The 115343-nt window shown below is 42.2% G+C and carries 104 protein-coding genes, 8 tRNA genes, 1 rRNA gene, 2 pseudogenes and 1 riboswitch (1 of these 116 cut by a window edge); of the genes and pseudogenes, 91 read left to right on the forward strand and 24 right to left on the reverse strand.

The features are described from left to right. The 8 genes from BQ7344_RS12645 to BQ7344_RS12680 form a co-directional block, all read left to right on the forward strand. Nucleotides 1-2752 (forward strand): 23S ribosomal RNA (locus BQ7344_RS12645); it begins 134 nt to the left of the window's first position. An 81-nt stretch (nucleotides 2753-2833) separates the two neighbouring features. Next, a tRNA-Asn gene (locus BQ7344_RS12650) sits at nucleotides 2834-2906 on the forward strand. Between the two features lie 12 nt (nucleotides 2907-2918). Further along, nucleotides 2919-2990: transfer RNA gene (locus BQ7344_RS12655), tRNA-Glu, on the forward strand. A 78-nt stretch (nucleotides 2991-3068) separates the two neighbouring features. Continuing rightward, nucleotides 3069-3141 (forward strand) — tRNA-Thr (locus BQ7344_RS12660). Between the two features lie 4 nt (nucleotides 3142-3145). Beyond that, nucleotides 3146-3219: transfer RNA gene (locus BQ7344_RS12665), tRNA-Ile, on the forward strand. 16 nt (nucleotides 3220-3235) lie between these two features. Further along, nucleotides 3236-3309 (forward strand) — tRNA-Asp (locus tag BQ7344_RS12670). 5 nt (nucleotides 3310-3314) lie between these two features. Further along, a tRNA-Val gene (locus BQ7344_RS12675) sits at nucleotides 3315-3387 on the forward strand. A 17-nt stretch (nucleotides 3388-3404) separates the two neighbouring features. Continuing rightward, nucleotides 3405-3490 (forward strand) — tRNA-Leu (locus BQ7344_RS12680). Nucleotides 3491-3573: 83 nt separating this feature from the next. Here the strand turns inward: BQ7344_RS12680 and BQ7344_RS12685 are convergent. The 3 genes from BQ7344_RS12685 to BQ7344_RS12695 form a co-directional block, all read right to left on the reverse strand. Next, on the reverse strand, nucleotides 3574-4830 hold the full coding sequence (locus BQ7344_RS12685; RefSeq protein WP_072522834.1) for a tyrosine-type recombinase/integrase: 1257 nt from the start codon (nucleotides 4828-4830) through the stop codon (nucleotides 3574-3576). Further along, nucleotides 4823-5656 (reverse strand): rolling circle replication-associated protein, encoded by an 834-nt coding sequence (locus BQ7344_RS12690; RefSeq protein ID WP_200793049.1) that lies wholly within the window; start codon nucleotides 5654-5656, stop codon nucleotides 4823-4825. Before BQ7344_RS12690 ends, BQ7344_RS12685 begins: the two co-directional genes overlap by 8 nt. A 160-nt stretch (nucleotides 5657-5816) precedes the next feature. Beyond that, the gene (locus BQ7344_RS12695) at nucleotides 5817-6137 is read right to left on the reverse strand and encodes a hypothetical protein (protein WP_033143689.1); all 321 of its coding nucleotides are present in this window, start codon (nucleotides 6135-6137) and stop codon (nucleotides 5817-5819) included. A 159-nt stretch (nucleotides 6138-6296) separates the two neighbouring features. Between BQ7344_RS12695 and BQ7344_RS12700 the strand changes: the two genes are divergently transcribed. Next, entirely contained in the window at nucleotides 6297-6713 is a 417-nt protein-coding gene (locus BQ7344_RS12700; RefSeq protein WP_066545110.1) for a helix-turn-helix domain-containing protein, read from the forward strand. Between the two features lie 171 nt (nucleotides 6714-6884). Here BQ7344_RS12700 and BQ7344_RS16575 read toward each other — a convergent pair whose 3' ends face one another. Then, complete coding sequence (locus tag BQ7344_RS16575) at nucleotides 6885-7064, reverse strand: hypothetical protein (RefSeq protein ID WP_235816115.1); 180 nt, start codon at nucleotides 7062-7064, stop codon at nucleotides 6885-6887. A 179-nt stretch (nucleotides 7065-7243) separates the two neighbouring features. On the opposite strand from BQ7344_RS16575, the gene BQ7344_RS12710 reads away from it, so the two are divergent. From BQ7344_RS12710 to dhaS, 5 genes are all read left to right on the forward strand, one after another. After that, complete coding sequence (locus tag BQ7344_RS12710; protein WP_066545111.1) at nucleotides 7244-7459, forward strand: helix-turn-helix domain-containing protein; 216 nt, start codon at nucleotides 7244-7246, stop codon at nucleotides 7457-7459. Nucleotides 7460-7693: 234 nt separating this feature from the next. Then, nucleotides 7694-8188, forward strand: a complete 495-nt coding sequence (gene dfrF / locus BQ7344_RS12715) for a trimethoprim-resistant dihydrofolate reductase DfrF (protein WP_002322211.1) — start codon at nucleotides 7694-7696, stop codon at nucleotides 8186-8188. A 346-nt stretch (nucleotides 8189-8534) separates the two neighbouring features. Next, nucleotides 8535-9806: a 2-hydroxyacyl-CoA dehydratase subunit D gene (locus BQ7344_RS12720; protein WP_072522837.1), complete on the forward strand. Its 1272-nt coding sequence runs from the start codon at nucleotides 8535-8537 to the stop codon at nucleotides 9804-9806. Beyond that, on the forward strand, nucleotides 9799-11448 hold the full coding sequence (locus BQ7344_RS12725; RefSeq protein WP_072522838.1) for an acyl-CoA dehydratase activase: 1650 nt from the start codon (nucleotides 9799-9801) through the stop codon (nucleotides 11446-11448). The genes BQ7344_RS12720 and BQ7344_RS12725 overlap by 8 nt, the downstream gene beginning before the upstream one ends. 57 nt (nucleotides 11449-11505) lie before the next feature. Then, entirely contained in the window at nucleotides 11506-12048 is a 543-nt protein-coding gene (gene dhaS, locus BQ7344_RS12730; protein ID WP_072522839.1) for a dihydroxyacetone kinase transcriptional activator DhaS, read from the forward strand. 128 nt (nucleotides 12049-12176) lie between these two features. Here the strand turns inward: dhaS and BQ7344_RS12735 are convergent, their stop codons facing one another. The 5 genes from BQ7344_RS12735 to BQ7344_RS12755 form a co-directional block, all read right to left on the reverse strand. After that, nucleotides 12177-13190, reverse strand: coding sequence for a hypothetical protein (locus tag BQ7344_RS12735; protein WP_072522840.1), 1014 nt, complete (start codon nucleotides 13188-13190; stop codon nucleotides 12177-12179). 163 nt (nucleotides 13191-13353) lie between these two features. Then, the gene (locus tag BQ7344_RS12740; protein WP_072522841.1) at nucleotides 13354-14217 is read right to left on the reverse strand and encodes a carbohydrate ABC transporter permease; all 864 of its coding nucleotides are present in this window, start codon (nucleotides 14215-14217) and stop codon (nucleotides 13354-13356) included. Nucleotides 14218-14222: 5 nt separating this feature from the next. Next, nucleotides 14223-15137, reverse strand: coding sequence for a carbohydrate ABC transporter permease (locus BQ7344_RS12745; RefSeq protein ID WP_072522842.1), 915 nt, complete (start codon nucleotides 15135-15137; stop codon nucleotides 14223-14225). Nucleotides 15138-15249: 112 nt separating this feature from the next. Further along, nucleotides 15250-16578 (reverse strand): type 2 periplasmic-binding domain-containing protein, encoded by a 1329-nt coding sequence (locus BQ7344_RS12750; RefSeq protein ID WP_015543144.1) that lies wholly within the window; start codon nucleotides 16576-16578, stop codon nucleotides 15250-15252. Nucleotides 16579-16669: 91 nt separating this feature from the next. Further along, nucleotides 16670-17683, reverse strand: a complete 1014-nt coding sequence (locus BQ7344_RS12755; RefSeq protein WP_072523444.1) for a LacI family DNA-binding transcriptional regulator — start codon at nucleotides 17681-17683, stop codon at nucleotides 16670-16672. Between the two features lie 412 nt (nucleotides 17684-18095). Here BQ7344_RS12755 and BQ7344_RS12760 point away from each other — a divergent pair, with 412 nt between their 5' ends. Continuing rightward, nucleotides 18096-20531, forward strand: coding sequence for a glycoside hydrolase family 94 protein (locus BQ7344_RS12760; protein ID WP_072522843.1), 2436 nt, complete (start codon nucleotides 18096-18098; stop codon nucleotides 20529-20531). Here the strand turns inward: BQ7344_RS12760 and mnmA are convergent. Then, the gene (gene mnmA / locus BQ7344_RS12765; RefSeq protein WP_072522844.1) at nucleotides 20528-21649 is read right to left on the reverse strand and encodes a tRNA 2-thiouridine(34) synthase MnmA; all 1122 of its coding nucleotides are present in this window, start codon (nucleotides 21647-21649) and stop codon (nucleotides 20528-20530) included. The genes BQ7344_RS12760 and mnmA overlap by 4 nt on opposite strands. A gap of 241 nt (nucleotides 21650-21890) precedes the next feature. Here mnmA and BQ7344_RS16315 point away from each other — a divergent pair, with 241 nt between their 5' ends. From BQ7344_RS16315 to BQ7344_RS12780, 4 genes are all read left to right on the forward strand, one after another. Continuing rightward, on the forward strand, nucleotides 21891-22043 hold the full coding sequence (locus BQ7344_RS16315) for a hypothetical protein (protein WP_015543148.1): 153 nt from the start codon (nucleotides 21891-21893) through the stop codon (nucleotides 22041-22043). Between the two features lie 220 nt (nucleotides 22044-22263). Then, a complete protein-coding gene (locus BQ7344_RS12770; RefSeq protein ID WP_072522845.1) occupies nucleotides 22264-23172 on the forward strand; it encodes a MetQ/NlpA family ABC transporter substrate-binding protein in 909 nt (302 codons plus the stop codon). Between the two features lie 37 nt (nucleotides 23173-23209). Next, nucleotides 23210-24220, forward strand: a complete 1011-nt coding sequence (locus tag BQ7344_RS12775) for a methionine ABC transporter ATP-binding protein (protein ID WP_072522846.1) — start codon at nucleotides 23210-23212, stop codon at nucleotides 24218-24220. Then, on the forward strand, nucleotides 24210-24872 hold the full coding sequence (locus BQ7344_RS12780; protein ID WP_072522847.1) for a methionine ABC transporter permease: 663 nt from the start codon (nucleotides 24210-24212) through the stop codon (nucleotides 24870-24872). Before BQ7344_RS12775 ends, BQ7344_RS12780 begins: the two co-directional genes overlap by 11 nt. A 502-nt stretch (nucleotides 24873-25374) precedes the next feature. Here the strand turns inward: BQ7344_RS12780 and BQ7344_RS12785 are convergent. Further along, nucleotides 25375-27087, reverse strand: coding sequence for an ABC-ATPase domain-containing protein (locus BQ7344_RS12785; protein WP_072522848.1), 1713 nt, complete (start codon nucleotides 27085-27087; stop codon nucleotides 25375-25377). 323 nt (nucleotides 27088-27410) lie between these two features. Here BQ7344_RS12785 and BQ7344_RS12790 point away from each other — a divergent pair, with 323 nt between their 5' ends. The 4 genes from BQ7344_RS12790 to BQ7344_RS12805 are packed head-to-tail and all read left to right on the forward strand — an operon-like array spanning nucleotide 27411 to nucleotide 32587. Beyond that, nucleotides 27411-28802 (forward strand): aminopeptidase, encoded by a 1392-nt coding sequence (locus BQ7344_RS12790; RefSeq protein ID WP_072522849.1) that lies wholly within the window; start codon nucleotides 27411-27413, stop codon nucleotides 28800-28802. Between the two features lie 25 nt (nucleotides 28803-28827). Further along, nucleotides 28828-29541: an ABC transporter ATP-binding protein gene (locus BQ7344_RS12795; RefSeq protein ID WP_072522850.1), complete on the forward strand. Its 714-nt coding sequence runs from the start codon at nucleotides 28828-28830 to the stop codon at nucleotides 29539-29541. Then, nucleotides 29538-31355 (forward strand): efflux RND transporter periplasmic adaptor subunit, encoded by a 1818-nt coding sequence (locus tag BQ7344_RS12800; protein ID WP_072522851.1) that lies wholly within the window; start codon nucleotides 29538-29540, stop codon nucleotides 31353-31355. The genes BQ7344_RS12795 and BQ7344_RS12800 overlap by 4 nt, the downstream gene beginning before the upstream one ends. Then, nucleotides 31355-32587 (forward strand): ABC transporter permease, encoded by a 1233-nt coding sequence (locus BQ7344_RS12805; protein WP_072522852.1) that lies wholly within the window; start codon nucleotides 31355-31357, stop codon nucleotides 32585-32587. Before BQ7344_RS12800 ends, BQ7344_RS12805 begins: the two co-directional genes overlap by 1 nt. Before the next feature lie 109 nt (nucleotides 32588-32696). On the opposite strand, the gene sdaAA is transcribed toward BQ7344_RS12805, so the two are convergent. Then, complete coding sequence (gene sdaAA, locus BQ7344_RS12810; RefSeq protein WP_015543158.1) at nucleotides 32697-33569, reverse strand: L-serine ammonia-lyase, iron-sulfur-dependent, subunit alpha; 873 nt, start codon at nucleotides 33567-33569, stop codon at nucleotides 32697-32699. A 12-nt stretch (nucleotides 33570-33581) separates the two neighbouring features. Then, nucleotides 33582-34250 carry an L-serine ammonia-lyase, iron-sulfur-dependent subunit beta gene (gene sdaAB / locus BQ7344_RS12815; protein ID WP_072522853.1) on the reverse strand — a complete coding sequence of 223 codons (669 nt, stop codon included), beginning with the start codon at nucleotides 34248-34250 and terminating at the stop codon, nucleotides 33582-33584. A 255-nt stretch (nucleotides 34251-34505) separates the two neighbouring features. Between sdaAB and BQ7344_RS12820 the strand changes: the two genes are divergently transcribed. The 19 genes from BQ7344_RS12820 to BQ7344_RS12905 all read left to right on the forward strand — a co-directional run bounded on the left by BQ7344_RS12820 (nucleotide 34506) and on the right by BQ7344_RS12905 (nucleotide 53394). Continuing rightward, a tRNA-Arg gene (locus tag BQ7344_RS12820) sits at nucleotides 34506-34579 on the forward strand. 778 nt (nucleotides 34580-35357) lie between these two features. Next, nucleotides 35358-35858, forward strand: coding sequence for a nitroreductase family protein (locus BQ7344_RS12825; protein ID WP_072522854.1), 501 nt, complete (start codon nucleotides 35358-35360; stop codon nucleotides 35856-35858). A 34-nt stretch (nucleotides 35859-35892) separates the two neighbouring features. Further along, entirely contained in the window at nucleotides 35893-36414 is a 522-nt protein-coding gene (locus BQ7344_RS12830) for a cysteine hydrolase family protein (RefSeq protein ID WP_072522855.1), read from the forward strand. 352 nt (nucleotides 36415-36766) lie between these two features. Then, a complete protein-coding gene (locus BQ7344_RS12835; protein ID WP_015543161.1) occupies nucleotides 36767-37324 on the forward strand; it encodes an RNA polymerase sigma factor in 558 nt (185 codons plus the stop codon). Next, nucleotides 37321-38505 carry a DUF4179 domain-containing protein gene (locus BQ7344_RS12840; protein ID WP_072522856.1) on the forward strand — a complete coding sequence of 395 codons (1185 nt, stop codon included), beginning with the start codon at nucleotides 37321-37323 and terminating at the stop codon, nucleotides 38503-38505. Before BQ7344_RS12835 ends, BQ7344_RS12840 begins: the two co-directional genes overlap by 4 nt. A 20-nt stretch (nucleotides 38506-38525) precedes the next feature. Continuing rightward, nucleotides 38526-38702, forward strand: a complete 177-nt coding sequence (locus BQ7344_RS16225) for a hypothetical protein (protein WP_154780451.1) — start codon at nucleotides 38526-38528, stop codon at nucleotides 38700-38702. Between the two features lie 24 nt (nucleotides 38703-38726). After that, on the forward strand, nucleotides 38727-39266 hold the full coding sequence (locus BQ7344_RS12845) for a hypothetical protein (protein WP_072522857.1): 540 nt from the start codon (nucleotides 38727-38729) through the stop codon (nucleotides 39264-39266). Nucleotides 39267-39323: 57 nt separating this feature from the next. Next, nucleotides 39324-40283 (forward strand): M28 family metallopeptidase, encoded by a 960-nt coding sequence (locus BQ7344_RS12850; RefSeq protein ID WP_235816116.1) that lies wholly within the window; start codon nucleotides 39324-39326, stop codon nucleotides 40281-40283. Nucleotides 40284-40379: 96 nt separating this feature from the next. Beyond that, on the forward strand, nucleotides 40380-40877 hold the full coding sequence (locus BQ7344_RS12855) for a hypothetical protein (protein WP_072522859.1): 498 nt from the start codon (nucleotides 40380-40382) through the stop codon (nucleotides 40875-40877). A gap of 3 nt (nucleotides 40878-40880) precedes the next feature. Further along, on the forward strand, nucleotides 40881-41570 hold the full coding sequence (locus BQ7344_RS12860; protein WP_235816117.1) for an RNA polymerase sigma factor: 690 nt from the start codon (nucleotides 40881-40883) through the stop codon (nucleotides 41568-41570). Continuing rightward, nucleotides 41567-42736, forward strand: coding sequence for a hypothetical protein (locus BQ7344_RS12865; protein WP_072522860.1), 1170 nt, complete (start codon nucleotides 41567-41569; stop codon nucleotides 42734-42736). Before BQ7344_RS12860 ends, BQ7344_RS12865 begins: the two co-directional genes overlap by 4 nt. A gap of 34 nt (nucleotides 42737-42770) precedes the next feature. Then, nucleotides 42771-45017 carry a DUF2298 domain-containing protein gene (locus tag BQ7344_RS12870; protein WP_072522861.1) on the forward strand — a complete coding sequence of 749 codons (2247 nt, stop codon included), beginning with the start codon at nucleotides 42771-42773 and terminating at the stop codon, nucleotides 45015-45017. Nucleotides 45018-45445: 428 nt separating this feature from the next. Continuing rightward, nucleotides 45446-46393: a helix-turn-helix domain-containing protein gene (locus BQ7344_RS12875; protein ID WP_072522862.1), complete on the forward strand. Its 948-nt coding sequence runs from the start codon at nucleotides 45446-45448 to the stop codon at nucleotides 46391-46393. A 244-nt stretch (nucleotides 46394-46637) separates the two neighbouring features. Further along, complete coding sequence (locus BQ7344_RS12880; RefSeq protein ID WP_159431378.1) at nucleotides 46638-46808, forward strand: DUF6034 family protein; 171 nt, start codon at nucleotides 46638-46640, stop codon at nucleotides 46806-46808. 319 nt (nucleotides 46809-47127) lie between these two features. Then, nucleotides 47128-47508, forward strand: a complete 381-nt coding sequence (locus tag BQ7344_RS12885; RefSeq protein ID WP_235816118.1) for a poly(ADP-ribose) polymerase family protein — start codon at nucleotides 47128-47130, stop codon at nucleotides 47506-47508. Nucleotides 47509-47818: 310 nt separating this feature from the next. Continuing rightward, nucleotides 47819-49153, forward strand: a complete 1335-nt coding sequence (locus BQ7344_RS12890; RefSeq protein ID WP_072522864.1) for an ABC transporter substrate-binding protein — start codon at nucleotides 47819-47821, stop codon at nucleotides 49151-49153. A 121-nt stretch (nucleotides 49154-49274) separates the two neighbouring features. Next, nucleotides 49275-50171, forward strand: a complete 897-nt coding sequence (locus BQ7344_RS12895; RefSeq protein ID WP_072522865.1) for a carbohydrate ABC transporter permease — start codon at nucleotides 49275-49277, stop codon at nucleotides 50169-50171. Between the two features lie 27 nt (nucleotides 50172-50198). Further along, a complete protein-coding gene (locus BQ7344_RS12900) occupies nucleotides 50199-51041 on the forward strand; it encodes a carbohydrate ABC transporter permease (RefSeq protein ID WP_159431379.1) in 843 nt (280 codons plus the stop codon). Nucleotides 51042-51060: 19 nt separating this feature from the next. Next, nucleotides 51061-53394 (forward strand): glycoside hydrolase family 95 protein, encoded by a 2334-nt coding sequence (locus tag BQ7344_RS12905; protein ID WP_072522866.1) that lies wholly within the window; start codon nucleotides 51061-51063, stop codon nucleotides 53392-53394. Between the two features lie 6 nt (nucleotides 53395-53400). On the opposite strand, the gene BQ7344_RS12910 is transcribed toward BQ7344_RS12905, so the two are convergent. Continuing rightward, entirely contained in the window at nucleotides 53401-54405 is a 1005-nt protein-coding gene (locus BQ7344_RS12910; RefSeq protein ID WP_072522867.1) for a LacI family DNA-binding transcriptional regulator, read from the reverse strand. Between the two features lie 453 nt (nucleotides 54406-54858). Between BQ7344_RS12910 and BQ7344_RS12915 the strand changes: the two genes are divergently transcribed. From BQ7344_RS12915 to BQ7344_RS12955, 9 genes and pseudogenes are all read left to right on the forward strand, one after another. Continuing rightward, a complete protein-coding gene (locus BQ7344_RS12915; protein ID WP_072522868.1) occupies nucleotides 54859-55566 on the forward strand; it encodes a FadR/GntR family transcriptional regulator in 708 nt (235 codons plus the stop codon). A gap of 134 nt (nucleotides 55567-55700) precedes the next feature. Then, nucleotides 55701-56831: an Ldh family oxidoreductase gene (locus BQ7344_RS12920; RefSeq protein ID WP_072522869.1), complete on the forward strand. Its 1131-nt coding sequence runs from the start codon at nucleotides 55701-55703 to the stop codon at nucleotides 56829-56831. A gap of 98 nt (nucleotides 56832-56929) precedes the next feature. After that, nucleotides 56930-58105 (forward strand): NAD(P)-dependent malic enzyme, encoded by a 1176-nt coding sequence (locus BQ7344_RS12925; RefSeq protein WP_072522870.1) that lies wholly within the window; start codon nucleotides 56930-56932, stop codon nucleotides 58103-58105. 12 nt (nucleotides 58106-58117) lie between these two features. Next, nucleotides 58118-58216, forward strand: a pseudogene (locus BQ7344_RS16860) (amidase); the annotation flags it as partial. Between the two features lie 260 nt (nucleotides 58217-58476). Beyond that, nucleotides 58477-58734, forward strand: a complete 258-nt coding sequence (locus tag BQ7344_RS16730) for a hypothetical protein (protein ID WP_330392870.1) — start codon at nucleotides 58477-58479, stop codon at nucleotides 58732-58734. A 4-nt stretch (nucleotides 58735-58738) separates the two neighbouring features. Next, entirely contained in the window at nucleotides 58739-59035 is a 297-nt protein-coding gene (locus BQ7344_RS12940) for a DUF4869 domain-containing protein (RefSeq protein ID WP_083585546.1), read from the forward strand. Next, nucleotides 58996-59298, forward strand: coding sequence for a hypothetical protein (locus BQ7344_RS12945; protein WP_072522871.1), 303 nt, complete (start codon nucleotides 58996-58998; stop codon nucleotides 59296-59298). The genes BQ7344_RS12940 and BQ7344_RS12945 overlap by 40 nt, the downstream gene beginning before the upstream one ends. Nucleotides 59299-59845: 547 nt before the next feature. Continuing rightward, entirely contained in the window at nucleotides 59846-60346 is a 501-nt protein-coding gene (locus BQ7344_RS12950; RefSeq protein WP_072522872.1) for a nitroreductase family protein, read from the forward strand. 32 nt (nucleotides 60347-60378) lie between these two features. Beyond that, nucleotides 60379-60939, forward strand: a complete 561-nt coding sequence (locus BQ7344_RS12955) for an NUDIX hydrolase (protein ID WP_072522873.1) — start codon at nucleotides 60379-60381, stop codon at nucleotides 60937-60939. 76 nt (nucleotides 60940-61015) lie between these two features. On the opposite strand, the gene BQ7344_RS12960 is transcribed toward BQ7344_RS12955, so the two are convergent. Beyond that, nucleotides 61016-61660, reverse strand: a complete 645-nt coding sequence (locus BQ7344_RS12960; RefSeq protein WP_235816119.1) for a Crp/Fnr family transcriptional regulator — start codon at nucleotides 61658-61660, stop codon at nucleotides 61016-61018. Nucleotides 61661-61908: 248 nt separating this feature from the next. On the opposite strand from BQ7344_RS12960, the gene BQ7344_RS12965 reads away from it, so the two are divergent. Beyond that, complete coding sequence (locus BQ7344_RS12965; protein ID WP_072522874.1) at nucleotides 61909-63699, forward strand: flavin reductase; 1791 nt, start codon at nucleotides 61909-61911, stop codon at nucleotides 63697-63699. Between the two features lie 2 nt (nucleotides 63700-63701). On the opposite strand, the gene BQ7344_RS12970 is transcribed toward BQ7344_RS12965, so the two are convergent. Beyond that, complete coding sequence (locus tag BQ7344_RS12970) at nucleotides 63702-64070, reverse strand: DUF3783 domain-containing protein (protein WP_072522875.1); 369 nt, start codon at nucleotides 64068-64070, stop codon at nucleotides 63702-63704. A 23-nt stretch (nucleotides 64071-64093) separates the two neighbouring features. Then, nucleotides 64094-64366 carry a hypothetical protein gene (locus BQ7344_RS12975; RefSeq protein WP_072522876.1) on the reverse strand — a complete coding sequence of 91 codons (273 nt, stop codon included), beginning with the start codon at nucleotides 64364-64366 and terminating at the stop codon, nucleotides 64094-64096. A gap of 189 nt (nucleotides 64367-64555) precedes the next feature. Here BQ7344_RS12975 and BQ7344_RS12980 point away from each other — a divergent pair, with 189 nt between their 5' ends. Next, the gene (locus BQ7344_RS12980) at nucleotides 64556-65545 is read left to right on the forward strand and encodes an aldo/keto reductase (RefSeq protein ID WP_072522877.1); all 990 of its coding nucleotides are present in this window, start codon (nucleotides 64556-64558) and stop codon (nucleotides 65543-65545) included. A 206-nt stretch (nucleotides 65546-65751) separates the two neighbouring features. Here the strand turns inward: BQ7344_RS12980 and BQ7344_RS12985 are convergent, their stop codons facing one another. Further along, nucleotides 65752-66939 carry a M20 family metallopeptidase gene (locus BQ7344_RS12985; protein WP_072522878.1) on the reverse strand — a complete coding sequence of 396 codons (1188 nt, stop codon included), beginning with the start codon at nucleotides 66937-66939 and terminating at the stop codon, nucleotides 65752-65754. 397 nt (nucleotides 66940-67336) lie between these two features. On the opposite strand from BQ7344_RS12985, the gene BQ7344_RS12990 reads away from it, so the two are divergent. Both BQ7344_RS12990 and BQ7344_RS12995 read left to right on the forward strand, forming a co-directional pair. Further along, nucleotides 67337-68182, forward strand: a complete 846-nt coding sequence (locus tag BQ7344_RS12990; protein WP_015543191.1) for a hypothetical protein — start codon at nucleotides 67337-67339, stop codon at nucleotides 68180-68182. Nucleotides 68183-68866: 684 nt separating this feature from the next. Then, nucleotides 68867-69370, forward strand: a complete 504-nt coding sequence (locus BQ7344_RS12995) for an NUDIX hydrolase (protein WP_072522879.1) — start codon at nucleotides 68867-68869, stop codon at nucleotides 69368-69370. Between the two features lie 49 nt (nucleotides 69371-69419). Here the strand turns inward: BQ7344_RS12995 and BQ7344_RS13000 are convergent, their stop codons facing one another. Beyond that, entirely contained in the window at nucleotides 69420-70082 is a 663-nt protein-coding gene (locus BQ7344_RS13000; protein WP_072522880.1) for a Crp/Fnr family transcriptional regulator, read from the reverse strand. A gap of 144 nt (nucleotides 70083-70226) precedes the next feature. Here BQ7344_RS13000 and BQ7344_RS13005 point away from each other — a divergent pair, with 144 nt between their 5' ends. From BQ7344_RS13005 to BQ7344_RS16320, 3 genes are all read left to right on the forward strand, one after another. Beyond that, a complete protein-coding gene (locus tag BQ7344_RS13005) occupies nucleotides 70227-70937 on the forward strand; it encodes a 4Fe-4S dicluster domain-containing protein (RefSeq protein ID WP_072522881.1) in 711 nt (236 codons plus the stop codon). Between the two features lie 116 nt (nucleotides 70938-71053). Next, a complete protein-coding gene (locus tag BQ7344_RS13010) occupies nucleotides 71054-71845 on the forward strand; it encodes a ParA family protein (protein ID WP_072522882.1) in 792 nt (263 codons plus the stop codon). Then, nucleotides 71832-72188, forward strand: a complete 357-nt coding sequence (locus BQ7344_RS16320; protein ID WP_072522883.1) for a hypothetical protein — start codon at nucleotides 71832-71834, stop codon at nucleotides 72186-72188. Before BQ7344_RS13010 ends, BQ7344_RS16320 begins: the two co-directional genes overlap by 14 nt. Nucleotides 72189-72357: 169 nt before the next feature. Here BQ7344_RS16320 and BQ7344_RS13020 read toward each other — a convergent pair whose 3' ends face one another. Both BQ7344_RS13020 and BQ7344_RS13030 read right to left on the reverse strand, forming a co-directional pair. Then, entirely contained in the window at nucleotides 72358-72852 is a 495-nt protein-coding gene (locus tag BQ7344_RS13020) for a DUF2798 domain-containing protein (protein ID WP_072522884.1), read from the reverse strand. A gap of 405 nt (nucleotides 72853-73257) precedes the next feature. Next, nucleotides 73258-74730, reverse strand: a complete 1473-nt coding sequence (locus BQ7344_RS13030; RefSeq protein ID WP_072522886.1) for a helix-turn-helix domain-containing protein — start codon at nucleotides 74728-74730, stop codon at nucleotides 73258-73260. A 311-nt stretch (nucleotides 74731-75041) separates the two neighbouring features. Between BQ7344_RS13030 and BQ7344_RS13035 the strand changes: the two genes are divergently transcribed. From BQ7344_RS13035 to BQ7344_RS13060, 6 genes are read left to right on the forward strand one after another with little or no spacing between them, the layout of a single operon-like run. Then, a complete protein-coding gene (locus BQ7344_RS13035) occupies nucleotides 75042-78011 on the forward strand; it encodes an InlB B-repeat-containing protein (protein WP_159431380.1) in 2970 nt (989 codons plus the stop codon). A 15-nt stretch (nucleotides 78012-78026) separates the two neighbouring features. Then, nucleotides 78027-78512, forward strand: a complete 486-nt coding sequence (lepB, locus tag BQ7344_RS13040; protein WP_072522888.1) for a signal peptidase I — start codon at nucleotides 78027-78029, stop codon at nucleotides 78510-78512. Nucleotides 78513-78564: 52 nt separating this feature from the next. After that, the gene (locus tag BQ7344_RS13045) at nucleotides 78565-79023 is read left to right on the forward strand and encodes an NUMOD4 domain-containing protein (protein ID WP_072522889.1); all 459 of its coding nucleotides are present in this window, start codon (nucleotides 78565-78567) and stop codon (nucleotides 79021-79023) included. 29 nt (nucleotides 79024-79052) lie between these two features. Then, nucleotides 79053-80093 carry a DUF7601 domain-containing protein gene (locus BQ7344_RS13050; RefSeq protein WP_072522890.1) on the forward strand — a complete coding sequence of 347 codons (1041 nt, stop codon included), beginning with the start codon at nucleotides 79053-79055 and terminating at the stop codon, nucleotides 80091-80093. Next, nucleotides 80090-80854: a class B sortase gene (gene srtB, locus BQ7344_RS13055; RefSeq protein ID WP_072522891.1), complete on the forward strand. Its 765-nt coding sequence runs from the start codon at nucleotides 80090-80092 to the stop codon at nucleotides 80852-80854. Before BQ7344_RS13050 ends, srtB begins: the two co-directional genes overlap by 4 nt. Then, nucleotides 80851-81588 carry a Spy0128 family protein gene (locus BQ7344_RS13060; protein WP_072522892.1) on the forward strand — a complete coding sequence of 246 codons (738 nt, stop codon included), beginning with the start codon at nucleotides 80851-80853 and terminating at the stop codon, nucleotides 81586-81588. The genes srtB and BQ7344_RS13060 overlap by 4 nt, the downstream gene beginning before the upstream one ends. Nucleotides 81589-81722: 134 nt before the next feature. Here BQ7344_RS13060 and BQ7344_RS13065 read toward each other — a convergent pair whose 3' ends face one another. Further along, complete coding sequence (locus tag BQ7344_RS13065; protein WP_015543219.1) at nucleotides 81723-82001, reverse strand: type II toxin-antitoxin system HicB family antitoxin; 279 nt, start codon at nucleotides 81999-82001, stop codon at nucleotides 81723-81725. A 564-nt stretch (nucleotides 82002-82565) separates the two neighbouring features. On the opposite strand from BQ7344_RS13065, the gene trpE reads away from it, so the two are divergent. From trpE to BQ7344_RS13180, 23 genes are all read left to right on the forward strand, one after another. After that, nucleotides 82566-84050, forward strand: a complete 1485-nt coding sequence (gene trpE / locus BQ7344_RS13075) for an anthranilate synthase component I (RefSeq protein WP_072522893.1) — start codon at nucleotides 82566-82568, stop codon at nucleotides 84048-84050. Next, nucleotides 84047-84634 (forward strand): anthranilate synthase component II, encoded by a 588-nt coding sequence (locus tag BQ7344_RS13080; protein WP_072522894.1) that lies wholly within the window; start codon nucleotides 84047-84049, stop codon nucleotides 84632-84634. The genes trpE and BQ7344_RS13080 overlap by 4 nt, the downstream gene beginning before the upstream one ends. Nucleotides 84635-84687: 53 nt before the next feature. Further along, complete coding sequence (gene trpD, locus BQ7344_RS13085) at nucleotides 84688-85698, forward strand: anthranilate phosphoribosyltransferase (RefSeq protein ID WP_072522895.1); 1011 nt, start codon at nucleotides 84688-84690, stop codon at nucleotides 85696-85698. An 83-nt stretch (nucleotides 85699-85781) separates the two neighbouring features. Then, entirely contained in the window at nucleotides 85782-86618 is an 837-nt protein-coding gene (gene trpC, locus BQ7344_RS13090; RefSeq protein WP_072522896.1) for an indole-3-glycerol phosphate synthase TrpC, read from the forward strand. Between the two features lie 19 nt (nucleotides 86619-86637). Next, the gene (locus BQ7344_RS13095; RefSeq protein WP_072522897.1) at nucleotides 86638-87273 is read left to right on the forward strand and encodes a phosphoribosylanthranilate isomerase; all 636 of its coding nucleotides are present in this window, start codon (nucleotides 86638-86640) and stop codon (nucleotides 87271-87273) included. A 62-nt stretch (nucleotides 87274-87335) separates the two neighbouring features. Then, on the forward strand, nucleotides 87336-88520 hold the full coding sequence (gene trpB, locus BQ7344_RS13100; RefSeq protein ID WP_022387773.1) for a tryptophan synthase subunit beta: 1185 nt from the start codon (nucleotides 87336-87338) through the stop codon (nucleotides 88518-88520). Beyond that, a complete protein-coding gene (gene trpA / locus BQ7344_RS13105; protein WP_072522898.1) occupies nucleotides 88513-89286 on the forward strand; it encodes a tryptophan synthase subunit alpha in 774 nt (257 codons plus the stop codon). The genes trpB and trpA overlap by 8 nt, the downstream gene beginning before the upstream one ends. A 116-nt stretch (nucleotides 89287-89402) precedes the next feature. Then, nucleotides 89403-90227, forward strand: coding sequence for an AraC family transcriptional regulator (locus BQ7344_RS13110; RefSeq protein WP_072522899.1), 825 nt, complete (start codon nucleotides 89403-89405; stop codon nucleotides 90225-90227). A gap of 6 nt (nucleotides 90228-90233) precedes the next feature. Continuing rightward, nucleotides 90234-90410: a hypothetical protein gene (locus BQ7344_RS16230; RefSeq protein ID WP_159431381.1), complete on the forward strand. Its 177-nt coding sequence runs from the start codon at nucleotides 90234-90236 to the stop codon at nucleotides 90408-90410. Next, nucleotides 90407-91024, forward strand: a complete 618-nt coding sequence (locus BQ7344_RS13115; RefSeq protein WP_072522900.1) for a DUF4867 family protein — start codon at nucleotides 90407-90409, stop codon at nucleotides 91022-91024. Before BQ7344_RS16230 ends, BQ7344_RS13115 begins: the two co-directional genes overlap by 4 nt. A 58-nt stretch (nucleotides 91025-91082) precedes the next feature. After that, a complete protein-coding gene (locus BQ7344_RS13120; RefSeq protein ID WP_072522901.1) occupies nucleotides 91083-92564 on the forward strand; it encodes an L-fucose/L-arabinose isomerase family protein in 1482 nt (493 codons plus the stop codon). Between the two features lie 154 nt (nucleotides 92565-92718). Beyond that, nucleotides 92719-94176: a xylulokinase gene (gene xylB, locus BQ7344_RS13125; RefSeq protein WP_015543228.1), complete on the forward strand. Its 1458-nt coding sequence runs from the start codon at nucleotides 92719-92721 to the stop codon at nucleotides 94174-94176. 150 nt (nucleotides 94177-94326) lie between these two features. Beyond that, a riboswitch (ZMP/ZTP riboswitch) is annotated at nucleotides 94327-94409 on the forward strand. Between the two features lie 67 nt (nucleotides 94410-94476). Continuing rightward, a complete protein-coding gene (locus tag BQ7344_RS13130; RefSeq protein ID WP_072522902.1) occupies nucleotides 94477-96162 on the forward strand; it encodes a formate--tetrahydrofolate ligase in 1686 nt (561 codons plus the stop codon). Between the two features lie 410 nt (nucleotides 96163-96572). Further along, nucleotides 96573-98363, forward strand: coding sequence for an aminopeptidase P family protein (locus tag BQ7344_RS13135; RefSeq protein WP_072522903.1), 1791 nt, complete (start codon nucleotides 96573-96575; stop codon nucleotides 98361-98363). Next, nucleotides 98333-98920: a TetR/AcrR family transcriptional regulator C-terminal domain-containing protein gene (locus BQ7344_RS13140; RefSeq protein ID WP_072522904.1), complete on the forward strand. Its 588-nt coding sequence runs from the start codon at nucleotides 98333-98335 to the stop codon at nucleotides 98918-98920. The genes BQ7344_RS13135 and BQ7344_RS13140 overlap by 31 nt, the downstream gene beginning before the upstream one ends. Nucleotides 98921-99177: 257 nt before the next feature. Continuing rightward, nucleotides 99178-100323 (forward strand): lactaldehyde reductase, encoded by a 1146-nt coding sequence (gene fucO, locus BQ7344_RS13145; RefSeq protein WP_072522905.1) that lies wholly within the window; start codon nucleotides 99178-99180, stop codon nucleotides 100321-100323. A 379-nt stretch (nucleotides 100324-100702) separates the two neighbouring features. Then, a complete protein-coding gene (gene cyaB, locus BQ7344_RS13150; RefSeq protein WP_072522906.1) occupies nucleotides 100703-101254 on the forward strand; it encodes a class IV adenylate cyclase in 552 nt (183 codons plus the stop codon). 188 nt (nucleotides 101255-101442) lie between these two features. Next, the gene (locus tag BQ7344_RS13155; protein WP_015543233.1) at nucleotides 101443-101961 is read left to right on the forward strand and encodes an RNA polymerase sigma factor; all 519 of its coding nucleotides are present in this window, start codon (nucleotides 101443-101445) and stop codon (nucleotides 101959-101961) included. Further along, on the forward strand, nucleotides 101961-103430 hold the full coding sequence (locus BQ7344_RS13160) for a DUF4179 domain-containing protein (RefSeq protein WP_072522907.1): 1470 nt from the start codon (nucleotides 101961-101963) through the stop codon (nucleotides 103428-103430). Before BQ7344_RS13155 ends, BQ7344_RS13160 begins: the two co-directional genes overlap by 1 nt. Nucleotides 103431-103560: 130 nt before the next feature. Continuing rightward, a complete protein-coding gene (proC, locus tag BQ7344_RS13165) occupies nucleotides 103561-104355 on the forward strand; it encodes a pyrroline-5-carboxylate reductase (protein WP_072522908.1) in 795 nt (264 codons plus the stop codon). A gap of 250 nt (nucleotides 104356-104605) precedes the next feature. Continuing rightward, nucleotides 104606-105499: a beta propeller repeat protein gene (locus BQ7344_RS13170; protein WP_200793050.1), complete on the forward strand. Its 894-nt coding sequence runs from the start codon at nucleotides 104606-104608 to the stop codon at nucleotides 105497-105499. Between the two features lie 110 nt (nucleotides 105500-105609). Then, nucleotides 105610-105999 (forward strand): BlaI/MecI/CopY family transcriptional regulator, encoded by a 390-nt coding sequence (locus BQ7344_RS13175; RefSeq protein WP_072522909.1) that lies wholly within the window; start codon nucleotides 105610-105612, stop codon nucleotides 105997-105999. A 6-nt stretch (nucleotides 106000-106005) separates the two neighbouring features. Next, nucleotides 106006-107751: a M56 family metallopeptidase gene (locus BQ7344_RS13180; RefSeq protein WP_072522910.1), complete on the forward strand. Its 1746-nt coding sequence runs from the start codon at nucleotides 106006-106008 to the stop codon at nucleotides 107749-107751. 40 nt (nucleotides 107752-107791) lie between these two features. Here BQ7344_RS13180 and BQ7344_RS13185 read toward each other — a convergent pair whose 3' ends face one another. Further along, nucleotides 107792-108664 (reverse strand): LysR family transcriptional regulator, encoded by an 873-nt coding sequence (locus BQ7344_RS13185; protein ID WP_072522911.1) that lies wholly within the window; start codon nucleotides 108662-108664, stop codon nucleotides 107792-107794. A gap of 274 nt (nucleotides 108665-108938) precedes the next feature. Here BQ7344_RS13185 and BQ7344_RS16990 point away from each other — a divergent pair, with 274 nt between their 5' ends. Together BQ7344_RS16990 and BQ7344_RS13195 are read left to right on the forward strand one after the other, a co-directional pair. After that, nucleotides 108939-110546 carry a proline racemase family protein gene (locus BQ7344_RS16990; protein ID WP_072522912.1) on the forward strand — a complete coding sequence of 536 codons (1608 nt, stop codon included), beginning with the start codon at nucleotides 108939-108941 and terminating at the stop codon, nucleotides 110544-110546. A 6-nt stretch (nucleotides 110547-110552) separates the two neighbouring features. After that, a complete protein-coding gene (locus BQ7344_RS13195) occupies nucleotides 110553-111467 on the forward strand; it encodes a glycyl-radical enzyme activating protein (protein WP_072522913.1) in 915 nt (304 codons plus the stop codon). 761 nt (nucleotides 111468-112228) lie between these two features. Here the strand turns inward: BQ7344_RS13195 and BQ7344_RS13200 are convergent. Next, nucleotides 112229-112510, reverse strand: a pseudogene (locus BQ7344_RS13200) (ISNCY family transposase); the annotation flags it as partial. Nucleotides 112511-112696: 186 nt separating this feature from the next. Here BQ7344_RS13200 and BQ7344_RS13205 point away from each other — a divergent pair. Then, a complete protein-coding gene (locus BQ7344_RS13205) occupies nucleotides 112697-114049 on the forward strand; it encodes a glycoside hydrolase family 172 protein (RefSeq protein WP_015540679.1) in 1353 nt (450 codons plus the stop codon). 37 nt (nucleotides 114050-114086) lie between these two features. Further along, nucleotides 114087-115331, forward strand: coding sequence for an ABC transporter substrate-binding protein (locus BQ7344_RS13210; protein WP_072522914.1), 1245 nt, complete (start codon nucleotides 114087-114089; stop codon nucleotides 115329-115331). Nucleotides 115332-115343 lie beyond the last annotated feature (12 nt).

Consider the following 115343-nt stretch of genomic DNA (forward strand, 5'->3'; position numbering starts at 1 on the left):
AGCAAACCTCATGTATCCATACGCCAATCCATAACGTATGGAGGGGAACCCGGGGAACTGAAACATCTAAGTACCCGGAGGAAAAGAAAGAAAACTCGATTCCGTAAGTAGCGGCGAGCGAACGCGGAAGAGCCTAAACCAGGTCGCGTGCGATCTGGGGTTACGGACTGCATTTAAGATTCTGTGATGTTAGTAGAACGGTTTTGGGAAAGCCGGCCAGAGAGGGTGAAAGCCCCGTACACGAAAACAGAGCAGACTGAGCAGGATCCAGAGTACCGCGGGACACGAGAAACCCTGCGGGAAGTAAGGGGGACCACCCCCTAAGGCTAAATACCACTTAGTGACCGATAGCGCATAGTACTGTGAAGGAAAGGTGAAAAGGACCCCGGGAGGGGAGTGAAAGAGAACCTGAAACCCTGTGTCTACAAGCTGTGGGAGTGCTTTATATGCACGACCGCGTACTTTTTGTAGAACGGTCCGGCGAGTTGCGCACACTGGCAAGGTTAAGGACTCAAGGTCCGGAGCCGTAGGGAAACCAAGTCTTAATAGGGCCAGAGTCAGTGTGGGCAGACCCGAAACCGGGTGATCTATCCATGTCCAGGTTGAAGCTGCCGTAAGAGGCAGTGGAGGACCGAACCCACATCCGTTGAAAAGGGTGGGGATGAGGTGTGGATAGGGGAGAAATTCCAATCGAACCCGGAGATAGCTGGTTCTCCTCGAAATAGCTTTAGGGCTAGCCTTGGTAGAGATTTGCGGAGGTAGAGCACTGAATTTCCTAGGGGGCGTCAAAGCCTACCGAAGAATATCAAACTCCGAATGCCGCGTAATTGCTTACCGGGAGTCAGACTGCACGAGATAAGTTGGGCAGTCAAAAGGGAAAGAGCCCAGACCTTCAGTTAAGGTCCCAAAGTGTACGTTAAGTGGAAAAGGATGTGGGATTTCGAAGACAACCAGGATGTTGGCTCAGAAGCAGCCATTCATTCAAAGAGTGCGTAATAGCTCACTGGTCGAGAGGTCCTGCGCCGAAAATGTCCGGGGCTGAAACGTACCACCGAAACTAAGGAATCCGAAAGGATTGGTAGAGGAGCATTGCATGCGGGAAGAAGCAGTACCGTAAGGAGCTGTGGACTGCATGGAAGAGAGAATGCCGGAATGAGTAGCGAGATAGAGGTGAGAATCCTCTAGGCCGAATATCCAAGGTTTCCAGGGTAAAGCTGATCTGCCCTGGGTAAGTCGGGGCCTAAGGTGAGGACGAGAGCCGTAGCCGATGGACAACAGGTGGAGATTCCTGTACTATGATATGACAGAACTGTGGGGACACGTGCAGAGAGCGGAAGCCGGGAATGGGATCCCGGTGCAAGCGAGGTACCAGATGCGTTGGAAAAACCGCGCATCAATGGGAAGACGTGATGCGGAGTGAAATTTAGTAATGAAGTCCGTGAGCTGTGCGTCAAGAAAAGCCGCTATTGTTCATACCATACCCGTACCGTAAACCGACACAGGTGGATGAGGAGAGAATCCTAAGGCCGGCGGAAGAAGCATTGTCAAGGAACTCGGCAAAATGACCCCGTAACTTCGGGAGAAGGGGTGCCTGCGCAAGCAGGCCGCAGAGAATAGGCTCAAGCAACTGTTTAGCAAAAACACAGGTCTATGCGAAACCGTAAGGTGAGGTATATGGGCTGACGCCTGCCCGGTGCTGGAAGGTTAAGAGGAGAGGTTAGCGCAAGCGAAGCTTTGAATTTAAGCCCCAGTAAACGGCGGCCGTAACTATAACGGTCCTAAGGTAGCGAAATTCCTTGTCGGGTAAGTTCCGACCCGCACGAAAGGCGTAATGATTTGAGCGCTGTCTCGACAATGCATCCGGTGAAATTGAAGTACCAGTGAAGATGCTGGTTACCTGCGCCAGGACGGAAAGACCCCATGGAGCTTTACTCCAGTTTGGTACTGGGATCCGGTACTGCATGTACAGGATAGGTGGGAGGCTATGAAATGGTAACGCCAGTTGCCATGGAGCCGCTGTTGGGATACCACCCTTGCAGTATTGGGTTTCTAACCAGCCGCCGTGACCCGGCGGTGGGACAATGCCAGACGGGGAGTTTGACTGGGGCGGTCGCCTCCGAAAGGGTATCGGAGGCGCCCAAAGGTTCCCTCAGGATGGACGGAAACCATCCAAAGAGTGCAAAGGCAGAAGGGAGCTTGACTGCGACACCGACGGGTGGAGCAGGTACGAAAGTAGGGCTTAGTGATCCGGTGGTATTAAGTGGGAATGCCATCGCTCAACGGATAAAAGCTACCCTGGGGATAACAGGCTTATCACTCCCAAGAGTTCACATCGACGGAGTGGTTTGGCACCTCGATGTCGGCTCATCGCATCCTGGGGCTGTAGTAGGTCCCAAGGGTTGGGCTGTTCGCCCATTAAAGCGGTACGCGAGCTGGGTTCAGAACGTCGTGAGACAGTTCGGTCCCTATCCGGCGTGGGCGTAGGATATCTGAGAGGAGCTGTCCTTAGTACGAGAGGACCGGGATGGACGGGCCGCTGGTGCACCGGTTAGACTGCCAAGTCTATAGCCGGGTAGCCAAGCCCGGAAGGGATAAACGCTGAAGGCATCTAAGCGTGAAGCCCCCCTCAAGATGAGATATCCCATCCGAAAGGAGTAAACCCCCTTGAAGACGACGAGGTTGATAGGGCAGGGGTGGAAGTGTGGTAACACATGGAGCTGACTGCTACTAATAGGGTGAGGGCTTGACCAAAGTAAGCATGGTTAAGATAATCGATTGCTTAGTCAACATGTATGTGGTTTTGAAGATACGATATATCTTCTAAGTAATATAATCCTCCTTAGCTCAGTCGGTAGAGCATGCGGCTGTTAACCGCAGTGTCGTTGGTTCGAGTCCAACAGGGGGAGCTTTTTATACCTGGCTCCATGGTCAAGCGGTTAAGACACCGCCCTTTCACGGCGGTAACAGGGGTTCAAATCCCCTTGGAGTCATCAAAAAATAAAAAAATGTGATTTTTGGTATGGCTTGATTACGACATTTGGTGTATAATACATCTAAGTGAGTTATATGCCGATGTGGCTCAATTGGCAGAGCAGCTGATTTGTAATCAGCAGGTTATCGGTTCGAGTCCGATCATCGGCTTTTTGGACCTTTAGCTCAGTTGGTTAGAGCAACCGGCTCATAACCGGTCGGTCCTGGGTTCGAGTCCCCGAAGGTCCATTTTACTTATTTTTTTGGCCCAGTGGCTCAGTTGGTTAGAGCGCCGCCCTGTCACGGCGGAGGTCGTGAGTTCGAGTCTCATCTGGGTCGTTTAAGGGGTCTTAGCTCAGCTGGGAGAGCATCTGCCTTACAAGCAGAGGGTCATAGGTTCGAGCCCTATAGGCCCCATTTTTTCAATTTAATATGCCGCAGTGGCGGAACTGGCAGACGCCCGGGACTTAAAATCCCGTGGGTAGTGATACCCGTACCGGTTCGATTCCGGTCTGCGGCAGTAGGTAAAAGTGAGAGAAACGTTGAATTTACAGCGTTTCTCTTCTTTTTTTGCTTCAAAAAGTTTGAACACCTTTGAACACTTTATGAGGAAATCCCCAGTTTTTGAAAAGCAAAGCGGTCATTCTTCCTCTTGTTGACGTTCCGTAAATAGTGAAGCGTGGTTGCCGTTTCGCTATGCCCCATTAAATAACTCAAGGTTGTGAGATTGTTTCCGTCAAAGGCAGTTGAGGCATTGTAGAAACGGATTTTATGACTGGAATGGTAAGGAACACCAGCTTCTTTGCAATACTTCTTTAAACGGCGGTTGAAGCTGTCTGTTGTCATGATTTCTCCATTGGGTTCAAAGACATACACTCCATGCGGATTTAATTCTCTGGCTTTCTGAAGAATCTTGATTGCTTCATCAGTCAAGAACTGTTTGCGGAAACCATGAGAGGTATTTCCTTTCATCTGGTTGACTACCTTTACTTCTCTTTTGGAAAAGGTTAAATCATCGTTTAGTGTCCGTTCACAGGTAGCCTGTCGGTGCAGATAGACCATTCTGTTTTCATAGTCAATATCTTCCCAGCGGATTGCTTTTGTTTCCCCGATACGGATAAACAGATAAAAGGATAGTTGTATCGCAAGGGAATAAGGCTCTGTGATACAGCTAAGATAATGCAGTAGCTTATGTGTATCGTCACGGGAAAATACGTTGTCACTTTGTACTTCCACAGGCTTGTAGGTGAACTGCTTGAAATTCACATCAGAGACAGGATTGTGGGAGATGATTTCTTCCTCAATGGCATAACTCATGATTCCATTTAAGACAGAACGGGCGTTGCTGATTCTCTTGTGGGTATGCTGACGTTCTTTTGTGGCTTCTCTGAAAAAGCGGATAAGGGTAATCGGTCTGATTTCTCCTATCTTCATTTTGGAAAGAGCCGTGTCTTTGAAAAATCTGTTCCATTCAGAAACATACTCTTGAATCGTCTTTGCCTTTACAGAAGTGTAATCTCTTTTGTATAAGAGCCATTCTGTATATAACTCTTCCAGTGTGATATTCTCACGGTTTTCGATTTTTTGCTTCTCAATATAAAATCTGATGATTTCTTTTTCAAGGTTCTCTTTACTCTTCCGCTTGATCGGACGGCGGTTGTTGGGTTTGGTGTCATCTGGTAAATAGGTACGCCAGCTTTTTTCAGATTCCGAGTAATAAATTTCATATTTGTGATTCTCCAAGATTTTCTTATTTGCCATAATTTCAAAATCTTTGAAGACTTCATCTGGAGTCATATTAGCACAAGCGGCTAATGTGTTCAATAACGTAATATCGGAAGATGTAACAGGGTTATTCATCAGAATCCCCCCTTACACCCATAGTTTCTTTTTTGATTTTGATGTAGGTAACACTGCTGTCCTTTAAATAAGAACCAGTAGCTAAAAAGGATTTTGTATCATATATCTGCCGTGTGTACTCTTTTTGAAAAATGATAGTTTCATTCTGTAATTCGAGAATCATATCATCAGTCAGCATGAGTCTTGTTTCTTTCGGCATTTTCAGGTTTTGTGATTTGAAAAACGCCTTTTTCTTATGCTCCTTTACATCAAGGTCTTTCCCAAAATATTTGCTGAGATAGCGACCACGGTTCTCCTTGCTGTCTACATCAATACAGTTTATCTTAATAAAACCATGCGACCATAAATCTTGTAATTTTTCTTTTGCTATGTATGGAAAATCAAAGAAAATAACATGGTAGTGGATTGCACCACGTTTTTGTTTCTCCCACGTTGCAATATACATTAATAATTGTCTTTTGGTTTGATACAGGTAATAATTTAATCGCTGGATAAAATACTTAAATTCTCGGTTCGTTATGGTAATGTCTTGAATATTATCTCTGAATGTCAGCGTTACAAATTTGGTTCTGTTATTGAAATTACAGTCCACGATACGGGCAATCTCCCAACGTGTCTGTTCATAATGTTTTTGTTTGCGTTTCAGGCTGTCATATTGCTTATGAGCTGACATCTCATCAAAGGTTTTACGTTTGCTTGTTTTCTCTAAATCTGCATTTTCTGTTGAATGACTGAAAATAGGATTCTTATAGATATATACTTCTTTGGTGGTAGGAGTTTCAATGATTTTCGTATTGTATGCAAAACATTCCTTTGCTTTGCTCACGAAATCCACCTCGTATCCTATTTTGTAATGTGTTTCTTCCTGTTTTCGGAAGATGTTGTTTTATATATCAAGTATAGTTAGAAGAAACTCTTCTCTCATGTAGGTCAGCCAGTCAGCACCTATGACGTTGTCCGGCACTGACTGTCTGACGTGAGAATGATTATTTCATTCCAGCTTTTCTGATATTGTCAGCCTCTGCCTTAACAGAAAGGCGTCCATTGTAGAGACTTGCCCATGTATGTAACCCCTCAAATGAGACAGGAACTTGTCCTTTCTGCTCAAGTTCTTCATTGGAGACAAGCTGGGTATTAGCTCTTACGCCGACCTTGACTTTTTCAAACTTTAACTTTGGAAGAAGAACGGTGTAGTAAAATCCTAATTTTTCCTTTGTAGAAAAGTCTACCCATTCAGAAACTTCTACTAACTGAAACTGTTCTTCCAACTTGTTAGGATTTAAAATAAAGTCATTTCCTCGAATCAATATATCACCTCCTTCGGAATATCTGTTTATCAGATATTAAGATATTCATATAATACAACAGAAAAAATATAATGTCAAGAAAAATATCTAAATATCCGATAAAAAGATTGACAGACAAAAAATGTTGAAATATAATGGTGCTTATAAAGGAGGTTCAGTATGAATAAAATAAAAGAACTGCGGAAAGAAAATAATATTACAGTTGCAGAGTTGGCAAAGGAATTAGGGATATCACAAAGTATGCTGACAAATTATGAAAACGGGAATGGAACGCCAAGAGATGAATCCATATGGGAAAAGCTGTCGCAGATATTTGGAGTGAGTAAAAGTCACGTTATGGGATTGACTACAGATATTGAAACGACAAACAAGACAAAGCGGTTGAGAGTGGTCGTGGATATGTCTCAGCCAGTATCCATTCAACCTAAAAGTCAGACAGACCTTGATGTACTGACAAAGCTGGACTTAATAGACAGTGATGATATGGGAGAAGTGCTGAAGTTCTTAGATAAACTTTTAGCCCAAAGCAAATATGAGGGGCGGAGAGAAACACTGATAGAATACGTTGCAGAATAATAAACGTTTCCGAAGCCGTCCACTTGCCCAGCCGACCCGCCGCCCTGTTAGGAACCGTCGCTCTGGGCATCCTGCGGAACGTTAGTTTTTGAAAGAATACGAACAAAAAGGAATATGCATTGCAAGTTTTAAAAGGATAGCAGACAGCACCATGAATGAAGTGTTGTCATGCTATTCTTTTTTGCCATATTCAATCATTACCGTTTTGAAAGGTTCGCTGTGATCCAGTGGAAACCAAGCCGGATAGTAGAGGTTGATTTCAAGGGTGGTGGGTGTTCCATTGATTCGATTATGCTCTGCTTCAATTTCTTGAATGGTATCGTTGATTCCCCAATATTTATAAACAGTCACAGATAATCGGGTATCTCGTGTGTCTTGATTACTAAAGGACATACTGTTAGTGACATGATAATCGGGGAGTCTAATGTAATAATAAATTCCAGCCAGTAAGCAGAGCAATGTAAGTGTTGTTAGTACCTCACTATATAGTGAAAGAATTATTAAATATACTTTGTGTAGGGGTGATATGCATGAATTATGGACATTTGGAATTAAGGATAGAAGAACTGTTGCAAGAAAAAGGTATCAGCAAGAATACCATTTGTAAGGAACTGGATATACCGAGGTCAAATTTTAACAGATATTGCAGAAATGAATTTCAAAGACTGGATGCGAATTTAATCTGTAAATTGTGCCATTATTTTGGCTGTGAAGTCGGAGAAGTGATTATCTATGTAAAAGAATAGTGGAGTGTTGCTGTTAATGGCATGGAGTGAATAAAAGGGTATGCTGAGATATGGAAGTCTCTCATGCCTTTTTTGCTTGTGCATTTTATAAAATAGAATTATACTGTGAGTAGTGGAAACTGGACAAACTAGAATTTGTCGAGCTGGTTAGTTCGAGATAATTTTGAGTTTGTTAAGATGTGGTGCACTTGATGGAATCACAGGTACGACATCATATTATGGAGGATGAAATAGATGATAGGTTTGATTGTTGCGAGGTCAAAGAATAATGTTATAGGCAAGAATGGTAATATACCATGGAAAATAAAGGGAGAACAAAAGCAATTTAGAGAGTTAACAACGGGTAATGTGGTTATTATGGGGCGAAAGTCTTATGAAGAAATCGGTCATCCGTTGCCTAATAGAATGAATATTGTTGTTTCCACCACAACAGAGTATCAAGGAGATAATTTAGTTTCAGTTAAATCATTAGAAGATGCATTATTATTGGCTAAAGGACGAGATGTATACATATCTGGTGGATATGGACTATTTAAGGAAGCTTTGCAAATAGTAGATAAAATGTATATCACAGAAGTAGATTTAAATATTGAAGATGGAGATACATTCTTTCCAGAATTTGATATCAATGATTTTGAAGTTTTGATAGGGGAAACACTTGGTGAGGAAGTGAAATATACGAGAACATTTTATGTAAGGAAAAATGAATTGAGTAGATTTTGGATTTAGGGTGTTTTCATAAATATATTGCTTTTTATGCATATATAAATTGTTGTAAGACAAATTCCAGTTTGAGGGTGGAAATCTTTGAACACTTTTTGAACACCGAGACCGTGATGAAGTCTTCAAAGCCCCTTTCTATCAGTATTTGTGATTATTTGAAACGGTTCGATTCCGGTCTGCGGCACGATTTAAAAGGCTCCAAATTCTCTGTTTCAGAGAGTTTGGAGTTTTTTTTATACAACATTTGCACAAACTATGATAATTTATTGACAATCTCGTGATTTTTATTCTTGTATTATGAGATTGTTTGCTATATACTGTGAAGAAAGACATCGAAAGGTGGTCAGACCAATTGGAAATAATAAAGACATTCGGAAATTATGTAGAAAAATGGTGTGAGAATACACCGGACAGAGCACGCTGGCTCCTCACGAAAGGATGGGAGGCACAGGATATGAAATTTCGTCTGGCTCCTTCGAAAAAAATAAATCCGTCAGATCAGTATCTGGCACGTATGATGATGAATGTGATGCTTCAGCCGTTGAAACATCCGGATCAGTCAGTACTGGTCAGCGTATTTACGCCGTGTGAGCTGATGCAGGAGGCAGGTTTATACCCTTATAATGTAGAGAGTTTTTCCTGCTATCTGACGGCATCAAGCGCAGAGCGTGCATTTCTTCAGAGTGCAGAGGATTCCGGACTTTCTGAAACACTCTGCAGTTACCACAAAACATTTATAGGAGCTGCGGAGAAGGGACTTCTGCCGAAGCCGAAATGTATTGTATATACGAACCTTGCATGTGACGCGAATCTTCTGACTTTCCAGCGTCTGGCGGAGTTTTTTCATGTGCCGGTATTTTCAATTGATGTGCCGTCCGGTCAGACGTCGGAAAATGTTGCCTATGTGGCTGCGCAACTTCGAGCTCTGCGCGGCTTTCTTGAACAGACCACAGGGCATCAGATTGATGAAGACAAGCTTGTACAGAGGGTAAAAAGAGGTTACAAAACACTACAGCAATTTGATGCTTTTCAGAGCGCGCGTGCGGATCGTTTTATTCCGTCGGATCTTGTATCACCATTATATAGTGGAATGACCAATAATATCCTTCTGGGAACAGAAGAGGAAGCGTTATACACCGAGAAGCTTCTTCAGGACGTAAAGAAAGCACCGCCTAAAAAAGGCAAACATATCTATTGGATGCACACGATTCCGTTCTGGTCCGATGCGGTAAAAGATGCACTTCTTTTGAATGATGATGTTCAGATCGTCGGATGCGAGCTCTCACAGGCAACAGATATTTCCAGACATTCAGAAGATCCATATGAAGAAATGGCGATGCGTCTGATTTATCATGCATTGAACGGACCGATTTCACGCAGGATCAATGCCGGTATCCGTCATGCAAAACAGGCTGGCGCCGATGGTGTTGTCTGGTTTAATCACTGGGGCTGTAAGCATACACTTGGTGGCTCTCGAATTGCGAAAAAGCGTTTTGAGGAAGCAGGTCTTCCAACATTGATCCTGGACGGAGACGGATGCGACCGAAGCCATGGTGGGGAAGGTCAGACATCTACCCGTTTAGGTGCTTTTCTGGAAATGTTGGGGGATTTTGCTCATGAATAAAACATATTATGTCTGTAAATATACACCGGTGGAGCTATTGACTGCTTTAGGCGGTAAATGCGAAATATTAAATGAAATGCCGGAAGGTTTTGAGCGCGCAGAGCAGATCACACATCCGAACATCTGCGGATTTGGAAAAGCTGTGCTCGAGGAAGTTCTTGCCGGGAATATAAAAGAACTGGTTCTTGTAAACTGTTGTGACACAATCCGCAGTGTTTATGATATACTGGAAGACAGTGGACAGATGGATTTTCTTTATATGATCGATATGTTACATTGTGACATAGAATGTAGCCGTGAGCGTACGGCAATGCAGTTAAAGGCACTGACATCTGCATATGCTTCCTATAAAGGAACTACTTTTGATAAAGCTGCTTTTCTGAAAGCTTTTCAGCCAAAAGAACGTACGCAGGAACCACATCTGGCGGTGCTTGGAGCACGTATGGGGCAGGAACTGTTTGAGATGACAAGTAATTCCATGCCGCTTCCGGTTGTGAATGAAACTTGTGTTTATAACCGTTCCGTAGGCGAAAATCTTCCGTCGGAAGATATGGATTTTGATGCACTGATGGAATGGTATGCTGGAGAACTGCTTCATCAGATTCCGTGTATGCGTATGATGGATCATGCAGGACGTAAACAGTTATATCAGGATCCTTCACTGAAAGGAATTATTTATCATACTGTAAAATTCTGTGATTTTTACAGCTTTGAGTATGCGGATATCAAAAGTCATACCGATGTGCCGCTTCTCAAGATTGAATCAGACTTTACTTTGCAGAGCAGCGGGCAGCTGAGTACGCGTCTGGAAGCTTTTGCAGAGAGTCTCGGTATTCAGAAGGAAACAAAAAAGGAGAGAACAATGGGCAAAGGATATTATGCTGGAATCGACAGTGGATCCACAAGTACAGATGTGGTAATCTTGAATAAGGACAGAAAAATAATTTCCAGTGTGATCATGCCGACCGGAGCGGGTGCGGCAAATGGCGCTGAAAGAGCCCTGGAGGAAGCTCTTGAACAGGCTGATATTGCAAGAGAAGATCTGGCTGCAGTTGTGACTACCGGTTACGGCAGAACCGCGATTTCAGATGGAGATAAGAGCATTACAGAGATTACCTGCCATGCACGAGGGGCGCATTTCCTCGATCCGAAAGTACGTACAGTCGTTGATATCGGAGGGCAGGACAGCAAGGTTATCCGTCTGAACGAAGATGGCAGTGTAAAGAATTTTGTTATGAATGACAAATGTGCTGCAGGAACCGGACGATTCCTTGAAATGATGGCAAAGACGATGGAAATGTCTCTCGATGAGCTGAGTCAGGTGGGGCTTTCTTATCAGGAGGACATTACAATTTCCAGTATGTGTACAGTATTTGCCGAGTCCGAAGTAGTTTCTTTGATCGCACAGAATAAGCGTACCGATGATATTGTACATGGACTGAACAAAGCTGTCGCTGCAAAGACGGCATCGCTGGTCAAACGTGTAGGCGGTGAAGAGGCTTATATGATGACCGGTGGTGTTGCTCAGAACAAAGGCCTTGTAAAAACTCTTGAAGAGCGTCTTGGAACGAGTATGGTCATCAGCGAGAAATCCCAGCTCTGCGGAGCCTTAGGGGCAGCCTTATTTGCAACTGATATATAAAGATAGTAAAATGGGGAACCGGATATTGACGAACCGATAAAAGGGGAGGAAAGAAAGTTGGCTGATTCCAATATTACAAAAAGTGCACTTGCGTCAGCTCTGAAAGAATTGATGGAAACGACACCTTTTGCAAAGATCACCGTCTCGGATATCTGTGCAAAATGCAATATGAACCGAAAAAGTTTTTATTATCATTTCAGGGACAAATTTGATCTGGTAAACTGGATATTTGATGTAGAATATCTGAATCATGTGCAGATTGGGAAGAATCTGATAGGATGGGACAGTGTGCTTCATCTTTGCAATTATTTTTATGAGAATAAAGATTTTTACAGAAAGGCAATGAAAGTAGAAGACCAGAATTCTTTTATCAATCACTTCCGTGAGTTGGTAAGCCCGTTGATGGCAGAGGATATCAGAGAGATTTTGGGAGAGCAGACAGATGCCGATTTTTATGTAAACTTTTTCTGCGATGCGGTTATCTGTGCATTTGGACGATGGATCTCACAGAAAGAGCCGATTCCACCGCAAAAATTTGTAGAATTACTGAAATCCTGTATTCAGGTTGTGGTGCTCACGCAGGAGCGTATGAACAGTTAAAACTTGAAAATATAATAAAATATAAAGCAAACAGCTTCATAAAACATATCGGAAATTACCGGATGATTTATGGAGCTGTTTCACTGTGCATATATGTGAAAAGATTGCTCTTTATTGGTCAGTGACTTTTATTCACCCATAGAGAATGACTTCTGAAGAATATCACGAAGAGATTCTTTGAAGATGTTATGGGATAAAAGCCTGCCATTATTCCTGGGATTGTAGATCGTACCGTCAGGCTGGAAACCGATTACACTGGACGGCGGAGAGATAATGTTTCCGACAGTTTCTGCATCATACATAAGATCAATCGGAATAGTACAGTATTTCTGTGCAACACGTGTACCGACGGCTGCTTTGTAGACATTTCCACGGGTTTCACTGCTGCATGTCGGATCCGCAATGACTGCGGAAAACGGACAGTGAAGTTCTTCGGCATAGCGGTAGTATGAACCGGAAAGAATTTCGGAACTTTCATCTTCTGTAAACATGCGATATACAGAATAAAGAAGTCTGTGATCGCGGAGTACGAGGCATGCAGCATCCGTATGATCGTCATAATTGACACCGATCAGAAGATGATTGATGTCCTTTGCAGAATCTGCGAAATCTTCTGTGATGCAGTCAGAACCACACAATAGAATGATGGCACAGTCTTCATTCTGGCGGATGAGTGGAAGCAGTCTCTCCGGATCTTTGTTTGTATAAAGGAAATATACGTAGATACCGAGTTCTTTGCCCTGATCGAAAATCGGCTGATAACTTTCTGTAAGATTTTCATGTGCGGAATCAATGTTCAAAAACAGAAGCCACGGAACATTAATATTTTCGGTACGTTTGATCTTACGGACGATATGTGCGCCCATTGTGCAGCCATTATATCCCAGATTCAGACCGAATTCGATCAGTTTGTCTTTATCCATGTGCTTGAGTGCATCTTCAATCAGTGGATAGTACGGGCTGTTTTCGTTGTTTAACATTGTACGTGCCATCTCAAAAAAAGATATCTGGAAACGCCCCTTCGAAAAATGAAGCGCCATATCGACCAGATTTCTGGTACAGCGCTCCGGTGCTTCATCGGCATCCTTTAATGCGGTTTTGACGAATGTTTTTATAATGATTCGAGAAGTTTTTGCTGTCATTTTTGATCCCTTCAATATGCATATATAAAAAAATTACAGACGGCAAAATACATTCACCGTCTGTATTTTATCTACTTTTTATTTAATCACAAAGTGTTTTTGGATGCAATAGACACTATAGAAAACATGTCCAAAAATGAAGGGGTTCTTCTGAAAGGGAAGATCAGCCCTTGACAGCACCTGCAGAAACACCTTCTACGATAAATCGGGAAAGAAGGATATAAACAATGATTACCGGGAAGATCGAAAACGCGATCATCACGTAAACCTGGCCCATATCGAACTTCAGGAAGTCGGCACTACGAAGTTGTGCGATCAGTACCGGAAGTGTTTTCTTCTTGTCAGAATGAAGTACCAGCGCCGGAATAAAGTAGTTGTTCCAGCTCTGAACGAAAGTGAAGATTGCCTGTACGGCGATAGCTGGTTTCATAAGCGGGAAGACGATCGTATTGAAAGTCTTGAACTCGCCGGAACCGTCAATACGGGCGGCCTCCACAAGCTCCAGAGGAAGGTTGCTTTCCATGTACTGTTTCATATAGAAGAAAGTAACCGGAGCGGCGATACTCGGAATGATCAGTGGAATAAAGGAATCATCCAGATGCATTTTGCCGAGTAACTGCAGGAAACCAAGTGCGGTAACCTGAGTCGGGATCATCATGACTGCGAGGATAAAGGTGAACATGAATTTTTTGCCTTTAAAGTCGTATGCGTGAATAGCATATGCAGTCATTGTGGAGAAGTATGTACATAAAACAGCAGAACATGTAGCAATGAAGATACTGTTGAACATACCGTTCCATACAGGAAGGGTTCCTGCGAGAAGATTTTTCCAGTTTGTGATAAGCTGACCTCCCGGGATCGCCGTGAAACCTTTTTTCAGGGCTCCGTTTGATCTTGTTGCATTGATAAACAGTACATAAAACCAGAACAGGCAGAAGAAAGTGAGAATAATCAGTACCACATAAGCAAGGGTACGCTGACCTTTCATGCTCATTCCTTTTTTGGTTTTTTGATTTTTTTCATTCAACTTTCTCACCTCCCGTCAGTTGCTTTGTTGAATCGGAATACGATCATACTGAGTATACCGGTAATAATGAACAGGAATACGGACAATGCACCGCCCATACCATAGTTCTTGCTGAACAGATGCTTGTTCAGGAACATGATCAGTGTCATAGTTGAACGCATCGGATCACCGGTTCCATTTGTCAGGATCTGTGGTACATCGAACATCTGCATACCACCGATCAGAGATGTGATCATAACGTAGATCAGAATCGGACGAAGCAGCGGAAGAGTGATCTTACGGAAAATCTGTGAAGATGTAGCTCCGTCTACTTCGGCAGCTTCATAAAGTGAAGGGTCAATACCCATCATACCGGCCATCAGGAGGATGGTCGTGTTACCAAACCACATCAGGAAGTTCAGAATCGCAACCAGCGTTCTTGCACTCCAGGCGTGGCTGAAGAAAGAATATGCTTCTTTCAGGATGCCTGCATGTACGAGCATGGCATTGATCGGACCGCCATCTGCGAACAATGTGAAGAATAACATTGCAAATGCAGATGCCATGATCAGGTTCGGGAGATAGATCACAGTCTTGAAGAACCGCTGACCTTTCAGCCGGAGACTCGGGTTGGAGAACCATGCACCGAGAAGCAGGGATACGAGGATCTGAGGAACAAATCCCATTATCCACATAATCATTGTGTTTTTTAAATAAATCCAGATCTCTCCACCCTCAAAGAGTTTGACATAATTGGCAAATCCCACAAAGTTCGGTCCAATCTGCGTCAATCCAGATCTGTAATTTTCAAAAAAGCTGTTATAAATTGTACTAATAAGCGGAACGAGCTGGAATATGAGGTATACTACTACAAACGGTATCAGAAAGATATAGCCCCATTTGTTATAGCTGACCGCTTTATGGTTATTATTCTTTGCCATTATCTTCCTCCATAAGTTAAAGTGTGCCTGCCTGAACCTCAGGCAGGCACACTTTTAGATAATCATGTTCTTTTCAGAATGTTCATTTGGAAATGAAGTCAGTCTGTCTGAATTAGTATGAAAGTTCCGGATATTTTTCAACAACTGCTTTGTAGAACAGGTCGAGTGCTTCTTCATAAGTTGCATTGCCTTCGAAGTAGTTCTTCATAGCGTTCTGGAATTCTTCGTTGCAGCCCTGATCATAGATGCTCATATTGCTGAGGTCGATCTTGTCTGCACCTGCACAGAACATAGCCAGTGGGTTCTGTCCGCCGAGAACTGCGTCGCCGTAGCTTTCGTCTGCAGCCATTTCTTCCATAGCCGGTTTGTTGTTTACGAAGTCGTTGTCAGCTGTAACGATTTCTTTCATTACATCAACGTTTGTTGTCATAGTTCTCATGATATCAGCAACGAGTGTCGGGTTGTCTGTACCTGTAGCTGCTGTGATCCATGTTCCGCCCCAGTAGAAGCCCTGCGGTCCTTCTGTTGCAGCCCAGCCGCCGTCTTTACCAACGGAGCCATCCTGATCAGCACTCATAGAGAAGTCGATGAACCATGCCGGTCCGAAATATGAGAATACATTGCTGTCTGTGAAGAAGCCTTTGCTCCAGTCATCGCTCCACAGTTCGTATGTAGCTGTTTCGCCTGCATCAACCATTTCCTTGGACATGTCAACCCAGTTCTTAATATTGTCGTCAACTGTGATCTTTCCATCAACTACCCATGGGCTGGTTACGTTGTTGGAGAATACACGGTAGGAGTCGTTTACAGTAGAGGTCATCTGATAACCTTTTTCTTTCAGTTCTGCGGCAGTTGCTTTGAAGGTATCCCAGTCAGCAACTTTCTTCTGAACCTCTGCCGGATCGTCTGTTCCGAATACTTCTTTGGCGATATCTCTTCTGTAGATCATGGTTCCTGGGCAGCCCTGCCATGAAAGACCTTTCAGGTTTCCGTCGGAATCTGTCATAACGTCTTTAGTGTACTGATACTGATCAGCAATCTCATCATCTGTGATTCCAAGATCTGCTACAGACATTGTGTAATCTGTGTTTACATATTTCAGTGCGTAGTCAGCTTCTACGAGGAAGAGGTCGATCTTGTCGTCAGCAGCTGCATCAGCCTGTTTCAGAAGTGTTTCGTCGAGATTGTTCTGATAAGCGTTGTCATCAGATGGAGTAATGTTCCATACAACATCTACATCACCGATCTTACCATGAGTTCCGTCTACTTCTTCATATCCCGGATAGTGATCGGTCAGACGGGTTTTGAATTCTTCGTTCCAGCAGTAAATGTTTAAAACTTTACCTTCGTCTGAGCCTGCGTCATCAGCCCATACCGGAACTGCTGCCAAACCTGCGAGCATAGCTGCTGTTAATGTGACTGCCATAATCTGTTTTTTCATGTTGTTACCTCCCTGTGATTTAATAATTTGGTTTTTATTTTTTTACATATTAAATTTTCATTATTTAGTTTTTGCAAATATGTTTTGCATTTTATTTTGCCAGATTCCTGACCGAAGCACCGGGGAAAAGCCTTCCGTCAACTGTGAATTTATCGATGATCGTTGCTTTTGGATTTTCGATGAGGCCAATCAGTTTCTTTGCGGCAAGCTGTCCGATCGTTTCTGTGTCCTGGCACAGCGTTGTCAGCCGGGGCTCAAGGATGCGGGCAAAAGTGAGTCCATCATATCCTGCGATGGAAATATCATCTGGTATCCGAAGTCCTCGTTCGTGGATTTCGTTGATACCGCCCAGAGCAGAAAAATCATCCGGATAAAGAATGCAGGTAGGCGGATCTTTCAGATCAAGAAGTTCTGAGGTCGCCATCGCTGCGGCTTCTGCATCGCGATAGGGGATGACCGGCATATATTCATCGGGTACATCGATATGTTTTTTCTGAAGCGTTCTGTAGAAGCTTCCCAGACGACTTCGTGTAACAGAAGAATCTTCTCCGTGAATATAGGCAATTTTTCTGTGCCCCCGTTGCAGAACATAGGTGACAAGATCTTCCATTCCCTGAATGTTGTTGGAAACAACAGCAATTCTTCCATCGAATACATGGTCAATTGTAACCACCGGAATTTCGGATCGCACCAGCTGTTGTACTTCTTCTGTAAAGAAGTCGATGCAGGCAATTACAACTCCGTCGACTCCCCGGTAACGGCAGTGATCATAATAACTGATGTGCTGACCGGAAAGATTTCCGCTGGTAAAGGTGATGTCGTATCCTCTGGATTCAGCCGTGCGCTTGAAACTTTCTAATACATGATTGAAATAATCATGTGTGAGACCACTCATGGCTTCGTCTACGAATAGTACGCCGAGATTGTGGCTTCGCTTGGTTTTCAGCGACCGTGCTGAGGAATTAGGAAGATATCCCATTTCTGATGCAGTATTTAAAATAAGCTGCCGGGTCTCTTCGCTGATATCCGGATAACCATTGAGAGCTTTGCTGACACTTGCAACAGATACGTTGCATTGTTTTGCAATGTCTTTCATGGATACCATATGCATGTCCAGCCTTTTCTGTTTTTTTGTTTCTAAATCGTTTTCGCAAGCTCATCGTACTGTATTTTCGGACAATTTGCAAGGATAAATTGTTATATTTGCATAATTTATCCCTCTTGCACAAAAAATAATTGACGATAATTAACCGATTTCACAAAAAAGGTACTTCGTTTTTACGAAAAATTTCGTAAAAAACTTAACGTTTACGAAAACATGTCTGCACACGATTTTGTAAGCGAAAATGTGGTTGATTTTTTTGAATAAGTGAATTATACTGAGCTTAATCCAATCTAATCATATTATAGTTATAAAATTTCTAAACTTATTCGTTTTTGCAATTCTGTTTTCAGTCTTTAATTCGTGATCGCATCCCCTTTACTTTATTTATATTGTTTTTTGAAGGAGGTTCTTTATGAAATTCGGACATTTTGACGATAAAGCCAAAGAATATGTAATCACTACACCACATACTCCACAGCCATGGATCAATTATCTCGGAAGCAACGATTTCTTTTCACTGATCTCAAACACCTGCGGCGGATATAGTTTCTATAAAGATGCGAAACTTTTACGTATTACGAGATATCGCTACAACAACATTCCGGTAGATTCCAACGGAAAATATTACTATATCAATGATGACGGGGTAATTTGGAATCCGGGCACGATGCCATCCGGTACAGAGACAGATACATATGAATGCCGTCACGGTCTGGGCTACAGCCGTTTCCATTCAACGAAAAATAATCTGGAAGCGGATCTGCTGGCATTTGTACCGGTAGATGCAGCGTGCGAGATCAACTGCCTGACTTTGAAAAACAATTCAGATGTCGAAAAAAACATCTCTTTATTTTCTTATGTAGAATTCTGTCTCTGGAATGCAGTTGATGACTCGACTAACTTCCAGCGAAATTTAAGTATTGGTGAAGTGGAAGTACACGGAAGTACAATTTATCATAAGACCGAATACAGAGAGCGCCGCCGTCATTACAGTTTCTTTACTGTAAATGCACCGGTTCAGAATTTTGATACCAGCAGGGATGAATTCCTTGGATCCGGTAACGGCAACGCATTCCCGGATGCAGTCCGTAAGAAAAAATGCAGCAACTCCATAGCAAGCGGATGGTATCCGATCGCAGCACATCAGATCGATCTGACACTTGCTCCTGGCGAAGAAAAAACATTTGTATTTATGCTGGGGTACTGTGAAAACCCTGCAGACAATAAATGGGAAGCGCCGAACGTCATCCGTAAGGCACCGGCAAAAGCGCTTATTGAAAGATTTGATACAGCAGAAAAAGCAATGGCAGCATTTGCGGAGCTGAAAACATACTGGGAGACACTGCTTGCACGTTTTGAAGTCACAAGTTCGAACGAACACGTTGACCGTATGGCAAATATATGGAACCAGTATCAGTGTATGGTAACATTCAATATGTCAAGATCTGCATCGTATTATGAATCCGGCACTGGACGAGGCATGGGATTCCGTGATTCATGTCAGGATCTTCTCGGATTTGTACATCTGATTCCGGAACGCGCAAGGGAAAGAATTATTGATATTGCATCCACACAGTTCCCGGACGGAAGCGCATATCATCAGTATCAGCCATTGACAAAGCAGGGTAATCTTGATGTCGGAAGCGGATTTAATGATGACCCGCTGTGGCTGATTGCGGCGGTTTCTGCATATCTGAAAGAGACCGGTGATTATGGTATTCTTGATGAGCCGGTACCATTTGACTGTAAAAAAGGTTCTGAAGTACCGCTGTTTGAACATCTGAACAAATCGTTCCATTATACAGCAACACATCTCGGACCGCACAAACTTCCACTGATAGGAAGAGCTGACTGGAATGACTGCCTGAATCTGAACTGTTTCTCCAGTGAACCTGGTGAATCTTTCCAGACGACCGGACCATCTGAAGGACCGGTGGCAGAATCTGTATTTATTGCAGCAATGTTTGTCAAATATGGTAAAGAATTTAAAGAAATCTGTCTGCGTACAGGACATAAAGATCTTGCAAAAGAAGCAGAAAGTGCAGTAGCGGATATGTATCAGGCGGTTCTGGATGCGGGATGGGACGGAGAATGGTTCCTTCGTGCATATGATTCACAGTCTGCAAAAGTCGGATCAAAAGAATGTGAAGAAGGTAAGATTTATATTGAACCACAGGGATTCTGCGTTATGGCTGAAATCGGAAAAGAAGAAGGACTTGCTGAGAAAGCGCTGGATTCCGTACATAAATATCTGGAAACGAAATATGGTATCATGATACTCCAGCCGGCATATACCAGATATCATCTGGAACTTGGTGAAATTTCTTCTTATCCGCCGGGATACAAAGAAAATGCCGGAATCTTCTGCCATAACAATCCGTGGATTTCTATCGCAGAAGCTGTACTCGGAAGAGGAGATCTTGCATTTGATGTTTACCGTAAGATCTGCCCGTCCTATATTGAAGAGATCAGTGATGTACATCGCACAGAACCATATATTTATTCACAGATGATAGCAGGTGCTGACGCAGCAAGATTCGGCGAGGCAAAGAACAGCTGGCTGACCGGAACGGCAGCCTGGACATTTGTTAACCTGTCACAGGCGCTTCTCGGAATCCAGCCGGAATATGATGGTCTTGTAGTGAATCCATGTCTGCCGAAAGCTTTTGGTGATCTGCAGATCAAACGCCGCTACAGAGATGCGGAATATTATATTGATATCCGCAAACCGGACGGTGTGGAAAAAGGTGTTGAATGGATGGAAGTAGACGGCGAAAAAATTGCCGGAAACCAGATTCCTCTGATCCCCGGCAAGAAAGAATACCATGTAACGGTACAGATGGGTTAATTATTTGTTCCCTGTGATGTGGTCATGGTGGAGGCGAGACCTTCCGGAAGGATGGTTCCTCCGCCGAGTACCATATCGTCATCATAAAGGACAGCAGCCTGTCCCGGAGTAACGGCTCTCTGTGGCTCATCGAAGGTGATCTTTATCAGGTCTTCTCCGATCTGCTCCACAGTTGCCGGCTGTTCCGGCTGACGGTAACGCGTTTTGACTTTACATTTGATCGGTGCATCGAGGTGATCCCATGGAATCAGGTTGATGTCGTTGATATAACAATAATTACTCATCAGATCCTGTTTTCCGCCGAGGATAACCTCGTTGGAATCCAGTGATTTGCCACAGACATAGAGAGATTCCGGTGCGGAAATACCGAGACCGCGGCGCTGGCCGATCGTATAATGAATCTGGCCTTTATGTTTACCGAGAACTTTTCCCTCTTTATTTACAAAATCTCCCGGTTCGGATGACTGACCGGTATACTGTTCAATAAATGAAGCATAATCTCCGTCCGGCACGAAGCAGATATCCTGGCTGTCCGGCTTATCAGCATTGATAAAGCCCTGCTCCTGTGCAATGTGGCGGATTTCTTTTTTTGTATAGCCGCCGAGTGGAAACAGAGTATGTGCAAGCTGATCCTGTGTCATGGCATAAAGAACGTAGCTCTGGTCTTTCGTCGGATCGAGTCCCTTTTTCAAAATGAAACGTCCGGTTTCCGGATCCTGCTCTCTGCGGGCATAATGACCGCTTGCGATGTACTCACATCCGAGTTCTCTTGCCTTATCAAGAAGTGCGGAAAATTTCAAAAAACGGTTACAGTCGATACATGGATTTGGTGTGCCTCCGTGAAGGTAGGTGTCTGCGAATTTGTCGATAACACTGTGACGGAATTCATCGTGCATCGGGAAAACGTAGTAGAGCATGCCAAGTCGTGCAGCAACACTTTTTGCATCCTCGGTATCAGACGGTGTGCAGCAGGCACGATGCCCCGGGAAACTGCACTGTGGATTATCATAAAGCTTCAGAGTGGCACCGGCACAGTCATACCCGTTCTGAACCATCAGGTAGGCAGCTACGCTGGAATCAACTCCGCCGCTCATGGCGATCATTGCTTTTTTCTGCATATATTTTCTCCTGTTGTATATATGGTTTATATAGTTAGCTGCAAAATCTGCTTACAGGGGGAAATCCCCAGATAACCAGTATCATGGTATCATCATAGAAAAACAGTGTCAAGCAAGGAAAACAGAGTGTAAATAAAAAAATGAAAAAATATGTTGACAGACAGAAAGAAGAGTAGTATATTAAACCTATCGGAAAGATAGGAAATAAAAACCGAGAGAAAACATTAAGGGAGGAAGAATCATGTTTACAGAGAAATCAGTACAGAGAAATGTCATGTGTATGATGGATAAGGAAATGCGAATGGGTATGTACATGTGCATGTCTATGTCAAACTGTGCTTCAATGTATCGGAAACTTCCTGTGACATCAGAGGATCATGGCAGAGTGGTCTGAGATGAGATGTCAAGAATGTGAATATAGATGTATCAACCAGATACAATGTAGATTACATGAACAGGAAATTCTGAAGGAGTTCCTGTTTTTTCTTTGTTCAAAATCAGGCAGATAACGTCAGGATAACAGGAAATCCTGAACTTACAACTGAATATGGAAAAAAAGTAATAAAACAAATCAAATAAAAAATAATGGATGAGAATAAGAGAGGGAAATAATTATGAAAAACAGAAAATTTGTCACAGTATCACTTGCAGCAGCACTCGCAATCGGAACAATCACAGCAAACGGCGTACTGGTAAGTGCTGACGCAGAAAAAGGAACCATCAAAGTCGCAGCATCCGCAACACCACATGCAGAGATCCTTGAAGAAGCAAAACCAATCCTCGAAAAAGAAGGATGGGATCTGGAAGTTACCGTATTTGATGACTATGTACAGCCAAACCTCGTAGTAGAGAGCGGCGATTTCGATGCAAACTATTTCCAGCATATTCCGTATCTTGACAACTTCAATGAAGAGCAGGGAACACATCTTGTAAATGCTGGCGGAATCCATTACGAGCCATTCGGAATCTATCCGGGAACAAAGAAAGCACTGGATGATCTGGAAGATGGCGATACCATTGCAGTTCCGAATGATACCACAAACGAAGCAAGAGCACTTCTTCTCCTTCAGGACAACGGAGTGATCGCTCTGAAAGACGGAGCCGGACTGGAAGCAACCGTAAAAGACATCGAAGAAAATCCGAAAAACATCCAGATCGAGGAGCTGGAAGCTGCACAGGTTTCCCGTGTAAAAGATGAAGTTGCATTTGTTGTACTGAACGGAAACTATGCACTGCAGGCAGGATATTCCGTATCCAAAGATTCCATTGCACATGAGACATCTGATTCTGAAGCAGCAAAAACATATGTAAACATCATTGCAGTAAAAGAAGGTAACGAAGACAACGAAGCAGTCAAAGCTCTGGTAGATGTACTGAAATCTGACGAGATCAAAGATTACATTAATGAGACATATGACGGAGCAGTTGTACCTTTTGAAGAATCTGCAGATTCTGACAAAGCAGAGGCAGTGGATGCTACAGCAGATGCAGAAGAAGATACTGCAGCAGAGGATGCAGAATAAATAAAATTGTAACACAGGGACGGGAGGAAACAGGCGAATGGAACCGATGATACAAGTCGAAAACCTTTGTAAAAGTTTTTCCACAAAAAGCGGAACCGTAGAGGCTGCCAGAAACATCAGTTTTTCCATTGAAAAAGGAGAGATCTTCGGCATAATCGGTCTCTCCGGTGCAGGTAAAAGTACACTGGTGCGATGTCTGAACCTGCTGGAAAGACCGACTTCAGGAAGTGTTTGGGTAAACGGTAAGAATCTTACGGAGCTTTCCGAAAGGAAGCTTCGTAAGGAACGACAGAATATCGGAATGATTTTTCAGCATTTCAATCTTCTGATGCAGAGAACAGCGCTTGACAATGTATGTTTTCCGATGGAAATTGTCGGAATCAGTAAAAAGGAAGCACGTAAAAAAGCTCTGGAGTACCTGAAGATCGTAGGACTTGAGGAAAAAGCCCTTTCTTATCCGTCTCAGCTTTCAGGTGGACAGAAACAGCGCGTGGCGATTGCCCGTGTGCTTGCAAGTGATCCGGAAATCCTGCTTTGTGATGAGGCAACAAGTGCATTAGATCCCCAGACGACGAAATCCATCCTTGAGCTGATCAGGAAAATAAATAAAGAGTATGGAATCACAGTTGTTGTGATCACACACGAAATGAGTGTTGTACAGGAAATCTGTAACCGCGTGGCAGTACTGGAACGAGGAGTTCTGGTGGAATCCGGAACAGTTGAAGAACTTTTCCGAAGCCCGAAGACAGAAGCGGCACGGAGACTGGTATTCAGCGGACGTGCACAGATTCAGAAAATGAACGGCAAGCGTCTGGTACGTGTAACGTTTAAAGACAGGTCATCTTTTGAACCGGTGATTGCAAATCTGGTTCTGACTTATCGCACGCCGGTCAATATCCTGTATGCAGATACTAAGAATATTGGCGGATCCGCAGAGGGCGAAATGATTCTGCAGCTTCCCGAGATCGAGGAAACAGCAGAAAAAATGATCGAATATCTGCGGGAAACAAATATGGGAGTAGAGGAGTTGAGTTCTGATGTGGGATAATGCAACAATTACAATGCTTCTGGAAGGAACCAGAGATACTTTATATATGACACTTGTGTCCACTTTTTTCGGATACGTACTTGGCCTGCCGCTGGGAATCCTCCTCGCAGTGACAGACAAAGAAGGTATCCATCCGAATTCAGCTGTTTATAAAGTTTTGGATGTGATCGTGAATATTCTCAGAAGTATTCCGTTCCTGATTCTCCTCATTCTCGTCATTCCGCTTACGAGACTGCTGGTGGGCAAGACATATGGATCTACAGCAACGATCGTACCACTTGTAATCGCTGCCGCACCGTTTATCGCACGTATGGTAGAATCCTCACTCAAGGAAGTTGATCCGGGTGTGGTTGAGGCAGCCGTCAGCATGGGCGCCGGAACACGGACGATCATCTGGAAAGTACTTCTTGCAGAATCCAGAACTTCCCTTCTGGTAGGTGTGACGATCGCAGTGGGAACGATCCTGGGATATTCTGCAATGGCAGGAACTGTCGGTGGCGGCGGACTGGGTGATATCGCGATCCGTTATGGATATTACCGTTACCAGACAGACATCATGATCGTGACGATTGTTATTCTGGTAGTTCTCGTACAGATTCTTCAGGGACTGGGTATGATGCTTTCAAGAAAGCTTGATAAAAGAAAAGCGTAATGATTATTTTAGAAATTTTATACTTTTATTAGAAAAAGGACAAAAATTTCTCACATTTATATTGTAAGATGTACTTGTCTTAAAGGAACAGCCCTTTAAGATCTCCGGTAACACTTCAAATGCCGGAAGAGTTGCCGGAACTCTTTCCTTTCCCTAAAAATAAAACAGAACACGAAAACTCAACAGCCGCCACCTGACAAGAAACGTCGGGAGGGCGGCTGCTTTCGTTATACCAGATGTGAAATGACTCCCACCTCTGTAGGTGGCGAGCAACAAATCAGTATCAGTGGTGGGAGTCAATTCCCTATCTGATATAGCCTCCGGCAGGATTGCAGAGATGCGCAGAAGAAGTATGTCATGCATTGCATGACGCGCATCTCGCAACAAGAATGCCGAGGCATTCTTGAACAAAGTATGCGAGAGAAGCTGCCAGTGGCAGGTTCTCTGTATGTCTGTATAGTCTCTATATTATAGTGGGTTTGCAGCGCGACATGATATCACTTTATCCGCGGTAGCGGTTAAAACAGGAATAGATTTCCTGGATTCTCGGAACTGCATACCCACATGGAAGGGAAGAACCGTCTGCAAATGCGGCAAGTCCCTTCTTTTGTAATTCTTTGGACAGCAGCTGAACGATTTCAGAGACAGTACGCTGTCCGTCGACCAGATTTTCCAGAGCATATTTCAGTATCAGACCGAGAGCAGCTGTCTGCTCAGTATCTACGATCTGTTCGATGCAGCGCAGATCAACGTTCTCGTGTCCGAGAAGAAATCCATCTTTTCCATGTACTTTTATTTTCAGGCGTTCCGGTTTGTCGGTTCCACGTCCATGGCTGCGAATACAGGGCGATTTTTTGGACAGTATCCGATGACTCTGGGGCATGAAAAATGCAGGTGCTTTTTCTTTGGTCAGAGGATATTTTTCACAAAGCGCACGGACTTTTGTGGAAATGTCCACAGGATGATAAGAATCCATCTGGATAACCGTATCGGCAATGTGGAAAAATGCACCGGAGCTTCCAGCTACCAGAATCGTGGAAATCCCGGCTTTTTTATAGAGATCTTTTGAGCGTTCCAGAAACGGGGTGATCGGTTCTTTTTCACGGGAGATGACTTCCTGCATGAAGGTGTCCCGCACCATAAAATTGGTCGCGGAGGTATCTTCATCCAGCAGGAAAACTTTGCTTCCGGATTCGATTCCCTCCACAATACCTGCGGCCTGTGAGGTACTTCCACTGGCATCTTCCGTAGAAAAACAACGAGTGTCTTTTTTGTTTGGAAGATCATTAATAAAAAGTGAAATATCTACATTGCGGATAAATCGTCCGTCCTCGGAGCGAAGCTTTAAAGCGCTGGCATCCGTGATGACATACTCTCGTCCGTCACCGGCAATGTGATTGTATACACCGAGTTCCAGCGCATTCAGAAGCGTGGATTTACCGTGATAACCGCCGCCAACGATCAGGGTGATTCCGGCGGGAATGCCCATACCGTAGATTGTTCCTTCATGTGGAAGTTTCATGGATACACGAAGAGATTGCGGTGACATAAATGGGACAGAATCCTTAAGAGGGCGGGAAGAAATACCGCTTTCTCTCGGAAGGACAGAGTGATCCGCCACAAAAGCAACAAGATTCTTTTCTTTTAGCTGTGTGCGAATCGAATCCTGATCTTCGGCAAGAAAGATTGCCTGTTCCAGTTTGGCGCGGTCGGTGTTTTTATAGAAAAATGCTTTCTCGATACAGGCCGGGAGAAAATCAAAGAGGATTTTTTCCAGTTCCGTGGCATTAATGGTACGTCCGTTTGCCGGGAATCCAATAAAAAAACGTGCGGTGATTTCTTTGTCCGTAATTTCGCAGGCAGAACGTGAAAGCACTTCCTGCCCGCAGTGGCTGACGGAGATGAGGCCGCTTTTACCCGAGCCTTTTGCACGGAAAGTGTAGTGATTGACCTGAGTTTCGAACTGGCGGGTCAGATAATCTGCAAGTGTCACACGCGTAAGCGTATCTTTATAATAAGCGGCTGGAAAGCCTGCGGTTTTGTGACTGAGACGGATACGGATATGTGAAGGTGATGCAAAAGGATCCCCCTGTACATGGTCAATATGAAGAATGAAATCCCTGAACTGATAGCTGCCTTTCAGGGATTTGTACGCAGGATAACTTCTGCGGTGGATCGCCTGAAGCTGTGTTTTTAAATCAGATGCGTTCTGCATGAAAAGACTCCTTTTATGAAAAATTTGTGATATATTTACAGATTTAAAGTACATTTAAAGTTTGACTGTAACTATAAAAATAACGTAATTGTTCAGTACCTTCTACCTGCTGAACAGTTACAAAATAACTTAAATTATTATAATTCTCAAATACGAAAAAAGGCAAGCAGTTTGGGGCATAATAAGAAACATAAATTATAATAAAGGCTGTTGAATTTCTTATGTCTTTATTAAGAATCTGAAAGCATGTAGAAATACGTAAAATATTGGGGTATAATGTTGGAAGAATTTTGAGAATCAAACGAAAGGTGGTTTTGTATATTATGGAAAGAAGAAATGCATGGCTTTCTTACAATGAAGCAGATGAAAAAGCCCTGGAGAAGCTGGCAAAGGATTATCGCACATTTCTCGATAATGGAAAAACAGAACGTGAATGCGTGAGCGAACTGTCCAGAGAAGCGGAGGCTGCCGGTTATGTATCACTGGATAAAAAACTTGCTTCCGGTGAGAAGATCCAGACAGGAGATAAAATTTATGCAGTCGGCATGAAAAAGATCATGGCACTGTTCCATATCGGAGAAGATCCGATGGAAAAAGGTATGAATATTCTGGGCGCACACATCGATTCTCCGCGTCTTGATGTGAAGCAGAATCCTTTATATGAAGATACAGATCTGACATATCTCGATACACATTATTATGGCGGTGTAAAGAAATATCACTGGGTAGCACTGCCGCTTGCAATTCATGGTGTGATCGTCAAAAAAGACGGTACAGTTGTAAACGTGACAGTTGGTGAAGCTGAGGATGATCCGGTTGTATATATCACCGATCTTCTGATCCATCTTGCAGGAAAACAGCTTCAGAAAAAAGCAGCAGAAGTAATTGAGGGCGAGAACCTTGACATTCTGATTGGCAGCAGACCACTTAATGAGGAAAGTGATGAGAAGAAAAAAGAAGCAGTCAAAAACAATGTTCTTCGCATCCTGAAAGAAAAATATGATGTAGAGGAAGAAGATTTCCTTTCCGCAGAGCTTGAGATCGTTCCGGCAGGAAAAGCCCGTGACTGTGGACTTGACAGGAGCATGGTTGCAGCATACGGACAGGATGATCGCGTATGCGCATACACCTCCTTTGCAGCAATGATGGAAATGGAAACACCGAAACGTACAAGCTGCTGTCTGCTGACAGACAAAGAAGAGATTGGCAGCGTCGGAGCAACTGGCATGCAGTCCAGATTCTTTGAGAATACAGTCGCAGAGCTCCTTGGCGGAATGGGGTGTTATTCAGATCTTGCACTTCGCAGAACACTCGGCAATTCCTTTATGCTTTCTTCTGACGTAAGCGCAGGCTATGACCCGGCTTATGGTGAGTGCTTCGAAAAGAAAAATGCAGCATATCTTGGCCGTGGTATCGTTCTTAACAAATTTACAGGAGCAAGAGGAAAATCCGGTTCCAATGATGCAAATGCAGAATACGTGGCAAAGGTACGCAAGGTTTTTGATGACAGCAATGTTGCATTCCAGACAGCAGAACTTGGTAAAGTTGATGTCGGTGGCGGTGGAACGATCGCCTATATCGCTGCACTTTACGGTATGAATGTCATTGACAGTGGGGTGGCTGTTCTGAGCATGCATGCACCGTGGGAAGTGACAAGCAAGGCTGATATTTATGAGGTAGAAAAAGCATATAAGGCATTTCTTGAAAATGCATAAAAGCTGACAGCAGAGGAGAACAAAAATGGATGATACGTTAATCAAAGTAGAGGATTTGTGCAAGATTTACAATCCCGGCGAAAACGAAGTGCGGGCACTGGATCATGTCAGCCTCGAAATCAAGAAGGGAGAACTGGTGGCAATTATCGGACAGTCCGGATCAGGCAAGTCGACATTTATGAATATGCTCGGCTGTCTGGACGTGCCGACATCCGGTAAATATTATCTGAATGGAACGGATGTGTCCGAAATGTCGGACAATGAATTGTCTGAGGTTCGAAACCGTGAGATCGGATTTATCTTTCAGGGATTCAATCTGATCGCGAATCTGAATGCGATTGAAAATGTAGAACTGCCGCTGATCTACCGTGGCATTGACCGTAAGACAAGACATCATCTGGCAATCGATTCTCTGAAAATGGTCGGACTTGAGAAACGTATGGACCATAAACCGAGTGAGATGTCAGGAGGACAGCAGCAGCGTGTGGCGATCGCAAGGGCGATTGCTGCACAGCCGCCGGTTATTCTCGCGGATGAACCGACCGGAAATCTGGACTCTGCCTCAAGCAGGGAAATACTCGGAATTCTCAAAAAAATGCACAAAACTGGAAGAACGGTCATATTGATTACGCATGACAACGGAATTGCTGCACAGGCAAGACGCGTGGTGCGGATAATGGATGGCAAAATAGAATCAGATATGATCAACCCGGATTTTGATCAGGAGGCAGCTGAATGAAGGTAAGTGGGAAAAAGAAAAAATCAAAAAAGAAGCTTGTGATCGGAGTCGGTATACTGGCGGTTGCTGCTGTGGCAGGTGCCAATATTTACGGAAGCAGAAATGCAGCAGAAAATGCAGTGCCACAGATTGAAGTAGTAAAAGCTGTACGTGATAATGTACAGCAAACAGTGGAAACCAGTGGAACGGTTGTAAGTGAAGAACAGAAGACTTATTTTTCACCTGTCAATGCGAAGGTTGATGTAGCTGATGTCAAAGAAGGCGAAACGGTAAAAGCAGGGACAAAGCTGATTGAATTTGACCAGAAGGATCTTGAGCGCGAAGAAAAGAAAGCAGAGCTGAATGTAAAAAGTGGAAAGCTGGATATGCAGAATACGCTGAATAAATCAGCTGAAGCTGTACAGAAGCAGCAGAATGCGCAGGGCAATGCTGCATCTTTGAAACAGCAGGTAGCTGCGCAGGAGGATTACATAGCAAATATAAAAGCAAGGATTTCTCAGGCAAATACGAATGCACAGGTGGCAGCAGCGCAGGAAGAGGCAAGAAAACAGGCGGATGCGACCGCGGCTCAGGCGGCTCGGGCAGAGGCTGTTCAGAAGGCATATGCGGCAGCGCAGAAGAAATATCAGAATGAGACACTGCCGGCATATCAGACGCAGCTGAATACGCTTGCTGATGAAATGAATCAGGCACAGACTACATACAATCAGACAGAAACAGATTATCAGATGGCATTCCAGACATGGAGCAGTGAGCAGAGTGATGAGAATGCCGCGGCTTTAGACGTGGCGGAGAGTGCCAGAAACGATGCGCAGATTGCATATCAGAATGCCAAAAGTGCCTATGAAGATTACAAGACACAGAAACCGGCAGCGCCTGCGATGAATGATGTAAACAGTGAAATCATTTCAGACGGAAACACGGCAGACAGTATTTTTTCAGATTCTGCGGAGACTGTTACGAATAACGGTTCAGACACGACTGTGACGGCAGATACTTCTGCTCTGGAAGCTGAACTTGAAAAGGCAAGCAACACACTTGCTGAACTGCAGTCCAGACTGTCTTCACAGCAGGCAGTTGCGGAGTCTGATCCATCAGCAGTCACTGCAGAAGAAAAAGAAAAGATGGAGATTACAAATAACCTTTCTGAACTGGATCAGATGTCTGCACAGGAACTTGTCGAGGCGGCGAAAAAGGGTATTAAAGCGGATTTTAACGGAGTCATCACAAAAGTTTCAGTAGTAGAAGGTGCAACGACTGCTCTCGGGACAGAACTTTTTACCCTTCAGAATACAGATAAGATAAATGTTAATGTCAATGTTTCTAAATATGATTATGACAAGCTGAAAGAAGGGCAGAGTGCAGATATTACTCTGGCCGGCAAGACGTATGAAGGCGAAGTAACAAGTATCAGCCATGTGGCAACACAGAATGAAAAAGGTGCATCGCTGATTTCGGCAGATGTGCGTATCAAAAATCCGGATGACGATATTTTCCTCGGTGTTGATGCAAAAGTAACAATTCATGCAGAAGAGGCCGATGATGTTGTGGTGCTTCCGTCAGAGGTAGTAAATATCGGAAAAGACGGTTCCTTCTGTTATGTTATTGAAAACGGTGTTATCACCAGAAGGGATATTACAACAGGAATCAGCTCAGACGATTATGTAGAAGTGACAGAAGGGATCAAAGAGGGAGATGAGGTTATTCGAGACCTCGGCTCACTTGAAGAAGGAATGCAGGCAGAAGCGACTTTGTCTGAATCTGCTGATAATGGAAGCCAGAGTAATCTGACAGATGCAGAGGAAGGTGCCTGATGGGCGGTTTATTTGAATATATAAAAATGGCTGTTCAGAATATCCGTGCCAATAAAGGACGTTCCTTTCTGACGATGCTGGGTATTATTATCGGTATTGCGTCGGTTATTGCAATCGTTTCTATCGGCGAAGGAACCAAAAATCAGATGAACAGTGAAATTGACGGTATCGGTGGCGGGCAGATTGCAGTCAGTGTCAGTAATGATGCAATAACAGAATCGGAGTTTATCACGGCAGAGGATGTGCAGGCCGTCCGGGAGATCGATACCATAGAGGGAGTCAATGTGTCGGAGAGTTATGATGGAGAAACTGTGACAGGAAAAGGAAATTTTTCCATCATGCTGACGGCAGAAGGTCCGGATGCAAAGCTGCTCAATAATTCCGAGATGAAATATGGAAACTATTTTGGCGAAAATGAGATAGAGGAAGGTAAAAATGTATGTGTGATTTCGGATGCTGATGCAAAGCGTCTGTTTGGGACAGATGACGTTGTGGGAATGAATCTCGATATCACCTGCTATGATTCATCAAAATCTTTTCGCATCATGGGTGTGACAACACAAAAGGAAAATGGAACGTTTGTCAGCTATACATATGATGGGATGCCTGTTACTGTCAATATCCCATATTCGTCTATGGAAGATCTGGTCGGCGCGACGGATGAGTTTTATTCACTGATGATACAGGGAGATAAAACGCTGGATTCTCAGATTATTGCAGATCAGGTAGTACACGTACTTGAAAAACGTCATCAATGTGCAGGTGAAGAGTATTTTCAGGTGCAGAGTTTTCAGGATGTGATGCAGTCAATGAATGAAATGCTTGGTATGGTGACTGCTTTTATTTCGTTTGTTGCAGGAATTTCGCTTCTGGTTGGCGGTATTGGTGTTATGAATATTATGCTTGTTTCAGTTACCGAAAGGACAAGAGAGATCGGCATCCGTAAATCCCTTGGCGCAAAGACTTCCTCAATTATGCTTCAGTTTCTTGCAGAAGCTGCGATACTGACGGTAATCGGCGGTCTGATTGGAATTATATTGGGAATACTGGCAGCATATGGAATCTGTTCTGTCATAAGCGGAAGTATCGGAATGACGATCATCCCGGGAATCAGTCCGACTGTGATTTTTGTAGCAACATTGTTCTCCTGTGCAGTCGGTGTGTTTTTTGGTATTTATCCGGCGAAAAAAGCGGCGCGTCTGAGCCCAATCGAAGCGTTAAGGAGAAATTAAGTGAATTGATTTTATAAAATATAGGAAAATGTAAGTGAAGAACAATAACGAATCTGGATTAAGAGACAGATTCGTTATTTGTTTTTTACGGTTTTTTCCCTGTATTTGTTTAACTACACATATGACATGATTTACATGCGGACGGTGCGGTCGCACAGCCGCCGAGTGCAGTTTCTCGCAGTTCAGCCGGAAGTTTTTTGCCGACGGTGTACATGACGTTGATCATTTCATCGAGTGGAATCAGCTGTGTGATTCCGGCAAGCGCCATTTCTGCGGCAACGAGGGCATTTGCAACACCGGCGGCATTGCGGTTCTGGCATGGATATTCGACAAGACCACCTACCGGGTCACAGACCAGTCCGAGCATATTCATGAGAACAGTAGAAGCCGCGTAGGTACACTGTTTTGAGGTGCCGCCCAGCAATTCCGTAGCAGCAGAAGCAGCCATGGCAGCTGCAATTCCGGTCTCTGCCTGACAGCCGCCGACAGCGCCTGCGACTGTGGCATTTCTCATTGCAAGATAACCGATCGCACCGGCATTAAAAAGCGCCTGCTGAATCTGTTCATCAGAAAAATGATAATGTTTCTGGACAGCCAGAAGAAGTCCGGGTACGATTCCGGCGGAACCGGCAGTCGGAGAGGCAACGATCAGCCCCATGGAAGCATTTGTCTCAAGTGTTGCCATGGCATAAGTGATCGCGTCATCCAGAAGATTACCGCAGATACTTTTGCCGGAAGTTTGATGTAAGGAAAGTTTTTTTGCCTCACCGCCAATCAGGCCGCCCATAGATTTGACTGGTTTTTTGACTGGAGAAAAAGCAGCGTCTTTCATAATTTCCAATACACGTGCCATACGTGCATCTACATCTTCGGCAGTCGTTTCTCCGAGGATGATCTCACGCTGACGCATAATTTCAGAAATCGGAAGATTTTTTTCTGTACATAATGTCAGAAGTTCTACAGCATTTTTAAATTCTTTCATGATTTTCCCTCCTTACATCTGCACGATCATAACTTCGTGGATATTCTGGTTCAAACGAATCGTATCGTCGATATCCTCCGGAAGATGTCCGTCTGATTCTACGATCGTATAAGCAATTTCACCTTTGGACTCGCGGAAAAGACGCATAAAGGCGATATTGACGTTGCGGTCGCTGAGGCATTTGGTGATGTATGCCACAACTCCGGGTTTGTCCTGATGAGTTACGATTACAGCACTGTATTCGCCCGTGAAATCAACCTGTACGGAATTAATCTTTACGATGCGTACTTTGCCACCGCCGAGTGATTCACCGCGGACAGTCATTTCCTGATTTTTTTCGTTGATCATATGAATATCAACTGTATTTGGGTGTACATCCGTCTCGATTTCATTTGTTGTGAATGAAAAGGCAAGTCCATTATGGTCTGCAATTTCGAAAGAATTTCGGATGCGCATATCGTCTGTGGCAAATCCCATGATACCGCCGAGCAGAGCTCGATCCGTTCCGTGGCCTTTGTAGGTGCGGGCAAATGAGCCGTAAAGAGTAAATTCTATTTTTTTCAGAGGCCCGTTGATCATTTTCTGCGCAAGAAAACCAATGCGGGCGGCGCCGGCTGTGTGGGAGCTGGACGGACCGATCATATTTGGCCCCATGACATCGAATACACTGATAAAAGACATGTTCGTTCTCCTTAAAATTTGTATAAAAATAGTGTTTACATTTATGCAAAAAAATACAATTGATGTCCTTGTGATTGTATTGTATCATTCCCTGAGGAAGGAAGCAAATTTATTAAAAGGAAAGTAGCAGAATAGAATATATAAAACTGTTTAAAATAAAAAATAAAAAAATTTAAAAAAGGTGTTGACAAATTGCTCTATTTACAGTAGAATACATTTTGTTGTGAGCGACAAGTACTTGCAAATCAATAAAATGTGCGTTTAGCTCAGCTGGATAGAGCGTTTGGCTACGGACCAAAAGGTCGGGGGTTCGAATCCTCTAACGCACGTCATATAAAAAATGGGACAGGACATAAAGTCTTGTCCCATTTTTTATTCGAGTCCGGGTCGGACTCGAACGGGGTCGATCTGTATTTCATTTCGGTCGCTGCTGCGTGCCACTGGCACGCAGCAGCCTCTAACGCACGCTTTGACGAAAGGCTGGAAACCTTGAAAAAACAATGGTTTCCGGCCTTTTTTGTACTTGTCAATTTGAGTTCGAACCTGTGACTTCCTGTGACAAGGGAATTTTGGATAAAATCAGTTGGAAAAATGCCTTTTCCATGATACTCAGACTTTCATCAGGAGTCAGTGGATTGTATATATACCCTAATGTTGTTGTGGTGTTGTGTAGAAGATGACTGCGAGAGGAGTAAGTTGTCTGGAGGTCAACGAAAATATAGGTGCCGAATGACTATGGAAAGGATAAGCTGTTTGGAGACCAACCAAAATTGTGGTGCTAGATGACCTGGGAAAGAGTCAGTCTGCTGGAAACCAACATGATTTAGATAAAATGGTTGGCCAGTGATAGAGCAAGTATCTTGCAGGTCATTGAAGGTAATAAAATTGGATGGTTTGTATATGAGCAACACCAATTTAAGCCAATAAAATGAATATATAATGGTCTCTATAATTAAAATGATTTTACCAAAAAAATCAGGAAAATACGATAGAAAAAACTGCTATTGTGAGAATTAATTGCGGATGAAGTGAAGATATTTGTTAGCTTTATAAAATATACATGTTATAATAGAACTATATTAAATAATAAGCAAGGGAGCATGTAATATGAACAGTATTTTTCACAGAATCAGTGTAAGAAAATATGAAGATAGACCAGTAGAAAAGGAAAAAATCATGGAGATTCTGAAGGCGGGAATGCAGGCACCAAGTGCATGTAATCAGCAACCATGGGAATTTTACGTGGTGACAGATAAAGAAAAAATCCAGAAATTATCCAAAGTAACACCATATACCGGCTGTGCGGCAGGGGCACCGGTAGTCATCGTTCCGGTGTATCATACAGAAGGTCTTGTTGCGCCATCTTTTGCGCAGATTGATATGGCAATTGCGCAGGAGAATATCTGGCTGGAAACAGATGCGCAGGGTCTTGGCGGTGTATGGTTTGGTATCGCACCGATGGAGGATCGAATGGAAGAAATACACAGCCTTCTGGAACTTCCGGAAAATGTGAAAGTATTTTCTATGTTTGCACTGGGATATCCGGCAGAAACAAGACCTCAGCAGAATCGTTTTGAGCCTGAAAGAATACATTTCATAGAAAAATAAAAAGTTATTACGGATAATAGAGGGAGAGAAATTTATGCAGGATATTTTAGTTGTGGTAGATATGCAGAATGATTTCATTGATGGCACTCTTGGGACAAAAGAAGCTGTCACAATCGTTCCAAAAGTAGAAGAGAAAATCAGAAATTTTAAAGGAACGGTTCTTTTTACACGGGATACCCATGAAACATGGTATCTGGACACGCAGGAGGGGAAGAAACTGCCGGTACCACACTGTATCCGGAACACAGAAGGCTGGCAGATCAGAAATGAACTGGATAGCCTCAGAAAAACAGAACCGATTGACAAAGAAACTTTTGGTTCTACAGATCTGGCTGCTGAGCTGGTGGCAATGAACATTGATGATGAAATAGGAAGCATTACATTTGTTGGCCTTTGCACGGATATCTGCGTGATTTCCAATGCGCTTCTGGTAAAAGCAGCTCTTCCGGAAGTTCCGATCATAGTAGACGCGGCATGTTGTGCAGGAGTGACACCGGAAAGTCATGAAAATGCATTGAACGCTATGAAAATGTGCCAGATCGATATTGTCAGATGAAATTTAAACAGAATATCACAATAATATATGATTGACTAATCATTAATATAAGTCCATTGCTTGTGTGAGTAGTGGACTTTTTTGCGTAATAGGAAATTACTCCGTAATGTTCCTATTACACAAAAACGCTCCGCGAGGATGCGACCAGATGCATGAGGAATATGTCTGCTGAAGCAGACTGCATCTGGCGCGCAAAGCGTAGCAAGTCCCTCAAAGATTGAGGGATTCAGGGAGTTTGAAGCGGACTTGTCCGCTTTGATCATTTTATAAAGAAATTTGAATTTTTTTGTTACCATTCAGGATTTTTTACGATATATAGTATGAGTAGAAAAATGAGGAGGACAACCTGTAAATGAAAGACAATGAGATCATATCTTTGTTTGAGATAAGGGATGAGCATGCGATTGAAGCATTGAGCGACAAGTATCATCCTTACTGCTATAAGATTGCCTGGAATCTGCTTACAAATAAAGAAGATTCGGAAGAATGCCTGAATGATACCTGGTTTTCGGTCTGGTCGCTGATTCCGCCGAAGAAGCCTTCCGTATTATCACATTTTTGCGGCAGGATCACGAGAAACTTAAGCATTGATTGCCTGCGTAAAAAATATGCCAACAGGCGCCCAGATGTGCATATGGCAGATGTATTAGGTGAAATGGATCAGCTGAGTGTTACTTATACCATTGAAGATCAGCTGGCGGAGAAAGAACTGCTGGAGATCATCAATGATTTTCTTGGAAAAATGGATGCAGAGGACAGAGATATTTTTGTGAGAAGATACTGGTTTTTTGATTCGGTTGCGGCGATTGCCAAAAGGCATGCGATGTCCGTCGGAAGTGTAAAAATGAATCTGTACCGGAGCAGGAAGAAGCTGTTGAAGGTCTTGAAAAAGGAAGGGAAACACTTATGAAAAAATTCGATTTTTCAAAAGAATTTGGCAATATTGATCCAAAATATATCAGCGAAGCAGAGGGAGAATGGAAAGGTAAAAAAAGAGTCTGGACACCATCATTCTGGAGTAAACTGGCAGCCGCCTGTGTGATCCTGGCTTTGATTTCGACTGTTTTATCGAACCCGAAAGTGCAGGCCGCAATCAAAAATCTTGCTTTATCTATAGGAGAAACACTGGGATTTCAGAAAGAAATTGAGTCGTATACGGAGGTTTTAAACATGTCCCAGACGGATCATGGGATCACTGCAAACTTAAAAGAAGTTGTTCTGGATGAGGGAGTTTTGCTGTTCAGGGTGCATGCAGAAATTGATAATACCGAAGGGAATGAGCAGGGGAAATCGGAGGACATTTCATCCTTTAAGAACACGGGAATTACGCTTGATATGAACAAAACAACAATAAATGGACAGAAGCTGGATGAGTACACAAGTGGGGAGTATTCGCCTTATTCTGTAGATGATTTATTAGATGAAGACGCCGACAGAGATGAAAAGGAATATGATCGTGTACAGGAGTACCGCTTTCATGCACCGACAGATCTCGGAGAAAATCCGGAAGTGCATCTTGTACTTAATGCATTTAATTATGATGACTGGGAAAAATCAGAGGCAGAATTTACGTTTGATTTCAACATTTCACGGGAGAAAGTCCTGAAGCAGACAATGAATAAAGAACTGGAAAATATTTCTGTCGAGACAGAAGAAGGCACGGTTACACTGAAAGATATTTTCCTGAACAAGTTACAGAGCAGTATCTCAGCAGATGTGCCGGAAAAACTCTTCCAGAAGTATGACGTTGAGCTGTGTGGAACGGACAGTAAAGGAAACAAAGTACGGTATGAATTAAAGGATGATGCAGAAACAGAAGCCATCAGTCGTGTCTGGAAATTTAAGACAGATTTCTGGAGAACGTGTGGAAGCGCCGGAGATGATGAGCGGCCGGAGATTCCTGATCCCGACAGTGAATATCTGGAATTACAGCTTTATCTGAAATCCGATGCTATAATAGAAAACAATGTTATTAAAAGGTATGATTTAGATGACGACACCTATGCCGAAGAAGAAAGCAAAGTCTACGATGCAGCAGATGATTCTGAATGGAAAGCTGTTGGAGAGAAGATACGGATCAATATCAGATGAAAGTAAGGAGGAACTGAGAAATGAAGAAAAAATTGATTGCATTAATCGTGGCAGGGGAATTGTTAATATTCAGTGGAGTAGTCCTGGGATATTATCATCCGGTTGCAGGAAGTATCTTTGAAATAATTGGAGGGCTGTTGAACCTTTGCTTCTTTATACTGCTGCTGGTATATGCTAAGAAGAATAAAAAGAAATAAGAACTTTCAACAAGAGGTGACAGCATGAATTTTGATACATACAAAATCAAGGATGAATTGTTAGAAATTTATAGTGGCAGTGAAGAAACTTTCTGTGTCGGTAAAATTCTGTCCCAAAACAGGGATAGTATTCTTTTCAGATCTTATGATGCGCAGGGAAAGAACGATGGGTTACATTTTATAAAAAGCAGTCATATCAGCGAAATAAAATCAAACACACAGTATTTAAGAAAAATGCAGTTATATTTAGCATACTGGAGAGAACAGGAGGATGCACCTTTAACTAACCCATTTAAGAAGCATCCTGCATTGTCTGGGCTATTGGCATATGCGATGGAGAATAAGAAGATAATTACTGTTTTCTGCAGTTCCAAACCGGACGAATTGCTTACCGGTTATGTAGAGACATATGACAATAAAAAAATTAAATTGAACTGTGTGGATATGGAAACTGCCTGCATTTATGAAACTGCAACGCTGCTTAAAGAGGATATTTTTTATCTGGAAGTTGACAGTTTGGACAATGAATTACTGAAATATGCCAATGAGAAAATAGAGAGGTAAACGATTAATCAGGGAAGGAGTGAACAGATGAAAAAGATGATCATATTTGCCTTAATTATGGCTATATCCGTAGCAACACCAATCCAGGCAATGGCAGAAAGTGTTACACAGTCTGACGTGGAAATGCAGCCTTCGGAACAGAACATTGAGCAGATCATTGATGAGATTACGTCTGAACCGCATCCAATAAATTCTGATGCGATCCAGAATGTAAAGGAATACATCATCCAATATTGGGGTGATTTGGGATATGATGAGATAGAATGTCAGAAGTTTGAATATAATGATGAAAATAATGAAAATGCAATACGGCGTTCCTCACAGGCAGATGTATTTCTGGCACCAACGGCCGAAAATGCAACTATTGACGGCACTGGTGAAAATATTATTGTGACAAAAAAGTCATCCACTGATATGACGAAAAATCTGATCATAAGTGCCCATTATGACAGTGCAGAAGATTCGGTAGGAGCCAATGATAACGGTTCCGGAGTGGCAGCAGTACTTGAACTGGCAAGAATTTTAAAAGATACAGAGATGCCGTATAATGTAAAATTCATCCTGTTTTCGGGCGAAGAAAAATATATGCTGGGTTCAAGATGGTATGTTGGCAATCTGTCTGAGGACGAGCGGAAGCAGATCATCGGAGTAATAAATATTGATACCATCGCAGAAAAAAGTGATCTGGGTTATATGGCGATGATCGAAGGAAACAAACGACCAGATGATATAGAGTATGACGATGAGGGACTGAAAAAACTGGCCGAGTTAAATAAAAACAGCATGTCAGATTTATTTACATCCAGTGACAGATTCTACCTGACAATGGTAACTAACAGTGACCATTATCCATTTGCTTTGGTGGATATCCCGGCAGTTTCCATTGTCCAGGACTGGCAGGATGGATTGAACGTGAATGACAGTTCTGATGTAAAAGAGAATATGGATATGCAGAGGATTGTGGAAGTGATTGAGAAGGTTACGGAAGTGCTTTCTGAGATACCATCAAATAATTAATAAAGAAGAGAGTAAAGCAGAGCCGGGATTTTTTACGATATATAGTATGAGCAGGAAAATTTTCTTTCGAAATACAAGACAAGGAGAAACAAAACGATGAAAAAAGGAACAATGATGGTTTTTTCGGCATTATTGATGAGCTGCTTTTTAGCAGTTCCGGCAGAAGCTAAGAGCATCGAGAATGGTACTTACCGTGTATGCAAAAATGATATTTTTATTGACTATGATCAATTAAACTGCAAAAAGATCGTTACGGAAATAAAAGATGATGGGTCATTCACTGCAGTTGATCTGGGAGAGTGGTTAGAAGAACAGGATATTTATGATATTTCGGTAATTGAAGATGATGAAAATACCGGCTATAAAAAAAAGTTTTATGAGAGAAATCCAGAAAAAGAGGCATCAGATGAATTTTATGATTCAGAAGATACTTCCTATATTGATTTCCAGGGATTGGTGTATGAGGGGGATGTTATCCGCAGTACGGATTCTTTCCAGGAAACGGTAACGGAAGTAAGTTTTGATGGAAGCTTCTATACGGAGACGGAAATGACAGGTCTGTATGTGGATGGAAAGACAACGCAAATCAAATAATTTATGGAGAATATAAGGGGCTATCGTGATGATATGCTCCTTTTTCATGCTATAATTAAAAAAAATATAAATTTTTTGAGACGATCATCAAAAAAAGACGACTTTATAATTGAGAACATTTTGGAGGGGGTGAATATCATAGACGATATAAGAATCATAGAGCTCTATTTTGAAAGAAATGAGCAAGCGATTAAGGAAACGGATATAAAATATGGAAAACTCTGTCATAAACTTTCCTATAATGTCCTGAATAATCGCCAGGATTCGGAAGAGTGTGTAAATACCACTTATTTAGAAGTGTGGAATAGAATCCCACCGACAAGGCCTGCAAAATTTAAAGCTTATATTTCTATAATTGTCAGAGATATTTCTATAGATAAATTAAGGCATCTGACGGCTAAAAAGAGGTCGGCTGATATGGTTATGGCATTGGATGAACTTACAGAGGTACTGCCAGATGAAAGGCATGCGCCTGGAAGGAACGATGAAGAGATTGGAAAATTGATCAGTATTTTTCTTCGTAAACAAAAAGAAGAGGTTCAGAGGGTGTTTGTTCTAAAGTATTTTTATTTCGAATCTAACAGGGCTATTGCGGAAAAATATGGTTTTACTGAACGCAAAGTAACGAATATGCTGGCCCGTACCAGAAATAAATTAAAAAAATATCTGATTGAGGAGGGAATCTACATATGAATATACCAAGAATTGTAAATGCTATCGGTTATATTGATGATGACCTTATCACGGCAGCACTGGAAGATCCGCCGAGGAAAAGGCATAATCTTATGATTAAATGGATGCCGGTTGCCGCTTGTTTGGCGCTAGTCATGATTGCAGGTATTCTCGTTCCACATTTTTTACGGACTGCTACAATAGCTGAAAGTAAATATAAATATCATGTTTCTGAAACAGAACGGGCGATAGAATGGCCATGGAAATACAAGACTCCTGCTGAAAAGTATCCTGTTGTTAAATTTAATGGAAAACAGTTTACTGCGAAAAGTCAGAATTCTATTCATACAGAGGTAATGGGGGAGGTAATTGGCAACTGTGTGGCAGAAGGGCTTGATTCTGATACAGGAAAGGCATACACGGAAACATTTGAGGTGCGGAAGATTAAGGGCATATCAGAGGAACTGATGATTGCCGTAGGCAATGAGGATGGATTTTATGTTTATGCGGCTGATGAAGAGGCGGTTCCAGATACGTTAAGTAAGTTACTGGAACTTTATGAACTTTCTCAAAACTTAGAGTTGAACTATGCGACAAAATGTGAAGGTTATGAGGAAAAAGAGGAGCTTTTGCTGGATAATGATGAGAAGATCTGGCGGATCCTTTATGGCTGTGGCGATGCAAAGCTTGATGATACAATTGACTTCTTTGAAAGAGAGAATCGAAGATGTCTGGCTTTTACGGCAACTTCTGAAGCATTGGGTGTCTATAACCGGGTGATCTACATTTCTGAGGATGGTTACTTTGCTACTAATATTTTTGATTATGAATATAGTTATTTTATTGGAAAAGAGGCAGCAGGACAGATCATCAGTTATGTACAAAAACATTCCACGGAAACAAAGTCCAGTACCAGTCTGCCAACCATATCCGGAACTGTTACAGAAATAGGAAATGGATATATTATGGTTGATGACACCGTTTTATGTAAGAAATCAAAAGCAGGAAAGAAATATAAGGTATATACAGATGATATAAAAATAAGAAGATGGATTGAAAGCGGAGAACTTAAAGAAGGGGATCTGGTAATTGTTGAATATGAAGGTGAAATTTCCAGTAACTATGAAGTAAAGGGAGCGTATTCCATATTTACAGGAACTCTTGAAGAAAATGGTATTTTAAACTAGGAATAACAAAAACAGGAAAGGGAAGGTTACAGATGTGAAGATAAAACGAAATTATTTGATAAAGATTGCACCGGCTGTTTTATTAGTAGTTGGTGCTTACTGGCTCCTCGGTTCTGATTTTTTTACATTTCTGATCTGGTGGGAAATGATATGCCTACTAGGTCTGGTATTTATGCCGGTAACATCCCGTATATTCAGGGGCTTTGATGATAATGGCTGGATGTTTTCTAAAGTACTGGCAGTCGCTGTATGCGGATATGTGCAGTGGCTGCTGGCCTGTTTAAAAATCACTCCATTTACGGGAATGACTTGTGTTATCATCACGGTTATTTGTTGTCTGGGCAGTATTTTGTATGGAATCAAATGTAAGAACAGAATCACGAATTCTCTTCCCTGGGAACAGACACCCCTGGTTTACCGGGAAGAAATTCTGTTTTTTCTGGTGTTTCTTTTCTGGACATATCTGGCGGGATTTCATCCGGCGGCTCATGGAACGGAAAAATATATGGATTTTGGTTTTATGCAGTCCATGATGAGAAGTACAACCTTACCAGCCCAAGATATGTGGTTTGCCGGAAAGTCTTTTAATTATTATTATGGTGGACAGTATCTTGCCGTATTCCTTACGAAGCTGACCGGGACAAGCGTGGAGATCACTTATAATCTGATGAGGACTATGGTCGCCGCTTTTGCCTTTGTTCTTCCCTTTAGTCTGGTACGCCAGATGTTGAAGGACAAATTAAGGACTGGGAGAAAATGGTCTTTAGATCTTGGTGGTATCCTGGCAGGGATGGCGGTGTCTATGAGTGGGAATTTCCACTATATTATTTATGGAATCATCCTTAGACTGCTGAAAATAAAAACAGATTACTGGTTTCCAAGCTCTACCCGTTATATAGGTTTTGATCCGGCTGTGACCGGGGATGAGACAATCCATGAGTTTCCGTCCTATTCGTTTGTACTGGGAGATCTTCATGCCCATGTGATCAATGTCTTTTTGGTCCTGACGGTACTTGGAATCCTTTATTCCTGGATGAAGACAAATTCGGGAAAAAGTTGGAGACAGAAAGAAATCGGACTGCTTGGATTGCTTCTGGGAATGTTCCTTTTTTCTAATACCTGGGATTTTATGATCTATTACGTTGTAATCTGCGGAACATTGCTCTTGGGAAATCTGAAACGTTATTCCTCTGATCCTTTTATAAGCCAAGCATTGAAATGGAGTGTGATACAGTGGGGTGAACTGCTATCTGCTGCTTTCCTTGCATCACTTCCATTTCATCTGTCTTTTGAAAATGTAATGGTCCAGGGAATTGGAATCGTAAAAATACATACTGCTTTTTACCAGTTCTGTGTATTATGGGCATTCCCGCTTTTGGTCTGTGTACTATTTGTTATTGGAATTCTGAAAAAAATACGAACATTTCCAGATAAAAAGATACGAAGTTTTTTTAGCAATGTAAAGTATCCTGATTTGTATGGGCTGGTTCTTGTACTTTGTGCTATGGGACTGATCTTTATTCCTGAAATTGTTTATGTCCGGGATATTTATGAAAAAACAGCTCCAAGAGCCAATACCATGTTTAAACTGACTTATCAGGCATACATCATGTTTGGAATTATGATGGCATATATATTGGTTTCATTTACAGTAACCAGGATAAAAAGATGTAATGGTGCTGACAATGCTGTAATATGTAAAGGACTGCTGAGGTGCCCAAGACGTCAGGTCCTGACAGGGATCATTGTGATCCTGCTTCTGATTTCAACTTGCGGATACCTGGAAAATGCAATCATTCATTGGTTTGGAGGATTCCCGAAAAGAAGTGCATACCAGACACTAAACGCAACGAACTATTTGGAAAATGCGATTCCTGATGATGCCGCTGGAATCCGCTGGCTAAATGATAATGTCAATGGACAACCTGTTGTTCTTGAAGCCAGTGGGGACAGTTATAAGGATTATGATAACCGTGTTTCGGCAATGACAGGACTGCCAACGGTTTTAGGCTGGTATGTGCATGAATGGCTGTGGAGAAATAATTTGGAAGAGGAAAATCAACGAAAAGAAGATGTGCAGACCATATACACTTCAAGCAACGCTGAGCAAATAAAATCCTTGATAGAAAAGTACAAGATTTCCTATTTATTTATTGGAAGCTGTGAAGTTGAGAAGTATGGAGAGATCAATAGCGAATTCTTAACTTCGCTGGGAAAAGTTGTTTTCCGACAGGGTGAGACGATGATAATTGAGGTTTTCGATGGGGAGAGGGGTGATTGATATAAAAAAGATAAAATTTTGTAAAATGTGTTACCTTATGTAAAAGAAATACGCTACTCATACTATATATCGTAAAAAATTTCGTATGGTAACAAAAGAATTCAAATTTTTTTAATCAGAAAAAAACCACTACTCATTCAAGTAATGGGCTCCTTACTTTGGTTTGTTAAGATATACTAGGTAAAAAGGAGAACAGTGTTTGAAGCATTTTTACTTTATGTGATTACTTGTATATGGGCAAATATAGAATGGTACTTTAGAATGGGCTATGGTAAAATAAGACAAAAGCTTAAAAGGTTTTTGAAGACAAAATAACGTTAAAATATTTTAGACATACAATGTCTGGTTGAAAATTAGTGGATTCTCGTTTTATGTCGTGGTAATTTGGGAGCATGTTGGTAAGCTGTAAGTGAAAGAGAGGTAGGAGCATGGACACGAAAAAGATTGGAGCTTTTTTAAAGCAATGTCGTAAGGAAAAAAATCTGACACAAGAGCAGCTTGCTGAAAAGTTTGGAGTATCCGCAAGAACAGTTTCCAGATGGGAAACAGGAACAAATCTGCCGGATCTTAGTATACTTGTTGAACTTGCTGAGTATTATGATGTTGAAATGAGAGAGCTCCTGGATGGAGAAAGGAGCCAGACTATGAATAAAGAGATGAAAGAAACTCTGGACAAAGTTGCAGTGTATGAAGAATGGGCGAAACGAAAAGCATTAAAAGCTGGAAATCTTGCATTTGCATCAATGTTTATGATTGGTGTTGTGGCAATTATTATTCAGATGCTATTGACAGTGGATATTCGCTTTGTTTTAGGAGAAACAATAAGCGTTTTAGCAGGAGGAATCCTGTATGCAGCTATTATGGTATACAATGGAATATGGGATAAATGTCTGCCAAAAAGTGCTACCATATGGAGAGATTTTCTTACCAGTGTGATATGTGCAGAAATTTTTTCTGCCATCTATGGTGTATGCTTGCTAAAAATGGGAGCTACAGAAACACAGATAACACGATTAGCATTGGAGTTTTTGATTGGCATTACTATTGTGGAATTTATTATTCTTAGAATCTTGGCATTTATCAATCAGAAAAAGAATCAAAGGCCAGCAAATGATCAGGATGAAAAAGCGGCTTCATTATCTAAGATGGAATATATTAAGATTTACAATGCACAAAATATAGTAGAGACAGAACAAATCATGGAAATGTTAAAGCAAAATGGAATAGTAGCTTTTTCGCAGGAATCAGGTGCGAATGTTGCGATGCATGGGGCACCTGGATTTGGAATATATGGGGTGGATATATTTGTAAAAACCGATGATGCAGAGAAGGCGGCAGGGGTGATCAAGGAGATTAATAACCAAGAGAATGAATAAAGAGTAGATAATTTGGTGAATATATGTTAATTTAATTATAGACCGTAGGAAGGCGAGGGTAATGCCTGAATCCAAATATTCTATTTGCGGGTGGGCGACTGTTAAAATAGTCGCCCATTCTTTTGGAATACTCACTACATCTCTATTTTGGGATTAGAGGAGAGAGGGGCAGGAAACTATAATTTACTCTTCCATAGGAATTTAGGTTTTTAGGTCACCATCGGATTTTTCAATTTTGTCAGGAATGCACTTTAAAAACATTTCAAATAGAAGTTTTATTTCTGACGGAACACTGGTCATGGGAGACGTGACGATGGATGATGCAGGTGTTCCACTCCTTACTATCGATGCACGTGATGGCAGCGTGATACAAAGAGTACAGGCGGGGTGGGCAGTTTCTACGGGAGACAAGTAAATATTTATAAAGATCTGCTATTACGAGAACCAATTTGCCTGTATATGCATCTAATTAGTGTAAAACAAAAACGTATATAAATCCGGCCGGATAAAAGGAGAAGACAAAGTTATGACAAAAGATGCATTTATTAAGGAGGTTCGGGATGCAGAAGCCATGCTGTATCATATATCAAAGTCTATTTTGAAGAATGACTCTAAATGAGATTGCAGAGCTTGCTTGAGCGTGGTAAAATATATAATCATATCTGTATTGAATAAAATCTGAAATTGAGTTACTTAAAAAGTGACGTTGATAAAAATCCAAAAGAGAGTAAAGAATGAATGAAATAGGATATCATGGAACCTGTTCAAAACATAAAGACAGTATAGAAAGCAATGGATTTGATCCTGCGAAATGCAACTATCGTGCTGATCATTGGCTGGGACAGGGAGTATATTTTTTTGACGATTATGAGAAAGCATTATGGTGGTCTGCAACAGCTGCTTTGCATAATAACGATTTTGGAAGAGTGATTTTTAAGGCGACTATAGAAGCACCAGATGAAGAAGTATTGGATTTGGATGATAATAAACAATTGGATGCATTTTTCACGGAGGTTATCCAATGCATAGATGAAATAGAAAAAGATTGTTCTGGAAATATGCCTGTATTTGATGATAAAAATTTTCGTGCTCTTTTCTTTGATTATTATTTATAAAAATTCAGTTGGTGACCTAAAATCTGCATGCTACTATAAATTTATAGAATAAAGTAAAGCAGAAGCCAGAAAATCAGTAAAGGATTTTCTGGCCTTTTTTGTTTTAATAAGAATTTATAAATGAAAAATTGTAAAAAACAAACAAAATTAATGCGCTTAAATTGTCACATACGACAAAATGCACAAAAGCGGTTGACACTGTCATATGTTAAATGTATTATAGTCTACAGAAAGTGTTTTTTTTGAAACAAAAATGAACCGGTTCACTTTTGAAACACTAAGTATTACACACATATTCAGGAGGGTATTTATGAAAGCAAACAAAGTATTAGCTATGACATTAGCTATGGCAATGACAGCTGGTATGCTTGCAGGATGTGGCTCATCAGAAAAAGAAGTAAAAGAAACAAAGAAAGTAGAAGACAGTGCTTCAGAGGGAGAACAGATCACATTAAATTACTGGACCTGGTTCCCGAGTAAAGACCAGATTCAGGAGACTGTTGATGCGTTTGAAAAGGAAAACCCTGACATTAAGATCAACATGACAGTAATGGAGAGTAAGGCATTCCAGGAAAAAGTTCCGCTGGCATTAAGTACAGAGGAAGATATTGATGTTATTGGAGTTCAGCCGTCAGCATTTGCAGAAGAAGTTCAGGATTATCTGGCAAATCTGGATGAATTGATGCCGGAAGCAGCAGGAGAAGACTGGAAAGATGCTTATTCAGAGAAGTGTCTTGAGCAGGGAAACCAGCTGACAGGCGGAGATACAAAGATGCTGGTACTCACAAATTCAGGATCAATGGTCGGATTTTATAATGCAGCTCTCTTAAAAGAAATCGGTGCGGAAGTACCTAAGACATTTGAAGAGTATAAAGCAGTAGCTGAAGCATTTAAAGAAAAATACCCGGACAAATATGTAAGTGTATTTGCAGGAAAAGATTCATGGGTTGTAGATGAAATGATGCTGACAGTTCTTGGACAGCAGGGAGATTACTACAATAAATGGAGATACGATGGAGAACCTGTTGACAGTGAGGAATTTAAAGAGGCAATCAACGGTTTGAAGAAATATTTTGATGAGGGCATCTTCTCAGCAGACGTACTTGACCTGGATTATGCAAGTGCAACAGAAGAATTCACAAATGGAGATGCACTTGTTTATTACATGGGTTCCTGGGAAGCACCATTATTGTCCAAGACATTAAGAGACAAAAACGGAATCGAACTTGAAAATGTTGGTGCTATGGCACTTCCAACAGCAGAAGATGATGGACAGCTTACCGTACGTTCTTATATTGACTCCGGAATCGGTGTGGTTGACTATTCAGAGAAGAAAGAAGCTGCAGCTAAGTTTGTTGCATATATGACATTAGGCGATGGAGCAGATATCTTTGGAAAACAGCTTACAGGAACTTCTGCTAAAAAGGATTTTGCAGTGGATGAATCATTATTTGATACAGAGGAATCCAAAGCTGGATGGGATACCATTGTTGATCTGATCAACACAGCAACCGCAGACAGAAATAACGTTTCTGGTTATTCTGATGTTGAAGGTGCAGCAGTTCAGAGCGTACTGAACGGATCAGTATCCACAGAGAGTGCGTTGGAAGATCTTCAGAAAGAATGGACAAGTGGAAAGTATTAATCAGAACAGATAAATGAAAATCTGATGGCAGCATAAAAGAGGAGGCTTCTGACTGCATGACTGGTATAAAAACAGGCAGAGCAGTTGGAAGCCTTTTTTCTACAGAATTGAGGATATTAAGATGACAGGTAAAAAAACAGGACTGAAGGTGGCTAAAAAGAATAACAGAGCGGGATTTTTATTTCTGCTTCCGTTAATTGTTATTTTTATAGGTTTGTTAGGCTATAGTTTCTACTTCCTGATCTCAAACAGTTTCAGAGATGTAACGATAACATTTCGCAGATCAGAATTTGTTGGTTTAGCAAACTATCAAACAATTTTTAAGGATAAGAGTTTTTGGAAATCACTCTTAAATACCTTTATTTTATCAACAGCTAATATTTTTTGTGGTTTAACTTTTGGATTTATCATAGCAATTATTTTGAATTTTAAAATCAAAGGAAAAAGATTTTTCCATGCATTGTTCTTTATTCCGTCAATGCTTCCAATCGCACTGATGGCAACTGTTTTTGGATCAATGCTTGAGTACAAGAATGGTATTGTAAACCAGATCTTAAGAGGTGTCGGACTTGGCGCACTTGCGCAGAGATGGCTTGCAGATCCGAAACTGGCAATGGGAGCTGTGTGTTCCGTTTCCATTTTCATGATAGGTATCCCGATCATGTATTATACGGCGGATCTGACAACGATCAGCAGAAGTATTCTGGAAGCAGCAACAATCGATGGAGCCGGAATGAAAGACCAGCTGTTACTGATCATTTTTCCGGTTCTGAAAAATACACATAAAACAATCATTCTTTCCATGCTTCTTGGTGGTTTCCGAGAAATGGAACGAGTTTATCTGATGACAGACGGAGGTCCGGGAGGATGTACGGAGATCATCGGAACCTATATCTATCGTGCTACACGTTCAGCAGGATCAAACATCGGACTTGTCTGTGCTGCGGCGATCATTGTATTAATTGTTGCATTTATTATTTCATTTATTCAGTTAAAGCTGACATCAAAGAACGGGTAGGTGTAGAAAATGAAAAAAATAAAGAAGATGAAAGAAAAAGATTTTGAAATGGAACAGGATCTGTTTGCCATTTCAAAAGCGAACAGAAGAGGAATGATCATTTTTCTGGCAGTAATGCTGGCTTTATGGTGTGTGCCGATTTATTCTTTGTTAAAAGACTCTTTAAAAGTACATGGATTAGAAAACTACTGGTATGTTCTTACAAATGAAGTAAATGGCGTACCGTTTTATCAGTATTTTATAAACTCAATTATCAATGCAGTCTTTGCATCTGCGCTTCTGGTGTTGATCTGCTCATTCTCCGGCTTTGCATTTTCAAAGATTGAATTTACAGGAAGAAAATTTATTTACAACCTTGTGTTAATGTGTCTTGCAATTTCAGGACCAATCCTGATCATCCCATTCTTCTATATTTATAAGACAGCACATTTGTATAATACACATGTAGCAATCATTCTTTCGGAATGTCTGATCACAATTCCGTTTGGAGTACTCATGATGAAAAACTTTTTCGACGGACTTCCGACTGAACTGATGGAATCAGCAAATGTGGATGGTGCATCCATTCAGCGCTGTTTCTTCAGTATTTATCTGCCATTGGCAAAACCGGCGATCATCAACCTTGCAGTACTGCAGATTATGTGGTCTTTCCAGGATTTCCTTTTCCCGTTGATGTTCCTTACAAAAGATAAAGCGTATACCACAACAGTTGCGGTAAATGCATTTAAAGGGGCATATGGAATGACTCCGCAGAATCTTGGAAGATACAATGCAGCCCTTGTGTTGATTTCCATTCCAAGTATTCTGATATTTACCTTTGCACAGAAATTTATTGTAAATGGAATTACTTCAGGTGCGGTAAAAGAATAAACACGAAAGGTTTAATTCTATGAATAAAACATTAAAATATATTTCACCAGCGAAATCATTTACAGAGGCGTTGCCTCTTGGAAATGGATCTCTTGGAGCAATGGTTTATGGAGGCGTTCCGGAGGAAAAGATTACTTTAAACTATGATACATTTTGGTCAGGAACAGGGCACCGGGAAGAAAAAGAAGTATCCACAGATACACTTGAGTATGCAAGGAAACTGCTCTTTGAGGAAAAATTCTGGGAAGCTGAGCAGTACATGAAAGAAAATATGCTCGGTTTTTACAATGAATCCTATATGCCTTTGGGAATCCTTAATTATGAGTTTGAAAAGATTGAGGAACCACAGGAATATGTGCGTTCTCTTGATCTGGAAAAGGCAATACTCACTTCAGAATTTAAAGCGCATGAAACTGTTTATACATCTAGAATGTTTATATCAAATCCGGCAAAAGCACTTGTGATCAGAATTACATCAAATGGACCAGATAAACTGAGTTTAAGAGTCGAGCTTGACAGTAAGGTAGAGCATTTAGCTAAAACTGAAAATAATAATTGTTTACTTATCAGCGGAAATGCACCATCAAATGTTCAGCCCAATTATGTGGAATGTGATCATCCAATCGTTTACGAAGAGAAAAATCCAGGAATGGCATTTTGCTGTTATTTACAGGCTGTTCATATAGGTGGAAGTGCTACAGTAAGTTCCGATAGTTTGAGCATTAAGGATGCTGACGAAATTGTATTCTATCTCACTGCGGCAGATGGCTATAAGGGATATGACCAGAAGATTGAAACAAATCCGGAAGCATGTGAGAAGAACTGTCGTGATCAGATCAGGATATTAAACTCGAAAACATATGATGAACTTGAGAAAGAACATATAGCAGACTATCAGTCCGTTTATAAAAATGTATCACTTGAATTGGATGGAACAGAAAATAACTTGCCGACAGACGAACGTCTGAGACGGGTTCAAAATGGAAAACAGGATCTGGGATTATCCTGTCTGTTTTTCCACTATAATCGATATCTTATGATTGCCAGTTCAAGAAAAGGTACGCAGCCGGCTAACCTGCAGGGAATCTGGAGTGAAAGCATCAGGCCGGTGTGGAGTAGCAACTGGACGACGAACATTAATACAGAAATGAATTATTGGTTCAATGGTCCGTGCAATTTGATTGAGAGTTTTGAACCATTTGTTGATTTTGTTGAAGAGCTGAGTCATGCCGGAGAAGAAACTGCAAAGAAACAGTGCCATTGTTCCGGGTGGACAGCAAACCATAATGTGGATATCTGGAGACAGACCGGTCCTGTAGATGGTGAGCCTAAGTATGCATACTGGCCAATGGGTGGTGTTTGGCTGTGCTCACAGAGTTATGAATATTTCAGATATTCCGAAGATATGAAAACTTTAAAAAATAAAATATATCCGTCACTGAGAGGATCTGTGCTCTTTTGCCTTGACTGGATGCAGCAGAGAGAAGATGGACTCTATTATACGGCGCCGTCTACTTCACCTGAGAACACATTTGAAGATGATGAAGGACACTCCTGCGGCGTAAGCTATATGACCACAATGGATCTGGCAATCATAAAAGAGTTATTTGCAAATTATTTAGCGGCAGCGGATGTATTAGGAATCGAAGAAGATTTGATCAAACTGGTGAAAGAACGCAGCAAACTGCTTCCTGGTTATCAGATTGGAAAAACAGGAATGATTCAGGAATGGATCAAAGATTTTGAAAAGTCAGATGTTGGACACAGACATTTTTCACCTGTATTTGGATTCCATCCGGGGCATTCAATCAAGAAAACCGATACAGAATTAGTACAGGCATGTCAGAATTTTATAGAAGAAAAAGCTGAAAATTTCAAACAGCAGATTGGATGGAGCTGTGCATGGCTAATTAATTTATGGGCAAGATTAGGTGATGGCACAAAGGCGAATCACTACTATGAAGAGCTTCTTCGCCAGTCAGTTTATGACAATTTATTTGATCTTCATCCACCATTAGGTGAAACGGAGGGAGAACGAGAAGTATTCCAGATTGATGGAAACTTTGGAAGTGCAAGCGGCGTTGCCGAAATGCTGATTAGCAGCGAGAAAGGCAAAATTACGATTCTTCCGGCGCTGCCAGACAGCTGGAAAAATGGAAAAGTAAGGGGACTCTTAGCAGCAGGCGCTATTGAAGTGGATATCACATGGAAAGACAGAAAACCTGTCAGTGTATCTCTGTGTTCTTCTTCAGATCAGAATGTAAGCCTTTTCTATAGAAACAGGAAACTGGCTGAACAGATAGAATTAAAAAAACAGGAACAACAAATCATAAACTTGTGTTCCTGCGAATAAATTAAATCATACTAATTGTCGGATACTTTCTTTATAATGCATGGTTGGTTTATGCATGATAGTCTTTGGATAATCAGAGTAATCGCCACAGATTCGTTTGTAAAGAAGTTTGCCAGCTTCTGTTCCCATAAGGTTGGTGGGTTGCTCTGCAAAAGATAGCGGTGGGTTAACCACATTTGCAAGAGGAAAGTTATCGAATCCAATGACAGAGATATCCTCCGGTATCTTTAAACGTAAATAGTTGATTGCAAGATAAGCACCAATGGTCATATCATAATTACTTATGAATATGGCTGTTGGTCTTTTTTTGAGTTTACATAGACGGAGCATGGCCTCATAGCCGCCATCTATACTGTAGTCTCCGCATTGAATATAATCATCACAGAGTGTTAAACCAACCTCTGTCATAGCCTTTTTGTAGCCGTTGAGACGCCCAACACTGGTGTAATGATTTGGGCTTCCGGTTATGATAGCAATATCCTTATGTCCCAGATCAATTAAACGCTGAGTAGATTCAAATCCAGCAAGTTCATTGTCAAGGACGATGCAGTCGGTTGCGTGATCTTTGATTTCCTGGTCAAGGAGAATCAATGGGATATTGCTTTTCTGAATCATTTCGATTTGTTTGCCATCAGAGGCATATGGAATCAGTACGATTCCATCAACCATACGATCGATAAGATATTGTGTTTTACGCAATTCCATTTCGGCATTGTTATGGCATTCGCATACGATAACACTGTATCCTAAAGGTAATAATGTGGATTCAATAGATGAGATCATAGAAGTACAAAATGTGGAATCAAGCATTGGCAGCAGGATGGCAACGGAGAATGATTTGGCATTGCGCAGTCCTTTAGCTATATTATTTGGGTGAAAATCAAGTTCTTTGATTGCTTCTTCTATTGCCAGACGTGTGCTTTCTTTTACTGTCTTGCCATTAATGTACTTGGAAACAGTACCTACAGAAAGTCCGGCACGAGCTGCAACATCGCGTATTGTTGAGGCCATAATAACGCCTCCCTTCTTAATATGATTGTATTATAAAAATATTAGCATAATTATAGGAATTATTCAATGTTGTTAAAGGTGTATATATTCCTTAATGAATCCTTTGAACCCTGTTCGCTCCGTTCACAGCAGCCTGGTCAAAATCCATTCCACTTGCTGTAAACTGTCAGGAATGCTATATTATAGAAATAACGTAACTATTCAGAAGATAGTATCCCGCGAGGCGTTTTGGCATGTTTTTTGCCAAAATCCCGAGACATATAAGGCAAAATGCCATCACCGAAGGTGATTTGGAATGCATTTTGACTCGTAACTGTGAGGGTACTGAACAGTTACGAAATAACTGTCATACTGTACAGTTGTATCAAAAATAAACTCTATGGGAAAGACAGTGAAAAAATGATACCGCCTGTAAGAATACACGGACGGAAATGGGATGTGGAGGCATGGAGTATGTTTAAAGAAATTAGAGATGAACGGACTTTTAACGGGATTTTAAATCAGATTATAGAGAATATTCAGAATGGCAGTCTCAAAGCGGGCGATGCCCTTCCGGCGGAGCGGACAATGGCGGAGATCATGGGAGTGTCCAGGCCGGCAGTCAGAGAAGTTTTGAGAGCACTGGAACTGCTGGGAATAGTCAAGCCGGTGCCGGGAGGCGGGAATTATATTACGGAGGATCTGGATACCTGGCTGATCGAACCCTTATCCATACTTTTTAAATTAAATAATGGATATCTGCGCCAGAATCAGCAGTTCCGTGCGGCACTGGAGAGAGAAGCGGCAATTCTTGCGGCGCGAAAGTGCACACCGTTGGATGCAGCAGAATTATGGGTGATTCTTGCACGGCTGGACGCCGCAGAAGATGAAAAGATACGAGGTGAACTGGATCGCGAACTTCATAAGAAGATTGCAAAGATCGCAGATAACCCGATGGTTTACAGTGTCCTTGCGGCAGCGGATCAGCTTACTGAGAGTATTGTTTCCGGGACGAGAGATTACATTATGAAAAAGAATAATTCTGCCAGAGAGGTTGATGACCAGCATCATCGGCTTGTTGAGGCGATCATCAACGGAGATGCAGAACAGGCGGAACGATGTATGTCCGAACATATGGATACGATTGAACGTTATATGGAAGAAATGCAAAAAAAATTCTGAGAAATTTTGGTCATTTTTACAGGATGAATTGATAGGATCTCTATTGTATTTTGGTAATACCAGTGGTATAATCAAAATACAAATTGGTAATGCCAATAAATAAAACAGGCAATACCAGAAAGAGAGGCGAAACAATGGGATATGTGAAATGGTCATATGAGACACTGAATCATTTTTGCGGAGACGTATTCAAGGCGTTTGGTTTTTCAGAGGAAGAAAGCAATCAGATCAAGGATGTACTTCTTACGGCTGACCTTTATGGAATTGAAAGTCATGGTATGCAGAGAATGGTGCGTTATCATAAGGGAATCGAAAAGGGAACGATCCATCCGCAGGCAAAGCCTGAAATTGTATTTGAAACACCGATATCTGCAGTGATTGATGGTCATAATGGAATGGGACAGCTTATTTCCGTTTATGCAATGAAAAAAGCAATCGAAAAAGCCAAAAGAACCGGAGTTGGAATTGTAACTGTCCGTGAGTCCAATCATTTCGGTATCGCCGGATATTATGCAAAGATGGCGTGCGATGAGGGACTTCTGGGAATGGCCTGTACAAATTCAGAGGCTATTATGGTTCCTACGTTTGGCAAAAAAGCCATGCTTGGATCAAACCCAATCGCAGTAGCTATGCCGGCAGATCCGTATCCGTTTTTCTTTGACTCTTCTACCACGGTAGTTACAAGAGGAAAACTCGAAATGTACAACAAAATGGAGAAACCGCTTCCGAATGGATGGGCGCTGGACAAAGATGGTCATGCAAGTACAGATGCACCGGATGTCCTTTCCAATATTGTTGCAAAGAAGGGCGGTGGAATCATGCCTCTTGGTGGAAATGAAGAGGTTACAGGAAGCCACAAGGGATATGGATATGGTATGCTGTGTGAACTGTTCAGTTCCATTCTTTCTATGGGTGTTACTTCGGATCATTGTTGCACATTCCCGGATAAAACAGGAATCTGCCATGGATTTATGGCAATCGATCCGGCTGCATTTGGTGATCCTCAGGCAATCCGCAGACACTTTTCAGAATACCTGGAAGCTTTGAGAGAAAGTCCGAAGGCAGAAGGCAAAGATCGTATTTATACACATGGTGAAAAAGAAGTTTTGGCAGAAAAAGACAGAAGAGAGCATGGATTACCTGTAAACGATAATACGATGGTCGAACTTGCTAATCTGTGTGGATATCTCAAACTTGACTTTGATAAATATTTTGACGGATATGAGCTTCCAAAAGAAAGCAAATTCTTTACCGGTAATTATTAATAGATTAGAAGATTGCTGTGAACGGAGTGAACAGCAACAATAGAAGAGTCGAATGATACGTTTTTACAAAATTTAAGATACCAGGGAGGACAATAGAAATGGATTATGCAAAAGAATCTTTAAGATTGCATGGAGAATGGAAAGGTAAGATTGAAGTTGTAACAAGAGTACCTGTAGAAAATAAAGATGATCTGTCACTTGCCTATACACCAGGTGTTGCACAGCCTTGTCTTGAAATCCAGAAGGATGTGGATAAATCTTATGATCTTACCAGAAGATGGAACATGTGTCTGGTAGTAACTGACGGCTCAGCTGTTCTTGGACTTGGAAACATCGGACCAGAGGCCGGAATGCCGGTAATGGAAGGAAAATGTGTACTTTTCAAGGCATTTGGCGATGTAGATGCATTCCCTCTTTGTATCAAGAGCAATGATGTAGATGAGATCGTTAATACAATTTATCTGATCTCCGGTTCTTTTGGCGGAGTAAATCTGGAAGATATTTCAGCACCGAGATGTTTTGAAATTGAGAAGAAATTAAAAGAAAAATGTGATATCCCGATTTTCCACGACGATCAGCATGGTACAGCTATCATCACTCTTGCCGGTCTGACCAACGCACTGAAGGTTGTAGGAAAGAAAAAAGAAGATGTTCGTATCGTTATGAACGGAGCAGGAGCTGCTGCAATTTCTATTGCACGTCTCCTTCTGACAGCAGGATTCAAAGATATCACTCTCTGCGACAGAAAGGGTGCAATCTACGAGGGACGCCCGGAAGGCATGAATCCGGTCAAAGATGAAATGGCTAAAGTTACTAACCTGGCTAAAAAATCCGGTTCTCTTGCAGATATGCTGGTTGGCGCAGATGTATTTATCGGTGTTTCTGCACCGGGTGCTGTTACAACAGAGATGGTTAAGACCATGAACAAAGATGCAGTTGTTTTTGCATGTGCGAACCCGATTCCGGAGATTTTCCCGGATGATGCAAAGGCAGGCGGAGCAAAAGTTGTTTCCACAGGAAGAAGTGATTTCCCGAACCAGATCAACAACGTACTTGCTTTCCCGGGAATCTTCCGTGGTGCATTTGATGTGAGAGCAAAAGAAATCAATGACGAAATGAAGTTGGCAGCGTCTGAAGCACTTGCAAATCTGATCACAGATGAGGAACTTTCTCCGGAGTATATCATTCCGAAGGCATTTGATAAGCGAGTAGGACCAGCGGTAGCCAAAGCGGTTGCTGAGGCAGCAAAGAGAACCGGTGTAGCTCGTATTTAATAATCAAGATATATGCAGAATGATTTTATTGATGGAGCTCTTGGAACGAAAGAAGCCGTCGTAATTGTTCCTAAAGTAGAAGAGAAAATCAGAAATTTCAAAGGAACAGTTTTTTTACACGAGATATGCAGGAAACTGCACTGAAGGCCATGAAAGCGTGCCAGATAGATATTGTTGGATGAACGGATTACAAAAAGATATGGAATAAGGTAAAGCAGAAGCCAGAAAATCAGTAAAGGATTTTCTGGCTTTTTTGTTAGCATAAGAATTTTTTATGAGAACTTATCGTCATCCTGATGCATCTAATCAGTGTAAAAGAAAAAAGCAAACACGTGTAGTAATCCGGTCGGACAAAAGGAGAAGACAAAGTTATGACAAAAGATGCATTTATTAGGGAGGTTCGGGATGCAGAAGCCATGCTGTATCATATATCAAAGTCCATTCTGAAGAATGACTCTGATTGTGGGGATGCTGTGCAGGAAACAATTCTTAAGGCATATGAAAAACTTCCTACATTAAAAAATGGTGCCCTGATTATCAGAAACAGCTTCCCACAACTGGTTGATATAGATAACCTGCAGGCGGTACATTTTGGGAACATTGACCAGTGGCTTGAAGTGCGGGAGTAGAACTATGTTAAGCATGTATTTGGGAAAAATGGAAGAGGCAGTTTATTACCCACCTGTTTATTTTGATAATCGTTATGAGGATGAATGGATTACAGACAAACAGTCTGTTGAGATTATTCGAGACGTGGACAAATCTGATGTAGTAAGTGCACATCTGATTGAAAGCCCAGTTCTTGGTCCTATTTCACCCAAAGAATTGTCAGGGGGCGTAAAGACAGTCCTATTGATGCTATTTGATGAGACAGGAAGAATTTTTAATGCATGTATAAGATATATTCTGATGAAAATGTTTTGCCGATAAAGCCGGAAAAAATAATTGTTGAAGATTCAAATTCAGGGTATGATTTTTTTCATTCGGTAAGTGAAGATCAGGCTTCGGAAGAATATATTGAGAGCAGTGAATTCTTCAGCTGGGAGAGATACTTTACCAAGTTATTGATTGAGCAAACCGAAGGTACTTATCTGAAATATAAAAAGTCCAGATTGAATAAGTTTTATCTCCATGAAAAGAATAAAGACACTATTTTAAAAAGTATCAAGGGAATAAAATTTAAAAATTATTAAAAATGGGAAAATTCGGGCCAAACCAGTTGGAAAATGCCTTTTCCATGATACTCAGACTTTCCTCAGGAGTCAGTGGATTGTATATATCTTAATATTGTTGTGTTGTTGTGTAGAAGATGACTGCGAGAGGAGTAAGTTGTCTGGAGGTCAACGAAAATATAGGTGCCGAATGACTATGGAAAGGATAAGCTGTGTGGAGACCAATCAAAATTGTGGTGCTAGATGACCTGGGAAAGAGTAAGTCTGCTGGAAACCAACATGATTTAGATAAAATGGTTGGCCAGTGATAGAGCAAGTATCTTGCAGGTCATTGAAGGTAATAAAATTGGATGGTTTGTATATGAGCAACACCAATTTAAGCCAATAAAATGAATATATAATGGACCCTATAATTAAAATGATTTTACAAAAAAAATCAGGAAAATATGATAGAAAAAACTGTTATTGTGAGAATTAATTGCGGATGAAGTGAAGATATTTGTTAGCTTTATAAAATATACATGTTATAATGGAACTATCTTAAATAATAAGCAAGGGACCATGTAATATGAACAGTATTTTTCACAGAATCAGTGTAAGAAAATATGAAGATAGACCAGTAGAAACGGAAAAAATCATGGAGATTCTGAAGGCGGGAATGCAGGCACCAAGTGCATGTAACCAGCAGCCGTGGGAATTTTTTGTGGTAACAGATAAAGAAAAAATCCAGAAATTATCCAAAGTAACTCCATACACCGGATGTGCAGCAGGGGCACCTGTAGTTATTGTTCCTGTATATCATACAGAAGGACTTGTTGCACCATCTTTTGCGCAAATTGATATGGCGATTGCACAGCAGAATATCTGGCTGGAAACAGATGCGCTGGGCCTCGGAGGAGTATGGTTTGGTATCGCACCGATGGAGGATCGAATGGAAGAAGTCCACAGATTTCTGGAGCTTCCGGAAAATGTGAAGGTATTTTCTATGTTTGCACTGGGCTATCCGGCAGAGACAAGACCTCAGCAGAACCGATTTGCGCCTGAAAGAATACATTTCATTGAGAAATAAAAACTAATACGGATAAGAAGGAAAGAATAAAAATGGAATTATTTGATGTTATAGACAGCAAGGGTAATCCAACAGGACAGATTGTATCAAGGGAAAAAGCGCATGCAGAGGGAATTCCGCACAGAACAGCTCATATATGGATCATCCGTGAAAAAGAAGGCAGAGTGCAGATTCTCTTACAGAAACGATCACAGAATAAGGATTCCTTTCCGGGAAAATTTGATACTTCTTCAGCCGGACATATTCAGGCAGGAGATGAACCATTGGAATCTGCACTTCGGGAACTGAAGGAAGAACTGGGAATCAGTGCAGTACCAGAACAGCTGCATTTTGCCGGAACCTTCCCAATATCTTTTGCCAGAGAATTTCACGGGAAAATGTTCCGCGATGAAGAAATTGCTTTTGTTTATATCTACAAAGAATCTGTAAATACAGATGAACTTGTATTTCAGACGGAAGAAGTAGAGAGCGTTCAGTGGTTTGACCTGGAGGAAGTCTGTGAAAAATGCGAAAAATACAGAGATATCTTCTGCGTACCCACCGGAGGCCTGGAAGTGGTGCGGAAATATCTGGATAAGGTAAAAACTGCATGAAAGATGGAAACCGTGCGGAGAGTAAGTCAAATGAAAGTCCGTGTAAATTGGATGCTCCAGACATGAGAAAATCCAGTTACTCCCGCAGACGAATATTTCTTCCTTTTTTGGTTAGAATCCCCTCTTTTTCCAGATTTTTCAGCTCTCTGGTCATGGCACTTCTGTCCACGGTAAGATATTGAGCCAGTGCGGTATAAGACATAGGAATCTGTACGCTATGGCTGTGAGTCTGGCTGGAAAGGTTGTTCAGATATGCCAGTAATTTTTTTTTGGTCGTGGTTCTGGATAATACATAAATCCGTTCCATTTGCTGCCTGGACTGCATAGCCGCCATCTGCAGCAGATTGCTGACCATCTGACTGTGATGGTGGCATGCTTTTTCACATCTTTTGATCACATGATCATAATCAATGAACATTACCTTTGTTTCTTCTTCGGCGGTCACATAATAATGCTGAGAGTCTGCCGGGAGAAGAAACGGTTCTCCAAAAACAGCATCTTTCTTAAGCTTATCGATCATATATTCATTTCCTTCTTCGTCGCAGCAGTAAAGAATTGCTCTGCCATAAAGAATCAGGCCGATCTTGTTCATAGAACGGGAATATTCCATGATCGTCTCTCCATTTCGGAAAATATCTTCTCTTGCATGAAAACAGACGCGCATTCGTTCCTGCTCTTCAGGAAGAATATCCGTAAAAAGTGTAATATGTTTTTCCATCATGTTTCCCCCTTTTTCCAGATTATAACATATTTTTTCAGGCAGATCATTAATTTGTGACTTTTGCAACAGAAATTCCTGCGCCATTCTGTTATTCTTTTAACAAAGTTATGAATTGCAACAAAGTTACAGAATACAGGAAACAAAGACTATAAAACAAATAAAAGTAAAACAATAAAACTAAACCAGCACAAGTAAACAGAAAAAACGGAAACTTAATTATTCAATCTAAGAGAAACGGAGGAAATTATATGAAAATCACAGATACCATCAAATACGTAGGTGTAAACGATCACCGCATTGATCTTTTTGAAGGGCAGTACAAAGTCCCGGGTGGAATGTCTTATAATTCTTATGTGATCCTGGACGAAAAAATTGCGGTTATGGATACTGTAGATGCAGATTTTACTCACCAGTGGCTTGACAATATCCAGCAGGTTCTGGATGGCCGTAAACCGGATTATCTGATTGTACAGCACATGGAACCTGATCATGCAGCCAATGTTGCAAATTTCCTGAAAGTATATCCGGATACTACAGTAGTTGCTACAGGTAAAGCGTTTGGCATGATCCGAAACTTTTTTGAACTGGATCTGGAAGGAAAGAAAATAGAAGCGGAAAACGGCAGTACACTTTCTCTCGGATATCATCAGCTTACTTTCGTATTTGCACCGATGGTTCACTGGCCGGAAGTTATGGTTACTTATGACAGCACAGAAAAGGTTCTTTTTTCCGCAGATGGCTTTGGAAAGTTCGGAGCGCTGGATGTGGAAGAACCATGGGATGACGAGGCAAGAAGATATTTTATCGGTATCGTAGGAAAATACGGTGCACAGGTACAGAAACTTCTCAAAGTAGCGGCCACTCTCGATATTCAGAAAATCTGTCCGCTTCATGGACCTGTTCTTACAGAAGATCTCGGACATTATATCGGGCTTTATGATACATGGTCTTCCTATATGCCGGAAGATGACGGAATTGTGATTGCCTATACTTCCGTATATGGACACACCAGAATGGCAGTTTCTCTTCTTGCTGAAAAATTAAAAGCAAAAGGATGTCCAAGGGTTCTGGTTTATGATCTTGCAAGAGATGATATGTCCCAGGCATTGAGTGATGCTTTCCGCTATTCAAAACTGATCCTGGCAACCACAACTTACAATGCAGGTATCTATCCGTTTATGAATGATTTTATTACCCGACTGGTAGAACACAATTACCAGAATCGTACCGTCGGCCTCATTGAAAATGGTTCATGGGCACCTCTGGCAGCAAAAATTATGAAAGAAATGATGTCTAAGTGCAAAAAAATCGACTGGCTGAAAAACTCTGTACACATCTGGTCTGCTGTAAAGGAAGAAAACCGTAAACAGATCGATGATATGACAGATGAACTCTGCAAAGAATATATTGCAAAAGATGATACTCTTGCAAACAAAAATGACATGACTGCGCTTTTCCGCATCGGTTATGGCCTTTATGTAGTTACCTCCAACGATGGAAGAAAAGATAACGGTCTTATTGTAAATACAGTTACGCAGCTGACGGACAATCCATATCGCGTAGCTGTAAATATCAACAAGGCAAATTATTCTCATCATGTAATCCGGCAGACAGGTGTTCTCAATGTAAACTGCCTGTCCGTAGATGCACCGTTCTCTGTTTTTCAGCAGTTTGGCTTCCAGTCAGGAAGAACTGTCGACAAATTTGCAGGACAGAAGATCAACCGTTCCGGAAACGGACTTGTATTTCTGGATAAATATATCAATGCATTCATGTCACTGAAAGTAGAACAGTATGTCGACCTTGATACGCATGGAATGTTCATCTGTAGCGTTACAGAAGCCCGTGTTATGAGTGATCAGGATACCATGACTTACACTTATTACCAGCAGAATGTAAAACCGAAGCCGGAAACAGAAGGTAAAAAAGGTTTTGTCTGCAAAGTCTGCGGCTATGTCTACGAAGGCGATGAACTTCCGGAAGACATCATTTGCCCGCTGTGCAAGCATGGAGCTGTGGATTTTGAACCGATACAGTAAAACTAAATAAAATGCAGATGTTCTTTCCATAATTCTTTATACAATGCTTCTGCAGTCCAGAAGATATTGTGTGGGGTAATGATAGCTTTTAACGGAATAGATGCTGCGCCGGTCTGCTTATAGTCGGCGAGAAAGGCATCCATCTGCGTGGAGTCGGTCCCGGAGAATACCATCATTCCGAGTGGGAAATCCGGGCCGATATAATTTGTTTTTTCTTTGTGAAAGCCCTGGATTCCGGCAAGAAAGCCAAGCTTCTGCCCATAATTTATCCGGGAAATTTCTTTTACCTGCATTCCGTTTTTCAGGGCAGTACTGCGAACCGCTCTGAGTTTTTCTGTTTCGAGTCCGAAAGTTAATATAATCTGTGCCATTTTTCTACCTTTCTAAATCAGTTTTAGAGCCCATTCTGATACACGTCATTGATCACGCTCTGGGCCTGTTCCACTTCTTTTTTCTGAATGATCGCATTTCGGTCACTTAAGATCGCAAGCATTTCATCTATGAGGTCTTCAATCCGCGGATTGCTTATTCGATAGAGATATCCGAGCATCCGGGTGGCAGTATAATCTGTATTCATATTTTTGTATGCAATCTCTGCACAAAGTTCTTTGGGATATCCTTTGCTGAGTAAAATTTTATATAATTCATCAGTACGTTCTGATGCCATGATCTGTCACTCCTCTATAGTATTTCCATTTCGTGTTTTTATGTATCTTGATTATAGCAACAAATAAATCGAATGGCTATTCCATTTTCGGAAAAGTAAAAGCCTTACAAAATTTCTTGACTTTCGAAATATTTGAACGGATAATCTTCTATAGAAGGAATTTGAATATCATTTTGGAGGGTGAAGGAAATGTATACAGCAGCAAAAGAACGATATACACAGATGGAGTGTAAGCGCTGCGGAGACAGCGGCTTAATGCTTCCGAAGGTGTCTCTGGGACTGTGGCACAATTTTGGTGATACAGCAAATTATGAGAATATGAAAAAGCTTTGTTTCACTGCATTTGACAATGGTATCACACAGTTTGACCTTGCAAATAATTACGGACCGGAGCCGGGAAGTGCCGAGAAAAACTTCGGCCGTATTCTGAAAGAGGATCTTGGAGTTTACCGAGATGAGCTGATCATTACAACAAAAGCAGGATATGATATGTGGGAGGGTCCTTACGGGAACTGGGGAAGCCGCAAATATCTTCTTGCAAGTCTTGATCAGAGCCTGAAACGAATGGGACTGGAATACGTCGATATTTTTTATCATCACAGAATGGATCCGGAAACTCCTCTTGAAGAGACAATGGGAGCGCTGGCAAGCGCAGTACAGAGAGGAAAAGCAATCTATGTCGGTCTTTCCAATTATGACGGGCCTACCCTGGAAAAAGCAGCTGCAATCCTCAAAGAGCTGCATTGTCCGTTTGTAATTAACCAGAACCGCTATTCTATTTTTGACAGAGCTGTAGAAAAAAATGGATTAAAAGATATGGCGGGCAAACTGAAAAAAGGTCTGATCACATTCAGTCCTCTTGCACAGGGCCAGCTGACGGACCGCTATCTTCACGGTATTCCGGAAGACAGCCGAATCCGTACAGATGGAAGATTTTTAAAAGAAAGTACACTGGATGAACACAGGCTGGATCAGATTCGTAAGCTGAATGATCTGGCAGCACAGCGAGGCGAGAAACTTGCCGACATGGCACTCGGATGGCTGCTTCATCACGACGAAGTTACAAGTGTACTGATCGGTGCATCAAAACCGCAGCAGATTCTTGACAATGTAAAAGCAATCAGCTGTGCACCGTTTACAGAAGAAGAACTGAAACTGATCGATGAGATTTCTGCGTAATTATTTAACACTGCAGAAGTATAGCAAGGCTGTCGTACTAGTGCGGCAGCCTTTTTTGCGGTGCGCCCGGTGGCGCGTCCGCTGATTCAAAGTAGGTGCCGGACAGGTCGCAAATGTTCAGTATTATATAAGTGGAGAGGGCACGAATGGAATCTGACCAAAAGTTGAAGTGATGTTTAATGGATATCATGATGCCGGTGAAGCATTCATGTTGATTTTTCTTCCAGAAAATCGTACGCAAACTGTGCGTACATCGCAGCTCCGCGTTTTAAGACGCTTTCATCTACGGTATAGTGATCGTTGTGGTTTTTGGCGGTGATGCCAAGAGATTTATTCTGGCTTCCGACCAGCCCGAAGACACCCGGAACTTTTTCCATATAGTAGGCGAAGTCTTCACTGATCATCATTTTCGGGAATGATTTCAGACAGTCAGTACCGTACACTTTGGCAGCGGCATTTTTTGCAATCAGTACCAGATCTTCATGCTCATTGATGATCGGAGCCGGAAAATATTCAAAAGTCAGAGTAGCCTTTGCTCCCATGGAAGCAGCTGTATTTTCAGCGATTCTGCGGAGCAGAGGCTCTGTTTTTTTGCGCATTTCAGGGGAATGGGTACGCGTAGTTCCCTCCAGAACGACCTTATCAGCAAGAATATTAAAGCGCTGTCCGCCTTCTATCTTACCGACGGTGACAACCAGTGGATTCAGAGGATCATTCATACGGGAAACGATTGCCTGAATTTCTGTGATGATATAAGCGGCAGTCAGAATCGCATCAGCACCCTGATGCGGGGTGGAACCATGAGAGGAAACACCCTCGATTTCAATTCGGAAATTGTCACAGCTGGCCATACGTGGGCCAGATTCAAAATTCATATAAGGTGCATCCAGATCTCCCCAGATATGTGTGCCGTAAATGGCATCTACATCGTCCAGAAAACCATGCTCGACATAGTACTGTGCACCGTGGCAGGATTCTTCTGCAGCCTGAAAGATGATCTTTACATTTCCTTTCAGGTCTTCTTTTTTTGCCATCAGCATACGGATTCCGCCCAGAAGCATGGCAATATGGCAGTCGTGTCCACAGGCGTGCATGACACCTGGATTCTGACTGCAAAAAGCAAGTCCGGTGTGTTCATCAACGGGAAGTGCATCGATATCTGCACGAAGAGCGACTGTCTTGCTCTCAGGGGTAGCTTTGCATCCCTCGATCATCGCCCAGAGACCGTTATAATCCGGATAATAGTGAGGAGTCAGCCCCATTTCTTCAAGAAGTTTTCCAATCTGCCCGGTGGTGTTTTTTTCCTCAAAAGAAAGCTCTGGATGTGCATGAAAATAACGCCTCTGCTCGATGATCCAGTTCTCGTTTTGTTCTGCCAGATTCTTAAAATTCATATCAATTTCCCCTCATGTATGCTGATGATAACTGAGTAATATTATCTATTTAAGATGCCATATTTTATGAAATAATAGTAGCGAAAGTAGTAAAGAATGTCAAATGATTTCAGGGATAGAAATAAATGAAAGTTAAGAATAATTTGTCGAACATTTTTTGTTGACACTGCGCGTTTTTTCTTTTACATTATGTAATATACAGACAGTTGCAGGGAAATTGTCGATTACAATTTGTTATATCTATTATTTTCTAATGAATATTCTTATCTCGATTTCAGAGAAAATACCAACATAGAAATCATATAAACAGCAGAAAAGTATGTTGTCTGTAGTATTTTTTTTTGATATATTGTAATTAGGTGATTTTTTTGAATACTTTTTTGCAGAAAGGATTCAAATGAAAGAAGAAATCAGTGTTACAAAAGAAGAAAAATCTTCAGTATATCAGCACGAAGATGCAATCATGAAGAGTATGATGCAGTTTTTTGCTAATGAATTATTGCCATATTTAGGAATCCATGAGAAAGTTATTGGAATCGCACCTACTGAATCTACTATATTGGAATTTCATAAGTATTTTCAGGACAATAACCTGATTATGGAAGATGGAAGCTGGAAACATTTCGAGTTTCAGAGCAGTAGTAAAGGCATTAAAGATTTGAAAAGATTTCGTTCGTATGAGGCGGTAATCAGTTATCAGTACAATGTTTCGGTAACTACATGTGTGCTGTTTTCTGGGAAAATTAAAAATCCGGTGACAGAATTTACGGAGGGACTGAATACATATCGAATAATGCCGATTATTATGGCAGATTGGAATGCAGATGAGTTTTTGATTGAACTGAGGCACAAAATAGACGAAAACGAAAAAATAACAAAAGAAGAATTAATCAGACTGGTTCTGATGCCGTTAATGGGTGGAGAATCAGCGCAGAAAGAGCGTATTACAGGTGCGTTCAGAATAATAGAAAAAGCAAAAGATATTTCGGAGGAGGATGTCCGAAGATTGGAGGCAGTGATATACACAATGGCTGACAAATTTTTAGAGAAAATTGATCTGGACGAAGTAAGGAGTGAAATGCGAATGACAGAGTTGGGAAAAATGCTATATAAAGAAGCCGAAAAAAAGGTTAAATTGGAATCAGCCAAAAATCTTCTCGGAATATTAAATGATGAACTGATTGCCGAAAAGATTGGAATACCGTTAGAAGATGTATTGAAATTAAAAGAAGAAATGAAATAGAATATTGACTATAAAACAGGAGCTGTCTATAAGATGGTTCCTGTTTTATTACAGGAAAACAGGAAAAAAAGGAAAGCATCATAGGAAACCTGGGTTCTACGAGCATCGTTGCAATATAAAGTATAGTATTTGTAGAAATAAAAAAAATTTTTTAAAAATTAAAACCATCCGGGCTATTTAAGTGTCTATTAGACAGAACGGCTAAAAAAACAACATTTTGATGGTATTACGAAAGCCGGTCAGGTAAAAATTGTTGCTAAGATCGGAAAGAAAAAATTAATCTGTAAAGTCTGCAAAGGAGCTGGACAAATTTATGTTTCTAATGCAGGAATCTGTGGCATTTGTGGTGGAAGCGGTCAGCAATATATGTCTTGTTTGTACTACGACATGATAATGGGCTGGGTCGTCGGATATACAATGTGTGGCAGCTGCAGCGGAAGTGGACATGTATCAGGATATGTTCTATGTAATCATTGCAGAGGAACCGGGCAGCAGGATTAATTACCAAATTTGATGCCCGTGTCACAGATTCCATCCTTGGAACTCCCATTTGCAATCCTCTCCCTGGGATGCTATGATAAACACCAGAAGCATGACTGGGAAATTCGCCAGAAATACAATAAAAAAATTCAATACAAAGTTTAACAGGAAATTCAATACAAAATTCAACAGGGAGACAAAAAAATGGAATATTGGGACATTTATGATAGAGATAAGAAGCCGACGGGCCGTACAATGAAACGGAACGACTGGTGCCTGAAGGATGGGGAATACCACTTGACGGTACTTGGTGTGGTAGCGCGTCCGGATCACAAATTTCTGATTACGAAACGAGTCATGACGAAAGCATGGGCACCGGGATGCTGGGAGGTTTCCGGCGGAGCTGCACAGGCAGGTGAAGAGTCCCTCGAGGCAGTACTTCGTGAAGTAAAAGAAGAGACCGGGCTTGATGCACGGGATGCCGACGGCGGTTATTTGTTTACTTATAAGCGTGAAAATCCGGGCGAAGGTGACAACTATTTTGTCGATGTATACCGCTTTATTATGGATGTTAAAGATGAAGATCTGCATCTGCAGGAAGCAGAGACAGATGGCCACATGTTTGCAACTCTGGATGAGATCAAAGCCTTTGCCGCAGAGGATAAATTCCTTCATTATGACAGCATCAAACAGGCGTTTGAATTCTGATAAAGCTATCGTATCAAACACGGCAAAACGCGATAAAAGCAAGTACAATCTAGTCGATATCTTTTAATACAAAACTATTTTTGTGATAGTCCAGAAGCCCTTCTTTTTTCATTTTACCGAGTTCCTTTGACAGAGCGCTGCGATCCAGACTGAGGTAATCTGCAAGCTGCTGGCGGTTCAGCGGAATGTCGATGTAACGGCTTTTCTGCAGTCCTGCCTGATAGGAAAGATAGGAGAGCAGACGATCGCGGATCTTCTTGGAAGAGGTGTGCAGGATGCGGCGCGACAGCAGCAGGTTTTTGCGTGCGCTGATCATCGTCATATTGTGGATCAGATGCGAATATTCGCCTTTTCCGGCGGCTGCAAGCCTGAAAAGTTCCGCTACATTCAGAAAAAGGATTTCTGCTTCTTCCATAGCGATGACATCAACCATCATCGGTTCGTCGGGAATACAGGCGTAAGCTTCTGCAAATACTTCCCCGGCGCGTGCAAGACTTATGATATTTTTGTTGCCCCACAGGTCATTGTTTTCAATCTGGACAGTACCGTATAATACGATTCCTACATCAGTGACAGGAGTTCCGGCAAGATAAACCGGGGCTCCTTTTTTATATTTTTTTGTAAAAGTTTTCAGTCCGTACAGAAGGTTTTCCGTCGCGGAGGGGGAGCACCCCTGAAACAGTGCTGTGCGGGAAATCAGTTCATAATCCATAAAAATTCTCCGTTTTTGCTTATTTTGTGGTTATAACCACGGATTTTTCCTTGTTAGTTTAGTATTCTTTGGGTGTAAGGTCAAGGCACAAAAAGAAAAAGAGTAAGAAGAAACCAAAAAATAACAAAAACAGGAGGATATTTTATGATCAGAAGAATTATTCACATAGACGAAGAAAAATGCAACGGGTGTGGAGCGTGTGCGGCCGCCTGCCACGAAAGCGCAATCGGAATGGTTGACGGTAAGGCGAAGCTTCTGCGTGACGATTACTGCGACGGACTTGGGGACTGTCTGCCGTCTTGCCCGACCGGCGCGATCACCTTCGTAGAGAGAGAAGCGGCAGCTTATGATGAAGAAGCCGTACTTGCAAATCAGCGCAAAAAAGAAGCACAAAACAAAGCTGCACATCATTTAAAAGGGGGCTGTCCGGGAAGCCGTATGCGTCAGATGAAACGCGAGGCAACTGAAGCTCCGGCAACAGCAAAGATGGAGTCTCAGCTTCAGCAGTGGCCGGTACAGATCAAGCTTGTGCCGACACAGGCTCCGTATTTTGAAAGGGCAAAATTGCTTATCGCGGCGGACTGTACTGCCTATGCCTATGCAAATTTTCATCAGGATTTTATCAGAGGAAAGGTTGTTTTAGTTGGCTGTCCGAAGCTTGACAGCGTGGATTACAGTGAAAAACTGGAGGAGATCATCCGAAGCAACAACATCAGCAGCGTGACAGTTGTTCGCATGGAAGTTCCGTGTTGCGGCGGTCTGGAAATGGCAGCAAAAAAAGCTCTCCAGAACAGCGGAAAATTCATTCCGTGGCAGGTTGTTACAATCTCCGTTGACGGAAAAATTCTGGACTGAAACAACAATAACAAACAACGTTACCTGCTAAAATAATAAGCAATAAGCATTGCCAATTTCGACAGAATCCCTTATAATGTGACATATGAAATGACATTTTTTATGGAGGGATTCCGATGGGAAAGACCGTGACGATCTGTTTTACCAATAACAAAGGCGGCAGTGGTAAATCTACAACCTGTTCGAACCTCGGTGCGGCGATGGCGCGTGCCGGCAAAAAAGTACTTCTGGTGGATGGAGATATGCAGTTGAATCTGTCGCTGGCATTCTTTCCGGAGGACTGGGTACTTGAACATGCACAGGGAGAAAATAATCTCTATTATGCAATTGGGAAACAGGCGGATCTGACAGATTATATCGTGCATACACCGTACGAAAATCTGGATCTGGTTCCATCTTCCACACTGATGAGTTCAATCGAATATGAGCTTTTTACAAAGTGGCAGAGAGAATTTATCCTGCGAAAATGCCTGCAGAAGATCAAAGATTCCGAAGTTTATGACTACATCCTGATCGATGCACCACCGACACTTGGCGGCTGGGTAATGAATATCCTGTGTGCATCGGACAAGGTGATCATTCCTGTGGAAGCAAGCCCGTGGGGAATGTTTGGTCTGGCAAATATGTTTGAGTTTCTGAATGAAGTAAAGCAGATTTCACCGGAACTTGAGGTTGCCGGAATTGCTGTTACGAAGGTCGATACCCGTAAAAATTACTTCAAACAGACGATGGAAACCCTGCATGAGCTGGAAAGTATTTATGTATTTGAACATGTGATCCGCGTAGACAGTTCCGTAGAATGGTCCCAGGATAACAGTGTTCCGGTAGTTGAATATAAGAAATCCAGCAGAAGTGCGAAAGAATATATGGAATTGGCAGAGGAGGTCATGAATCGTGTCAGTAGGTAAAGACAGCATCCTGCGTGCAGCAAATGCAGATGCAAAAACAACAGAAGTAAAAGCAGAAGCAAAAACGGCAGAAGAAGTAAAAGCTCCGGCAAAAGCAGAGGCAGCGAAAGCACCGGCAGCAAAGAAAGCTCCTGCAAAGAGAACCGCAGCCAAAAAGACAACAACTGCGAAAAAAACAACAACCACAAAGAAGACAACGACAAGAAAGAAAACTGTGAAGACATCCGTTCTTACACCACAGAATTCTGAAGAACTTCAGGCAGCTTTTGTAAAAAATGCAGAGCCGGAAACTGTTGCAGGACCGGTTCATATCAATGAAGATCTTCCTGTATATCTTCTGTAATAAGAGAAGATTTCGACTCCAGGTCTTCTGAATTAGAAATCAAAGAAAACAAAAATCTGGTCATGCAGAGAGTCTTCTAAGATCTCCACAGACCAGATTTTTTATGCCAAAGTATGCAAGAGAAGTTGCCAGTGGCAAGTTCACTGTATTGAAATACTTTATATCAGATTTATTCAGCAGATGCAGAGACAGCCTGTACAGCTTCATTTTCTCTGAAAATATGTCTGAAAATAAAGCGTACGATCGGACCTGCATAGATCAGCTGCCAGAAGAATGCCATTGGGAAATTCATTGCGGTTGTCTGAAGCCATACAGCGACGAACTGGCTGCCGGCATTTTTAAACAGGATTGTTGCGGCAAGGCTCATAAGCGGACACATAAAAGCAACAGATGCCACGGAGATTGCAAGGATCTTGCTGAACGGATGGCTGTTTCTGAAATCAACCATACGTGCAGCGCACATGAAAGCAAGCTTGGATACAATAAAGAAATCAAGGATGAAAGCAATCGGGCCCATGATCACAAGTTCATGAAATGCGGAGAGAAAAACTTCATTTGACATTCCGCCGATGTTGAGAGAGATGTTGTAACAGATCATCGCATAAACCATAAAAAATACCATAATGATCGTAAAAATAACTTCCTGAAATTTGTTTTTAGGCATAAAAAACCTCCTTAAAATGATTAAATTGATACACTACTGTTCATAGTAAGTTACGTGAGCATGTGTTGTTCGTTAATCATTCAAAGAGAATGTGCGTTTCCAATTAGACCATATTCAATTTTGCGTGGATTATATTAACACACAGAAAAAAAGATGTCAATCATAAATTTCGCAGTATATAAAAACCAAAATACAAACCGGTCAGACCAAGATGGACGATTTTGTCAGAAAAGACAAAAAATCCTGCCCACAAATTCTGCCACATATTGTTTTATCTGTCGGAAATGTTATATACTGCAAACAGTTAAATGATCCGGCGAGTATGAAAACGAAAAACAGAAATACCCTGATGAGCACTGAGCATTTCAGTATACATCAGGGTGTTTTTATGTAAATAACAGAAGATCATTCTGTTTCGGTTCTTTCCTTTTTCAGATAATCAATGATCTGCCGAATCATGGCAACACTTTCTTCTTTGCTGTAAAAACAGCTTTCTTCCATATTTTCCAGATAGTCACGGAAAATTTCTACCAGCTTTGTCTCTTCGATGTTCAGTACAAAAATTTCACCGGCATTGTTTTTGAAGATCATTGTGCCGGAATTTCCGCGGATGCAGAAATGAAGATTTCCCGGGAGATGATTCAGTGGTTTCTGAAGAAAACGGTACGCACCGGATTCGCAGCATGCACATACACCTTCCAGAACCTGTATGCGCTGTCTAGTAGTCAGTGGATGATAAAAAATCTCCGGAATCTCATCTGTGCGTCCGGAACGTACAAACTGCAGAAGTCCCTCATATGTAGAATAGATAAAAAACTGCTGATTTTTTATTTTGTCCATACTCATCTGAAATGCCTGTTCAGCCATGACAAGGATCGCATCTGCATTCGGGAGATCGTGGTTAAACATCTCACGCAGCAGAGTACCGGTAAAAAATGGTGTCAGACAGGATTCCGGCTGGATGCCGAGCAGGTCATTTTCGGCGAAATCGGAATCAAACATGTTGCCGATTACAACGGCATGATTTTCCGGAGTAAGCGGAGCAGGAGTGAAGAACAGTGTACACTGTTCCTGATAGGATATGTACAGATTTTTAAGCATACGCAGTACTTCTCCGGAGCGGAAAAAGATGCCGGTCTGATAGTCTGAACTGCACAGAAGCGCTTTATCTGAAGTAAGAATCATGCACGGATAAAGATTAAAGCTCTGGTAATGTGATTCAATATTGTCATAATAATAGTACAGTGAGTAGTCATGCCCTGCCATATAAAGCGGGAATACGCTGTGCAGGTATTTCAGGTTGATGAGCTGATGATCATCTGTAAAGGTTGTCTCGGTTCCAATGCATACAATCTGGCTGATCTTCAGCGAATCGGAAGGATTCAGGCTTGCAAGAAGATTGAACAGGAATTTGTAGTCCGGCTGCAAAAAGAGACTGATCTCACCGGAATCACGGTCTGCTTCCGAAAGAATCATCTGGTGGACATAATAGTTTATATGCTGCAGAGAAGTCAGTGAAATACAGTCGGACCGGTTTTCTGCATAAGTAAGATCCGGAGTAAAAGAACAGCCGCAGAATTCTGCAGAAGGCTGATCCGGAAAATTGCAGATAAAACTTTCCACACTTTTTCTTTTATAATACGCATCTGCGCCGATTCTGGCGACATCCCAGCTTTCTTTAAACTTTTGCCATTCCATCGGAGAGAGGTGCATAAACTGCGCCATTTTTTTTATGATTTCATCAGACGGAGGATTACGCTTTCCACTGATAAATTTGTACATAGTTGAACGGTCTGTATCACAGTATTTGGCCATGGAATAGACTTTGATTTTTTTGTCATCGATAAATTGACTGAGTGTGTCGGAAAAAGCAGACATATAAGAAAACTCCTCATAGATTATTCGTTGATATAAGCATAGCATGAGATGCCCGAAAAGTCCTGTATTTATTGAAAAACAGTGAAAATAATTTCTGAAAAATCCGGAAAGACCGAAGAATGAATGTCGAACTTTATATGAAAAACACGAATAATATATGCAAAAATGACGCTGTAGGCTGCAATTCTGGAAGTTGTATACTCAATTGCTCGCTGATAAACTATAAGTGTCACAGAAAACGGGGTAATGCTGAAACAGAAAGACATAAAAACTGTGACAAATATGAAAAAGGAGGAAGGGAGAAAAACGGAATGTTAAAAGGAATAAGAAAGATAATGACATTCCTGTTGACGTTGGCTGTAGTCTTATCCTTCATCTGCCAGACAGATCCGCAGATTTTTGCACAGAGTCCGGATGTTACTGACGATGAAGCAGAGGTGGCTGTTCAATCTGATGAGACGGCACTCCCTGAAGATGAACAGACGGCAGAAGAGGGGCCGCAGGAGTCGAAAGAAGCGGCACAGGAAGAAGTTACGAAAGAAGAAACGCAGGAAGAAACTCCAGTGTCAGAGACGACGCAGATGCAGGACACAGATGCGGACGAGCATCGGGGGATGGTAACGAAGCAGGAAACGGCTGATTCGACAGAGGTATCCGGGAATGCAGAGATGAGTTCGGATGAAGCGGGTTCAGTCAGCGTACAGACAATCCTTATTGATCCGGAAACACACTTTACGGTAACCTGCCGTTTTTATAGAACAGAAGATAAATCAGAAGATCCGATTAATACCCAGATTCTTTCTGAAAATGAAATTCTGGTAAAACCGCAGACACCGGCGGCATCCGGTGAAAATGCAGATAAGAAAAAATTCCTGGGGTGGTTTCGGGAAGACGGAACGGAATTTACAGCAGAGGATTTTTTGAAAACAGGTGCACAGATTGCCGGAAAACAGGACGGTAATCTCACAGAAAATGTGGAACTCGATCTTTTTGCAAAGTTCAGTAATGTACATTATGTCTATTACAAAACAGATAATGGAGAGCATGGTAGAATCCTTCATACTGAAGCATTGGCAGATGGTGAAAAAATTATACCTGTTTCAGAAAATTATGGATACAAAGCAGAGGTGGGATATGTATTTGTCGGCTGGTCCGGGAACGCAGAGTCCAATCAACCGGACAGTGAATATACGATCAGCAGCGCAGACGGTGATTTTATCCTTTATCCGGTAGTAAAAAAAGCAAGCTGGATACGCTTTGTATCAAATGGTGGAACGGCAGTAGATCCGCAGCTGGTTTACTATGGTGAGAACTCACAGAAGCCTTCTGATCCTGTGAAAGCCGGATATATATTTGACGGATGGTTCACCGATGAGGATTGCAGTCAGGCATACACATTTGGACAGACGGTAGAAACAGATCTTATTTTGTATGCGAAATGGAGAGAAGGAACTGCCGGCTACAAGGTTGTGTACTGGAAAGAAACGTTGACGACAGGTGTATATGATTATGTCAGTCAGGAGTCGGCAAGCGGTGCGACTGGAAGTACTGTGAAAGCAGATATTTATGGAAATGCCACAAGGTATTCCTGCTTTCATTATGATTCAAAGGCATCGAAAGATGTGACGATCGCAGGTGACGGGTCTACGGTACTGAATGTACGGTATGCGAGAAATTCTTATGTTTTTAAATTCCATCTGAATGACGGAAATGGAAGTATTCAGATCGGAGGAAAGACATATACAGGAAGTAATTATTCGTTTACCGCAAAATACGGTGAAGCGATCGCAGACAGATGGCCGGCCGGAAATGAGGTACAGTACAATAACAGTGGTTGGGGATGGAACTGGTATTTTAATGGATGGAAAGGCGGAAAAAACACAGAAATACTTAAAACTTCAAAGCGACAGACAGTTACAGAGGACTTAATAAGGACAGATAAAGACAATGAAATACAGAATTATACAGCAGACTGGCAATCGAATCTGTATAAATTGGATGTACGTTATTGGGGACAGAACGTAGACAATGATGAATATACAGAATTAACAGATTACAGTCAGTTTGTATATGCGGCAGGATCTTTTAATCCCAAAAATATTACGGGATATGACTATGAGAAGCAGGAAGTGACCGATGGTGGACGGGAAAATGCAGACCAAACGTATAATTTTTATTACACACGAAAAACATATGACCTCCAATTTTACAATGTCAGTCAGAAACCGGTAAAAACAGTTCAATTTATTCGTTTCGAGAAGGATATTTCCAATCAGAATTGGACACCGCAGCCGCCGGATTCACTTCCGGAATATATGACGGAATTTGCAGGATGGTATACAACTCCGGGATGTGAAGAGGGTTCTGAATTTTCTTTTGATAATGCAAAAATGCCGGCATCTAATCTGGCACTTTATGCACAGTGGAGAGCAAAGACGATCATAGTTACGTTTGTGACCGGGGAGAATGCAACACAGATTCCGGAACAACAGTTTGAAGCAAATCATGTGGCACGGAAGCCGGAAGATCCGGAGAGGACACACTACAGGTTTGTCGGATGGACAATGGATGAAGCAGGAACGCAGCCGTTTAACTTTGACCAGATTCTCACGAAAGATCTTACGTTGTATGCGCAGTGGGCAAATGAAGGCAGTTACACACTTACTTATGATGCAAATAACGGAGAAATAAATACTCCGACATTGCTTGATACCAGACGTTATGCGGGCGGTGCCAAAGCAAAGATGGCGGGAGTCCCGAAAGACTGGGCGGTGCCGGAAAACTCAAAAGGATTTCTCTGCTGGAATACAGAGGCAGATGGTACCGGTATGGATTATTACCCGGGGAATGAATTTGTGATGCCGGAAGAGGATGTGATCCTTTATGCAAAATGGACACAAAAAAGGAAAACAACTCTTACCTATAATTATAACGGCGGTATGGTAAATGGAGAGAAAAAAGCAGACGATGTTGTGGAAATCGAAAATCCGAATGAGAACTATACAATCAATAACGATTGTGTTGATGTAAAGATGAGCGGATTTTACTTCGCCGGCTGGAGCACTTCTGCGGACGGAAGCGATGGAGTCCTTCTGAAGAAAGGTGATGTGATCCGAATCGATACATTGGATGAAGATAGCAACGTGCTTTATGCGCAGTGGAAAGAAGAAACACCGGCTCCGATGGGTATCACAGATGAGCCACTTCCGTTTGCTGTGATGTCACTTGCAGGAATCGGCGTGGCCGGACTTCTTCTGAAGCCGGCACGGCGGAAAAGATAAAAATCGGAGAGAAATATGAGAGCACTTCGTAATTTTCTGGTCAGGCTGTTTTTGCTGATCACGGTTATCGGGATTCTTTTTGGAGTGGTCTTTGGGCTAACGCCTATGGCAAATGCAGATATGCAGCCGGCGGTATGTGCGGGTGATCTGATGCTTTATTACAGACTGGACAAAAATCTGAAAAGTGATGATGTTGTGGTATTCCAAAAGGAAGGTATACAGTATACCGGACGGATCGTGGCAGTGCCCGGAGATGTTGTGGAGATCACGGATGAGTCAGATTTAATGGTCAATAAAAGCACGGTGATGGAAGACAATATTTTTTATACGACACCGGCATATGATTCAGAGGTGGAATATCCTCTGGCGCTGAAAGAGGATCAGTATTTTATTCTCTGTGACAACAGGGAAGGAGCAAAGGACAGCAGGTCTTTTGGGGTAGTGGATACAAGTGAAATAAAAGGAAAAGTCATTACCATAGTACGCCGTTCGGGTATCTGATGGATGAGTGACGGAGCAGTAAAAAAGATTACAGACAGGATAAGGTGAGAGTATGTGGCGGGATATAAAAGGATATGAAGGACTATATGAGATAAACGAAAATGCAGTTGTCCGCAGAGTAGACGGCACGGGAATTGACGGGAGAAAGGTTTCTACGCATGTAGTTGTGTCTTCACGTACGAAAAAAGGGACACGTTACATTGCACTCTGGAAAGAGGGTGGGCGCAGAACCTATATGCTCCATAAACTTTATGCGACAGCATTTCAGATGTCGGAAAATGAGGCGATACGGAGATTGTACCGTGGCTTTAACGGAAACGGGGAGGCAATCCACAATGTATGCGGGACACTTCTTGAAAGTCTGAAAATCTATGAAAAAGAACAGGCGGAAGGACTGAATAGGAATGATGAGATTCTGTATATCCGTCAGTTCCTGGAAGAGCTGAAGACAGACATGGAAGAAAAAAACAGGTATCTGGAAGAAGTTCCGCAGAGGATGGCAGAGATGTAGCAGTAAAAAGATTTAAGGAGGAAGTAAGTATGATAAGCAAAGCGAAATTTATGAAAAAAATGGCAGCTGTTGTAATAGCTGGTGCAATGATGACGGTAATGGCTGTGCCGGTCATAGCAGCAACCAGTCCAATCGGCAAAGGTGTTGACGGACTTAAAATTTCAAAAACACTGGAAAAATATGAAAATTCATATATACCGAATACAACTTTTGGTTTTGAGATTGCTCCGGGAGTTGCGGATCCGGACAATAAAGTAGAAGTCGGCCCTGCAGGCGGTGTAACTTTTGCGAATGGATCTACAACAGGAAGCATTGGTTTTTCATCTGCAAAAAGTGATATCGGGAGTAAACAGGAAACGAAGGATACAGCACTTATGGTCAATGCATCATCGTTCGTTGAACCGGGAATTTACCGTTATGTGATTAAAGAGACTTCGACAAGTGGATTTGAAGGCATTGCTTATTCTACAGAAAAAAAGATTCTGGATATCTACAAATATTCAGATGACTCTTTTGACTACCGCTTCTTTGATGAGGCAACCGGAGACAAACTGTCGGAAGCAAATTTTACGAACACATATAATCATGCAGAAGGTCAGATACAGGATCTGACGGTATCAAAGACAGTAACCGGGAAGCTTGGTAATCTGTCAAAAGAATTTGCGTTTAATATTGCAATAAACAGCAGCAATAACGATGAAGTATATTATGTTACAAAAAATGGTGAAACAGCAATTGAACAGTGGAATGGAAGCAGTACAGCAATCACACTGAAATCAGGCGACAGTGTTACAATCTATGGCCTTTCTGCAAATGATTCTTATACTATTACAGAGGTTGAGGCAAATGCGAATGGTTATACAACCAGCATTGCAAATGCAGGTTCTTCTAAAGATGGTACGGCTACCGGAACAATTACGGCAGATACGAATGTCAGCTATACAAATACAAAAGATGCAACACCTCCGATGGGTATCGTAATGGATATCGCTCCATATGCGATCATGGTAGCAGCAGCCTTTATCCTTGGTTTTGCGTTCCTTCGCGTCAGACATTACGGAAAAAAATGAAAATAATTGTTTTTGTATCAAAGACAGGTGACTGGCTGGTCAGCTTCGTGGCGGCAATTCTGGCAACTGTGATGCTTTTGTACGGCGGCTATGCCCTGTGGGATATGGCAATGCTGTATCAGGGGGCGTTTGTCTCTCAGAATCTGATGAAGTATAAACCGTCTGTGTCAGTGGATGAGGATGATGCAGGTCTTAATGAACTTCTGGCAATCAATCCGGATGTCCGTGGATGGCTGACGATAGACGGCACCCATGTGGATTATCCAATCGTACAGGGCGAAGACGATATGGAATATGTAAACAAAGGTGTGTATGGAGAGTTTTCATTGTCCGGGACCATTTTTTTGGACAGTGAAAACACATCAGATTTTAGCGACTGTTATAATCTGCTCTTTGGGCATCATATGGCAAATGGTGCTATGTTTGGGGATGTGGTCCGGTTTACTGACAGGACTTATTTTGAAAAGCATCAGACAGGGAGGCTTTTTTATCCGGATGGAAGAAGCGTTGAAATCACTTTGTATGCGTGTCTTCAGACGGATGCTTATGACAGGCTGGTGTACCGGCCGGAAGTCAGAAAGCAGGAAAACATGGCAGAACTGCTTGCATATATCCAAAAAGAAGCTGTGCAGTACCGGGACATCGGAATTACCAGGCAGGACCGGCTGATCGGGCTGTCAACCTGTGCTGAAGCAGAAACAAATGGCCGTGTGATCCTCTTTGGGCGGCTTGAAAAAGAAAAGCAGGTGAATCAGACATGATAAAAAAAATAAAAAAGTTATGCAGGCTGCTCTGCATTTCGGCGCTGATCGGGATACTGCTCTTGCCGGGTCAGGTGATGGCGGATAGGGGAGGAAACAGCTGCCGGGTCACACTTCCGGTTTCGGTTATTTACAGGAACCAGAACAGCGCAGACAGCAGAGTTTTTGAGTATGTGCTTTCCGCAAAGGAAAGCGGGGTACCGATACCACAGGAAACGGAACTTTGTATTACAGTCTCAAATGGAGCGGGCAGAGGGTTGTTTGGAGCAATCGAATATACGGAACCCGGGGAATATCATTATGAAATATCTCAGAAATCCGGTTCCGTAAAGAATATACGATATGACCAGAGCCCCTATGAAGTGACGGTATATGTCCTGAATGATGGACAGGGAGGATTCGAATCAGAAGTCTGGGCATCAAGGAAGGGAAGTGGAAGTAAAACGGATGCAATTCAGTTTGTGAATACAAGACTGATTGCAAAAAAGCCTGCTGCGACACCGGTCATTACCCGGATACCGACAACCAAATCAACTACAGCGCTTAAAAGAGCGACAACGGTGCAGGGAAGACCGGGCGGCAGTACGACGGCTGTATCACACAGTGTGAAAACAGCATCCAGTCCGAAGACCGGAGACAATACACCGCTTGAAGTATTTGTCGGAATCCTTGTACTTTCGGGAGTGATGGCAGCGGCGATACTGGTACTCCGAAAACTGCAGAAAAAGCAGTAAAAGAGAAGTAGAAATTTGCTGTGGCAATGTTTCTGAAAATATCATAATACAAAAATACCGGTGGAATCGAATCAACGTTCCACCGGTATCTGTAGTTCTGGTAAATATTCCCTGAACAAAAAAAGTTGGAATGATCATTCATCCCAACCCTCATAAAATCTGATATTGACGGAGATATTCCGGACAATATCTCCATCCTGAAGTTCCAGATCATCCTCATCGGAAACCGGCGGAAGCTGGCAGTCATCTTCATCAAGTTCAAGTGTGATCCAGTTGTAGGCAGCTGCATTAGCCTCTTCGATGGCCTCGTCAAGTGTGTCGCCCTCACCGTAACAGTCTTCAAGATCAGGGAAAAATCCCCGGTAAGTTCCTTTGTCAGTTTTGCGGAAAACCGCAGGATAAATAAATTTCATAGTGGATAAACTCCTTTTTATGATACGACAGTGCCTGTATGGTACTGCTTTTTTTCTTTGCTTATTATATCATATTCTCCGAAGTTTAAAAGAGGGGAATCACAAAGTTGAGAATAAAAAATGTGAAATCTGTCTAACCCTATTGACAATTAAAAAAAATCATGCTATTTTATAGAAAATTCAATTTAATAAGTTAAACCGTTGAAGCGGAGATAAAAGCTGTTATGCGCGCACAGAGAATCCGGGTGGGTGAGAGCTGGATGGAAATGCAGGCTGCTAAATGGACCGCTGAGGGCACAGGGAAAGGTAGTAGCTTAGTATTCTGTGACGTAGGGCATACGTAAGTTGCCGGGAATATGCAGGTATTCCGCAAAGCGCACGAGTCATTTCGTGAATCAAGGTGGCACCGCGGGTGAAGTTTATTGCTCGTCCTTGACAGAGGAATCTTTGTCATGGACGGGCTTTTTATGTTACAGGAAATTATTCTGTAATATTCCAATAACGTAAAATGCTCCGCTTTATCAGACACATTCTAAGAAATGCATCAGGAGGAGGTAAAGATACATGTATCCTACACTGGAAAACATCAGAGAGATTGCAGCAAAAGGACAGTACAAAAGAGTTCCGGTCTGCCGGGAAGTGTATGCAGACAGATATACACCGGTAGAAGTTATGAGAACTTTAAGGAAGGCAAGCAGACATTGTTATCTGCTGGAAAGTGCCAGCCAGACAGAAGTGTGGGGACGCTATTCTTTCCTCGGATACGAACCGGTGATGGAAATTACCTGCACAGACGGATACATGAAGATCCGTCATACAGAAGTGGGCAATGATGAGGGGGTTACGAAACAGGTTGCACATCCGGGAGACACTTTAAGAGAGATTTTGAAAGAATATAAAAGTCCGGTGATGGAAGAAATGCCTCCGTTTACCGGTGGGCTGGTAGGATATTTTTCTTACGATTATATCAAATACAGCGAGCCGAAATTAAAGCTTGGAGAGCACGAAGATCCGGATTTCAGGGACATGGATCTGATGTTATTTGATCAGGTAATTGCGTTTGATCATTATCGCCAGAAGGTACTTTTGATTACAGGAGTGATGCTTGATGATCTTGAAAAGTCTTATCAGAAAGCAGAAAAAAAACTTCAGGAAATGGCAGATCTGATACGCGATGGAGAGAAAGAGGAGTTTCCTTCATTGAAGCTGGCATCTGAGATCAAACCACAGTTCCCAAAAGAAAAATACTGCGGTATGGTTGAAAAAGCAAAGCATTATATCCATGAAGGTGACATTTTTCAGGTTGTGCTTTCTAATCCGATGAGGGCGAAAGCAGAGGGAAGCTTATTTGATACTTACAGAGTTTTAAGAGCGACAAACCCGTCACCGTATATGTTCTATTTTTCCAGTGATGATATCGAGCTTGCAGGTGCATCACCGGAGACACTGGTAAAGCTTGAAGACAAAAAACTGACAACATTTCCTCTTGCCGGAACAAGACCGAGGGGTAAGACAAGAGAAGAAGATCAGGAACTGGAAGCCGGACTTTTAAAAGATGAAAAGGAACTTGCAGAGCATAATATGCTGGTCGATCTTGGGCGAAATGATATAGGAAGGATCAGTAAGATCGGAACGGTTGAAGTAGAAAAATATATGACTGTGGAACATTTTTCACAGGTTATGCACATCGGTTCCACGGTTGCAGGTGAACTCAGAGAGGACAAAGATGCAATAGATGCCGTTGATTCCATTCTTCCGGCAGGAACACTATCCGGAGCACCGAAGTTCCGTGCATGCCAGATCATCGAAGAACTGGAGCAGAGTAAACGAGGCATCTACGGAGGAGCTATCGGTTATCTGGATTTTGCCGGAAACCTTGATACCTGCATTGCAATACGACTGGTATACAAGAAAAAAGGTGAGATCTGTATCCGGTCCGGAGCCGGAATTGTGGCGGACAGTATTCCGGAAAAAGAATTCGAGGAATGCTGCAACAAGGCGAGAGCGGTTGTACTGGCAATCGAGAAAGCACAGGAGGGACTGGAATGATCGTACTGATTGATAATTATGACAGCTTTTCGTACAACGTATATCAGCTGATCGGTTCCGTAGCACCGGATATAAAAGTTGTACGAAATGATGAATACAGCGTAAAAGAAATCGAAGAAATGAAGCCGGAAGCACTGATTCTCTCACCGGGACCGGGCAGACCGGCAGAAGCAGGAATCTGCATTGAGGCAATTCGATACTTTGCCGGAAAACTTCCAATCCTTGGTATCTGCCTCGGACATCAGGCAATCTGTGAAGCTTTCGGTGGGGAAGTCTCCTATGCAAAGGAACTGATGCATGGAAAGAAAAAGACCATTTATACGGTTGGAAAGAGCCCTCTTTTTGAAGGACTTGGGGACAGCTTTCAGGCAGCAAGATACCATTCACTGGCAGCAGTAAGAGAAAAATTACCAGATGTCTTAAGGGTTACTGCTGAGGCGGAAGATGGTGAAATCATGGCTGTTGAACATACAGAATATCCGATTTTCGGAGTACAGTTTCATCCGGAATCTGTCATGACACCGGATGGAAAAGTGATGGTGGAAAACTTTATGAGAGTTGCAGAGCAACGAAACAATTCGTAAGTATTCATAGTTATAGGAATTTGGTATAAAAAAATAATCAGGAGGAAATTAAAATGATTAAAGAAGCAATCGTAAGACTTTCCAAAAAAGAAAATCTGACATATCAGGAAGCAGAAACAGTTATGGATGAAATCATGAGCGGACAGGCGACAGCGGTACAGATGTCTTCCTATCTGACGGCACTTTCCATGAAAGGCGAGACGATTGATGAGATCACTGCATCTGCAGCAGGAATGCGTGCACACTGTATTAAATTACTGCATGATCTGGATGTACTTGAAATCGTCGGAACAGGTGGTGACGGGGCCAATTCCTTCAATATTTCCACTACTTCTTCACTGGTTATTGCAGCAGGCGGAGTGCCGGTCGCCAAACACGGAAACCGTGCAGCATCCTCAAAAAGCGGTGCGGCAGATGTGCTTGAAGCACTTGGTGTAAATATTACGATTCCACCGGAAAAGAGCGCAGAACTCCTTAAAAAAATCAATATCTGTTTTCTGTTTGCACAGAATTATCATATAGCAATGAAGTATGTGGCACCGATCCGTAAAGAACTTGGAATCCGTACAGTATTCAATATTCTCGGACCTTTAAGCAACCCGGCGGGCGCCAATATGGAACTGATGGGAGTATTTGATCAGGCACTTGTAGAGCCGCTTGCACAGGTAATGGCGAAGCTTGGCGTGACAAAAGGAATGGTTGTATTCGGACAGGATAAGCTGGATGAGATTTCAATGAGCGCACCTACGTCTGTTTGTGAAATCAAGGATGGCTGGTTCCAGTCTTATGAGATCACGCCGGAGCAGTTCGGTTATGAAAGATGTTCCAAAGATGATCTTGCAGGTGGTACTCCGGTAGAAAATGCTGAGATCACAAAGGCAATTTTAAGAGGAGAAGAGAAAGGACCGAAGCGTCAGGCAGTATGCTTAAATGCGGGTGCAGCACTCTATATTGCAGGCAAAGCTGAGACAATGGAAGCCGGTGTCCGTATGGCTGAAGAACTGATTGACAGTGGTGCGGCACTGAAAAAACTGGATGAATTTATCGCCTGCTCAAATGAGTAAGTGCTATAATAGGAAAGTCAGAGTATTGTTCCGAATGAAGGGATTGTATATCTGAACTTTATAAGAAAAGGAAATTTATTATTATGAATATATTGAATGAGATTGCCGAAAAGACGAGAGAGCGTATCGAAAGAGATAAAAAAGAAATGCCCCGTGAAGATCTGATCAACGAGATCCGACAGAAAAAAGTCCAGATGCTTCTGAATCCGTTGATTCAGTCTGAAACGGCAAAAACACCACACAGTTTCTACCAGGCACTGAAAAAACCGGGAATGTCTTATATCTGCGAGGTCAAAAAAGCCTCCCCGTCAAAGGGACTGATCGCATCGGATTTTCCGTATCTGGAGATTGCGAAAGAATATAAAGCAGCTGGAGCAGCGGCTATTTCCTGCCTGACAGAGCCTTTTTATTTTCAGGGTTCAGATCAGTATCTGTGGGAAATTGCATCGGAAGTAGACATTCCGGTCCTTCGAAAAGACTTCGTAATCGATGATTATATGATTTTGCAGGCAGCCGCATACGGAGCCGCAGCCGTACTTCTGATCTGTGCGCTTCTGGATGATAAACAGCTTCGGGAATATCGAGAAATGGCAGAAGACCTTGGTATGGATGCGCTGGTAGAAGCACATGACGAGGAAGAAGTAGAGCGTGCAATAAAGAGTGGAGCAAGGATCATTGGCGTCAATAATCGTGATCTCAAGACGTTCGAAGTGGACATGCAGAACAGCATACGGCTTCGTAAACTTGCACCGGACAATGTGATTTTTGTATCTGAAAGCGGTATCCGAACATCAGAAGATATCAAAAAATTACATGAAAATCAGATTGAAGCTGTGCTGATCGGAGAGACACTTATGCGCAGTCCAGATAAAAAAGCAGCACTGGAGGAACTGAACGGAGCACCTTTAGAAGAAGCATAAGTACATAGATATACAGGAAATGAAAACAGAAAATTTCAGCAAAACAAAGATTAAAATATGTGGTTTAAGACGCAGGGAAGATATCCTTGCAGTCAATGAAGCGAATCCTGATTATTGTGGATTTATCGTTGAATTTCCCAAAAGCTTCCGTAGTGTGACAGCAGATGAGGTAAGAGAACTGGTGAAGAATCTTTCACCGGAAATTCAGCCGGTCGGGGTGTTTGTCAATGCGTCAATGGAGCTTGTAAGGTCACTTTTAGATGATGGAACACTTGCCATGGCACAGCTTCACGGACAGGAGAATGAGTCTTATATTGCAGAATTAAAAGCACATACAGATAAGCCGGTCATCAAAGCTTTTTCCATAAAAACAGCCGATGATATGGAGAATTCATTGCAGAGTCCGGCAGATTATATCCTGCTTGATCAGGGCAGCGGTGGAACCGGCAAGACATTTGACTGGTCTTTGATTCCAAAGATTGAACGTCCATTTTTCCTTGCAGGAGGAATCGGGGAAGAGAATCTGGAGCAGGCGCTCCGGGAGATTCACCCGTTTGCGGTGGACTTGAGCAGTAGTGTGGAGACAGAAAAGTGGAAAGATCCGGAAAAGATCCGAAGAGTTGTGGATATTGTAAGAAACGCAGTACAGGATTAGAGAAGAGATTGTAGAGCAACAAGAATATTTTGAAGGAAAAAATAGAGGAGGAAATCAAGCAAATGTCTAAAGGTAGATTTGGAATACATGGAGGGCAGTACATTCCGGAGACACTGATGAATGCAGTGCTGGAATTGGAAGAGGCCTATAATCACTATAAAGATGATCCGGAATTTAACCGTGAGCTGACAGACTTACTCAACAATTACGCAGGACGTCCGTCTCGTTTATATTATGCCGCACATATGACGGAAGACCTTGGCGGGGCAAAAGTTTATCTGAAACGTGAGGACTTAAACCATACTGGAGCACACAAGATCAACAATGTTCTCGGACAGGTTTTACTTGCAAAAAAAATGGGAAAAACACGTGTCATTGCAGAGACAGGTGCCGGTCAGCATGGTGTTGCAACGGCAACGGCAGCTGCTCTTATGGGCATGGAATGTGAAGTTTTTATGGGTAAAGAAGACACGGAACGTCAGGCATTAAACGTATACAGAATGCGCCTTCTGGGAGCAAAAGTACATGCCGTTACATCAGGAACTGCGACCCTAAAAGATGCTGTTTCTGAGACAATGAGAGAGTGGACAAACCGTATTTCCGACACACATTATGTACTCGGCTCTGTCATGGGTCCGCATCCGTTCCCGACGATCGTACGTGATTTTCAGGCTGTTATTTCTAAAGAAATAAAAGAACAGATCCTCGAAAAAGAAGGAAAACTTCCAGATGCCGTACTTGCCTGTGTAGGTGGCGGTTCCAATGCAATCGGTACATTTTATAACTTTATCGAGGATGAAGGTGTGCGTCTGATCGGCTGTGAAGCTGCTGGTCGTGGTGTAAATACAGCAGAGACTGCAGCAACGATCGCAACCGGAAAACTTGGTATTTTCCATGGAATGAAGTCTTATTTCTGCCAGGATGAATATGGTCAGATTGCACCGGTTTATTCAATCTCAGCAGGGTTGGATTACCCGGGTGTTGGACCGGAACATGCACATCTTTATGATATTGGACGTGCGGAATATGTGCCGGTAACAGATGATGAAGCGGTAGATGCATTTGAATATCTGTCAAGAACAGAGGGCATCATTCCGGCAATCGAAAGTGCTCACGCTGTGGCTTATGCAAGAAAAATTGTACCACAGATGCGCAAAGATCAAATCGTAGTTATTACAATTTCAGGACGTGGAGATAAGGACTGTGCGGCAATCGCACGTTACAGAGGGGAGGATATCCATGAATAAGAGAATTACAGAAGCATTTGCAAAAGGAAAAGCATTTATCCCGTTTGTTACCTGTGGGGATCCATCTCTTGATGTTACTGAAAAAATCGTTTATGCAATGGAAGAAGCCGGTGCAGATTTGATTGAACTCGGCATTCCTTTTTCTGATCCGACAGCAGAGGGACCGATAATTCAGGGGGCGAATTTACGTGCTTTATCTGGTGGGGTTACGACTGATAAAGTATTTGATATGGTTGCAAAAATCCGTAAAAATACATCAATTCCGATGGTATTTATGACGTATGCGAATGTTGTTTTTTCTTACGGTGTAGAGCGTTTTTGTAGGAAAGCAGCGGAAGTGGGAATGGACGGGATGATTCTTCCGGATGTGCCGTTTGAGGAAAAAGAGGAGTTTGCATTGGTAGCGGAGAAGTATGGACTGGATCTGATTTCTCTGATTGCACCGACCTCTCATGAACGTATTTCTATGATTGCAAAAGAGGCAGAAGGTTTTGTTTACTGTGTGTCTTCTCTTGGCGTTACCGGTATGAGAAGCCATATCACGACAGATATCGGAGCGATGGTTCAGCTTGTAAAAGCGCAGAAGGATATTCCGTGTGCGGTCGGTTTTGGAATTTCCACGCTGGAGCAGGCGAAGAAAATGACAGAGCAGGCAGATGGAGTGATTGTAGGTTCTGCTATTGTGAAGCTGTGCGAAACCTATGGGGAAGATTGCGTGCCGTATGTCGGAGAGTATGTGAAGAGCATGAAGGATGCAATAAGATAGATAAAACTTTCGCCATTTTCGCTTGCTTGTAAATGAAACTTCTTCATGTTATGATATGAATTAGTAAACTATTATTAGTGAGAGTAAATACTATATACAGGTGAGAGGGGTATGGCATGGAATTCCAGCATGAACTGGTGATCCCGGATGAGGGACTGCCATTTAAATTCTTTTTGTTTGAGGGAAGTCAGGGTAATTATGTACGGGAAAAGCACTGGCACACATCCGTCGAGATTTTTGCGGTAATGGAAGGTTCGCTGACATTTTACCTGAATGACGAGAAGCATCCGCTTAAGGCGGGAGAGCTGATGATCATTAATTCAAATGAAGTGCATTCAATTGATTCACCGGAGGAAAACCATACGGCAGTTTTGCAGATTCCGCTGAAACAGTTTGAAGATTATTTTACGGCACACCGTTTTATCCGTTTTGCGGGAAGCCTACCGGAAATGGACGGGAAGCTTTCAAAACTTGTGCGTGAAATGTATAAACTTTACGGTAAACGCGGAACCGGGTATGAGTTTAAAATCCGTTCTTTTTATTATGATGTATTGTATCTTCTGGTCAATTATTATCGCCTTGATGAGGCAGGGGAGCAGGAAGTACGTCACAGCCGACGTCTGGATGCGCTTGCAAGAATCACTTCCTATATGAGAGAACATTATCAGGAAGAGTTGAAACTGGCTGAAGTTGCGAATATGTTTGGCTACTCGGATGCATATTTATCCAGAATGTTTCAGAAATATGCAAATGTCAATTTTAAGACATACCTGCAGGATATTCGCATGACCTACGCGTACAGAGAATTATTGAATACAGACAAGACGATCAGCCAGATCGCACTGGACAACGGATTCAGCAGCAGCCGCGCATTTACAAGGGAATTTCAGAAGCGTTACGGCATTTTGCCGAGTGAACTCGACAAAGCAGATAAAGAATAAAAAAAGATGGAAACAGGCGCTCTCACAGGCGCTTGTTTTTTTGAAATTTTTACAAATGTTTTGACAACTAAAAAAATACAAGGTCAAAAAAGTGCACTAAAGAGGACAAAAAATCTGGCGCAATTGAAAGCAGCTCATGCTATACTGAATTCAGAAAAAAATAAAGGAGGTAACTTCAGGTGAGGATTCAGAATGTAGCAGACGACGCGTTCCGTAGATATGGTAAAGTACTGGAGGGGTATGACTTTACGGAACTTTTGAAGGAAATGAAACACACGCCGGTTCCGGAGGATGTGACTTATGTTCCTTCCGTAGAAGAAATGGAAGCACTGCCGGTTGCAAAAGAACTGCAGAACAAGGGATATGGCGGTCTGCCGATCGAAATCGGATATTGCAACGGACATAACAAGAAATTAAACGGTCTGGAATACCACCGCAGCTCCGAGATCAACGTTGCAGTGACAGACCTTGTACTGCTGATCGGACATCAGCAGGATGTGGAGAAAGATTTTACATATGACACATCAAAAGTAGAAGCTTTCCTTGTTCCGGCAGGAACTGCAATCGAAGTATATGCAACTACACTGCATTATGCACCATGCCATGTAAATGAAAGCGGTTTCCAGTGCGTCGTTGTCCTTCCGAAAGGAACCAACACAGAACTGACTTTTGAAACAGCTTCCGAAGGAGAAGACAAGCTTCTCACAGCGAAGAACAAATGGCTGATCGGTCATGAAGAAGCAGCTATTGAAGGTGCATTCAACGGACTGAAAGGTGCAAATGTTGGAATCGACTGATCGTATTAAATAACAGAACTCAAAAATATATTCTATATAATATGGAGGAATTTATATCATGAATAATATACCGGTAGTAAAACTTGGAATCATTGCAGTAAGCCGTGACTGTTTCCCGATTCAGCTCTCCGAGAAGAGACGCGCAGCAATCAAAGCAGCTTATAAAGGAGAACTTTATGAATGTCCTGTAACTGTTGAGAACGAAAAAGACATGGAAAAAGCTCTCGAAGATGTAAACAAAGCAGAGTGTAACGCGCTGGTTGTTTTCCTTGGAAACTTCGGACCGGAAACACCGGAGACACTGATCGCAGAAAGATTTGACGGACCGTGCATGTATGTTGCAGCAGCAGAAGGCGATGGCGACATGATCAACGGACGTGGTGATGCTTACTGTGGTATGCTGAACTGCTCCTACAACTTAAAGATGCGTCATCTGGAAGCATACATTCCGGAATATCCGGTTGGAACAGCAGACGACATTGCAAAAATGATCGGTGATTTTGTACCGGTTGCACGTGCTGTCATCGGTGTTCGTAACCTCAAGATCATTACATTTGGACCACGTCCGCAGGATTTCTTTGCATGTAATGCACCGATCAAAGGTCTTTATGAGCTGGGCGTTGAGATCGAAGAAAACTCCGAACTTGACCTTCTTGTTGCTTTCAAAGAGCATGAAAACGATCCTCGTATCCCGGAAGTTTGTGCAGATATGGCAAAAGAAATGGGTGAAGGAAAATATTACGAAGACCTCAATGCAAGAATGGCACAGTTCGAACTTACTCTTCTTGACTGGGCAGAAGCTCACAAAGGAGCAAGAAAATATGTTGCATTTGCTGACAAATGCTGGCCGGCATTTCCGTCACAGTTCGGATTTGAACCTTGCTATGTAAACAGCCGCCTTGCTTCCAGAGGTATTCCGGTATCCTGTGAAGTTGATATCTACGGCGCACTCAGCGAGTACATCGGACTTTGCATTTCCAACGATGCTGTTACACTGCTTGACATTAACAACTCTGTTCCGAAATATATCTATGACGAAGATATCAAAGGAAAATATGACTACAAACTTACAGATACATTCATGGGCTTCCATTGCGGAAATACTCCTGCATGCAAGATGTGCGAATCCAGAGCCGTTAAATATCAGCTCATCCAGCACAGACTTCTTGAGCCGGCAGGATCTGAGCCTGATTTTACAAGAGGAACTCTTGAAGGTGACATCGCTGCTTCTGATATTACATTCTATCGTCTGCAGTGCAACTCCGAAGGTGAACTGGTAGCATACGTTGCAGAAGGTGAAGCCCTGGATGTACCGACAAGATCCTTTGGTGGTATTGGTATTTTCGCAATCAAAGAAATGGGAAGATTCTATCGTCACGTACTGATCGAGGGTAACTATCCGCATCACGGAGCAGTTATGTTCGGACATTACGGAAAACAGTTCTTCGAAGTAGTGAAATTCCTCGGACTGGATGTAAAGAAAATTGGTTACAACCAGCCGGCAGGTGTAAGATATCCGACAGAAAATCCATGGGGTTAATCTGAGGACTTTGACTATAACAAAATAAAAATAATACAGGCATCCCGGGAATTTTCCTGGGATGTCTTGGTAAAGAGAAAAATATCAATAGCAATCGCAAACAGAATGTGCATGAGTTTTATACATATGATGGAATGCACAGTTAGGAGGAAATATGTATTATATCGGCGTTGACCTTGGTACTTCCGCAGTAAAACTTCTTCTGATGGAAGAATCCGGCAAGATCTGTAATATCGTATCAAAAGAATATCCGCTGTTTTTCCCGCATCCGGGCTGGTCAGAACAGAATCCGGAAGACTGGTTTACCCAGAGTGTTGAGGGAATGAAAGAACTGACAGAAGGAATTGACCGCTCTCTGGTAGCCGGAATCGGTTTTGGCGGACAGATGCACGGGCTGGTAACATTGGACGAAAATGATCAGGTGATCCGCCCGGCAATTCTCTGGAATGACGGACGTTCCCAGAAAGAAACAGAATATCTCAACAATGAGATCGGTAAAGATAAATTATCTGCATACACAGCAAACATTGCATTTGCAGGATTTACAGCACCGAAGATCCTCTGGATGAAGAAAAACGAGCCTGATAAATTTGCAAAGATCGCAAAGATTATGCTTCCGAAAGATTATCTGGCATACAGACTTTCCGGATCTTTCTGTACAGATGTTTCTGATGCATCCGGTATGCTTCTTCTTGATGTGAAGAATCGTTGCTGGTCAAAAGAAATGATGGAAATCTGTGATGTAAAAGAAGAACAGCTTCCAAAGCTGTATGAGAGTTGGGAAGTTGTCGGTACACTGAAACCGGAAGTGGCAGAAGAGCTTGGTTTCTCAGCAGACGTTAAAGTTGTAGCAGGTGCCGGTGACAATGCGGCAGCCGCTGTCGGAACAGGAACTGTTGGTGACGGACAGTGTAATATTTCTCTTGGTACTTCCGGAACTATCTTTATTTCCAGTAAAAACTTTGGTGTTGACGAAAACAATGCACTGCATTCTTTCTGCCATGCAGACGGAAGTTATCATCTGATGGGATGTATGCTGAGTGCGGCTTCCTGCAACAAATGGTGGGCAGAAGAAATTCTTCAGACAAAAGATTTCGCAGCGGAGCAGGCACCGATTCAGAAACTTGGTGAAAACAATGTATTCTTCCTTCCGTATCTGATGGGAGAAAGATCTCCGCATAATAATCCGGATGCAAGAGGTGTCTTCTTCGGAATGTCCATGGACAGCACAAGAGCTGATATGACACAGGCTGTTCTGGAAGGTGTGGCATTTGGACTTCGCGATTCTCTGGAAGTTGCAAGAAAACTTGGTATTAAGATTGAGCGTACAAAGATCTGTGGCGGCGGTGCAAAGAGCCCTCTGTGGAAGAAAATCATTGCAAATGTCATGAATCTGAAAGTCGATGTACTGGAAGTAGAAGAAGGTCCATCCATGGGTGGCGCAATGCTTGCAGCCGTTGGATGCGGAGCTTATCCGGATGTTGAAACGATTGGTAAAAAGATGGCGCATGTCGTAGATACCGTAGAGCCGGAAGAAGAACTTGTGGCGAAGTACGAGGAACGTTACCAGAAATTCAAGGAGTTATACCCTGCCTTGAGACCACTTTTTTAAGGTCCTTCCTTAACAACTGTCAATGGTTTGACTGCAAAATGCACAAAATTTAATTTGTATTTTTGATTATTTTGCAAAAAGAAAATAATTATATTGACAATTTATTGACAAACTCGTTGCTTTGTGATAACATTTACTCATCAATTCAATAAGGTCTCTGATGACTGGCGGAGCAGTGGAAATCACCACATGGGAATCAGAGATTTGCAGAGCCGACCGTCTGGGCAGTATTTGAGGAAACCTCGGATACTGCTTTTTTTAACTAAAAAGTGACGCGGCGCCTACAGAAAGGAGACAATTATGGGATTCAAAAGTGACATCGAAATTGCACAGGAGTGCGAAATGCTTCCAATCACAGAGATTGCAGAAAAAGCAGGTATTGATGACAAATATCTGGAGCAGTACGGAAAATACAAAGCAAAAATTGATTACAATCTTCTGAAAGAAAGTGACAAAAAGGATGGTAAACTGATCCTTGTAACTGCAATCAACCCGACACCGGCAGGTGAAGGAAAGACCACAACAACCGTAGGTCTTGCAGATGGTATGCAGAAACTCGGCAAAAACGTAATGGTAGCTCTCCGTGAGCCATCCCTCGGACCGGTATTCGGTGTAAAGGGTGGAGCAGCAGGCGGCGGTTATGCACAGGTAGTTCCGATGGAAGATATCAACCTTCATTTCACAGGTGACTTCCATGCAATCGGTGCAGCCAACAACCTTCTTGCTGCAATGATCGACAACCATATCTTCCAGGGCAATGCACTGAACATTGACCCGAGAAAGATCACATGGAGAAGATGTGTGGATATGAATGACCGTCAGCTCCGTAACGTAGTAGACGGCCTCGGCGGAAAGACAAATGGTATGCCTCGTGAAGACGGATATGACATTACTGTTGCATCCGAGATCATGGCAGTCCTTTGCCTTGCAAGTGACATCAAAGACCTGAAGGAAAGACTTTCCAGAATCATCATCGGATACACATATGGTAAAGTTGCAGAGCAGAAACCGGTAACAGCAGGTGACCTTCATGCAGAAGGTGCTATGACTGCACTTCTGAAAGATGCCCTGAAACCAAACCTTGTTCAGACACTGGAACACGTTCCGGCAATCGTACATGGCGGACCATTCGCAAATATCGCACACGGATGTAACTCCGTAACAGCAACAAAGATGGCTCTGAAGCTTGCTGATTATGCGATCACAGAGGCTGGCTTTGGTGCAGACCTTGGTGCTGAAAAATTCCTCGACATCAAGTGTCGTATGGCAGATCTGCACCCGAACGCTGTTGTAATCGTAGCAACTGTACGTGCCCTGAAATACAACGGTGGTGTAGCAAAAGCTGACCTCAACAACGAAAATCTGGAAGCACTGGAAAAAGGTATCCCGAACCTTCTTAAACATGTAAGCAACATCAAGAATGTATATAAACTTCCTTGTGTAGTTGCTATCAATGCATTCCCGACAGATACCAAGGCAGAGCTTGACTTTGTAGAGTCTAAGTGTAAAGAACTCGGCGTAAACGTAGCACTTTCCGAAGTATGGGCAAAAGGCGGCGAAGGCGGAATCAAACTTGCAGAAGAAGTTCTGCGTCTGGTTGAAGAGCCAAACGACTTTACTTATTCCTATGAACTGGAAGGCTCCATCGAGGACAAACTGAATCAGATCGTACAGAAAATCTACGGTGGCAAGAGAGTTGTACTTACAGCAAATGCCCAGAAACAGGCAAAACAGCTTGAGGCTCTTGGCTTCGGCAACTGCCCGATCTGCGTTGCTAAGACACAGTACAGCCTGACAGATGATCAGACAAAACTCGGTGCACCGACAGACTTCGAAGTTACAGTACGTAACCTGAAGATTTCCGCAGGTGCAGGATTTATCGTAGCCCTGACTGGCGAGATCATGACCATGCCAGGACTGCCGAAAGTACCGGCTGCCGAAAGAATCGATGTAGATGAGACCGGAAAGATTACGGGACTTTTCTAAAAAGCCGCCGGGAACTGCCCGGCAGCCCGCCAATGATTTGGCAATCAGGTAAAACCTTGTGCGAGGGGAGGGCGCTCACAGTTGCGAAGGCCGCTCTCCCCTCGCGCACCCCACCAGGCCACGCAAAGCAAGAATTAATTCAATTTAACCAATAGAATGACAGAGTACCAGGATACCCTCCTCCACACATAGACAGGGTGTTCTGGTACTTTTTGTATGTTTACATATTTGGGTAACCTGGGAGATTTAAAGGAGCCCAGGGGTTGTCAGGGGACCGGCGAGGTCCCCTGACGGGGTATAAGGGCAGCTCCCTTAGTTGACAAACAGAAAGAATCTGTTTAACATGGATTACAGATTTACAGATTTACAGATTTACAGATTTACAGATTAGCAGGCGGGAGGCGTGGGTTATGACAGTAAAAGAAAGGCTGGAAGCTCTTCGTATTCTTATGAAAGAAAAAGGAGTCGATGCATATCTGGTTCCGACAGATGATTTCCACGGTTCAGAATATGTGGGCGATTATTTTAAATGCAGAAAATATATTACAGGTTTTACAGGTTCGGCGGGAACTGCGCTTATCATGCAGGATATGGCAGGACTCTGGACGGATGGCAGATACTTTATTCAGGCGGCAGATCAGCTTAAGGGAAGTACGATCGAACTGTTTAAATCCGGGGAACCGGGAGTTCCGACCGTCCATGAATTTCTGAAAGAAAAACTGGAACAGGGGATGTGTCTGGGCTTTGACGGACGTACAGTAAGTGCAAAAGAGGCGGAAGAATTGCAACAGCTTCTGGCAGAAAAAGACATTAGTTTTTCGGTAGATGATGATCTGATTGGGGAAATCTGGAAGGACCGTCCGGCACTTTCATGTGAACCGGTGATGGAGCTTGATGTAAAGTGGGTCGGTGAGACAAGAGCAGATAAAATTGCAAAGATCCGCGAGCAGATGAAAGCAAAAAATGCAGACGTTTTTGTCCTGACCTCACTTGATGATATTGCGTGGCTTTTGAACATCCGAGGCAATGATATTCACTGTTGTCCGGTGGTGCTTTCTTATCTGATCATGACAGATACAGAGCTTCGGTTATATGCAAATGTCAGTGCCTTTGCGGAGAAAATCTGTGAGAATCTGGAAGCTGACGGAGTGAAAATTTATCCATATAATGAAGTCTATTCTTACGTGCAGGCGATACCGTCCGGCAGCAGAATCTTTCTCTCCAAATCCGGCGTCAACAGCCGCCTTGTGAGCAATATTCCGGCAGATGCGGTGATTTTGGATGAGGTAAATCTGACACTTCTTCCGAAAGCTGTCAAGAACTTTACAGAGATGGAAAATGAGCGGTTCGCACATATCAAAGATGGTGTTGCGGTTACTAAATTCATTCACTGGCTGAAAACAAATGTGGAAAAAGAGACAATCACAGAACTGAGTGCGGCGGAAAAACTCTATCAATTCCGAAGCGAACAGGAGCATTTTCTCGGGAACAGTTTTGACCCGATTATTGCATATGGAACACACGCTGCTATTGTGCATTACAGTGCAACAAAGGAGACGGATATTCCGCTTGAGGCGAAAGGAATGGTACTTGCAGATACCGGTGGACACTATCTGGAAGGCACAACAGACATTACAAGAACGATAGTTCTTGGTCCGGTCAGCAATAAAGAAAAGAAATATTTTACCGCGGTTCTGCGTGGAAATCTGAATCTGGCAGCTGCGAAATTTAAGTATGGATGTACCGGATTAAATTTCGATTATCTTGCGCGTGGACCACTCTGGGAACTGGGAGAGGACTATAATCATGGCACCGGACATGGTGTTGGTTACCTTTTAAATGTACATGAAGGACCGAATGGTTTTCGCTGGAAAAATCTCCCGGATCATCCGGCACCGGTATTAGAAGAAGGTATGCTTACTTCTGATGAACCAGGCTATTATCTGGAGGGAGAATTTGGAATCCGACATGAAAATCTTGTGCTTTGCAGAAAGGCAGAAAAGACTTCTTTCGGACAGTTTATGAGGTTTGAAACACTGACAATGGTTCCATTTGATCTGGAGGGAATTGATCCCAAACGGATGTCTGACCATGAAAGAAAACTATTAAATGATTACCATCGCAAAGTGTATGAGACAATCACACCATACTTAAATGAGGATGAAAAAGAATGGCTGAAACAGGCAACCAGAGAGATCTGACAAAGGGAGAAAAAACGAAATACCGGCTCGCAAGAGCAATGAAAGAATGTATGAAATCTACTTCGGTAGAAAATATTACAGTAAAGCAGATTACGGAAGAATGTGGGCTTACCAGGCAGACTTTTTACAGAAATTTTCTGGATAAATATGATCTGATCAACTGGTATTTTGACAAGCTTCTGGTGAAATCTTTTGAGCATATGGGACAGGGAAAAACAGTTTACGATGCGCTTGTGAAGAAGTTTACTTATATTCAGGAAGAGCAGACATTTTTTGCTGCGGCATTTCGTTATGATGAACAAAACTCTCTCAGACAGCATGATTTTGAATTGATTCTGGAATTTTATGAAAATTTGATTTGTGAAAAAAGTGGCAAAAAAGCCGGAGAAAACATCCATTATCTTTTGGAAATGTATTGCCAGAGCTCAATTTATATGACGGTAAGATGGGTGACAGGAGAGTTGACATGTACACCGGAGGAACTTGCTCAGACAGTGGTTGACGGTATGCCGGGAAAACTTGCAGAGGTTTTTGTGGATCTTGAAATTTTAAATTGACATTACAAAAATCCCGTAAATAAAGGGATTTCATTGAACAAACAGACGCTATATAGAAAATACACTGTCATTTTTACTGAACATGAATATATAAATTTGGAACAAATCACGAAAGTTACAGGAAACGTTACACTTAACGAATTTTGTAACTTTCTTTTTTATGGACGCATTGTTAATATAATGACAAAGTTAAAGCAAATAATGCTGTACAGATGCAAAAGACAATGTGCAGACAAGTAAGAAAGGAATGTTTAATCATGGCAAACAGAATTAATTTGAATGGAACTTCTTATCACGGAGCAGGCGCAATCGCTGAGATCGCAAACGAGGCAAAAGCACATGCATTTAAGAAAGCTTTTGTATGTTCCGACCCGGATCTGATTAAATTTAATGTTACAAGTAAGGTAACAGATGTCCTTGAAAAAGATGGCCTGGAATATGAAATTTACTCAGATATTAAGGCAAACCCGACAATCCAGAATGTACAGAATGGTGTAGCTGCATTTAAGAAATCCGGTGCAGATTATATCGTTGCAATCGGCGGCGGATCTTCCATGGATACAGCAAAAGCAATCGGAATTATCATTGCGAATCCGGAATTTGAAGATGTAAGAAGTCTGGAAGGCACTGCACCGACAAAGAAACCTTGTGTACCGATCATTGCAGTTCCGACAACAGCAGGAACTGCTGCAGAAGTTACCATCAACTATGTTATCACTGATGTAGAAAGAAAACGTAAATTCGTATGTGTTGACCCACATGATATGCCGATCATCGCAGTAGTTGATCCGGAAATGATGTCTTCTATGCCTAAGGGTCTGACCGCTTCTACAGGTATGGATGCACTGACACATGCAATCGAAGGCTATACCACAAAAGCTGCATGGGAAATGACAGATATGTTCCATCTGAAAGCAATCGAATTGATTTCCAAATCTCTTCGCGGTGCAGTAGAAAACACAAAAGAAGGCCGTGAGGGAATGGCACTTGGACAGTATATTGCAGGTATGGGATTCTCAAATGTAGGCCTTGGAATCGCACATTCCATGGCACATACTCTGGGTGCTGTTTATGATACACCACATGGTGTTGCATGCGCAATGATGCTCCCGATCGTTATGGAATATAATCAGGAATGTACAGGTGAAAAGTACCGTGAAATCGCCCGTGCTATGGGTGTCAAAGATGTAGATTCCATGACACAGGAAGAGTACAGAAAAGCTGCAATCGATGCAGTCAGAAAGCTTTCTGTTGATGTAGGAATTCCGACAAAACTGGAAGCAATTAAAGAAGAAGATCTTCAGTTCCTTGCAGAATCTGCACACGCTGATGCATGCGCACCGGGCAACCCGAAAGATGCCAGTGTGGAAGATCTGAAAGATCTGTTCAGAAAGATTATGTGATTTAAAGAATCATATAAAACCGCAAAGGGACGTTGCTCGTCCCTCTGCACACCCTGGGCTGGGTGTGGATAAGAAATTTTGTTGTATGGGGAATCCTTTGAAAATATCTCCTGGTGTTTCAGGAGGGGAGATTTTCGTATGAAGGGTTCCTCTTTTTTATTGGATTTTTGAGTCTGGGAAGATGGTAAGGCAAGGCTTTCCTGCGACATGACATACTATTGGGGGAACGGATGGATATTAGAATTATGTGTCAGGTTTCAGATGTGTTTGATATGAACTTGTGATATATTAAGTAAAAAGAAATCCATATCAGTGGCTGGAAGTAACAGAAAATAACTGGTAATCGGACAGTATTTTAATGTAAGGAGCAGGAGCAAATATGAGTGTAGAAGTTGAGATTAAACTAAAGATAAACAGCAGGACAGATATAGAGAGGGTTCTGGAAGAAACAGGTTTTGTGAGGGCAGATCTTGTTCTGGAATCGGATACTTATTATACGTCAGATCATCATGATTTTGCCGCTTTGGATGAGGCTTTTCGTGTACGCAGTACGGAGAATCGAATGACAGGCAAGAGGAGTGCAGCCATTACATACAAGGGGGCAAAAATGGATAATATTTCCATGACCAGACAGGAGTTGGAAACAACTGTAGGGGATGCCAAAATCTGTCGTAAAATACTCGAACACATCGGTTTTCGACCGGTACCTCCGGTAGAAAAGCTGAGACAGTATTTTCACGGGGAGAATATCACAGCGTGCGTTGATACTGTTACCAATCTTGGGGATTATCTGGAACTGGAGATTATTGTTGAAACAGAAGAAAAAAAAGAAGCAGCACTGGATAAGGTTAAAGAAATACTGCAGACGATCGGTTATTCTATGCAGGACACCACGAGAACTTCTTATCTGTCCATGCTGCTTGCAAAGTAGTACAATAACGTGCCACAGAGCCATACCCCTTCCAGTGACTCTGCGGTATTTTTTGCATGCGGAAATTTTTATGAAAAAATCTGCATCCTTTTTGGTGTTTTGCGCGTCTAATAAGTAGAAGCACATAAACAAAGCTTTTACACAACATTTCCTGATGACCGGTCAGATACAGGAGAATGGAGACTACGATGAATGAATTTTTGATACGAAAGGCGAAAAAAGGTGACAAAGATGCTTTCTGCCGGCTTATGGATGAGCAGGTGCAGAGCATGTACAAGGTCGCTTCTGCATATCTGAAAAATGATGAAGATGTTGCCGATGCGATACAGGATACCATTCTTTCCTGCTACGAAAATCTGAAAAGTTTGAAACAGAACAGGTATTTTAAGACATGGATGATACGTATTCTGATCAATAAATGCAGAGATATTCTGCAGAGAAAAAAACAGATCACATATACGGATCAGATGCCGGAGATGCCATTTTATGAAGAGGAGTATGCATCAAAGGAATGGGCACAGGTGCTGGAACCACTGGATAACAAGTATCGTCTGGTAATCCTGCTTTATTATATGGAAGGATTTAATATCCGGGAGATCAGTGACATTCTGGATATGAAAGAAAGCACTGTAAAATCGCGGCTTCAGCGAGGAAGAAAACAGGTTGCAGAAATGTATCAGTATAAAGTCAGGGAGGGACGCGCTTAATGACGAATCTTAATAATAACGAAATGGATTTTCAGGAAAAACTTCAGAAAGATACAGAGATTCCGGTCATTGTACATGAACGGATCAATCAGGCATACCGCATGATTGAAAATGATACTGCCATGCAGAAAAAGGCTCCGAAAGATCCATATCACTGGATGAAAGTCGGGGGCAGAATTGCCGGTGGTGTGGCAGCAGCTTTGGCCGTTGGTTTTGTATTTTATGCGACAAATCCGGTCATGGCAAAAAATATTCCGGTTGTTGGTGGACTTTTTGACATCTTACAGGACAACGTAAGCTTCTTTGGCAATTTTGCAGATCATGCAACGACGCTGGAGACGATTGATGGGGCTGAGGCAGAAGAAAATGGAAATACTGCTTCCGACAGAGAGAAAGGAAATCAGACAGAAAGCAATACGACAGGGAATGAAGCTGCCCCAAATGCTACGGCAACAAAAGAAGATACCGCCTACACCAAAACCGCTGACGGTCTGACGATCACATGTTCCGAAGTATTTGCCAACAGCCAGGCAGTTTACATGACGATGCAGCTTAAAAGTGATACGCCATTTCCAGAGACGGAAACCATAGCAGAAAGCGGTACACCGGTTATTGACCTGGATATGACCGGTGGCGTTGATTTTAATGCAGATGCAGATCCGGTCATCGATGGTCAGGTGGAAGGGCAGTTCCTGGATGATAAAACTTATGCATGTATTTTCCGTTATGATCTCGCACAGGCGTCGAAAGATTATACGGAATATAATGAAAAGTATAACGAAATGACACAGCAGGTACTGGATGAGATGGGCGTGACACAGGATGATTTAAATGATGAAACGGATGAAGGATATGCGCTGCTGGAAGAATTTATCAATAAAGTATCTGAGCGTGGTGGAGAATATCAGAAATATATTAAAGATATTGAGATTCCGGATACCTTTAATCTGCATCTGGATATCACGAAGGTAAGAGGACTGGAAGCAGATTATGAATGGTCAGAAGATGACTATGAAAAATATGGAACAGATGCGGGCTACTACAAATATGAAGGTGACTGGAACTTTGATATTCCGGTTACAGTAGACGATTCTCAGACCGAGGTTCTGGAACTGAACGATACAAATGATGCAGGTATTGGCCTTAAATCTGTGATCCGAACTCCGTACGAACTGACAGTAAACGAACTTTATGAAGACGGCTCTGACAGTGATTGTTTTATGGTAGCGCTTGACGCGAACGGAAATAAACTTCCATATAATGATTCTGCCGGAAACTGCAATATTTTTGCAATCCAGGACAGAGACATTTCCACAGTTGATATCTACATTCTGGATTATACTCAATACATGGATGAACTGAAGGGACCGGATAATTACAACAATAACGAAAACAAACCGGAGGGACAGAGGTGGAGTGATCTGCTTGATCAGTACGCAAAATATCACAAGACCCTGCATTTTGACTGAATATAGTGTGTCAGATGTAACTGTCAGATAATGTTATAGAATGAATGAAATAATAAGATAGTATTTTACTTTTTGGGTGGAAACGGGTATCATATGGGTAACAACGTTTTCACCCAAGGAGGAGATTATCATGAAGATTGGTTTTATCGGTTGTGGAAATATGGCGACAGCCATTTTAAAAGGAATTCTGAAAAGCAGTGAGGTGGCAGCAACAGATATCATTGCATCTGCCAAATCAGACAAAACCCGTGAAAAGATTGAGAAAGAACTGGGTATTCAGAAGGCAGACACAAATGCACAGGTTGTGGATTTTGCAGATGTTGTTTTTCTGGCAGTGAAACCGCAGTTTCTGGAAGAAGTGCTGGATGAAATCAAAGATAATGTAAAAGAAGGACAGATTTTTATTTCCATTGCACCGGGTAAAACTTTGCAGTGGCTCGGGGAACATCTGGGAGAAGGGACAAAAATCATCCGTACAATGCCAAATACACCGGCGATGGTCGGAGAAGGCATGACAGCTCTTTGTGTGAATGATCTGGTGACAGAGGAAGAGACAGCGCTGGCAGTAAAACTCTGCAATACCTTTGGTAAGTCAGAAGTGATCCCGGAACATCTGATGGATGCAGTGGTTGGAGTTTCAGGAAGTTCTCCGGCATATGTATTTATGTTTCTTGAGGCGATGGCAGATGCAGCGGTTGCGGATGGAATGCCGCGTGCACAGGCATATAAATTTGCGGCACAGGCCGTACTCGGAAGTGCGAAACTGATGCTGGAGACAGGCAAACATCCGGGCGAACTGAAAGATATGGTATGTTCACCGGCAGGAACGACGATTCAGGCAGTACGTGTTCTGGAAGAAAAGGGACTGCGCAGCGCAGTGATCGAGGCACAGTTGGAGTGCGTAAAGAAGGCAAAAGGAATGTAATTTTTCTGAGAAAACAAAAATAGCAGGTACGAGATTTTTCCACTGTAATAGAAAGCCGACAGTTACTTACTGTGAACGGGGAATATTACAGTGGATTTTTTTTACATATCGAGGAGATGGCAGCGGTACGGCGAGCGTCTAAAAAATTCTACAATTGTAGAAAAAAAGAATTGACAGGAATATTCTACAGATGTAGAATAAAAACAACTTCTACAAAAGTAGAAAATAAAAGTCAAAGGGAGAATCTATTATGAAGATGAAATCTGCAAAATTAATGACACTGATGACAGCTGTGGCGCTGGGCATTTTTTCCGGTGGAAATGTTATGGCCGCCGGGAATGGTGATTTTTATATGCAGCCACCGGCAGATTCCGGATGGCAGAAGGCGAATACGGAAGGGGCTTATGCAAGTTACACAAATGGCAGTGATTATATAATTGTCTATAAATATTCGGTGGATGATGATAAGGTGGAAATTGCCAGATGTGATGATACATATGAGGCATGTTATCAGACGATTTATTCTGAGGGAAAAAGCTTGTATATGGCGGTTGGATATGCAAAAGATGCAGATGATATCAGTGAAGTAAGAAAACTGATAGAGGACATTTCCTATCCGGGAAATCCGTCTTCTGCAAGGCAGGAAAGTGATGCAGTTACTTATGGTTCTACATCGGAGAATGCATCTGACAGCCAGAGTGTGGGAGCGACCTCTTCTTCTTCAGATGCAGAAGGAAGTGACTCGGCTGGGGAAAGTTCTTCAGAAGGAAATGCAGATGTTCTTTCTACAACTACTCTGACATTATTTGACAGCAATGGAAACAGTGTTTCTGTAGACAGAATCATTTATACAAACTATGACAGTGAATATATCGGTGATGATGGAACAGTCTACACAACCGACGATGAGATTTATTTTACAGACCAAAATGGTAAAACCTGGCAGGCATTGAATGATGATACACATTATATGGGAGCAGAGCTTGAACAGCACACCCTTACAGATGCAGACGGCAACAGCGTGACAGTTACACAGACTACAAATGGAAATTACTATTTCCGCGATGATAATGGGACAGGATTTACTGATAACGGTGACGGAACATGGAGTGATGAGAATGGAAACAATTATACAGAAAACTGATAAGTGAGTTGTTTCATTGTGGAAAGGAAACAGTTGTAATTGGTGGCGGATATGATACAATTAAACTGATCCTACATTTGTAGAAATTAGTAACAGAGGGAGACGAAAAAGTGAAAAAAACATATCAGAGGCTTCCGGAATCAGAACTGGATATTATGCTTGTTCTGTGGAATGGCACTCCGCCGATGACGCGACCGGAGATCGAAAAAGTAATCAATACCAGAAAAAATCTTGCACCGACAACAATCCTGTCATTGTTGACCAGACTGGAATCCAAAAATTTTGTAGAAGTGACCAAGCAGGGAAAAATGAATCTATATACGCCGTTGATTTCACAGACAGATTATCAGGCACATGAGAGCCAGAGTGTTCTTGAGAAACTTTATGGAAATTCACTGAAAAAATTTGTAACATCCCTTTATCAGGGGAAAAAAATCAGTTCGGAAGAAATTCATGAGCTCAGCGATTTTCTTAAGGAGATGGAAGACAGGGAGGAATAGTGGATTGTGGAAGTATTTGTTTTGCATATTCTGAAATTAAATATTATTGCGGCAATTGTGATTTTACTTGTGAAATTGCTTGCGCGTCCACTTAAAAATAAAGTATCAGCCAGGTGGAAATATTTCATATGGATGTTTGTCGTGCTCAGCCTTCTGATTCCGATACGTTTGCCGGCTGCATTTTCGATTGTGGATTTTAAAGTGCAGCAGTCTGTCACGGAAAGCAGTGGTCAGAGGAAGGTGCAGACTACAAAGGTCTCTGATACTGCACAGCCTGTGAGTGAAAATATACAGAATTTCGCAGGAGTTTCCATTCAGAAGCCACCGGCTATTCATGAGAATGGTAAATGGACGGGAATTGCAGCAGGTATTTTTCTTACAGTCTGGCTGATTGTTGCAATTCTGAAAATGGCAGGAGAATTTGTGGCGTATTATCTGTCAGTGAAAAATCTGGAGAGAATGAGTCTTCCGGTCAGTGATCCGGTAAGCATTCAGATATACAGAAAGGCATGCAGAAACAGACATATTCGAAAAGCTCCGGAGTTGAGGCAGAATGCAGGACTTACAACACCGCTTCTGGCCGGGCTTTTTCGTACAAGACTGTATCTTCCGGCAACCGGTTATTCGGCAGAAGAACGAAAACTTGTATTCTATCATGAACTGACACATTATTACCACAAAGACCTCTGGTATAAGATGCTTCTTCGAATCGGTGCTTCTGTGTACTGGTTTAATCCATTTCTTCTTCTGATGTTGAAGGAGGCAGATGAAGATATTGAGAATCTGTGTGATACGGCAGTTATACACAGCGTGAACAAGAAGGAATGCAGTATGTACAGACAGCTGCTTCTTCGAACTGTTGCGATGGATAATCAGGTTCCGTATGTAACAGCGAGCCTGAATGACAGCGGAATGGTATTCAGGGACAGAATTATGTATATGATAAATATACGAAAGCTTCGAAGAGGAATCCTTCCGGGAATTATGATGGCGGCGCTTTTAGCAGGTGGTAATCTGGTGTTTAATATTTCGTCAGAACTAACGGAAGCTGCAGTGTCTGCCGGTACGGAAAGAACCGGTCAGGCAGAGGGGAATGAGATTCGTAATGAGAATCCGATGCAGCAGACAGAGAAGACTTCTGAACTGGTAGATATGCAGGAAATCACGGAAACACAGAGCGGGCAGGATGATACAGAAGTAACGGCTACAGAGAATATGTCACAAAATGTGGAAAAATCCACAGAAAAAAATGCTACGGAAATGTCATCTGTATCTGACGGGGAAAACAATGCGCAGGCAACGGAAAATACAACCTCTGAAAATGATTATCCTACCGATGGTGATGGCTATTATTATGAGCAGCTGCCGGACGGAGTGCCATACACCAGTGGATTCAGTGGTTCTTCCGGAGTTGCATCAATCGTGGCAGCTGGCGAAGGTGATACCGAATCCAGAGTTCTTTACGATAACGGAAACGGAACTTATTCTGATGATAATGGCTTCCGTTACAGTTATCAGGGAAATGGTACCTGGGCAGATGCCAATGGAAATTCCTATAGTACATGGAATGATGAGAATTATAATTCCGGAATCGAACTGAAGCAACGTGAGCTTCAGGGCGTCAATGGAACGGTGGATATAAAAGAGACTACAAACGGTGATTATTATTATCGTGATTCAAACGGTGTAGGCTATACCGACAATGGTGATGGTACCTGGATTGATGAGAATGGAAATACTTATACGGAATAGAAATATCCCGAGTGAGTCACACGTTAACTGATACTAGAATTTAAAAAGTATTTATATGTTCCTGAATAGCAGCGATGAACTGCTGTGCAGCAGGAGAGAGACCGGCATAGGAACGGATACCGATACCAAGTTCTCTGGAAAAATTGGGTTCCAGAGGCAATGCCTGAATCTGGGCACGTGCGTTTCCGATGACAAGATTTGGAAGCATGCTGATTCCGAGATTATTGGCAACCATAGAGATCACCACATGATCATCCATGGAGGAAAAACGGATATCCGGTTCGATGCCGGTTTCTTTCAGTACCTGATGGATGTCATAATCGACACCTTCCGCGGAAATAACGAAAGGCTGATTGGCCATTTCTGTGATTGGGAAAGCTTTTTTTCCATGCATATCCATGTCTTTTGGGAGAATGGCCATCAGAGGATCTTCGTACAGTGGAATCCATTCCAGAGAATCTACATTCCATTTGCTTAAAAGTCCGAAATCTGCGCGGCTGTTTTCTACCCAGTGAACGATGTCATCAGTTCCGCCTTCGAGAAGTTCGATTTCGATTCCGGGGAATTTCTGCTGATATGTATGGATCACAGTGGGAAGCCAGCTGCGCCCGATGCTTGCAAAAGAAGCAATCGTAAGATAACCTTTGGTAAGTCCGTTCAGAGAACTGACGGTCTGCTCCAGCTGTTCGTTGACGGCAAGAAGCTGACGTACCAGAGGAAGGATCGCCTCGGCATTATGGGTAGGGACGACACCCTGTTTTGTTCTGACAAACAGTGGAAAACCGAATTCAGATTCCATGGCCTTCAGGATATGACTGACACCGGGCTGGGTGTACCCCATACGTTCTCCGCTTTTTGTAAAATTTCCTGTGTCGGCAACATCTGCGAAAAGTGCATATTTACTGATGTCCATAAAATCACTCCCTCCCAAAATAAAAAGAGGACACACATTGTCTGTGGTCCTCCATCGGTTATTGACATTATAGCGGATAAAGGAAGCATTTGCAATATCTGTAAAAGTTTTTGGCGTCATTAAAATTTGGAATGGCAGGGATAAGAAAGTGTTTCTTTACTAATGAAAAGCGGTTTTATATAATAAGATAAAATTATATAAAGTTTATGTCCGGCAAAGATGTCTGTAAAAGATGTCTTTGCTTTTTTACGTTATAGGAAAGGAAGGATGTGCAATGGGATTTCAGCCAAAAGTTCTGCCATATGCCTATGAGATCAAAACAATTGATTCGCATACGATGGGAGAATCAACCAGAATCGTTTATGATGGATTTCCGTATCTTCCGGGAGATACCATGATGGAAAAAAAGAAATATCTTATGGAAAATTATGATTTTCTCCGTTCTGCATTGATGCTGGAACCACGCGGACACAGAGATATGTTCGGGGCTCTTCTGACACAGCCGGTTCATGAGGAGGCGGATTTCGGTGTGATCTTTATGGACAGTGGAGGTTGTCTGAATATGTGCGGTCATGGAAGTATCGGAACTGCATCCATGGTGGTGGAAACGGGAATGGTTCCGGCAGAGGAGCCGTACACAGAAGTAGTTCTGGATGCTCCGTCAGGTCTGATCCGTACCAATGTCCATGTAGTAGATGGCAAGGCGAAAGAAGTCAGCATCCTGAATGTTCCGGCATTTTTATATAAAGAAGATCTGTGTACAGAACTGGCGGGGGTGGGAGAAATTCATTTCGACATATCTTTTGGAGGCTCTTTTTTTGCACTTGTAAATGCCAGAGAGATCGGGATTTCTCTGGAACTTCAGAATGTAGAAAAATTGACACAGATCGGAATAGAATTGAGAGAAAAAATCAACCGTACAGTGGAAATCAGACATCCGTATCTGGATATCACAACCGTTGACCTGGTTGAGTTTTATGATACGACAGAAAATGAACAAGCTGATCTGAAAAACTGTGTGGTTTTTGGCGATGCACAGGTAGACAGAAGCCCATGTGGTACAGGAACGAGTGCCAAAATGGCTGCATTGTATGCAAAAGGAAAGATGAAACCCGGAGATACGTTTATTTATGAAAGTATTACCGGTTCTCTGTTTAAAGGAGAGATCGCGCAGGAGGTGGAGATCGATGGAAAGAATGGTATCATTCCTAAAATTACCGGAAGTGCCTATATTACCGGAATTAACAACTGGATTCTGGATGACGATGATCCGCTGGAATGTGGATTCCTTCTGGGAACAATGGAAGAACAGGAGGAAAGTGTGCGCTCCAGGATCGTGCGTGCGGCGTGGAGCCTTTTTGGAGAAAAAGGATACAAAGACACCTCAGTAGCAGATATTATAGAAAGAGCAAAAATAAAAGAATCGGAGTTCTACGAATGCTTTACTGAAAAAGATGAACTTCAGGATACAATGGGTGATTTGTTTGACCAGAAATATGTGGATTTGATGGTTTCCATGAATCCGAGATTCAGTCAGTATGAAAAACTGGTTTATCTGAATCAGGCGTTGTTTGGGCTGATTGAGGAACAGGTTCCTTTTGATTTGGTAAGTCATGTTTATATGAGCAGAGATCAGGAGGGGCAGAATATGCTGGACAACAGTCGTTTTTATTATCATCTGATTCCGCAGCTGATTGAGGAAGGGCAGAAAACCGGCGAATTCAGTAAGGAAGACAGCGCGGAAAATTTGGCGGATAATTATGCTTCTCTGGAACGGGGAATGATCTATGACTGGTGTCTGAAAGGCGGCAGTTATAGCCTGAGGGAAAAAGGTAAGCAGCTGCTTCCAATTTACCTGCAGTCGCTGCGAAAAGCAGGGTGAGATATAATGGAAAATTCTTTGATCACAAATATACAGAAATATTCGATTCATGACGGGGAAGGTACAAGGACAACAGTATTTTTTAAGGGATGTCCGCTTTCCTGTAAGTGGTGTCACAATCCGGAAACGCAGTCGTATAAAAAAGGATTACTGTTTTATGCGGAACGATGTACAGGATGTAGAGCATGTATGGAAGAATGCCCACAGGATGCGGTTTCTGTTAAGGATGGAAAAGTGTTTACGGAGGCAGGCAGATGCACTGGATGTGAAACATGTATTGACATTTGTGTAAATAATGTGAGGGAAATCTGCGGAAAAACATATGGAATACAGGAACTGACAGCAGAACTTCAAAAGGATCAGATATTTTATGAAACTTCCCACGGGGGCGTGACATTATCCGGTGGAGAAGTTCTGGCCAGGGATTTGGATTATGTGGAGAACCTGATGAAATGCCTGAAGCGAAGGGGAATCCGGATCAATGTGGACACCTGTGGAGCCGTGCCGTGGCAGGCGATTGAAAGGGTACTTCCTTATACAGATGTATTTTTGTTTGATACTAAAGTTATGGAAAGTGAAAAACACCGGTTTTATACGGGAAGAGATAATAAGGAAATTCTGGAAAATCTAGAAAAACTGTCAGCTGCCGGAGTCGGAATCTGGATCAGGATTCCGGTGGTTGGAGGTGTGAATGACAGCGAAGAGGAGATAAAGTTAATTGGTGAATTTTTGAGAGATAAGAGGATTCGGGCGGAGCAGGTGAATCTGCTGCCGTATCATAATACAGGGAGCGGGAAGTATGGAAGAGTCGGGATGGAGTATGAGGGAAAAGATTTTTATACACCGGATGAGGCGGAGATGAAATTATTGCAGAAAACACTCCAAAATTATATAAATTATCCGGTATACATCGGTGGATAGAAATGGGGTAGCTGTAAAAAAATGTTAATTTGAGAAAATGAATTTACGCCGGAATCGACAGGAACGGTTTCAGAAACAGCTTCATCGCCCAGTTTCTCTAAACAATTGATTTTCTGCTAAAAGCATTCACAAAAACTGCAAACTCGCGTACCGCTCAGACAGTGCAGTTTTTGTTCATAACACAGAAAACAAATTGTAAAGAGAAAACAAGGGCTCTTCCAGAGGTTTCCGACCCCATTACTGCCGTTCCGGACACAATATACATTGTAGAAATTCCATTCCATTTCTTTTAGCCGTCCCATTTGAATATCCAGCCAATGAAGAAAAATTCCCGCACCCGAAAGCAAAACGACCCACCACCTCCGACCTCGCGGAGCGAGCCACAGACAGGGAGGAACCATTGAGGACTGGGGAACAAGAACAGAACATGGATGTATGTACCGGTATCTGAAATTTTCTGCAAGAGTTTTTAGAAGTTCTTAGATATGTTCTGACTGTGTTATTCATAAAAGCCGGCTCTGTTTGAGCGATAGCGAGTTTGCCTGCTTTTATGAATGTTTTTAACAGTCAGGTTATATCTTAGTACTTCCAAACTCTGAAGCCTTTTTCAGATACCGGTACATACAATTCATGTTCGTAAATTGTCCCCAACATCAACCGTGACGACAACCATGAAAGGAGAACTATATGATAAAAAAGTGGATATCTGCCAGTTTTAGGCGCACTCTAATAAGCCCCTGGCTTTATGGAGTTGGTAAGTCCTATGCTATGAGAGGCTTTACGCTTCGAATGTATTCATGATGGTTGATTTTGTCTGCAAGAACAACAGTAATGAGTTGTGTGATGCCGGCAAGAATCAGATCTGCATGCAGAGTCTTTTTATTTTGAGTCCGGCGCCCTGCAAGACACAGATTATCCTTGAGGTGATTGATATCTCTTTCCACTACAGTCCTGATTTTATAGGTATCATCCCATTCTTCGGTTCCACGGATTGTCCCGGGATAAGCACGAAGGTTCTTTTCAGGATATATGTATATCATACAATCATGCAAGCATGAACAGATTTTTGATCTTTTTCCTCTGATATCATAAAAAAACATTAACAAAATTTGTAAAACAATATTGTTGAAAAATGATAATTGACAAATTTGAAGTTGATGATATACTAAACTCATAAAAACGTTTGCGCAAACGATTGCTTACAGAAAAATATAATTAGGAGGAAAAAGATGCAGAAAAATAATATGTCTTTTTTAAAAAATCTTACAACAGTTGCAGATGCGAGAACTGCCAGAGCTTCCAGCTGGGATCAGAGTGGAAGAAACAAAGATTACTGGCTGGTAAATGCAGGCGACACAGCAGTTATGGCAGATATTGAGGGACCAGGCTGTATCAATCATATCTGGGTGACAACCTTTTGCAGAGAAATCCTTGGTCCGTCTATCCAGCATCCGGTTCTGAGTGGTTCTGTTGCACCGGTAACTGAGATGGAAAATGCAGAAGGTGTTAACTGGGAGCTTAATGATCCAGATTACTATCGCAAGGTTCTGATTCGTATGACCTGGGATGATTTTGAGGGTCCAAGTGTGCTGGCACCATTGGGAGATTTCTTCTGTATTGGTCATTCCATGCCGTCAAGTTTTTCGTCTATTCCTTTTAATGTATCTTCAAGACCTTGTGAAGAGCTGACTTTTGGTGGAACTGCTTCTATGAACTGTTATTTTCCGATGCCTTTTAACAAACGGGCCAAAATAGAGGTGATCAATGAAAATGAAAGACCACTTGGTCTGTTTTTCCATATTGATTATGAGCTTTATCATGAAGAAACTCCGGATATTGCTTATTTTCAGGCCGCTTGGAGACGTGATCTGCCATGCAGTGGATGGGGAAATGATCTTTGCGTAAACTCTCCGGAAGTTAACAGTGTTCCTAATCTTGACGGGAAAGAGAATTTCCTGATGCTGGACACAAAAGGACGTGGTCATTATGTCGGTTGTAATCTTTCTGTACTTCATTTCCAGGGAAGCTGGTGGGGAGAAGGCGACGACATGATTTTGATCGATGATGAAGAAGAACCTAGCATTAATGGAACAGGTGCTGAGGATTATTTTAACCATGCATGGGGAATGCAGAGAAATCAGTCACCTTATAATGGTACGATTATGCATGACGGAGATACAAAAGGATATCAGGTATCTTACAGATTCCATCTTACAGATCCAATTCATTTCAAGAAACATATTCAGATCAGTATGGAACATGGCCATGCAAATCATCTGTCAGATGACTGGGCATGCACAGCGTACTGGTACCAGGCAGCTCCTGTTACTGCGGTAACCATTCAGCCGGTAGAAGAGAGAATTCCGCTTAAGAGAACTTTTGATATTCCGAAACCGGCTCATCAGGTGGAACTTACACCGGAGATGCAGGAAGCTTACAGAAGCCGAAATGAAAGAATGGAAAAATTTAAAGTTGAAAAGGCAGAACAGATCAGACTTAATGCAGCAAGAACAGCACCGTCAGAAGCAGGAAACAAAGAACTGGCTCATAAAGTAAAAGAAGAATTTGACAAAGAAAAATGAATAAGCACATGGTGCATTAAAAAATGGAGGGTTTTTTATGAAGTTAAAAAGATTTTTATCAATCATTATGGCTTTGAGTATGACTACAGCGGTATTTACCCCTGTATATGCAAGTGAAGAAAAAGAAAAGCTTACTCTCTGGGATTTCCATAATGGCTCTGAGGCAGAATCTGTCCAGAAAATGGTTGATGAATATAATCAGTCACAGGATAAAGTGGAAATTGAATATTCAAGTGTTAATCAGACAGATTATACCACAACACTTGTGACAACCGCATATGCAAATGGTGAATGCCCTGATATTCTCTGGGTAGAACCGGCAACTTACAAAAAATTCACGGAAGCAGGAATGTTGGCAGACCTTTCTTCCTACTATACAGATGATCTGAAAAAGGATATTCTTCCCTCATACCTTGAAGCGGCAACCGGAGACGATGGAAAAATTTATACATTGCCATTTGAGTGTGAGACTCTTGGACTGTTTTATGATGCGGATGTACTTAAAGAAGAAGGCATTGAACCACCGACAACGTGGGAGGAACTGAAGAGTGCAGCTGAAAAACTCACAACAGATGACAGATATGGAATCGTTCTTCCGGTAGAAAAAACAGCATATACACTGTTTAACTGGTGGCCATTTATGTGGATGGATGATGCAGATATTTATGATGCTGATGGTAATGTAACAATTGGCAGCGACAATATGGCAGATGCCCTTGATTTCTGGGGATCATTTTATCAGAACGGATACTGCCCATCATCATTACAGAGCGGCCCATGGAGTATTGATAATATTGCAAATGGCGTAGCTGCTATGCAGATTGGCGGAACCTATATGATAAATGCAGCAGAAGAATACAACAAAGATGGACATAATATTGGAGTTGTACCGCTTCCGACACCGGAAGGAAAAGATGCTGTAACTGTCGCAGGAGGACAGATGCTGGGAGTTTCCAGTCAGAGCAAAGATGTTGATGCAGCAGCTGATTTTATTTTCTGGTGTTTCGGAAGTGATGATACAACTAATGCCGTAAAATGGTGTACAGAAACTAAATTTGCATATCCGGTACGTCAGTCCATAATCGATGAAAATAAAGACCTTTTCCAGGAAGGTATAAAGACAACCTTTACTGAATTTTATGACACAGCAAGACCTGAACCACAGTATCCAACTGAAGTATCAGATATTATGGGGGATACACTGCAGGCTGTAATGTTTGGAGGAAGCTCAGGTGAGGAAGCAGCAAAGGATGCACAGGAAAAGATTGAAGCATTAAAATAAAACACAAAAGAG

The sequence above is a fragment of the Blautia sp. Marseille-P3087 genome, from assembly GCF_900120195.1.
GTDB lineage: Bacteria > Bacillota > Clostridia > Lachnospirales > Lachnospiraceae > Blautia_A.

Bases quoted from the DNA above. Each gene is read 5' to 3' on its own strand.
- BQ7344_RS12825 (WP_072522854.1), top strand. From the start codon at position 35,358: ATGAACAGTATTTTTCACAGAATCAGTGTAAGAAAATATGAAGATAGA.
- BQ7344_RS13030 (WP_072522886.1), bottom strand. From the start codon at position 74,730: ATGTCTGCTTTTTCCGACACACTCAGTCAATTTATCGATGACAAAAAA.
- BQ7344_RS12840 (WP_072522856.1), top strand. From the start codon at position 37,321: ATGAAAAAATTCGATTTTTCAAAAGAATTTGGCAATATTGATCCAAAA.
- BQ7344_RS13005 (WP_072522881.1), top strand. From the start codon at position 70,227: ATGATCAGAAGAATTATTCACATAGACGAAGAAAAATGCAACGGGTGT.
- mnmA (WP_072522844.1), bottom strand. From the start codon at position 21,649: ATGCAGAAAAAAGCAATGATCGCCATGAGCGGCGGAGTTGATTCCAGC.
- BQ7344_RS13000 (WP_072522880.1), bottom strand. From the start codon at position 70,082: ATGGATTATGAACTGATTTCCCGCACAGCACTGTTTCAGGGGTGCTCC.
- BQ7344_RS13205 (WP_015540679.1), top strand. From the start codon at position 112,697: ATGCAGAAAAATAATATGTCTTTTTTAAAAAATCTTACAACAGTTGCA.
- BQ7344_RS12885 (WP_235816118.1), top strand. From the start codon at position 47,128: ATGAATGAAATAGGATATCATGGAACCTGTTCAAAACATAAAGACAGT.
- BQ7344_RS12975 (WP_072522876.1), bottom strand. From the start codon at position 64,366: ATGGCATCAGAACGTACTGATGAATTATATAAAATTTTACTCAGCAAA.
- BQ7344_RS12900 (WP_159431379.1), top strand. From the start codon at position 50,199: ATGAAAGAAAAAGATTTTGAAATGGAACAGGATCTGTTTGCCATTTCA.
- BQ7344_RS13195 (WP_072522913.1), top strand. From the start codon at position 110,553: ATGGAAAATTCTTTGATCACAAATATACAGAAATATTCGATTCATGAC.
- BQ7344_RS16230 (WP_159431381.1), top strand. From the start codon at position 90,234: ATGGAAACAGGCGCTCTCACAGGCGCTTGTTTTTTTGAAATTTTTACA.
- BQ7344_RS12700 (WP_066545110.1), top strand. From the start codon at position 6,297: ATGAATAAAATAAAAGAACTGCGGAAAGAAAATAATATTACAGTTGCA.
- BQ7344_RS16315 (WP_015543148.1), top strand. From the start codon at position 21,891: ATGTTTACAGAGAAATCAGTACAGAGAAATGTCATGTGTATGATGGAT.
- BQ7344_RS12990 (WP_015543191.1), top strand. From the start codon at position 67,337: ATGAAAGAAGAAATCAGTGTTACAAAAGAAGAAAAATCTTCAGTATAT.
- BQ7344_RS12855 (WP_072522859.1), top strand. From the start codon at position 40,380: ATGAAAAAAGGAACAATGATGGTTTTTTCGGCATTATTGATGAGCTGC.
- BQ7344_RS13130 (WP_072522902.1), top strand. From the start codon at position 94,477: ATGGGATTCAAAAGTGACATCGAAATTGCACAGGAGTGCGAAATGCTT.
- BQ7344_RS12895 (WP_072522865.1), top strand. From the start codon at position 49,275: ATGACAGGTAAAAAAACAGGACTGAAGGTGGCTAAAAAGAATAACAGA.
- fucO (WP_072522905.1), top strand. From the start codon at position 99,178: ATGGCAAACAGAATTAATTTGAATGGAACTTCTTATCACGGAGCAGGC.
- BQ7344_RS12780 (WP_072522847.1), top strand. From the start codon at position 24,210: ATGTGGGATAATGCAACAATTACAATGCTTCTGGAAGGAACCAGAGAT.
- BQ7344_RS13050 (WP_072522890.1), top strand. From the start codon at position 79,053: ATGATAAGCAAAGCGAAATTTATGAAAAAAATGGCAGCTGTTGTAATA.
- BQ7344_RS12835 (WP_015543161.1), top strand. From the start codon at position 36,767: ATGAAAGACAATGAGATCATATCTTTGTTTGAGATAAGGGATGAGCAT.
- BQ7344_RS12850 (WP_235816116.1), top strand. From the start codon at position 39,324: ATGGCTATATCCGTAGCAACACCAATCCAGGCAATGGCAGAAAGTGTT.
- xylB (WP_015543228.1), top strand. From the start codon at position 92,719: ATGTATTATATCGGCGTTGACCTTGGTACTTCCGCAGTAAAACTTCTT.
- BQ7344_RS12955 (WP_072522873.1), top strand. From the start codon at position 60,379: ATGGAATTATTTGATGTTATAGACAGCAAGGGTAATCCAACAGGACAG.
- trpB (WP_022387773.1), top strand. From the start codon at position 87,336: ATGTCTAAAGGTAGATTTGGAATACATGGAGGGCAGTACATTCCGGAG.
- BQ7344_RS12970 (WP_072522875.1), bottom strand. From the start codon at position 64,070: ATGGCACAGATTATATTAACTTTCGGACTCGAAACAGAAAAACTCAGA.
- BQ7344_RS12920 (WP_072522869.1), top strand. From the start codon at position 55,701: ATGGGATATGTGAAATGGTCATATGAGACACTGAATCATTTTTGCGGA.
- BQ7344_RS12735 (WP_072522840.1), bottom strand. From the start codon at position 13,190: ATGACAGCAAAAACTTCTCGAATCATTATAAAAACATTCGTCAAAACC.
- BQ7344_RS12805 (WP_072522852.1), top strand. From the start codon at position 31,355: ATGGGCGGTTTATTTGAATATATAAAAATGGCTGTTCAGAATATCCGT.
- BQ7344_RS12960 (WP_235816119.1), bottom strand. From the start codon at position 61,660: ATGATGGAAAAACATATTACACTTTTTACGGATATTCTTCCTGAAGAG.
- BQ7344_RS13185 (WP_072522911.1), bottom strand. From the start codon at position 108,664: ATGGACATCAGTAAATATGCACTTTTCGCAGATGTTGCCGACACAGGA.
- BQ7344_RS13170 (WP_200793050.1), top strand. From the start codon at position 104,606: ATGAAGATGAAATCTGCAAAATTAATGACACTGATGACAGCTGTGGCG.
- BQ7344_RS13210 (WP_072522914.1), top strand. From the start codon at position 114,087: ATGAAGTTAAAAAGATTTTTATCAATCATTATGGCTTTGAGTATGACT.
- BQ7344_RS12910 (WP_072522867.1), bottom strand. From the start codon at position 54,405: ATGGCCTCAACAATACGCGATGTTGCAGCTCGTGCCGGACTTTCTGTA.
- BQ7344_RS12915 (WP_072522868.1), top strand. From the start codon at position 54,859: ATGTTTAAAGAAATTAGAGATGAACGGACTTTTAACGGGATTTTAAAT.
- BQ7344_RS13160 (WP_072522907.1), top strand. From the start codon at position 101,961: ATGACGAATCTTAATAATAACGAAATGGATTTTCAGGAAAAACTTCAG.
- BQ7344_RS12940 (WP_083585546.1), top strand. From the start codon at position 58,739: ATGTTAAGCATGTATTTGGGAAAAATGGAAGAGGCAGTTTATTACCCA.
- BQ7344_RS12860 (WP_235816117.1), top strand. From the start codon at position 40,881: ATGGAGAATATAAGGGGCTATCGTGATGATATGCTCCTTTTTCATGCT.
- BQ7344_RS12745 (WP_072522842.1), bottom strand. From the start codon at position 15,137: ATGGCAAAGAATAATAACCATAAAGCGGTCAGCTATAACAAATGGGGC.
- BQ7344_RS13120 (WP_072522901.1), top strand. From the start codon at position 91,083: ATGAATAATATACCGGTAGTAAAACTTGGAATCATTGCAGTAAGCCGT.
- BQ7344_RS13010 (WP_072522882.1), top strand. From the start codon at position 71,054: ATGGGAAAGACCGTGACGATCTGTTTTACCAATAACAAAGGCGGCAGT.
- BQ7344_RS12845 (WP_072522857.1), top strand. From the start codon at position 38,727: ATGAATTTTGATACATACAAAATCAAGGATGAATTGTTAGAAATTTAT.
- BQ7344_RS12945 (WP_072522871.1), top strand. From the start codon at position 58,996: ATGTATAAGATATATTCTGATGAAAATGTTTTGCCGATAAAGCCGGAA.
- BQ7344_RS12710 (WP_066545111.1), top strand. From the start codon at position 7,244: ATGAATTATGGACATTTGGAATTAAGGATAGAAGAACTGTTGCAAGAA.
- BQ7344_RS13155 (WP_015543233.1), top strand. From the start codon at position 101,443: ATGAATGAATTTTTGATACGAAAGGCGAAAAAAGGTGACAAAGATGCT.
- BQ7344_RS13035 (WP_159431380.1), top strand. From the start codon at position 75,042: ATGTTAAAAGGAATAAGAAAGATAATGACATTCCTGTTGACGTTGGCT.
- BQ7344_RS12760 (WP_072522843.1), top strand. From the start codon at position 18,096: ATGAAATTCGGACATTTTGACGATAAAGCCAAAGAATATGTAATCACT.
- proC (WP_072522908.1), top strand. From the start codon at position 103,561: ATGAAGATTGGTTTTATCGGTTGTGGAAATATGGCGACAGCCATTTTA.
- BQ7344_RS12995 (WP_072522879.1), top strand. From the start codon at position 68,867: ATGGAATATTGGGACATTTATGATAGAGATAAGAAGCCGACGGGCCGT.
- BQ7344_RS12875 (WP_072522862.1), top strand. From the start codon at position 45,446: ATGGACACGAAAAAGATTGGAGCTTTTTTAAAGCAATGTCGTAAGGAA.
- trpC (WP_072522896.1), top strand. From the start codon at position 85,782: ATGAATATATTGAATGAGATTGCCGAAAAGACGAGAGAGCGTATCGAA.
- srtB (WP_072522891.1), top strand. From the start codon at position 80,090: ATGAAAATAATTGTTTTTGTATCAAAGACAGGTGACTGGCTGGTCAGC.
- trpA (WP_072522898.1), top strand. From the start codon at position 88,513: ATGAATAAGAGAATTACAGAAGCATTTGCAAAAGGAAAAGCATTTATC.
- sdaAA (WP_015543158.1), bottom strand. From the start codon at position 33,569: ATGAAAGAATTTAAAAATGCTGTAGAACTTCTGACATTATGTACAGAA.
- trpD (WP_072522895.1), top strand. From the start codon at position 84,688: ATGATTAAAGAAGCAATCGTAAGACTTTCCAAAAAAGAAAATCTGACA.
- BQ7344_RS12905 (WP_072522866.1), top strand. From the start codon at position 51,061: ATGAATAAAACATTAAAATATATTTCACCAGCGAAATCATTTACAGAG.
- BQ7344_RS13080 (WP_072522894.1), top strand. From the start codon at position 84,047: ATGATCGTACTGATTGATAATTATGACAGCTTTTCGTACAACGTATAT.
- BQ7344_RS12750 (WP_015543144.1), bottom strand. From the start codon at position 16,578: ATGAAAAAACAGATTATGGCAGTCACATTAACAGCAGCTATGCTCGCA.
- BQ7344_RS12795 (WP_072522850.1), top strand. From the start codon at position 28,828: ATGGATGATACGTTAATCAAAGTAGAGGATTTGTGCAAGATTTACAAT.
- BQ7344_RS12790 (WP_072522849.1), top strand. From the start codon at position 27,411: ATGGAAAGAAGAAATGCATGGCTTTCTTACAATGAAGCAGATGAAAAA.
- BQ7344_RS12775 (WP_072522846.1), top strand. From the start codon at position 23,210: ATGGAACCGATGATACAAGTCGAAAACCTTTGTAAAAGTTTTTCCACA.
- BQ7344_RS12880 (WP_159431378.1), top strand. From the start codon at position 46,638: ATGCACTTTAAAAACATTTCAAATAGAAGTTTTATTTCTGACGGAACA.
- BQ7344_RS13110 (WP_072522899.1), top strand. From the start codon at position 89,403: ATGGAATTCCAGCATGAACTGGTGATCCCGGATGAGGGACTGCCATTT.
- BQ7344_RS12890 (WP_072522864.1), top strand. From the start codon at position 47,819: ATGAAAGCAAACAAAGTATTAGCTATGACATTAGCTATGGCAATGACA.
- BQ7344_RS12985 (WP_072522878.1), bottom strand. From the start codon at position 66,939: ATGAATTTTAAGAATCTGGCAGAACAAAACGAGAACTGGATCATCGAG.
- BQ7344_RS12830 (WP_072522855.1), top strand. From the start codon at position 35,893: ATGCAGGATATTTTAGTTGTGGTAGATATGCAGAATGATTTCATTGAT.
- BQ7344_RS12865 (WP_072522860.1), top strand. From the start codon at position 41,567: ATGAATATACCAAGAATTGTAAATGCTATCGGTTATATTGATGATGAC.
- BQ7344_RS16225 (WP_154780451.1), top strand. From the start codon at position 38,526: ATGAAGAAAAAATTGATTGCATTAATCGTGGCAGGGGAATTGTTAATA.
- BQ7344_RS13065 (WP_015543219.1), bottom strand. From the start codon at position 82,001: ATGAAATTTATTTATCCTGCGGTTTTCCGCAAAACTGACAAAGGAACT.
- BQ7344_RS12685 (WP_072522834.1), bottom strand. From the start codon at position 4,830: ATGAATAACCCTGTTACATCTTCCGATATTACGTTATTGAACACATTA.
- BQ7344_RS12965 (WP_072522874.1), top strand. From the start codon at position 61,909: ATGAAAATCACAGATACCATCAAATACGTAGGTGTAAACGATCACCGC.
- lepB (WP_072522888.1), top strand. From the start codon at position 78,027: ATGAGAGCACTTCGTAATTTTCTGGTCAGGCTGTTTTTGCTGATCACG.
- BQ7344_RS13095 (WP_072522897.1), top strand. From the start codon at position 86,638: ATGAAAACAGAAAATTTCAGCAAAACAAAGATTAAAATATGTGGTTTA.
- BQ7344_RS12800 (WP_072522851.1), top strand. From the start codon at position 29,538: ATGAAGGTAAGTGGGAAAAAGAAAAAATCAAAAAAGAAGCTTGTGATC.
- BQ7344_RS12980 (WP_072522877.1), top strand. From the start codon at position 64,556: ATGTATACAGCAGCAAAAGAACGATATACACAGATGGAGTGTAAGCGC.
- cyaB (WP_072522906.1), top strand. From the start codon at position 100,703: ATGAGTGTAGAAGTTGAGATTAAACTAAAGATAAACAGCAGGACAGAT.
- BQ7344_RS16730 (WP_330392870.1), top strand. From the start codon at position 58,477: ATGACAAAAGATGCATTTATTAGGGAGGTTCGGGATGCAGAAGCCATG.
- BQ7344_RS13020 (WP_072522884.1), bottom strand. From the start codon at position 72,852: ATGCCTAAAAACAAATTTCAGGAAGTTATTTTTACGATCATTATGGTA.
- BQ7344_RS13135 (WP_072522903.1), top strand. From the start codon at position 96,573: ATGACAGTAAAAGAAAGGCTGGAAGCTCTTCGTATTCTTATGAAAGAA.
- BQ7344_RS12725 (WP_072522838.1), top strand. From the start codon at position 9,799: ATGAATAAAACATATTATGTCTGTAAATATACACCGGTGGAGCTATTG.
- BQ7344_RS13060 (WP_072522892.1), top strand. From the start codon at position 80,851: ATGATAAAAAAAATAAAAAAGTTATGCAGGCTGCTCTGCATTTCGGCG.
- sdaAB (WP_072522853.1), bottom strand. From the start codon at position 34,250: ATGTCTTTTATCAGTGTATTCGATGTCATGGGGCCAAATATGATCGGT.
- BQ7344_RS13140 (WP_072522904.1), top strand. From the start codon at position 98,333: ATGGCTGAAACAGGCAACCAGAGAGATCTGACAAAGGGAGAAAAAACG.
- trpE (WP_072522893.1), top strand. From the start codon at position 82,566: ATGTATCCTACACTGGAAAACATCAGAGAGATTGCAGCAAAAGGACAG.
- BQ7344_RS12755 (WP_072523444.1), bottom strand. From the start codon at position 17,683: ATGGTATCCATGAAAGACATTGCAAAACAATGCAACGTATCTGTTGCA.
- BQ7344_RS12950 (WP_072522872.1), top strand. From the start codon at position 59,846: ATGAACAGTATTTTTCACAGAATCAGTGTAAGAAAATATGAAGATAGA.
- BQ7344_RS16990 (WP_072522912.1), top strand. From the start codon at position 108,939: ATGGGATTTCAGCCAAAAGTTCTGCCATATGCCTATGAGATCAAAACA.
- BQ7344_RS12770 (WP_072522845.1), top strand. From the start codon at position 22,264: ATGAAAAACAGAAAATTTGTCACAGTATCACTTGCAGCAGCACTCGCA.
- BQ7344_RS12785 (WP_072522848.1), bottom strand. From the start codon at position 27,087: ATGCAGAACGCATCTGATTTAAAAACACAGCTTCAGGCGATCCACCGC.
- BQ7344_RS13045 (WP_072522889.1), top strand. From the start codon at position 78,565: ATGTGGCGGGATATAAAAGGATATGAAGGACTATATGAGATAAACGAA.
- BQ7344_RS12925 (WP_072522870.1), top strand. From the start codon at position 56,930: ATGGATTATGCAAAAGAATCTTTAAGATTGCATGGAGAATGGAAAGGT.
- dfrF (WP_002322211.1), top strand. From the start codon at position 7,694: ATGATAGGTTTGATTGTTGCGAGGTCAAAGAATAATGTTATAGGCAAG.